This is a genomic window from Streptomyces sp. NPDC058576, assembly GCF_042718715.1.
In the GTDB taxonomy this organism is placed as follows: Bacteria; Actinomycetota; Actinomycetes; order Streptomycetales; family Streptomycetaceae; genus Streptomyces.
The window spans coordinates 1-97637 of the sequence record NZ_JBHXPF010000028.1 but is presented as its reverse complement, the minus strand read 5'-3'; the positions used below and the strand labels follow the sequence as shown (position 1 = coordinate 97637).

General features: G+C 70.9%; 90 protein-coding genes and 5 pseudogenes. 49 read left to right on the top strand and 46 right to left on the bottom strand.

All coding sequences use genetic code 11. From position 1 onward, the window contains the following. The 4 genes from ACFWRV_RS20845 to ACFWRV_RS20830 form a co-directional block, all read left to right on the top strand. Window positions 1–935 (top strand): carbohydrate ABC transporter permease (locus ACFWRV_RS20845; protein WP_384336617.1); only part of this gene is annotated, 935 nt, incomplete at its 5' end. 18 nt (window positions 936–953) lie between these two features. Further along, window positions 954–1907, top strand: coding sequence for a carbohydrate ABC transporter permease (locus ACFWRV_RS20840; protein WP_384336615.1), 954 nt, complete (start codon window positions 954–956; stop codon window positions 1905–1907). 158 nt (window positions 1908–2065) lie between these two features. Continuing rightward, entirely contained in the window at window positions 2066–3667 is a 1602-nt protein-coding gene (locus ACFWRV_RS20835) for a glycoside hydrolase family 13 protein (RefSeq protein ID WP_384336613.1), read from the top strand. A 194-nt stretch (window positions 3668–3861) separates the two neighbouring features. Further along, entirely contained in the window at window positions 3862–4542 is a 681-nt protein-coding gene (locus ACFWRV_RS20830) for a lysophospholipid acyltransferase family protein (protein ID WP_384336611.1), read from the top strand. A 12-nt stretch (window positions 4543–4554) separates the two neighbouring features. Here ACFWRV_RS20830 and ACFWRV_RS20825 read toward each other — a convergent pair whose 3' ends face one another. Further along, entirely contained in the window at window positions 4555–5139 is a 585-nt protein-coding gene (locus ACFWRV_RS20825; protein WP_384336609.1) for a DinB family protein, read from the bottom strand. 311 nt (window positions 5140–5450) lie between these two features. Between ACFWRV_RS20825 and ACFWRV_RS20820 the strand changes: the two genes are divergently transcribed. Next, the gene (locus ACFWRV_RS20820) at window positions 5451–6239 is read left to right on the top strand and encodes a VOC family protein (RefSeq protein ID WP_384336607.1); all 789 of its coding nucleotides are present in this window, start codon (window positions 5451–5453) and stop codon (window positions 6237–6239) included. Window positions 6240–6254: 15 nt separating this feature from the next. Here ACFWRV_RS20820 and ACFWRV_RS20815 read toward each other — a convergent pair whose 3' ends face one another. The 4 genes from ACFWRV_RS20815 to ACFWRV_RS20800 all read right to left on the bottom strand — a co-directional run bounded on the left by ACFWRV_RS20815 (window position 6255) and on the right by ACFWRV_RS20800 (window position 10264). Next, window positions 6255–7115: an endo alpha-1,4 polygalactosaminidase gene (locus tag ACFWRV_RS20815; RefSeq protein WP_384336605.1), complete on the bottom strand. Its 861-nt coding sequence runs from the start codon at window positions 7113–7115 to the stop codon at window positions 6255–6257. Between the two features lie 52 nt (window positions 7116–7167). Then, the gene (locus ACFWRV_RS20810) at window positions 7168–8514 is read right to left on the bottom strand and encodes a sensor histidine kinase (protein ID WP_384336603.1); all 1347 of its coding nucleotides are present in this window, start codon (window positions 8512–8514) and stop codon (window positions 7168–7170) included. After that, window positions 8514–9188 carry a response regulator transcription factor gene (locus tag ACFWRV_RS20805; protein WP_384336601.1) on the bottom strand — a complete coding sequence of 225 codons (675 nt, stop codon included), beginning with the start codon at window positions 9186–9188 and terminating at the stop codon, window positions 8514–8516. The genes ACFWRV_RS20810 and ACFWRV_RS20805 overlap by 1 nt, the downstream gene beginning before the upstream one ends. A 167-nt stretch (window positions 9189–9355) precedes the next feature. After that, window positions 9356–10264, bottom strand: a complete 909-nt coding sequence (locus tag ACFWRV_RS20800; RefSeq protein WP_384336599.1) for a LysR family transcriptional regulator ArgP — start codon at window positions 10262–10264, stop codon at window positions 9356–9358. A 67-nt stretch (window positions 10265–10331) separates the two neighbouring features. Here ACFWRV_RS20800 and ACFWRV_RS20795 point away from each other — a divergent pair, with 67 nt between their 5' ends. Next, window positions 10332–10943, top strand: a complete 612-nt coding sequence (locus ACFWRV_RS20795) for a LysE/ArgO family amino acid transporter (protein ID WP_384336597.1) — start codon at window positions 10332–10334, stop codon at window positions 10941–10943. A 108-nt stretch (window positions 10944–11051) separates the two neighbouring features. On the opposite strand, the gene ACFWRV_RS20790 is transcribed toward ACFWRV_RS20795, so the two are convergent. Continuing rightward, the gene (locus ACFWRV_RS20790; protein ID WP_384336627.1) at window positions 11052–11984 is read right to left on the bottom strand and encodes an NADP-dependent oxidoreductase; all 933 of its coding nucleotides are present in this window, start codon (window positions 11982–11984) and stop codon (window positions 11052–11054) included. A gap of 87 nt (window positions 11985–12071) precedes the next feature. Between ACFWRV_RS20790 and ACFWRV_RS20785 the strand changes: the two genes are divergently transcribed. After that, entirely contained in the window at window positions 12072–13037 is a 966-nt protein-coding gene (locus tag ACFWRV_RS20785; protein ID WP_384336595.1) for a GlxA family transcriptional regulator, read from the top strand. Window positions 13038–13086: 49 nt separating this feature from the next. Here ACFWRV_RS20785 and ACFWRV_RS20780 read toward each other — a convergent pair whose 3' ends face one another. Next, a complete protein-coding gene (locus tag ACFWRV_RS20780; protein ID WP_384336593.1) occupies window positions 13087–13725 on the bottom strand; it encodes a ScbR family autoregulator-binding transcription factor in 639 nt (212 codons plus the stop codon). A 159-nt stretch (window positions 13726–13884) separates the two neighbouring features. On the opposite strand from ACFWRV_RS20780, the gene ACFWRV_RS20775 reads away from it, so the two are divergent. From ACFWRV_RS20775 to ACFWRV_RS20765, 3 genes are all read left to right on the top strand, one after another. Beyond that, window positions 13885–14829, top strand: coding sequence for a ScbA/BarX family gamma-butyrolactone biosynthesis protein (locus ACFWRV_RS20775; RefSeq protein WP_384336591.1), 945 nt, complete (start codon window positions 13885–13887; stop codon window positions 14827–14829). 11 nt (window positions 14830–14840) lie between these two features. Further along, a complete protein-coding gene (locus ACFWRV_RS20770; protein ID WP_384336589.1) occupies window positions 14841–15689 on the top strand; it encodes an NAD(P)H-binding protein in 849 nt (282 codons plus the stop codon). A 263-nt stretch (window positions 15690–15952) separates the two neighbouring features. After that, a complete protein-coding gene (locus ACFWRV_RS20765) occupies window positions 15953–16657 on the top strand; it encodes a ScbR family autoregulator-binding transcription factor (protein WP_384336587.1) in 705 nt (234 codons plus the stop codon). Between the two features lie 237 nt (window positions 16658–16894). Here ACFWRV_RS20765 and ACFWRV_RS20760 read toward each other — a convergent pair whose 3' ends face one another. Continuing rightward, window positions 16895–17329 (bottom strand): MerR family transcriptional regulator, encoded by a 435-nt coding sequence (locus ACFWRV_RS20760; RefSeq protein WP_384336585.1) that lies wholly within the window; start codon window positions 17327–17329, stop codon window positions 16895–16897. A gap of 99 nt (window positions 17330–17428) precedes the next feature. Between ACFWRV_RS20760 and ACFWRV_RS20755 the strand changes: the two genes are divergently transcribed. The 4 genes and pseudogenes from ACFWRV_RS20755 to ACFWRV_RS20740 form a co-directional block, all read left to right on the top strand. Then, entirely contained in the window at window positions 17429–18373 is a 945-nt protein-coding gene (locus tag ACFWRV_RS20755) for an NAD(P)/FAD-dependent oxidoreductase (protein WP_384336583.1), read from the top strand. Window positions 18374–18379: 6 nt separating this feature from the next. Beyond that, window positions 18380–18571 carry a hypothetical protein gene (locus tag ACFWRV_RS20750; RefSeq protein ID WP_384336581.1) on the top strand — a complete coding sequence of 64 codons (192 nt, stop codon included), beginning with the start codon at window positions 18380–18382 and terminating at the stop codon, window positions 18569–18571. Window positions 18572–18738: 167 nt separating this feature from the next. Beyond that, on the top strand, window positions 18739–19299 hold the full coding sequence (locus ACFWRV_RS20745; protein WP_384336579.1) for a class I SAM-dependent methyltransferase: 561 nt from the start codon (window positions 18739–18741) through the stop codon (window positions 19297–19299). A gap of 164 nt (window positions 19300–19463) precedes the next feature. Then, window positions 19464–19688: pseudogene (locus tag ACFWRV_RS20740) on the top strand (SAM-dependent methyltransferase); the annotation flags it as partial. On the opposite strand, the gene ACFWRV_RS20735 reads toward ACFWRV_RS20740, so the two are convergent. Continuing rightward, on the bottom strand, window positions 19651–20580 hold the full coding sequence (locus ACFWRV_RS20735; RefSeq protein WP_384336577.1) for a helix-turn-helix domain-containing protein: 930 nt from the start codon (window positions 20578–20580) through the stop codon (window positions 19651–19653). The pseudogene ACFWRV_RS20740 and the gene ACFWRV_RS20735 overlap by 38 nt on opposite strands. 162 nt (window positions 20581–20742) lie before the next feature. Here ACFWRV_RS20735 and ACFWRV_RS20730 point away from each other — a divergent pair, with 162 nt between their 5' ends. Further along, on the top strand, window positions 20743–21783 hold the full coding sequence (locus tag ACFWRV_RS20730) for an NAD(P)-dependent alcohol dehydrogenase (protein ID WP_384336575.1): 1041 nt from the start codon (window positions 20743–20745) through the stop codon (window positions 21781–21783). Between the two features lie 278 nt (window positions 21784–22061). Continuing rightward, the gene (locus ACFWRV_RS20725; RefSeq protein WP_384336573.1) at window positions 22062–24152 is read left to right on the top strand and encodes an FUSC family protein; all 2091 of its coding nucleotides are present in this window, start codon (window positions 22062–22064) and stop codon (window positions 24150–24152) included. Between the two features lie 21 nt (window positions 24153–24173). Here the strand turns inward: ACFWRV_RS20725 and ACFWRV_RS20720 are convergent, their stop codons facing one another. Then, a complete protein-coding gene (locus ACFWRV_RS20720; protein WP_384336571.1) occupies window positions 24174–25787 on the bottom strand; it encodes an FAD-binding oxidoreductase in 1614 nt (537 codons plus the stop codon). Between the two features lie 60 nt (window positions 25788–25847). Between ACFWRV_RS20720 and ACFWRV_RS20715 the strand changes: the two genes are divergently transcribed. Further along, a complete protein-coding gene (locus ACFWRV_RS20715; RefSeq protein WP_384336569.1) occupies window positions 25848–26549 on the top strand; it encodes a TetR/AcrR family transcriptional regulator in 702 nt (233 codons plus the stop codon). A gap of 138 nt (window positions 26550–26687) precedes the next feature. Continuing rightward, window positions 26688–27704, top strand: coding sequence for an alpha/beta hydrolase (locus tag ACFWRV_RS20710; RefSeq protein WP_384336567.1), 1017 nt, complete (start codon window positions 26688–26690; stop codon window positions 27702–27704). A 19-nt stretch (window positions 27705–27723) separates the two neighbouring features. On the opposite strand, the gene ACFWRV_RS20705 is transcribed toward ACFWRV_RS20710, so the two are convergent. Continuing rightward, the gene (locus ACFWRV_RS20705) at window positions 27724–28839 is read right to left on the bottom strand and encodes an AI-2E family transporter (RefSeq protein WP_384336565.1); all 1116 of its coding nucleotides are present in this window, start codon (window positions 28837–28839) and stop codon (window positions 27724–27726) included. A gap of 89 nt (window positions 28840–28928) precedes the next feature. Next, window positions 28929–31142: a HelD family protein gene (locus ACFWRV_RS20700; RefSeq protein WP_384336625.1), complete on the bottom strand. Its 2214-nt coding sequence runs from the start codon at window positions 31140–31142 to the stop codon at window positions 28929–28931. A gap of 351 nt (window positions 31143–31493) precedes the next feature. Here ACFWRV_RS20700 and ACFWRV_RS20695 point away from each other — a divergent pair, with 351 nt between their 5' ends. Next, the gene (locus tag ACFWRV_RS20695) at window positions 31494–31940 is read left to right on the top strand and encodes an SRPBCC family protein (protein ID WP_384336563.1); all 447 of its coding nucleotides are present in this window, start codon (window positions 31494–31496) and stop codon (window positions 31938–31940) included. Window positions 31941–31947: 7 nt separating this feature from the next. On the opposite strand, the gene ACFWRV_RS20690 is transcribed toward ACFWRV_RS20695, so the two are convergent. Further along, window positions 31948–32160 (bottom strand): hypothetical protein, encoded by a 213-nt coding sequence (locus tag ACFWRV_RS20690; protein ID WP_384336561.1) that lies wholly within the window; start codon window positions 32158–32160, stop codon window positions 31948–31950. 198 nt (window positions 32161–32358) lie between these two features. After that, on the bottom strand, window positions 32359–34251 hold the full coding sequence (locus ACFWRV_RS20685) for an RICIN domain-containing protein (protein WP_384336559.1): 1893 nt from the start codon (window positions 34249–34251) through the stop codon (window positions 32359–32361). 216 nt (window positions 34252–34467) lie between these two features. On the opposite strand from ACFWRV_RS20685, the gene ACFWRV_RS20680 reads away from it, so the two are divergent. After that, window positions 34468–35139 carry a TetR/AcrR family transcriptional regulator gene (locus ACFWRV_RS20680; RefSeq protein ID WP_384336557.1) on the top strand — a complete coding sequence of 224 codons (672 nt, stop codon included), beginning with the start codon at window positions 34468–34470 and terminating at the stop codon, window positions 35137–35139. 69 nt (window positions 35140–35208) lie between these two features. Here ACFWRV_RS20680 and ACFWRV_RS20675 read toward each other — a convergent pair whose 3' ends face one another. After that, window positions 35209–36237 carry a MerR family transcriptional regulator gene (locus ACFWRV_RS20675; RefSeq protein ID WP_384336555.1) on the bottom strand — a complete coding sequence of 343 codons (1029 nt, stop codon included), beginning with the start codon at window positions 36235–36237 and terminating at the stop codon, window positions 35209–35211. A gap of 93 nt (window positions 36238–36330) precedes the next feature. Between ACFWRV_RS20675 and ACFWRV_RS20670 the strand changes: the two genes are divergently transcribed. After that, the gene (locus tag ACFWRV_RS20670; protein ID WP_384336553.1) at window positions 36331–37860 is read left to right on the top strand and encodes an alpha/beta fold hydrolase; all 1530 of its coding nucleotides are present in this window, start codon (window positions 36331–36333) and stop codon (window positions 37858–37860) included. 66 nt (window positions 37861–37926) lie between these two features. On the opposite strand, the gene ACFWRV_RS20665 is transcribed toward ACFWRV_RS20670, so the two are convergent. Further along, window positions 37927–38337 carry an Ohr family peroxiredoxin gene (locus tag ACFWRV_RS20665; RefSeq protein WP_384336551.1) on the bottom strand — a complete coding sequence of 137 codons (411 nt, stop codon included), beginning with the start codon at window positions 38335–38337 and terminating at the stop codon, window positions 37927–37929. 113 nt (window positions 38338–38450) lie between these two features. Here ACFWRV_RS20665 and ACFWRV_RS20660 point away from each other — a divergent pair, with 113 nt between their 5' ends. Continuing rightward, window positions 38451–38939, top strand: a complete 489-nt coding sequence (locus ACFWRV_RS20660) for a MarR family winged helix-turn-helix transcriptional regulator (protein WP_384336549.1) — start codon at window positions 38451–38453, stop codon at window positions 38937–38939. An 18-nt stretch (window positions 38940–38957) separates the two neighbouring features. Here ACFWRV_RS20660 and ACFWRV_RS20655 read toward each other — a convergent pair whose 3' ends face one another. Both ACFWRV_RS20655 and ACFWRV_RS20650 read right to left on the bottom strand, forming a co-directional pair. After that, window positions 38958–39518, bottom strand: coding sequence for a TetR/AcrR family transcriptional regulator (locus tag ACFWRV_RS20655; RefSeq protein WP_384336547.1), 561 nt, complete (start codon window positions 39516–39518; stop codon window positions 38958–38960). A gap of 22 nt (window positions 39519–39540) precedes the next feature. Further along, the gene (locus ACFWRV_RS20650) at window positions 39541–41049 is read right to left on the bottom strand and encodes an MFS transporter (RefSeq protein ID WP_384336545.1); all 1509 of its coding nucleotides are present in this window, start codon (window positions 41047–41049) and stop codon (window positions 39541–39543) included. A 153-nt stretch (window positions 41050–41202) separates the two neighbouring features. On the opposite strand from ACFWRV_RS20650, the gene ACFWRV_RS20645 reads away from it, so the two are divergent. Continuing rightward, window positions 41203–41829, top strand: coding sequence for a hypothetical protein (locus tag ACFWRV_RS20645; protein ID WP_384336543.1), 627 nt, complete (start codon window positions 41203–41205; stop codon window positions 41827–41829). A 57-nt stretch (window positions 41830–41886) separates the two neighbouring features. Here ACFWRV_RS20645 and thpR read toward each other — a convergent pair whose 3' ends face one another. From thpR to ACFWRV_RS20630, 3 genes are all read right to left on the bottom strand, one after another. Next, window positions 41887–42525, bottom strand: coding sequence for an RNA 2',3'-cyclic phosphodiesterase (gene thpR, locus ACFWRV_RS20640; RefSeq protein WP_384336541.1), 639 nt, complete (start codon window positions 42523–42525; stop codon window positions 41887–41889). 69 nt (window positions 42526–42594) lie between these two features. Further along, entirely contained in the window at window positions 42595–43602 is a 1008-nt protein-coding gene (locus tag ACFWRV_RS20635; protein ID WP_384336539.1) for a GlxA family transcriptional regulator, read from the bottom strand. Next, window positions 43599–44261 carry an HD domain-containing protein gene (locus ACFWRV_RS20630; RefSeq protein ID WP_384336537.1) on the bottom strand — a complete coding sequence of 221 codons (663 nt, stop codon included), beginning with the start codon at window positions 44259–44261 and terminating at the stop codon, window positions 43599–43601. The genes ACFWRV_RS20635 and ACFWRV_RS20630 overlap by 4 nt, the downstream gene beginning before the upstream one ends. A 156-nt stretch (window positions 44262–44417) precedes the next feature. Here ACFWRV_RS20630 and ACFWRV_RS20625 point away from each other — a divergent pair, with 156 nt between their 5' ends. Further along, window positions 44418–45446, top strand: a complete 1029-nt coding sequence (locus tag ACFWRV_RS20625) for a phosphotransferase family protein (protein WP_384336535.1) — start codon at window positions 44418–44420, stop codon at window positions 45444–45446. A gap of 17 nt (window positions 45447–45463) precedes the next feature. On the opposite strand, the gene ACFWRV_RS20620 is transcribed toward ACFWRV_RS20625, so the two are convergent. Further along, window positions 45464–46390: a LysR family transcriptional regulator gene (locus tag ACFWRV_RS20620; protein ID WP_384336533.1), complete on the bottom strand. Its 927-nt coding sequence runs from the start codon at window positions 46388–46390 to the stop codon at window positions 45464–45466. 128 nt (window positions 46391–46518) lie between these two features. Between ACFWRV_RS20620 and ACFWRV_RS20615 the strand changes: the two genes are divergently transcribed. Both ACFWRV_RS20615 and ACFWRV_RS20610 read left to right on the top strand, forming a co-directional pair. Then, window positions 46519–47775 carry an MFS transporter gene (locus ACFWRV_RS20615; RefSeq protein ID WP_384336531.1) on the top strand — a complete coding sequence of 419 codons (1257 nt, stop codon included), beginning with the start codon at window positions 46519–46521 and terminating at the stop codon, window positions 47773–47775. 119 nt (window positions 47776–47894) lie between these two features. Further along, window positions 47895–48485 (top strand): helix-turn-helix domain-containing protein, encoded by a 591-nt coding sequence (locus tag ACFWRV_RS20610; RefSeq protein ID WP_384336529.1) that lies wholly within the window; start codon window positions 47895–47897, stop codon window positions 48483–48485. A 49-nt stretch (window positions 48486–48534) separates the two neighbouring features. On the opposite strand, the gene ACFWRV_RS20605 is transcribed toward ACFWRV_RS20610, so the two are convergent. The 5 genes from ACFWRV_RS20605 to ACFWRV_RS20585 all read right to left on the bottom strand — a co-directional run bounded on the left by ACFWRV_RS20605 (window position 48535) and on the right by ACFWRV_RS20585 (window position 55230). Then, window positions 48535–49674, bottom strand: coding sequence for a PQQ-dependent sugar dehydrogenase (locus ACFWRV_RS20605; RefSeq protein WP_384336527.1), 1140 nt, complete (start codon window positions 49672–49674; stop codon window positions 48535–48537). A gap of 296 nt (window positions 49675–49970) precedes the next feature. Beyond that, on the bottom strand, window positions 49971–51899 hold the full coding sequence (locus ACFWRV_RS20600; protein ID WP_384336525.1) for an HtaA domain-containing protein: 1929 nt from the start codon (window positions 51897–51899) through the stop codon (window positions 49971–49973). 415 nt (window positions 51900–52314) lie between these two features. Next, the gene (locus ACFWRV_RS20595) at window positions 52315–53460 is read right to left on the bottom strand and encodes an RNA polymerase sigma factor (protein WP_384336523.1); all 1146 of its coding nucleotides are present in this window, start codon (window positions 53458–53460) and stop codon (window positions 52315–52317) included. 7 nt (window positions 53461–53467) lie between these two features. Continuing rightward, window positions 53468–53875, bottom strand: a complete 408-nt coding sequence (locus ACFWRV_RS20590) for a YciI family protein (RefSeq protein WP_384336521.1) — start codon at window positions 53873–53875, stop codon at window positions 53468–53470. 146 nt (window positions 53876–54021) lie between these two features. Continuing rightward, complete coding sequence (locus ACFWRV_RS20585; RefSeq protein WP_384336519.1) at window positions 54022–55230, bottom strand: saccharopine dehydrogenase family protein; 1209 nt, start codon at window positions 55228–55230, stop codon at window positions 54022–54024. Between the two features lie 156 nt (window positions 55231–55386). Here ACFWRV_RS20585 and ACFWRV_RS20580 point away from each other — a divergent pair, with 156 nt between their 5' ends. Together ACFWRV_RS20580 and ACFWRV_RS20575 are read left to right on the top strand one after the other, a co-directional pair. Continuing rightward, window positions 55387–56115 carry a TetR/AcrR family transcriptional regulator gene (locus tag ACFWRV_RS20580; RefSeq protein WP_384336517.1) on the top strand — a complete coding sequence of 243 codons (729 nt, stop codon included), beginning with the start codon at window positions 55387–55389 and terminating at the stop codon, window positions 56113–56115. A gap of 125 nt (window positions 56116–56240) precedes the next feature. After that, complete coding sequence (locus ACFWRV_RS20575; RefSeq protein WP_384336515.1) at window positions 56241–57035, top strand: alpha/beta fold hydrolase; 795 nt, start codon at window positions 56241–56243, stop codon at window positions 57033–57035. A 25-nt stretch (window positions 57036–57060) separates the two neighbouring features. On the opposite strand, the gene ACFWRV_RS20570 is transcribed toward ACFWRV_RS20575, so the two are convergent. Then, window positions 57061–58146: a DNA glycosylase AlkZ-like family protein gene (locus tag ACFWRV_RS20570; protein ID WP_384336513.1), complete on the bottom strand. Its 1086-nt coding sequence runs from the start codon at window positions 58144–58146 to the stop codon at window positions 57061–57063. Window positions 58147–58311: 165 nt separating this feature from the next. Here ACFWRV_RS20570 and ACFWRV_RS20565 point away from each other — a divergent pair, with 165 nt between their 5' ends. After that, window positions 58312–58896 carry a DUF998 domain-containing protein gene (locus ACFWRV_RS20565; RefSeq protein ID WP_384336511.1) on the top strand — a complete coding sequence of 195 codons (585 nt, stop codon included), beginning with the start codon at window positions 58312–58314 and terminating at the stop codon, window positions 58894–58896. 254 nt (window positions 58897–59150) lie between these two features. Here the strand turns inward: ACFWRV_RS20565 and ACFWRV_RS20560 are convergent, their stop codons facing one another. Further along, window positions 59151–62153: a family 16 glycoside hydrolase gene (locus ACFWRV_RS20560; RefSeq protein WP_384336509.1), complete on the bottom strand. Its 3003-nt coding sequence runs from the start codon at window positions 62151–62153 to the stop codon at window positions 59151–59153. A gap of 334 nt (window positions 62154–62487) precedes the next feature. After that, window positions 62488–63138, bottom strand: coding sequence for a DUF5701 family protein (locus tag ACFWRV_RS20555; RefSeq protein WP_384336507.1), 651 nt, complete (start codon window positions 63136–63138; stop codon window positions 62488–62490). A 308-nt stretch (window positions 63139–63446) separates the two neighbouring features. Here ACFWRV_RS20555 and rph point away from each other — a divergent pair, with 308 nt between their 5' ends. Both rph and ACFWRV_RS20545 read left to right on the top strand, forming a co-directional pair. Beyond that, the gene (gene rph / locus ACFWRV_RS20550) at window positions 63447–66116 is read left to right on the top strand and encodes a rifamycin-inactivating phosphotransferase (protein ID WP_384336623.1); all 2670 of its coding nucleotides are present in this window, start codon (window positions 63447–63449) and stop codon (window positions 66114–66116) included. Between the two features lie 375 nt (window positions 66117–66491). After that, on the top strand, window positions 66492–67187 hold the full coding sequence (locus tag ACFWRV_RS20545) for an SDR family oxidoreductase (protein WP_384336505.1): 696 nt from the start codon (window positions 66492–66494) through the stop codon (window positions 67185–67187). 89 nt (window positions 67188–67276) lie between these two features. Here the strand turns inward: ACFWRV_RS20545 and ACFWRV_RS20540 are convergent, their stop codons facing one another. The 3 genes from ACFWRV_RS20540 to ACFWRV_RS20530 form a co-directional block, all read right to left on the bottom strand. After that, window positions 67277–69142 (bottom strand): glycosyl hydrolase family 18 protein, encoded by a 1866-nt coding sequence (locus ACFWRV_RS20540; RefSeq protein WP_384336503.1) that lies wholly within the window; start codon window positions 69140–69142, stop codon window positions 67277–67279. A 471-nt stretch (window positions 69143–69613) separates the two neighbouring features. After that, window positions 69614–70087 (bottom strand): ATP-binding protein, encoded by a 474-nt coding sequence (locus ACFWRV_RS20535; RefSeq protein ID WP_384336501.1) that lies wholly within the window; start codon window positions 70085–70087, stop codon window positions 69614–69616. Between the two features lie 105 nt (window positions 70088–70192). Further along, a complete protein-coding gene (locus ACFWRV_RS20530; RefSeq protein ID WP_384336499.1) occupies window positions 70193–70513 on the bottom strand; it encodes an STAS domain-containing protein in 321 nt (106 codons plus the stop codon). 288 nt (window positions 70514–70801) lie between these two features. Here ACFWRV_RS20530 and ACFWRV_RS20525 point away from each other — a divergent pair, with 288 nt between their 5' ends. The 3 genes from ACFWRV_RS20525 (at window position 70802) to ACFWRV_RS20515 (ending at window position 72320) form a co-directional block, all read left to right on the top strand. Then, complete coding sequence (locus tag ACFWRV_RS20525; protein ID WP_384336497.1) at window positions 70802–71200, top strand: VOC family protein; 399 nt, start codon at window positions 70802–70804, stop codon at window positions 71198–71200. Window positions 71201–71367: 167 nt separating this feature from the next. Then, window positions 71368–71838, top strand: coding sequence for a pyridoxamine 5'-phosphate oxidase family protein (locus tag ACFWRV_RS20520; protein WP_384336495.1), 471 nt, complete (start codon window positions 71368–71370; stop codon window positions 71836–71838). Between the two features lie 26 nt (window positions 71839–71864). Beyond that, entirely contained in the window at window positions 71865–72320 is a 456-nt protein-coding gene (locus tag ACFWRV_RS20515; protein ID WP_384336493.1) for a transposase, read from the top strand. 126 nt (window positions 72321–72446) lie between these two features. Here ACFWRV_RS20515 and ACFWRV_RS20510 read toward each other — a convergent pair whose 3' ends face one another. Continuing rightward, complete coding sequence (locus tag ACFWRV_RS20510; protein WP_384336491.1) at window positions 72447–72953, bottom strand: DinB family protein; 507 nt, start codon at window positions 72951–72953, stop codon at window positions 72447–72449. A 355-nt stretch (window positions 72954–73308) separates the two neighbouring features. Here ACFWRV_RS20510 and ACFWRV_RS20505 point away from each other — a divergent pair, with 355 nt between their 5' ends. Next, the gene (locus ACFWRV_RS20505) at window positions 73309–73752 is read left to right on the top strand and encodes an SRPBCC family protein (RefSeq protein ID WP_384336489.1); all 444 of its coding nucleotides are present in this window, start codon (window positions 73309–73311) and stop codon (window positions 73750–73752) included. A 181-nt stretch (window positions 73753–73933) separates the two neighbouring features. Here ACFWRV_RS20505 and ACFWRV_RS20500 read toward each other — a convergent pair whose 3' ends face one another. After that, window positions 73934–74809: a glycoside hydrolase family 19 protein gene (locus ACFWRV_RS20500; protein ID WP_384336621.1), complete on the bottom strand. Its 876-nt coding sequence runs from the start codon at window positions 74807–74809 to the stop codon at window positions 73934–73936. A 341-nt stretch (window positions 74810–75150) separates the two neighbouring features. Here ACFWRV_RS20500 and ACFWRV_RS20495 point away from each other — a divergent pair, with 341 nt between their 5' ends. From ACFWRV_RS20495 to ACFWRV_RS20485, 3 genes are all read left to right on the top strand, one after another. Continuing rightward, window positions 75151–75735: a DinB family protein gene (locus ACFWRV_RS20495; protein ID WP_384336487.1), complete on the top strand. Its 585-nt coding sequence runs from the start codon at window positions 75151–75153 to the stop codon at window positions 75733–75735. 96 nt (window positions 75736–75831) lie between these two features. Next, a complete protein-coding gene (locus tag ACFWRV_RS20490) occupies window positions 75832–76086 on the top strand; it encodes a DUF6332 family protein (protein ID WP_384336485.1) in 255 nt (84 codons plus the stop codon). A 532-nt stretch (window positions 76087–76618) separates the two neighbouring features. Continuing rightward, window positions 76619–77608 carry an erythromycin esterase family protein gene (locus tag ACFWRV_RS20485; RefSeq protein WP_384336483.1) on the top strand — a complete coding sequence of 330 codons (990 nt, stop codon included), beginning with the start codon at window positions 76619–76621 and terminating at the stop codon, window positions 77606–77608. A gap of 280 nt (window positions 77609–77888) precedes the next feature. Here the strand turns inward: ACFWRV_RS20485 and ACFWRV_RS20480 are convergent, their stop codons facing one another. After that, complete coding sequence (locus ACFWRV_RS20480) at window positions 77889–78215, bottom strand: hypothetical protein (RefSeq protein ID WP_384336481.1); 327 nt, start codon at window positions 78213–78215, stop codon at window positions 77889–77891. A 228-nt stretch (window positions 78216–78443) separates the two neighbouring features. Next, window positions 78444–78836, bottom strand: coding sequence for a hypothetical protein (locus ACFWRV_RS20475; protein WP_384336479.1), 393 nt, complete (start codon window positions 78834–78836; stop codon window positions 78444–78446). 187 nt (window positions 78837–79023) lie between these two features. Here ACFWRV_RS20475 and ACFWRV_RS20470 point away from each other — a divergent pair, with 187 nt between their 5' ends. Then, window positions 79024–79227 (top strand): hypothetical protein, encoded by a 204-nt coding sequence (locus tag ACFWRV_RS20470; protein ID WP_384336477.1) that lies wholly within the window; start codon window positions 79024–79026, stop codon window positions 79225–79227. Window positions 79228–79461: 234 nt separating this feature from the next. Here the strand turns inward: ACFWRV_RS20470 and ACFWRV_RS20465 are convergent, their stop codons facing one another. The 5 genes and pseudogenes from ACFWRV_RS20465 to ACFWRV_RS20445 form a co-directional block, all read right to left on the bottom strand. Then, complete coding sequence (locus ACFWRV_RS20465; RefSeq protein ID WP_384336475.1) at window positions 79462–79698, bottom strand: hypothetical protein; 237 nt, start codon at window positions 79696–79698, stop codon at window positions 79462–79464. A 515-nt stretch (window positions 79699–80213) separates the two neighbouring features. Continuing rightward, on the bottom strand, window positions 80214–80411 hold the full coding sequence (locus ACFWRV_RS20460) for a hypothetical protein (protein ID WP_384336473.1): 198 nt from the start codon (window positions 80409–80411) through the stop codon (window positions 80214–80216). 160 nt (window positions 80412–80571) lie between these two features. Then, complete coding sequence (locus tag ACFWRV_RS20455) at window positions 80572–81867, bottom strand: ABC transporter permease (RefSeq protein ID WP_384336619.1); 1296 nt, start codon at window positions 81865–81867, stop codon at window positions 80572–80574. A gap of 336 nt (window positions 81868–82203) precedes the next feature. Continuing rightward, a pseudogene (locus ACFWRV_RS20450) lies at window positions 82204–82641 on the bottom strand (ATP-binding cassette domain-containing protein); the annotation flags it as partial. Window positions 82642–83132: 491 nt separating this feature from the next. Continuing rightward, window positions 83133–83363 (bottom strand): hypothetical protein, encoded by a 231-nt coding sequence (locus ACFWRV_RS20445; RefSeq protein WP_384336471.1) that lies wholly within the window; start codon window positions 83361–83363, stop codon window positions 83133–83135. Window positions 83364–83635: 272 nt separating this feature from the next. On the opposite strand from ACFWRV_RS20445, the gene ACFWRV_RS20440 reads away from it, so the two are divergent. Beyond that, entirely contained in the window at window positions 83636–84259 is a 624-nt protein-coding gene (locus tag ACFWRV_RS20440; protein WP_384336469.1) for a hypothetical protein, read from the top strand. Between the two features lie 664 nt (window positions 84260–84923). Here the strand turns inward: ACFWRV_RS20440 and ACFWRV_RS20435 are convergent. Then, the gene (locus ACFWRV_RS20435) at window positions 84924–85121 is read right to left on the bottom strand and encodes a hypothetical protein (protein ID WP_384336467.1); all 198 of its coding nucleotides are present in this window, start codon (window positions 85119–85121) and stop codon (window positions 84924–84926) included. Between the two features lie 217 nt (window positions 85122–85338). Next, on the bottom strand, window positions 85339–85509 hold the full coding sequence (locus tag ACFWRV_RS20430; protein WP_384336465.1) for a hypothetical protein: 171 nt from the start codon (window positions 85507–85509) through the stop codon (window positions 85339–85341). 619 nt (window positions 85510–86128) lie between these two features. On the opposite strand from ACFWRV_RS20430, the gene ACFWRV_RS20425 reads away from it, so the two are divergent. The 8 genes and pseudogenes from ACFWRV_RS20425 (at window position 86129) to ACFWRV_RS20390 (ending at window position 94563) form a co-directional block, all read left to right on the top strand. After that, window positions 86129–87541 (top strand): family 2B encapsulin nanocompartment shell protein, encoded by a 1413-nt coding sequence (locus ACFWRV_RS20425; protein WP_384336463.1) that lies wholly within the window; start codon window positions 86129–86131, stop codon window positions 87539–87541. A gap of 81 nt (window positions 87542–87622) precedes the next feature. After that, the gene (locus tag ACFWRV_RS20420; RefSeq protein WP_384336461.1) at window positions 87623–88954 is read left to right on the top strand and encodes a family 2 encapsulin nanocompartment cargo protein terpene cyclase; all 1332 of its coding nucleotides are present in this window, start codon (window positions 87623–87625) and stop codon (window positions 88952–88954) included. 17 nt (window positions 88955–88971) lie between these two features. Further along, window positions 88972–89865 carry a geranyl diphosphate 2-C-methyltransferase gene (locus ACFWRV_RS20415; RefSeq protein WP_384336459.1) on the top strand — a complete coding sequence of 298 codons (894 nt, stop codon included), beginning with the start codon at window positions 88972–88974 and terminating at the stop codon, window positions 89863–89865. Window positions 89866–90436: 571 nt separating this feature from the next. Next, window positions 90437–91013, top strand: a pseudogene (locus tag ACFWRV_RS20410) (hypothetical protein). A 296-nt stretch (window positions 91014–91309) separates the two neighbouring features. After that, window positions 91310–91813 (top strand): annotated as a pseudogene (locus ACFWRV_RS20405) (SDR family NAD(P)-dependent oxidoreductase); the annotation flags it as partial. Further along, window positions 91809–92101 (top strand): annotated as a pseudogene (locus ACFWRV_RS20400) (glutathione-dependent formaldehyde dehydrogenase); the annotation flags it as partial. The pseudogenes ACFWRV_RS20405 and ACFWRV_RS20400, both read left to right, overlap by 5 nt. Before the next feature lie 306 nt (window positions 92102–92407). Further along, the gene (locus tag ACFWRV_RS20395; RefSeq protein WP_384336457.1) at window positions 92408–92758 is read left to right on the top strand and encodes a hypothetical protein; all 351 of its coding nucleotides are present in this window, start codon (window positions 92408–92410) and stop codon (window positions 92756–92758) included. Window positions 92759–92769: 11 nt separating this feature from the next. After that, window positions 92770–94563: an acyl-CoA dehydrogenase gene (locus ACFWRV_RS20390; RefSeq protein ID WP_384336455.1), complete on the top strand. Its 1794-nt coding sequence runs from the start codon at window positions 92770–92772 to the stop codon at window positions 94561–94563. Window positions 94564–94626: 63 nt separating this feature from the next. Here ACFWRV_RS20390 and ACFWRV_RS20385 read toward each other — a convergent pair whose 3' ends face one another. Both ACFWRV_RS20385 and ACFWRV_RS20380 read right to left on the bottom strand, forming a co-directional pair. Further along, the gene (locus ACFWRV_RS20385; RefSeq protein ID WP_384336453.1) at window positions 94627–95253 is read right to left on the bottom strand and encodes a hypothetical protein; all 627 of its coding nucleotides are present in this window, start codon (window positions 95251–95253) and stop codon (window positions 94627–94629) included. Window positions 95254–95261: 8 nt separating this feature from the next. Beyond that, a complete protein-coding gene (locus ACFWRV_RS20380; protein ID WP_384336451.1) occupies window positions 95262–96026 on the bottom strand; it encodes a sulfotransferase in 765 nt (254 codons plus the stop codon). A gap of 436 nt (window positions 96027–96462) precedes the next feature. On the opposite strand from ACFWRV_RS20380, the gene ACFWRV_RS20375 reads away from it, so the two are divergent. Continuing rightward, complete coding sequence (locus ACFWRV_RS20375) at window positions 96463–97596, top strand: cytochrome P450 (RefSeq protein WP_384336449.1); 1134 nt, start codon at window positions 96463–96465, stop codon at window positions 97594–97596. Window positions 97597–97637: the final 41 nt, after the last annotated feature.

Sequence of the window (97637 nt, the reverse complement as noted above, 5' to 3'; positions counted from 1 at the left end):
GCCCGGGGCCCGCGGGTGCCCCGCCACCCCCGGGGGGCGCGCGCCCGGCGGGCCGCGGGCCCCTGGGTCCGCTGCGCAGGAAGATCGCCGACCAGGCCACCGCCTACGGGTTCCTGATCGGCGGCCTGCTCTGCTTCATCCTGTTCTCCTGGTACCCGGCCGTCCGGTCGGTGATCATCGCGTTCCAGAAGTACACCCCCGGCTCCGACCCCGAATGGGTCGGCACCGCGAACTTCACCCGGGTCTTCCAGGACCCGGAGTTCACGGCCGCCTGGCGCAACACGCTCACCTTCACCGTGCTCGCCCTGGTCATCGGGTTCGCCATCCCGTTCCTCATGGCGCTCGTCCTCAACGAACTGCGGCACGCCAAGGCGTTCTTCCGGGTCGTCGTCTACCTCCCCGTGATGATCCCGCCGGTGGTCAGCGCCCTGCTGTGGAAGTGGTTCTACGATCCGGGCGCGGGCCTGGCCAACGAGGTGCTCGGCTTCCTCCACCTGCCGACCTCGAACTGGACCAACGGCGCCGACACCGCACTGGTCTCGCTCGTCATCGTCGCCACCTGGGCCAACATGGGCGGCACCGTCCTCATCTACCTCGCCGCCCTCCAGGGCATTCCCGGCGAGCTGTACGAGGCCGCCGAGCTGGACGGCGCTTCCGTCTGGCAGCGCGTCCGGCACGTGACCATCCCGCAGACCCGCTTCATCATCCTGATGCTGATGCTCCTTCAGGTCATCGCGACGATGCAGGTGTTCACCGAACCCTTCGTCATCACCGGCGGAGGCCCGGAGAACTCCACGGTCACCGTGCTCTACCTCATCTACAAGTACGCCTTCCTCTACAACGACTTCGGCGGCGCGTCCGCCCTCAGCGTGATGCTCCTGCTGGTGCTCAGCGCGTTCTCCGCCCTGTATCTGCGACTCACCCGCACCGACTGAGAGGAGCGTCGCCCCGTTATGACCCAGACAGCTCCGCCCCCGGTACAGCAGCCGCCCGCCGCCCTCGGCAAGCGCTCCGGGGACGCCCCGGCCGAGCGGTCCGTACGCACTGTCATCTCACCGCTGGCGCTCGCCGGACGCCGCGGCAAGGTCACGTACTGGTCGGTGTTCACCCTCGTCGTCCTGCTCTTCGCCTTCGCGTTCCTCTTCCCCGTCTACTGGATGGTCACGGGCGCGATGAAACCGCCCGAGGAAGTGGTGCGCACCCCGCCCACCCTCGTTCCCGAGCAGTGGCAGGTCAGCGGCTACACCGACGCCTGGGACCTGATGCGGCTGCCGACCCACCTGTGGAACACGGTCGTTCAGGCGACCGGCGCCTGGGTGCTGCAGATCGTCTTCTGCACAGCCGCCGCCTACGCCCTGTCCAAGCTCAAGCCGGCTTTCGGCAACGTGATCCTCGGCGGCATCCTCGCCACCCTCATGGTCCCGGTGCAGGCCCTCGTCGTACCGAAGTACCTCACCATCGCCGACATGCCGCTGATCCACGTCAACCTGCTGAACGATCCGCTGGCCATCTGGCTGCCGGCCGTCGCGAATGCCTTCAACCTCTATCTGCTCAAACGATTCTTCGACCAGATTCCGCGCGACGTCCTGGAGGCCGCCGAGATCGACGGGGCGGGCAGACTCCGCACCCTCTGGTCCATCGTCCTGCCCCTGTCGAGGCCCGTCCTCGGCGTCGTGTCGATCTTCGCGCTGGTCGCGGTGTGGCAGGACTTCCTCTGGCCGCTGATGGTCTTCTCCGACACCGACAAACAGCCGATCAGCGTGGCCCTCGTGCAGCTCTCGCAGAACGTCCCGCTGACCGTGCTGATCGGGGCCATGGTCATCGCGAGCATCCCGATGGTCCTGATGTTCCTCGTCTTCCAGCGGCACATCATCGCCGGAATCAGCGCGGGCAGCACGAAAGGCTGACCCGCGCCCGCCCCCCCGGCGAGCCCCCGGACCCGCCGCCGCCCCCGGCCTTCCCGCCCCGCTCCGGGGCGGCGGCGTCAGAACCTCCAGCTCCTCCCTGTTGCGCGGACCGGCCCACTTCGCCGGCGACCGCGCCCCGCCCGAAAGGAACCCGCCTTATGGAAGGCAGCCAGCTCGCCGCCGACGACTGGTGGCGCTCGGCCGTCATTTACCAGGTCTACGTCCGCAGCTTCGCCGACGGCGACGGGGACGGCACCGGCGATCTGACGGGCGTACGGTCCCGGCTGCCCTACCTGGCCGAACTCGGCGTCGACGCGCTCTGGTTCACCCCCTGGTACCTGTCCCCGATGGCGGACGGCGGATACGACGTCGCCGACTACCGGGCCATCGACCCCTCCTTCGGCAACCTCGCGGAGGCCGAGAAGCTCATCGCCGAAGCCCGCGAGGCGGGGATCCGGACCATCATCGACATCGTTCCCAACCACGTCTCCGACCAGCACGTCTGGTTCAAGGCGGCACTCGCCGCGGGGCCCGGCAGCGCGGAGCGCGAACTCTTCCACTTCCGCCCCGGCCGCGGCGCACACGGCGAACTGCCCCCCAACGACTGGGAGAGCGAGTTCGGCGGAGTGCCCTGGACCCGCGTGGCGGACGGCGAGTGGTACCTCCACCTGTTCGCCACCGAGCAGCCCGACCTCAACTGGGCCCACCCCGCCGTACGCCAGGAGCACGAGGACGTCCTGCGGTTCTGGTTCGAACGCGGTGTGGCCGGCGTGCGCATCGACTCCGCCGCCCTCGTCGCCAAGGACCCGGCGCTCCCGGACCTCGAAGGACACCAGGGGCCGCACCCGTACGTCGACCGGGACGAGCTGCACGACATCTACCGGGGCTGGCGGGCCATAGCCGACGAGTTCGACGGCATCTTCGTCGGCGAGGTGTGGCTGCCCGACTCGGAGCGCTTCGCCCGCTACCTCCGCCCCGACGAACTGCACACCGCCTTCAACTTCACCTTCCTCAGCTGCCCCTGGGACGGCGCCCTGCTGCGCCGCGCCATCGACGAGACCCTCGCCGAACACGCGCCCGTCGGCGCCCCCGCCACCTGGGTCCTCTGCAACCACGACGTCACCCGCACCGTCACCCGCTACGGCCGCGAGGACACCGGCTTCGCCTTCACGGCCAAGGCGTTCGGCGTCCCCAGCGACCTGGAGCTCGGCACCCGCCGCGCCCGCGCAGCCGCCCTCCTCTCGCTCGCCCTGCCCGGCTCGGTCTACCTCTACCAGGGCGAGGAACTGGGGCTGCCGGAGGCCGACGTGCCGCTGGACCGGATCCAGGACCCCATGTACTTCCGCTCCCAGGAGCGGGCCCCCGGCCGGGACGGCTGCCGCACCCCACTGCCCTGGGCGGCCGACGAACCGTACGCGGGTTTCGGCTCCACCGTGGAACCCTGGCTCCCGCTGCCCGCCGACTGGCCGTCCCGCGCGGCCGACCTCCAGGCCCAGGACCCCGACTCCGTGCTGGCCCTCTACCGGGAGGCCCTGCGGCAGCGGCGCTCGCTGACCGCACTGCACACCGAACCGTTGCGCTGGCTGGGCGAGGACCCGGAACTCCTGCTGTTCGCCCGCGGCGAGGCCCTGGTCTGCGCGGTCAACCTCGCCGAGCGGCCCGTACAGCTCCCCGCCCACACCGAGATCCTGCTCGCCAGCGGTCCCCTGGACGCCGACGGCCGGCTGCCCCGGGACACGGCGGTGTGGCTGGCCGTCTGAACCGGTACGGCACACCGACGGGGGAGCATCCGACGCGTGGGCGATCCACCCAGGGGGCCTGAGTACCCGCACTCAGGCCCCGTGCCCCGGCCGCCGCGACGATGAGGGCGTAGCGGGCGAAGCCGAGAAGGGCGGGCTCCGCACCGCACCGCCGCCCACCAGGACGGCTGCGCCCGCCGGACCTTGGGAGAACCGTGCTCAGCCGCATCGCCTCCGCCGTCGTCCCCTCGCTCGGACGCCTCACCGTCACGTCCGACCACGCCGCTGCCCCGGCTGCCGGCAGCATCATCGTCGCCAACCACACCTCCCTGGCCGACCCCGGCATCGTCCTCGCCGCATTGCTGCGCCTCGGCGTCGAACCCGTCGTCATGGCCACCGCGGGCCTGTGGCGCATCCCGGTCCTCGGCCGTCTTCTGGAGCGCGGCGGCCGTGTGCCCGTGCACCGCAACACCGACCGGGCGGCGGGCGCCCTCGACGCGGCCGCCGTCGCGCTCGGGGACGGCCGCCATCTGCTCATCTACGGCGAGGGGCGGCTGCCCTGCCGGACGGACGCGGCGGAGGCTCCGCCGGAGAGCTTCCGCAGCGGCCTCGCCCGCCTCGCGCACGCGTCCGGGGCGCCCGTCGTGCCGCTCGGCCAGGCAGGCGCCCGCCGGGTGACCTCGGGCCCGTGCGTCAAGCAGATCTCCGGGCTCATCACCGCTCCGGCCCGCCGCCCCCGGCTCCACGTCCACATCGGCGCTCCGCTGCACCTCCCGCCGGGGGTCGAGACGGCGACCGCGACGGCCCGCGCGGCCGTCACCGCCGCCTGGCGCACCGCCGCTCACCACCTCGGCGAACCCGCCGCGCTCGCCGGACGCTCCGAACGCGCTGCGTGAGACGGCAGACGGCTACCCCGCCTCGCGCGCCGCCCGCTCCAGACGCTGCCGGTAGCCCTCCCACCACGCGCGGTCGCCCGGCGGCATGTTGTCGGTGCCGGACCGCAGCCCGACCGTCCCGTCGATGAGCTCCCGCGCGATGTCGGCGTGCCCGGCATGCCGCTGCAGGTCGGAGATCACATGGACCAGGATCTGGTGCAGCGTCACCCGGCCCCGCTCGCCGGGCCACCACCGGACCTGCCCGACCGCGTCGAGGGGCAGCTCGGCGATCGTGGCGTCCGCGTGCTCCGCCACCCGGCGGTGGAGCGCGAGGATGTCCTCGCGGGATTCGTCGGCCGTCGCCCACATGTCCTGGTTCGCCTCGGCGTCGTCCTCGAAGGCGGGCAGCACCTCGCCGAACGGCCGCCCGAACGTCTCGCCGAAGTAGCCCAGCTCCACTCCTGCGGCATGCTTGACCAGCCCGAGGAGATTCGTACCGGTCGGTGTGAGGGGGCGGCGGACGTCGTACTCCGAGAGCCCGTCGAGTTTCCACCACAGGACGTCGCGGGCTGACTGGAGATAGTGCTGGAGGTCGGCCTTCGGCTGCGAGAGGGTCATGCGGGCAGTCTGTCACCGGGCACTGACAACGCGGCTGCCACCGGACGCCGACAGCGCGGGGCTCCCGTCCGGAGGACGTGCCCGGCTCCCGTCCGCCAGGCGCGCCGAGGTGTGCGCTCCGCACCGTCCGGGGCCGCGGCCCGGGTGGCGGCCGACGCCCCGGCGGCGTAGGTATGGAGGCGTGCCGCTCCGGAGGACGTGTGACGCCACGGAGCGCACCGGCCTGCGACGGCCGGTGACCATCAGGCCCACCCGGCGGACCGGCGACAACGTCCGGCGGCTCACCACCGGGGGCGAGGAGACCGATCCCGATGACCGAGGCAGAGCAGAGGACCCCTGTGCACGGGATTCCGTGCTGGGTCAGCCTCATGACCCGGGACCTGCGGGCCACCGAGGACTTCTACGGGACCGTTCTCGGGTGGACCTTCCGCTCCGGCACCCTCGGCGAGGGCTTCTCCGTCGCCCACGTCGACGCCCTGCCCGTCGCCGGGATCGGACAGATCGCCCCCGGTCTGCCCACGGCCGTCTCCTGGACCCCGTACTTCGCCGTCGCGGACGTCGACACCGCCGCGGCCCGGGTCCGTGAACGGGGCGGCACCATCGCCGTCGGCCCGATCCGGCTGGGCCCCGGGCGGGGCGCCGTGGCCGCCGACCGGGAAGGGGCCGCGTTCGGCTTCTGGGAGGGGCGGACCCCGCCCTGGTCGTTCGGCCGGGACAGCGCTCCGGCCTCCCTCGAACTGCGCACCAGCCACGCCTTCGACTCCGCGATCTTCTACGCCGAGGTGTTCGGCTGGGCCTCCGAGGAACCCGGCGGCTGCGAGGTCGGCTACGCGTACCAGCAGGACGCGGTCGTCGTACGGCAGGGCGGCCGTACCGTGGCCACCCTGCGCGGCGGCGGGGACGCGTCGTCCCCCGACCCCCTGCTGCGCCCCCGTTGGCACGTCCGCTTCCAGGTCGCGGACCTGCACGCGGTCACCGAGGCGGCCCGTGCGGCGGGCGGAACGGCCGGCCCGTCGGCGAACTCGCCCGCCGACGGAACCGAAGCGGTGATCAGGGACCCCGACGGCGGCGTCTTCACCGTCTGCGCCCACCCCGCGTAGCCGCCGCACCGGCCCTCAGCAGGTGCGGAACACGTACCCCGGCCGCCCGGCCGGGACGACGTCGAGATCCCGGCGCACCACCGAGACCTTCGCCCCCACGGCGGAACACGCCTCGGTGAAGTCGCCCGCGGTGTACTCGACGACGAACACCTTGTTGCCGTACGCGGAGGCGTAGTCGGCGCACTCGTCGTAGCGGCCGCACTCCTCGGCGACGGCGAAGTCGAACCCGATCTTCTTCCGCTGACCCAGCAGGTCCGTGGTGTTCTTCTGGCCGATCGCCAGGCCCGCCGTGTGCGCGCGGTCGGCCAGGAGCTTCGCGAACGCCGCGTTGTGCGCCCGGGTCAGCAGACCGTCGGACCGCTCGTAGGAGTCGAGGTTGTCCGGCTCCACCGCCTGGAAACCGGACGTCGCGCAGCCGTCGATCCAGCCTCCGACGATCTTCGCCAGCCGGGTCCGCTTGCCCGCGGTCGAGGTGTCGAGCAGTGCCTCGCCCCACGCTTCGTCATTGACCAGCTCGCCGTCGCCGTCGCGCAGCAGCAGATCGGGGTGGTTCTTCTCCCACCAGCCGAGGGCGTCGGGCTGGGTCTGGAAGGCGTTGACGTAACAGACGTTGTAGAGGCCCTTGGCGGGCTTGGCCGTACGGTCCCGGGAGAGGGCTCCGACCCCTGCGGGCGGGGTGTACGCGCCGCCGATCTGGTAGTCGAAGACCGCGTTCGCCGTGGGTGGCACGACCTTCGGCGCGGCCTTGGCGGCGGAGCCCGTGGCGGAGGCGTGGGACAGGAGCAGCCCCGCTCCCGTCGCGACCGCGATCCCGCCGGCCAGTGCGGCGAGGGTGCGCTTGCGGCGGAGCAGAGGACGGACGGCGTGCTGGGGCATTCGTACTCCCGTGCGTGGGCTTCGGACCTTCCCCCGCATGATGGACGGCCGATCATGAGCGAATCGTGAGGGCCGGGCCCCCGCCGCGCCGGCGGCCCGGCCGCGACCGGTCGGGCGCGAGCCGCAGGACGAATTCCGCGCCACCGCCGGGGCGGGCCCGGACGGTGAGCTTCCCCCGGTGGACCTCCGCGATCCGACGTACCAGCGAGAGGCCGATCCCCGTGCCCCCGCCCGGTGAACTGAACCGCTCCATCAGCTCCGGCAGCCGCGCCGGATCCACTCCCGGGCCCCGGTCGGCGACCCACACCTCCGGCCCGCGCACCGTCACCAGCAGCTCGGCCCCGTCCGGTGCGCCGGGTACCCGGCCGTGCCGTACGGCGTTGTCCAGCAGGTTGCGTACGGCAACCCGCACCAGCGCCGCGTCGGCCTCGACCACCGACTCCGCCAACCGCAGCTCCGGGCGGGGCCCGCTCTCCGGCAGCTCCGCGCACACCTCCTCCACGAGCTGGTCCAGCCGCAACGGCTCCGCCCGTACGGTGTCCACGGCGGCCTCCAGCCGCCCCCGGGCCAGCAGGTTCTCCACGACGTCGGCCATCCGGTCCGCCGCCCGCCGGATCCGGGGCAGATGAGCGTCGAGACCGCCCGGGGCGCCGGCGGCCACCTCCACCGATCCGCGCATCACCGCGACCGGGGTCCGCAGCTCGTGCGCGGCGTCCGCCAGCAGCCGTTCCTGCTGCTCCAGCGCCTGCCACGCCGGCCGCATGCTGCGCCCGGAGAGCACGTGCCCGGTCACCGCGGCCAGGGCCGTCAGCGCACCGGCCCCGACGACCAGGGAGAGGACCAGACTCCGGTGCTCGGCCGCGCCGCGCTCCGGATCGCCGACCGCGACGGCCGCGCCCGCCACCTCGTCGGTGGCGTCGTGGTAGAAGGGCACGGCCAGCAGCCGCACCGGCTCTCCCGAGCGGTCGCGCGCCTCGGCCCGCACCGGCCCCTCCTCGCCCATCGCCGAACGGGTCACCGCGTCGATCGCCCCGGCCCCCACGGCGAACTGCGCGGTGCGGCCCCGGAACACGGTGACCGGATCACCGCCGGGCCGGCCCTCCAGCACCAGGATCTGCGGCGTTCCCGCGGTCGCCTCGTCGTCCCCGAGGCCGTCGAGGCGGATCCGGTCGTCCTCGTAGTAGACGAGCGAGGCGGCGACGGACGCCCGGCGGCGCATCTCGTCGTACTCGGCGTCCTGCCGCGCCCGGTCGTCGGTACGGATCACCACCCAGGACAGGCACGCCAGCCCGACGACGGTGATCAGGGTGTAGGCCGCGGTCAGCCGCAGCTGCAGTCGGCGCAGCCGCCTCCTGGCCGGGGAACGCCGCCGCACGGGCCCACGGCGTGCCCTGGCCATCAGGAGGGCCCCGGCTCCGCCGACAGCAGGAACCCCTGACCGCGCACGGTGTGCACCAGACCCGGGGAGCCGAGCTTGCGGCGCAGACCCGCGACGACGGCGTCCACCACATTGGAGACCGGGTCGGCCATCTCGTCCCAGCAGTGCTCCAGCAGCCCGGTACGGGTGACGACGGCGTCCCGGTGGACGAGGAGCTGCTGGAGCACGGCGTACTCCTTCGGGCTCAGCGACAGCAGCACACCGCCGCGCCGCACCTCGTGCCGCGCCACGTCCATGACCACGTCCGCGCAGCTCAGGAAGGAAGGCAGCCGGACCGGCGCCCGCCGGGTCAGGCCCCGGACGCGCAGGACCAGCTCGCGCATCGCGAACGGCTTGGCCAGATAGTCGTCCGCCCCGCTCTCCAGCCCCCGCAGCCGCTCGTCCAGGGAGTCCAGGGCGGTCAGGCACAGCACGGGCACCGACCAGCCGGCCCGGCGCCTGCCCTCCAGCGGGGCGAGGGTGTCGCCGGAGGGCACCATCCGGTCCAGCACCACACAGTCGTACGCGGTGATGTGCAGCGACTCGTCCGCCTCCGGCCAGTCGGAGACGCAGTCCACGGCGAAGCCCCCGTCGCGCAGCCCGGCCGCGATCACCTCCCGCAGGTCGTCGTCGTCCTCCACCAGCAGCACACGCATGGGGAGGACGCCTCCGAGTCTTTGTCCGGGAGATCCCCTGGCCGGGGGAGGCGAGGGGAGAGACCTGCCATCCTAGGCCGTTCCGCGCCTCCGCCCCGAGGTGGCCTGTCAGCCCGTGACGCCTCGGCGGTCCGGAAGCCGGGAACCTGTTGGCGGGGCAATCGGCCTCAGCCGGCGAGTGCCTCGGCGGCCTCCGCCGCCACCGCCTCGGCCACGGTCGCCAGAGCCGGTGAGTCCAGTTTCCACTGCTGCCAGTACAGCGGGACGTCCACGGTGTGGTCCGGGGTGAGCAGCACCAGCCGGCCGCAGCTCAGCAGCGGCTCCGCCTGGACGTCGGGCACCACGCCCCAGCCCATGCCCGCCACCACGGCGTTCACGAACCCCTCCGACGTGGGCACCAGATGACGCCGGGCGCTCGCCCGGGGCGCGGGGCCGAGGCGGCGCACGAAGGAGTCCTGCAGGTCGTCGCGCCGGTCGAAACCGATCACCGGCGCGTCGCCGATCAGCTCGCGCAACGCGGCGCCCTCCAGCCGTCCCAGCCACCGGTCGGCGAAGCCGGGGCTGGCCACCGGCAGATACCGCATCCGGCCCAGACCGCGCACCGAGCACCCCGTCACCGCCTCCGGCGACGAGGTCACCGCGGCCATCACCAGCCCCTCCCGCAGCAGGGCGGCCGTATGGTCCTGGTCCTCCCGGCGCAGCTCGTAAGCGAGGCCCAGCTCCTCCGGCACGCGCCGCAGGGCGGGCAGGAACCACGTCGCCAGGGAATCGGAGTTCACCGCGATCGACAACTGTGTCGGCTCGCCGGGCCCGGACATCCCGAGCGCCGCCTGCGCGTCGCGCTCCAGCCGGGCCAGCTGGCGGGCGAAGCGCACCACCACCTCACCGGACTCGGTGGGCCGCACCGGCTTCGTGCGCATCAGCAGCACCCGGCCCGTGCGCTGCTCCAGCGCCTTCACACGCTGACTGACCGCCGACGGCGTCAGCCGCAGGACGTTCGCCGCCGCGTCGAACGTACCTTCGTCGACCACGGCCAGCAGCGTCCGCACCTGGTCGAGAGGAAGCTCGGACATCATGAAGGCTAATGATACGTAAGAATCCTTAGCTGGACATCAGGATGTCGTGCTCCGTAGCGTCGACCGCATGACGAACGCCCTGACCACGGCGGCCGCCGGATTCGGCACCGGCCTCTCCCTCATCGTCGCCATCGGCGCCCAGAACGCCCTGGTGCTGCGCCAGGGCGTCCGCCGTGACGGCGTACTCGCGGTGGTCGCCATCTGCGCCCTGTCCGACGCGGTGCTCATCGCGCTGGGCGTCGCCGGGGTCGGCGCGGTCGTCGTCGCCTGGCCGTCGGCGCTGACCGTGGTGGGGCTGCTCGGCGGCCTGTTCCTGATCGCCTACGGCCTGCTCGCCGCCCGCCGTGTGCTGCGCCCGTCGGCCCTGCACACGGGGGACGCCCCGACCGCGTCGCGGCGGGGCGTCGTGCTGACCTGCCTGGCGATGACCTGGCTCAACCCGCACGTGTACCTCGACACCGTGTTCCTGCTCGGGTCCGTCGCCGCCGACCGCGGGCCCTTGCGCTGGACCTTCGGCCTCGGCGCTATCCTCGCCAGCCTGTGCTGGTTCGCGGCGCTCGGGTTCGGCGCGCGGCTGCTGAGCGGAGTCCTCGCGCGGCCCTCCGCGTGGCGGGTGCTGGATGGCCTGGTCGCCGTGATGATGATCGGCCTCGGCACGAAATTGGCGCTGGGCGCCTGAACGCCCGACGCCCCTTCCGCGGGCGGGAGAGACGAGGGCGACCGGGCGCCCAGCGGTTCACCGCACCACCCGGCTCACGACATCGCCCGGCTTACGGCACCCCGCGGCTCACGACACCACGAGGACGAGCTTGCCGGTGGTGCGGTCCGTCTCGCCCAGCGCGTGCGCCTTCGCCGCCTCGGCCAACGGGAACGCGGCCTCGACATGGGCGCGCAGCTCCCCGGCCCGGACCAGGTCGGCGATGGCCGTCATGCCCGCGTGATCGGCCTCGACCAGCAGGTTCTCCACCCGGACCGCCCGCTCGGCGGCCTTCGCGGCCTCCGACGAATCGGTGCCCGGGAGTAGCGAGACGAGCGTGCCGCCCCGGCGCAGGACATCGAGCGAACGTGCCCGCGTCGCGCCCGAGAGCGGATCGAGGACCATGTCGACGTCGCTCACCGCGTCCCCGAAGTCCACGGTGCGGTAGTCGATGACCTCGTCCGCCCCGAGCCCTCGCACGAACGGGTGCTTGGCGGCGCTCGCGGTGCCGATGACGTACGCCCCCAGCGACTTGGCGATCTGCACGGCGAGGTGGCCGACCCCGCCGGCGGCGGCGTGGATCAGGACCCGCTGCCCGGGGCGCACGTCCGCCGTGTCGACGAGCGCCTGGCGCGCCGTGAGCGCGGCGAGCGGGAGGGCGGCCGCCTGGACGTGGTCGACGCCCTCGGGCTTGTGGGCGAAGGCGCGGGCCGGGCCGACCGTGAACTCGGCGTGGGAGCCGACGCCGTAGGGGTAGGGCAGCATGCCGAACACCTCGTCGCCCGGCTTGAAGAGGGTCACCCCGAAGCCCACCGACTCGACGACCCCGGAGACGTCCCAGCCCAGGACGAGCGGCAGCCGGTCCAGGAACATGCTCTGGGCCCGGTGCTTCCAGTCCGTGGGGTTCACTCCGGCCGCGCGGACGGCGACCACGATCTGACTCGGTCCCGGTACCGGCCGGGGGAGCCGGATCTCCTCCAGCACCTCGGGGCCTCCGTAGACGCTCTGGCTGATGGCGCGCATGCTCTCGTTCTTCGTCATGCGTCCAGCCTCACGGCTGTCCGTCCGGCGTACCATGGCATGATTGCCATCTTTCGACAGGATCGTGCCATGGGAAACGTGCACCGCGTCGCCGTACTCGCCCTGGACGGGGTGTATCCGTTCGAACTCGGCATCCCGAACCGGGTCCTCGCCGCTGCCGACGGCCGCTACTCCGTCGTGACCTGCACGGTGGACGGCGGGCCGGTGCGCACCAACGCCGACTTCTCGATCACCGTCGAGCACGGCCCCGAGGTGCTGGCGACGGCGGACACGCTCGTCATCCCGCCTTTCGACACCTCCCTCCTCACCCGGGACGCGCCCGCGGAGGCCGTCGCGGCGCTCGCGGCGGTGCGTCCCGGCACCCGCATCGTGTCCATCTGCACCGGTGCCTTCCTCCTCGCGTCCGCCGGACTGCTGGACGGTCGGCGGGCCACCACGCACTGGGCGCTCGCGGAGCTCTTCCGGTCGTGGTTTCCCCAGGTGCGGCTGGACCCGAACGTCCTCTTCGTCGACGACGGGGACGTGTTGACCTCGGCCGGCGCGGGGTCCGGCGTCGACGTCTGCCTGCACCTGGTCCGCGCTGACCACGGCAGCGAGGTCGCCAACCGGGTCGCCCGGCTCTGCGTCGTTCCGCCGTGGCGCGACGGGGGACAGGCCCAGTACATCGAGCAGCCCGTGCCCGATCCGGCGGCGAACGGCACCGCCGCGACCCGCGACTGGGCGCTGCGGAACCTCCATGAACCGCTGAGCCTGGCGAGCCTCGCCGACCACGCCCGGATGAGCCTGCGCACCTTCGCCCGACGCTTCAACGAGGAGGTCGGCATGAGCCCGGGCCGCTGGATCGTCCAGCAGCGGGTCGACCGGGCCCGTCATCTCCTGGAGTCCACGGACCTGGCGGTGGACGACATCGCCGGCCAGGTCGGCTTCGCCACCGGTGCGTCGCTGCGCCAGCACCTGCACGCCGCCATCGGCGTCACCCCGCTGGCCTACCGCCGTACGTTTCGCGGCGCCGTCGTCGCGTCCGGACGCCGATAGACCAGGCGCCATGGGCGGGGCGCCGGTGCGCGCCCCGCCCCCGACCGGTTCAGCCGAGGGCGTCGAGGAGGCTGAGGCGTTCGGCGCGCTCGGGTGTCAGATCGAGGGCGGCGAGGATGGAGGGCGCTGCGATGCTGGGGAGTATGTGCCGCTGCAGCGTGATGTGGCGGCGCTGCAGGTCCCGGTAGTCGGTGAGAGTCTGGGAGACCGCCTGGGTGCCCGCGAAGGCGGCCACGTACAGGTCCGCCGTCTCGGTGGGGTTGACGTGGGGGAGCAGCTCACCGTTGTGCTCGGCCCGGGCGAGGAGGTGATGGGTGGCTTCCTGCCAGCGGAGAAAAGGGCCGCTGCGGTCGAGACCCTGGGCCTGCTGGTCCATGGAGAGGCGAACGCCGGCGCGGGCGAGGAGACTGGTCTGAAGACGGTGGCTGAACAGCATCCCCAGGTCGACGAGTTCCTGGAGTTTGAGCGCCTGGTCCGGAACGGTCTGGGGCGGCTCCTGGGCGTCGAGAACACCGAGCGCGAGATCTTCCTTGGACGGGAAATGAAAGTAGAGAGCGCCTTTCGTGACGTCGGCGCTTTTCAGTATTTCGGTGATCGTCGCGGCTTGATAGCCGTATTTCTCGAAGATTTCAGCCGCTGCCATCAGGATTGTCTGGCGAGTGCGGATCGCCCGGTCCTGCTTGGCCATCCTGTCTCCTTTGCTGGGCCGGGAGCCCGGGAAACGGCCGGGACGGTGTGGGGAGGGGCGGCCCTGCCGGGGATAGAAAAAAAACCGCTGAGTCTGTATCTTATCAGCGCACGTGCATCGCAGGAATGGCTCGCCATCACATGACCCCTGGGGGGAGTTATGCCCGAAGCAGCAGCCCTGATCGACCCGGTGCCGGCCATGGATTCGGAGGTCGAGGTGGTGCGTCCCGTGGCAATCGACATGGTGCACCGAACCAGGCCCGAGGACGCGTTTCCGCGTAACTGGGTGCGCCTGGCGCACGACCGGTTCTCCGTGGCGGCCGTCCTGCCGCACGATCACCCGTTCTTCGCCCCGGTGGACGGTGACCGGCACGACCCGCTGCTGGTCGCGGAAGCGATGCGGCAGGCGGCGATGCTCGCCTTCCACGCCGGGTACGGCGTCCCGCTGGGCTACCACTTCCTGATGGCGGACCTCGACTACGTCTGCCACCAGGACCACTTGAGCGTCGGCGGCGTCCCCACCGAGATGGACGTGGAGGTGTTCTGCTCCGACCTGAAGTGGCGGGGCGGACTGCCCGTCCAGGGGCGCGTGGGCTGGGCGGTGCACCGCGACGGGCAGTTGGCGGCGACGGGGACGGGCGCGACCCGCTTCACGAACCCCAAGGTCTACCGGCGGATGCGCGGTGGCGTCCCCGCCGAGGGGATATCGATACCCGAGGCGGCCGCGGTCCCCACCGCCCTGGCCGGCCGGAGCAGGGCCGAGGACGTGGTGCTGTCGGAGCCCGGCCGCGACGGCGTCTGGGAACTGCGCGTGGACACCCGGCATCCGACGCTCTTCCAGCACCCCAACGACCATGTCCCGGGCATGCTGCTGCTGGAGGCGGCCCGTCAGGCGGCCTGCCTGGCGGTGGGGCCCGGCGGGATCGTTCCGGCGGAGGCGAGTTCCCGGTTCCACCGGTACGCCGAGTTCGGCAGCCCGTGCTGGATCGGGGCGGTGGTCCTGCCGGAGACGACCGAGGATACGGTGACGGTCCAGGTGACAGGCCATCAGGACGGCGAACTGGTGTTCTCCACGCTCCTGTCCGGCCCACGGGCCGGCGGCTGAGAGGTTTCCCAGTGATTCTCGTGACGGGTGCGACCGGAGCGGTGGGCCGTGAGGTCGCCGGACTGCTGGCGGCGGCCGGCCCCGTACGGATTCTCGCGCGCCGTCCCGGGCGCCTGACGGTGCGGGGGGACGGAGTCGAGGTCGTCGAGGGGGAGTACGGGGACCGCCCCGCCCTCGACCGGGCCCTGTGGGGCGTCACCTCGGTGTTCCTGGTGACGAACAGCCCCACGGAGCCCGACGACGAGCGGGTCGCCGCGGCGGCGGCCGCGGCGGGCGTCCGCCACCTGGTCAAGCTGTCCATGATGGCGGTGGAGGAGCCGGGCGCCGACGACTTCATCACCCGTCGCCAGCGCGAGAACGAACAGGCCGTCAGGGACTCCGGGGTTCCGTGGACGTTCGTCCGCCCCAGGACGTTCATGTCCAACACGCTGTCCTGGGCGCCCGGCATCCGCTCGACGGGAGTGGTGCGCGCCCTGCACGGCGACGCGCCGGTCGCGTGTGTCGACCCGCGCGACGTCGCCGCCGTAGCCGTCGCCGCTCTCACCGGTACGGGGCACGAGGGCCGGGCGTACGCGGTGTCGGGCCCGGAGGCGATCACCGCGCGGGAGCAGACGGCCCAGCTCTCCCGGGTGCTGGGGCGACCGCTGCGCTTCGAGGAACTGGGCGTGGACGCCGCGCGCACGGCCCTGCTGGCGAAGTATCCGCGGCCCGTCGCGGAGGCCTTTCTCCAGAGCGCGGAACGGCAGCGGGAGGGAGCGAAGGCGGCCGTGGTGTCCACCGTCCAGGAACTGACGGGCCGCCCGGCCCGGTCGTTCCGTATCTGGTCATCCGACCACGCGGACGCGTTCGCGGCGGCCTGAGGAACGTCCGGCCCATCCTGACCGGACCCGCGACGCCCAGGCCGTGTGCCCGGCCGGAAATGCGGTCGCTTCACGGTGCACGAGACGCGTCAACTCCCTTATGGATAAGTGTGACGATGTGCATTTCTCCCGGAAGGGCCGACGGCATGCGCCGCACTCTTCCGTTCTCTGGAAATGAAACCGGTAAGTTGGTTTGATATCTCCATGATGCCGCCGTCCCGCTGCCCCGGCTGTTGCCGCCCCCTCCTGGAACGGAGGCCCCGGTGACCAAACAGGAGCGGGCCACCCGTACCCGCCAAGCGCTGATCCGCTCCGCCGCCACCGTCTTCGAGCAGCACGGCTACGCGCAGGCGCGGCTGGCGCTGATCAGTTCCGGCGCGGGCGTCAGCACGGGCGCACTGCACTTCCACTTCGAGAACAAGGCCGCGGTCGCGGAAGCCGTGGTCGCTGAGGCGTCCCAAGGACTGCGCGACCTGTCCGGCGCGATCCGGCGCAGGACGGACACCGCCCTGCAGGCGCTCGTCGACAGCTCGCACGCTCTCGCGGAGCGGCTGCGCGAGGACCCGGTGAGCCGGGCCGGATTCCGGCTGAGCTGCGACGGCGAGAGAGCCGCCGCCCCGGACCTGAGGGTCGAGTGGCACCACCGCGTGCGGGAGTTGCTGGACGAGGCGGCAGCCGCCGGAACGCTAGCCGAGGGCGTCTCCCGCGAGGACGCGGCGGCCGCCACGGTCGCCGCCACGGCCGGATTCGAGGTGCTCGGCCGGCACGACGCCGCGTGGCTGTCCCCGTACATGCTCACCGGCTTCTGGCAGTTGCTCCTGCCCCGGCTCGCCGCCCCGGAGGCCCTGACGCGCATGGACCCGGCGGGCACCGGTGCGGCGGCCACCCGTGGTCCCGCCCTCGCCGGGTGCGCCGCCGGCGAGGCGGAGCGGACGGCGGAGCCGAACCGACCGGTCGGCCACCCCTGAAGGCCGGGCCTTTCGTGCCTGGTATCGGCTCCACCGACGGCGGTTGACTCCCGCCATGGCCACTCAGGAGAACTACGGTCCGACCAGCTACGGTGACGAGCTCGCCGACATCTACGACAACGGGATCGCCCGGTCGACCGCGAACGGACGGCAGCCGCACCCGGATCAGGGTTCCGGCACCGGAGCGCGGTCCCGCGCGGAACCACGCGGCCGGGCCTCGGAACACCGCTCCGGACATCACTCGTGCAGGTGTCCGCGCAGCTCCGCGTCCCCCACGGAAGGACCGCCCGCAGGACCGGTGGCCAGCTGCTCCACCAGCTTGCGGAAGCCGGGACACTCGGTGAAGTCCTCGGCCCTGCACTCCAGCGCGTGCTCGATGAGCGTCCTCGACGCCTCGATCTCCTGGATGCGCCGGTCCAGCTCCGCGCGCTGGTCCAGCAGCAGCACCCGTCGTTCCGCCGAGTCCGTGGCGTCCAGCACGCCGCGCAGCTGGTCGAGGCTGAAGCCGGCGGCCTTGCCGCGGACGATCATCGCGACCCGCGCGATGTGACGTGAGCTGTAGCGGCGACGGCCGTTCACTCGCTCCGCCGGGGACAGCAGGCCCGTCGCCTCCCAGTGGCGCAGCACATGCGTGCGCAGTGCGAAACGGTCGGCCAGCTCGCCGATGGTCATGGATGTCTCATCGGTACTTGACTTCATGTTGACATTAACTTGCAGAGTTGGTCCCAGGTCAAGGGGACGCTCCACGTCCCCGCCGAGGCAGGAGGAATCATGCTCGATGTGATCATCGTCGGTGGCGGACCCGCCGGAATGTCCGCTGCGCTGACCCTGGGACGAGCCCAACGCACGGTGCTCCTCCTTGACAGCGGAGAGGGCCGGAACGCCGCCGCGGACGCCGTGCACAACTTCATCACCCACGACGGCACGCCACCGCAGACCCTCCGCGACCTCGGTCACGAGAACCTGCGGCACTATCCGACGGTCCGGACCGCCGCCATCGCCGCGGACTCGGTCCGCCGCCTCTCCGACGACCACTTCGAGGTCGGGCTTGCGGACGGCGAGCTCGTCGAATCGCGCCGGCTGTTGCTCGCCACCGGCCTGCGCGACGAACTCCCCGATCTCCAGGGCGTGGAAGCACTGTGGGGCAAGAGCGCCTTCCACTGCCCCTACTGCCACGGCTTCGAGGCCAGCGGCAGCCGCATCGCCGTCCTCGGCGCGGCGCCGGACCGGGTCAGGCTGGCCCTCCATCTCAGCCGCTTCACCGAGGACATAGTCCTGTGCACCGGCGGCGCCTCGCTCGAACCCGTCATGCAGAGCGTCCTCGAGGCCAACGGCGTCGCCGTGCACTGCTCTCCGCTCGCCCGGCTGGAGCACGAGGGCACCCTCCTGCGGCGGATCGCCTTCGACGACGGCTCCTCGATCGACCGGGACGCCGTCTTCATCAAGACGACCCTCCGCCAGCGGGCCGACTTCGCCGAGCGGCTCGGCTGCGACGGCTTTCCCGACGGCTGTATCGAGGTGAACGAGTTCGCGCAGACCAGCGTCGCCGGCGTCTACGCGGCCGGCGACATGGCCCGGCGCGCCACCGTGCCGATACCTCTCGCCGCCGTCGTGGCCGCCGCGGCCAGTGGCACCGTCGCCGGGAGCGTCATCGACCAGGACCTCGTCGGCGTCGACTTCAAACTTCCCAACCCGTTTGCGTCCGGGAGGGCGTGACCCACCATGTCCGAAGGCACCACAGCCGAAACACCCGCCCACCGTTCGGGCGGCGCCGGCTCAGGCGCGCCGCTGGCTCTGGTGCTCGCGCTGCTCATCGGCCTGCTGCCGCGGCGGCAGGCGCCGCGTCCGGGCACCGACGGCCAGACCGAGGACCACGAACCGGCCGGCAGGGCGGCCGAACCCGGCACCGCCTGACCAACTCGGCCCACCGGCGGACGAGAGGCCCTGTGTCCTCTCGTCCGCCGCTCCTCCACACCGAAAGCCAGCTGATGCGCATCCTCCTCAACGCCGCCCACCGGGGCCTCCACCGCCTCGCCGGACAGCGTCACGACCACCGATCCCACGAGGCCGACCCTGGAGGGATGGGCATCAGCGGAGAGGCGTATGACCGTCTCTCCGGAAGGCTGCTGAGCGGCCTCTACCGCCGGGCCGCGGACGATGTCTGCCGGGCCCCGCAGGGAGCGGTCGTCCTCGACGTCGGCACCGGCCCCGGCAGGCTCCTCCTCGACATCGCCCGCAGGCGGGCCGATCTCCGCCCGCACGGCGTCGACGTCTCGGCCTCCATGACCGAGCGGGCCCGGCACAACATGAAGGAATACGGTTACGGAGACCGCGTCACCATCCACCTCGCGGAGGCCGGCGCGCTCCCGCTGCCCGACGCCTGCGCCGACGTCGTCGTCTCCACGCTGAGCATGCACCACTGGGCCGATGTGCCCGAGGCCGTCACCGAAATGGCGCGGGTCCTGCGTCCCGGGGGCCGGATCGTCATCTACGACTTCCGCGCGACGTCCGACGAGCCGCTCAACCGGACCGTCGCGGCCTGTCCGGAGTTCGCCGGTCGCACCGTCCGGCGCACCCTCGTCACCGGCGCACCCTGGGTTCCGCTCCCGCTGTTCGCCCGTATGACGGTCGAACGAGCCTGAGAGGAGGCCGCGGGAGCGGAGGTTCCTCGCGCCCTGTACCTTCCGCCGCATGGCTGACGAGATCTTCGCGAACCCCCGGCTTCCGCCCTCTACGATCCGCTCGACCCCGGTCGCGGTGACCTGGACCCCTACGTCCGCCTTGCCGAGGAGCTCTGCATGTGACCGAGGTCGCCGGGCCGCTCGTCTCGTTCCGCTGGACCTACGTCTTCGCGGCCGACGGCGAGGTCCTCACCTCCGACTCCACCCTGCGGTTCCGTGAGCGTCAGGAGGTCGAGGCGGATCTGACGGCCCAGGGGTTCGTCGTGCGCGAGGTGCGGGACGCACCCGACCGGCCGGGCCGGGAGTTCGTGTTCATCGCTCGTCGGCCGGACCCCGCGCCGCGCCGCTGATGACGTCCGTCCGGCCCGCGTCGGCGCCCCAGCTCGCCAGCAGGCGCAGGGCCTGCGCCGACTCCGACCCCGGCTCCGCGTGGTAGGTCACCAGATGCTGCTCCTCGTCGTCCGGGAGGTTCAGCGTCTCGTAGGACAGGGTCAGGTCCCCGGTGAGCGGATGCCGTATCAGCTTGATGCCGTGGCCCTTCTCCTTGACATTGTGCGTGGCCCACAGCCGCCGGAACTCGTCGCTCTTGACGGAGAGCTCGCCCACCAGCGCCGACAGCTCGGGATCGTCGGGGTGGCAGCCCGCGTACAGCCGCAGATAGCTGACCATGTCCGAAGCCTTGGAGTCCCAGTTCACGAACAGGTCCCGGTATGCGGGGGAGAGGAACACGAGCCGCGCCCAGTTCCGCTCGGCCGGCGGCAGCGCGCCCCAGTCGCCGAACACCGCGGCCGCCATCGGATTCCAGGCCAGGATGTCGGAGCGTGCCCCGGTCACGTACGCGGGGATGCCGTCCATGCTGTCCAGGAGATACAGCAGCCCGGTCCGCACCCGCTGCACCCTGGCCGGGCGGCGCTTCTTCTTGTGCCGCGCGGGCCTCGCCAGGTGGGTCAGATGCGCCTGCTCGGCATCGGTGAGCCGCAGCGCGCGGGCGATGGCGTCCAGCACCTCGGCCGACACATTGCGCCCGTTGCCCTGTTCCAGACGCGTGTAGTACGCCACCGACACCCCCGCCAGCTGCGCCAGCTCCTCCCGGCGCAGCCCGGGCACCCGGCGGGCCCGGCCGAACTCCGGCAGCCCCACGTCCTGCGGCTGGAGCTTGGCCCTCCGGGTACGCAGGAATTCGCTGAGTTCGGCGCGCCGGTCCAGCGGCTCGGGAGCGGCGGCCTCGGGCTGATCGTCCATGGCTTCCATTATTCCTGGGAATCCCGGTCGTAGGCGCCGGAGCCTGTCCTTGTCAGTAGTAGGACCGCTGGACATAGGCAAAGCGGTGACCTGGGTAAACGTCGGACACGGTGTGACGCTGGGAAACGTTCCTACCGCATCACCCAGAGGAGAACCTCCGGCATGACCACCGTTGCCGCCTACGCCGCTCCCCGTGCCAAGGCCCCGCTGGAGCGCTCCACGATCGAGCGCCGTCCGGTGGGCGAGTTCGACATCCTGATCGACATCAAATTCGCCGGCATCTGCCACTCCGACATCCACCAGGCCCGCGACGGCTGGGGCGAGGGCATCTTCCCGATGGTGCCCGGCCACGAGATCGCCGGGATCGTCGCCGAGACCGGCCCCGGGGTCACCCGGTTCAAGGTCGGCGACCGCGTCGGCGTCGGCTGCATGGTCGACTCCTGCGGAAAGTGCGACGCCTGCCTGATGGGCCGCGAGCAGCACTGCGCCGAGGGGAACACCCAGACGTACAACGCGCTCGACCGCAGCGGCGAGCCCACCTACGGCGGCTACTCCACGCACATCGTCGTGACCGAGGCCTTCGCCGTCTCCATCCCCGAGGGCATCGCCCTCGACGAGGCCGCGCCGCTCCTGTGCGCGGGCATCACCACGTACTCCCCGCTCAAGCGCTGGGGAGCGGGCCCCGGCAAGAAGGTCGCCGTCGTCGGCCTCGGCGGTCTCGGCCACATGGCCGTCAAGATCGCGCACGCGCTGGGCGCCGAGGTCACGGTTCTCTCCCAGTCGCTGCGCAAGAAGGACGACGGGCTCAAGCTGGGCGCCGACCACTACTACGCGACCAGCGACCCCGAGACCTTCGAGGAGCTGGCCGGCACGTTCGACGTCATCCTCTCCACGGTCTCCGCCCCGCTGGACTTCGGCGCCTACCTCGGCCTCCTCCGCACGGACGGCACCCTGGTCAACGTGGGCGCGCCCGAGGAGCCGATCTCGCTGAACCTCTTCTCCCTGATCATGGGCAACCGGTCGATCGCCGGCTCGGCGATCGGCGGGATCAAGGAGACCCAGGAGATGCTGGACTTCTGCGCCGTGCACGGCCTCGGCGCCGAGATCGAGGTGATCGACGCGAACCAGGTCAACGAGGCGTACGAGCGCGTTCTCGCGAGCGACGTCCGCTACCGCTTCGTGATCGACACCGCGACGATCTGACGATCCGGCGCCCGGCCCGCCGGGCGCCCCCGTCCTCACGAGCGTTCCGCCCCGAGCACCCCAGGTGCCCGGGGCGGACGCTTGTGTCGCGCCGGGCACCGTACCGCGCGCGGGCGGCCCGGTCCCGGCCGACAATGGCGAAAGGCAGTCCGACGGGCGTCACCAGGGCCGGACCCCGGGAGAGGAGCGCGCGGCATGAGCGCACAGCCGCTCCAAGTCGCCGTCATCGCACCTCGCCCGGCCAGGTGCGGAGCCCCGCCCCCGGAGGGAGCACGCGGGTGATCGCCGGGCCGGAGCGGGCGACGATCCTCCGCCGGGCCGTCCGGGTCTCCGTCGCGGCGAGCGTCGGTTTCTACCCGCTGCTGTACGGCGCCGGGCTCCCGGTCACCGCGCTGTACGCGCTCTTCGCCCCCATCGCCATGGGCATGCTCTCCGCCGTCCCCGGCTCCGGCCGCCAGCGGGCGTCCGTCATGCTCCGCGCCCTGCCCCCGGCGCTGGTCCTGGCGACCCTGGGAACCCTGCTCGCCGTCGACACCTGGGCCGCCGTCGGCGGCATGCTCGTCGTCGGTTTCCTCCTGGCGTTCGCGGCCGTGGCAGGCCCCCGCCCCGCGGGCATCGCCCCCGGCCTCCAGCTGTTCTACATCCTCGCCTGCTTCCCGCCGTACGCCCCCGACACCCTCGTGGAGCGGCTGGCGGGACTCACGGCGGGTGTGCTGCTCCTCGCCGCCTGCGAAGTCCTGCTGCCCGATCCGGCCGCACTCTCCTACCGGCAACGGCTGGCCGACGCCCTCGACGCGGCGGCGCACGGGGCCGCCCCCGGAGGCGTACCGCCCCAGCGGCTGCGCGCCGCCGGATCGACGCTGCGCCTGGCCGACACACCCCCGGCGGAACGCCCCGCCGGCGCCGGCCGGACGGACCGCGCGCTGGAGCAGGCCGGACGCTCGGTACGCAGACTCCTCGACCAGCTGGCCACCCTCGCCGAAGCCCCGCCCTCGCTCCCCGATCCCGAGTCCGCCGCGCTCCTGGGCCGGGTCGCGGAGCTGTGCACCGCATGCGCCCGGTTCCTGCGCACCGGCAGCCGTCCCCCGCGCGCCGGCGCGCTGGAGGAAGCGATGCGGGGCTTCCAGGCCGACCGGGTGCGGCTGGCCTCCGGACCACCCGGCGAGCGACCTCTTGTCGACGTGCTGCGCCATCAGTCGCGGGTGCTGGCGCTCGCCGCATCGGCACGGACGGCGGAGATCACCGTCGACATCGCCATGCACGGCCGGCCCACCGAGCCCGCCGCCCCGCGCGAACAGTTCTGGTACGCCGAGCTGTCCACGCCGAGGCTGTGGGCCCGGCGCGTCCTCGGCAACGTGACGTTCCGGTCGGTGCTGTTCCAGAACGCCCTGCGGACCGCGCTCGGACTCGCCGCGGCCCGCGCGGTCGCCGGTTCCCTCGACCTGGCCCACGGGTTCTGGGTGCTGCTGGCCGTCCTGACCCTCGGGCGGACGACCACCGGGGCGACCTGGCAGGCGGTCCGCCGGGCGGTGACGGGCAACGCGGCGGGCGCGCTGGTGGCCGGGGCGCTCGTGATCGGGCTCGGACCCCGCACCGACGTGTACGCCGCGCTGCTCGCCCCCGTGATGCTGGCGGCCTTCGCCCTGGGGCCGCTGCTGGGCATCGCGTACGCGCAGGCGCTGTTCACGCTCGTCGTCGCCACCGCGTTCGCCCAGATCGAGCCGGTCACCTGGCGGCTGTCGGAAGCCCGGATGATCGACGTCGTCACCGGCAGCACGATCGGCCTGCTGTGCGGTCTCCTGGCCTGGCCGGCCGGGGCGCGGCGGGAGGTCCACCGGGCCATGGCCGGGCTGCTGAGATCGTGCGCACCCCTGGTGCCGGAGACGGCACAGGCGCTGCTCGCGCCGTCCGGCGGCTCGCGGGCCGAGCTGCGGACGCTGCCGGGCGTCCACCGGCTGCGCCTCGCCGAGGCGGCGTACGCCCAGTTCCGCGCCGAGCCCCCGGCCGCCGGGGAGGCGGACCGCGCCGACTGGCACGCCGTGCTCATCGCGGCCAACCACATCCTCCTCGGGGCGCTCTGGCTGCCGCGCTTCGGTCTGCGCCCGGCGTCCGGCGCGACGGACGCGTCCGCGGCCTGGGCCTCCGCCACCGCGGCGGGCCTGGTGGCGGAGACCGACCGGATCGCCTCCCTGCTCACCTCCCGGCGGCCGCGGCCCGCACCCGCGAGCGGCCCGGACCGCGATCCGCCGACGCCCCTGTCCGTGGACCTGGAGGTGTGGATGACGAGCCTCGCCCATCAGCTCGCCCGCATCGAGTCCTCGCTGACGCCGACGTCCGGCACGGGCCCGCGGGACGCCCGTCCGGGATGAGGGAGCCGAGGCCGCCGGCCGTCATCCCGCCGGGTCGAACAGCACGCCCGGGTTGAGGATCCCGGCCGGGTCGAGGGCCCGCTTGGCGGCGCGCAGCACCTCCGCGAACGGCTCCGGGCGCTGCCGGTCGTACCCGGGCCGGTGATCGCGCCCCACCGCGTGGTGATGGGTGACGGTCGCCCGGTGCTCGCCCAGCGTCCGCATCGCCGCCGCCTTGATCTCGTCCCACATCGCGACCTCCGACCCGCGCCGGCCCGGGGCGATCACCGTGAAGTAGGGGGCTGGACCGTCCGGGTAGACGTGCGTGAAACGGCAGTTGATCAGACCCTCCGCACCGGTCGCCGCGCGGACGGCGGCCCCCACGTCCCGCCGCACCGCCTCGTACAGCTCCGGGAACCGGTCCCAGGTGCAGGCCGTCTCGAACGTCTCGCTGATCACGCTCATCCGGGCCAGCCCGTCCCGGACGTACGGCATCCGCAGGAACGCCGAACGCCAGGCGCCGACGGCCGAGTCGCCCGAAGCGGGTGATCCGCCGGCGGGGGAGCCCCCGTGGTCGCGGGCCAGGGCGACGAGTTCGGCGAGCCGGCCCTCCACCGGGTGGTGCGCGGACTCCACCCCCAGCACCAGGACGCTCCTGCCCTCGCCCGCCACCCCCGACAGCGCTGCCTCGCCCGGATCGAGCAGACGGCAGTTGGCCGGGTGGAGGCCCGACTGCGCGATGGCCCGGACGGCGTCCACCGCGGCGGGGAAGCGGTCGAACAGCACCGAGGCCGAGGCCTTGTGGACGGGGCGGTCCTGGAGCCGCATCCACGCCTCCGTGATGATCCCGAGGGTGCCCTCCGAGCCGAGGAAGAGCCGGTCCGGGGACGGCCCGGCCCCCGAACCCGGCAGGCGCAGCGACTCGCTCACCCCTGCGGGCGTGACCACGCGCAGGGAGGCGGTCAGGTCGTCGATGTGCGTGTGGAGGGTGGCGTAGTGCCCGCCCGCCCGGGTGGCGAGCCACCCGCCGAGGGTCGAGAACTCGAAGCTCTGCGGAAAGTGGCGCAACGTCAGCCCGTGCGGCCTCAACTGCGCCTCCAGGCCCGGCCCGAGGGCCCCCGCCTGGATCCGTGCGGCCCGGCTGACCCGGTCGGTCTCCAGCACCCGGTCCATCCCCGAGAGGTCCATCGAGAGAACGCCCGCATGGGCCCCGGCGCGGTACTCGACCCCGCCGACGACCGAACTGCCCGCCCCGTAGGGGATCACGGCGACGCCCGCCCCGGCTGCCCAGTCGAGGAGGTCCACCACGTCCCGCTCCTCCTGGGGGAAGGCGACGAGATCCGGAGCGGCCGCCAGGTCGCCGTTCAGCGCGCGGACGACGTCGCGGAAGGCCTTGCCGTAGGTGTGGCCCGCACGGTCGGCCGGATCGCCGGAGACGAGGTGCGCCAGCGTGCGCGGCGCGCTCACGCGGACGGGCGGCAGCTCCAGCGAGGCGATGGAAGGGACGGGCAGCGCGGTGCCGGCGGCCCCGGGAACCAGCGCCGCGAGCGCGGCGCACTCGGCGTCCGGCAGCGCCTGGGCGGGGTCGCCCCAACCCCACCAGGACCGGGTGGGGGCGGCGTCGGCCCTGGGCGATGGGGAGGTGCGGTCCGCCATGAGCGTATGACCTTCCAGTAATTTACCTTGAGGTAATTTACTGCAACGTATAGTCCAACCATGAACACGGCAAGAGGCTCGTCACCCGCCACTCCGCCCCCGTCACCCGCCGCCCCGTCCGGCCCGCGCCGGACCCGCTCCGGCGCGGCCCCGGGCGCCGGGACGAAAGGGGTCCCCCGCGCACGACGCGAGGCGCAGATCCTCGCCGCCGCCGTGGAGGAGTTCGGCCGGCACGGACACGCCTCGGCGTCGATGGCCTCGATCGCCCGGCGCGTCGGGGTGACCAAGCCGATGCTGTACACCTACTTCGGCTCCAAGGACGGGCTCTACCTCGCCTGCCTGGAGCACATCGCCCCCCGGCTCGTCTCCGCGATCGAGGAGGCGATGACGCCGGATCCGCCTGGCGTCACCGCCTCCTCGAGCGTTCCCCCGCGCGTCCTGGCAGCCGTCTTCGGCGTACTGGAGGAGCAGCGGGAAGCCTGGTTCGTGCTGTACGACCGGACCCTGAGGCCCGGCTCCGACCTGCATGCCGCCGCACACGCCCACCGCGCGGCCATCGACCGCCTCGCCGCGTCCGGCACGGCGGACGTCCTGCGCGCACAGGGCAACGAGGACCCTGGGGACGCCGACGCGCTGAAGCACGTGTGGACCGGGGCCGTCGGCGCGCTCGTCGGCTGGTGGATCTCCCACCCGGAGCAGTCCGCGGCCGAGATGGCCGCCCGCTGCGCCCGGCTCCTGACCGCGATCCGCGCCCCGCACTGAACCGGCCCCGCCTGCCTTCCGCCTGCTCCCGCCGTCGTACGGCCCGACTCCCCGCGGAGGATGCCGCGCCCCCGCCCCGCTCCGTACCGTCCGAAGCCCCGGGCGAAGTCCGCCCGCGGATGTCGGGAGGTTGTGGTGATGAGAGCTCTGCGAAGGGCGGCCGCCTGGGCCGTGGCCCTGTTGCTGCTCGTCCCCGGTACGGCGGCGGCAACGGCCCCGCACGGGGACGGGCCCCCGGGGGTCCGGGTGACGGGGGAGCGGTGGATCGGCGACCGGCTCCTCGAACTGACCGTGCGCTCACCGGCGTTGGGCGGACCCGCCACGGTCCGCCTGCTCACGCCGGACGGCTGGGAGGAGCGCGGGCGCGGCGAACGGTGGCCGGTCCTGTACCTGCTGGCCGGCGGCCACGGCGACCCCGAGGCATGGAGGGAGGACTACGCGGTGGACCGGCTTCCGCAACTGCGCGACGTCCTCGTGGTGATGCCGTCGATGCCGCTGTTCGGCTTCTACAGCGACTGGTGGAACCACGGCGAAGGAGGCGCGCCCCGCGTGGAGAGCTTTCACCTCGACGAGGTACGCCCGCTGCTGGAGAGGTCCTACGGCGCGGGAGACCGGCGCGTCGCGGCGGGGGAGTCCCAGGGCGGCTTCGGCGCGCTCGCTTACGCGGCCCGGCGCCCCGGCCTGTTCCGTGCGGTGGCGAGCTTCAGCGGATACGTCCATCCGCTCCAGCACCCCCGCGCGGTTCAGGCGGGACTGGACTACCTCGGCATCGACCGGCGGGCGCTGTGGGGCGACCCGGTGGCCCAGCGGCGGATCTGGCGGGACCACGACCCGTACTACCGTCCGGAGCGGCTGCGCGACGTCGAGGTCCATCTGTCCAGCGGCGACGGCCGGGCGGGCGTGCTGGATCCGCCGGGCACGGAGCCGGACCCGCACGTGCCGGGCCTGGAGGACCCCGACGACCCCTTCCCCAGGGACGTCCTCTCCCCGACCGAGGCCATCATGGCGGCGGAGAACCGGGCGATGGCCGCCCGGCTGCGGGCCCACGGGGTACCGGTCACCACGCACTTCTACCGGGGCACCCACGCACCGCCGTACTGGGAGCGCGAGTTGCGCAGCGCGCTGCCGGCGCTGCTGCGCGACCTCGGGCGGTGAGGGGACGCAGGGGGAGCCCCTACGACGGGGCGGGCGATCCCCCGGGCAGCTCCGCGGGCTCCGGCTCCCGCGGCTCCTCCATGAGCTGCTCGCGGAGGTAGTTCCAGATCACCGCGATCACCGCCGCCAACGGCACGGCGAGCAGGCTCCCCACGACCCCCGCCAGGCTGCCGCCCAGCGTCACCGCGAGCAGCACGACCGCCGCGTGCAGGCCGAGGCCCCGGCTCTGGATCATGGGCTGGAACACATTGCCCTCCAGTTGCTGCACGACGATGATGATCCCCAGCACGAGCAGGGCGTCCATCGGCCCGTTCGAGACCAGCGCGATGACCACCGCCACGAATCCGGCGAACAGCGCCCCCACGATCGGCACGAACGCGCAGACGAAGGTCAGCACCGCCAGCGGCAGCACCAGCGGCACTTCCAGGATCCACAGGCCGAGGCCGATGAAGACCGCGTCCAGCAGACCGACGAACGCCTGGGACCGGACGAACGCGCCCAGGGTGTTCCAACTGCGGGCGGCCACCTCGGGGATGTCGGTGGCGAACCGGCCGGGAAGCTGACGGGTGAGCCACGGGAGGAAGCGCGGGCCGTCCTTGAGGAAGAAGAACATCAGGAAGAGCGCCAGAACCGCCGTGACCACGCCGTTGACCACCGTGCTCACCCCCGTGACGGCGGTGGTGACCACACTGCCCACACTGTCCTGGAGCCGGGAGGTCGCGGTGTCGAGGGCCCCGGTGATCTGGTCGTCGCCGATGTTCAGCGGCGGACCGGCCGCCCACTCGCGGAGCTTGTCGATCCCCGCGACCACCCGGTCGGCCAGCTCCCCGGACTGATCCGCGACCGGCACCGCGATCAGGGCCACGATGCCCGCCCCCACGAGCAGGGCGAACACGGTCACCACGGACGCGGCCAGCGCGGGCCACCACCCGTGCCGGCGCAGGAAGCGGGCGAGCGGCCAGGTCAGCGTGGTGAGGAACAGGCCGACTATCAGCGGCCATACGACCGACCACATCCGGCCCAGCACCCACAGCGCGACCGCCGCCGCCACGAGGACCAGGAGCAGCTCTGCGGAGACCCGTGCCGACGTGCGGAGAGCAGCCGCGGTCTTTGTCGAACTCAATGGCGAAGACATGGCGTCACCCTATGGGTTCGACAACCGTGTTCCGGCCAATCCCGCGGCCCGCCCGGACCGATCGCCACGAAGGCGGGCCGCCGGACCCGTCAGCGCAGCCCCGCCGGCAACTCCTCCCGATGGACGATGCCCAGGCGCTGCGTGGCCCGGGTGAGCGCCACGTACAGATCGCTCCTCCCGAACCGGGCGGGCTCCACCACCAGCACATGGTCGAACTCGAGCCCCTTGGCCTGACGTGGATCCAGCAGCACCACCGTCCGCGTGAGGTCGGGGGCCTCACCCGCCGCGACCCCGTCCAGCGGCGCCGTGATCTCCTCGTGCAGCGCACGCGGCGCGATCACCGCGAGGCGCCCCTCCCGGGGTGTCAGCTCCGCGACGGCCTCGGCCACCGCCCCCGCCAGATCCTCCCCGGCGTACCGCGTCCACGGCTTCTCGCCGGTCGACCGCACCGAGACGGGGGCGGTGAACGAGGGGTCCTTCTCCCTCAGCACCCCGGCGGCCAGCTCCATGATCTCGGCAGGCGTACGGTAGTTGACCTCCAGCGTGACGTGCTCGAAACGGTCGCCCACGTACGGGGAGAGGATCTTCTCCCAGGACCCGACGCCCGCCTCCTCGGAGGTCTGGGCCGGGTCGCCGACCAGGGTCAGCGAGCGGGTCGGCGCCCGGCGCATCAGCAGCCGCCACGCCATGGGCGACAGCTCCTGCGCCTCGTCGACGATGATGTGGCCGAACGCCCACGTGCGGTCGGCGGCGGCCCGCTCGGCGGCCGTGCGGTGGTCCGCCTCCTCGTGCCGCTCCGCCATCCGCTCGGCGTCGATGATGTCGTGCGCGGCGAGCACCTCGGACTCCCCGTCCTCGAACTCGTAGCTCTCCGAACCGCGCGACAGCTCCAGCACGCCCTGCGCGTAGCCGACCCGCTCCTGACGGGCGGCCTCCGCGGCAGCCCTCTCCGCGCTGTCGTCGACGCCGAGCAGATCGGCCGCCTCGTCCAGCAGCGGTACGTCGGCGGGGGTCCACGCCCCGGCCACGGGCGGGCGCCGGATCGCGTCGGCCTCCTCGTCCGGTACGTACACCGGGTCGGCCAGATAGTCGGCGAGGAAGCCCTCGGGGGTCAGCGGCGGCCACAGCTCGTCCACGGCCGCGTGCACCTCCTTGCTCAGCGCGACGTCCCGGCCGAGCTGGGCCACGTCGTCGGGACCGAGGAAGTTGGGCCCGCCGTAGGGGTCCGCGCCGATCCGCTCGACGAGCTGGGCGGTGAGGGCGTCGATGACCCGGAAGACGAAGTGGGGGCGGGCGAGGTTGTGCGGCAGGCGGGTCTCCCGGGCCGCCTGCCGGGCCTCGTAGGCGATCTCCCAGTCCAGGATCAGGTCCCCGCCGTCCTCGTGCGGGATCACCAAGGCAGCCCCGGGCTCCGGCAGCCGCTGCCGGTCGCGTACGGCCAGGGCCAGGGCCTCGGCCATCGCCTCGCCGCCCTTGACGGCGGCGGCGCGCGGGGTGTCCGTGCCGGTGGCGTGCACGCCGGGGAACAGCTCGGCCTGGGTCGCGAGCAGCACCCCGGTCTCGCCGAGCGCGGGCAGCACCTCCGCGATGTAGCGCAGGAACGCCGGGTTGGGCCCCACGATGAGCACGGCGCGCTTGGCCAGCAGCTCGCGGTGCTCGTAGAGAAGGAAGGCGGCCCGGTGCAGCGCGACGGCCGTCTTGCCGGTGCCGGGTCCTCCCTCGACGACGAGGACGCCGCGGTGCGGGGCCCGGATGATGCCGTCCTGCTCGGCCTGGATGGTCCGCACGATGTCGCCCATGCGTCCGGTGCGCGCGGAATTGAGCGCCGCCAGCAGCACGGCGTCGCCGTTCGGATCCTCGAAACCGGTGCGGTCGCGGTCGCCGAGATCGAGGATCTCGTCATGGAGCTCGGTGACCGTGCGGCCCTCGGCGGTGATGTGGCGACGCCGGCGCAGCCCCATCGGCGTGTGCCCGGTGGCGAGATAGAAAGGACGCGCCACCGGCGCACGCCAGTCGATCAGAACAGGCGTGAGGTCGGTGTCGTCCTCACGGATCCCGATACGGCCGATATGGTGCGCGAGCCCGTCGGAGCGGTCGATGCGGCCGAAACACAGTGACCCGTCCACCGCGTTGAGCGCGGCGAGCAGCCCCGAACGCTCCGCGACGAGGATGTCGCGCTCCAGCCGCGCCTGCTGGCCCGTCCCGACCGGCGTCAACGCGCGCTCGACACCATCGGCAGCCATCCCGCGCAGTGCGTCGACCCGGGCATGGAGCCGATCAATGAATTCCTGCTCTTCCCGCAATTCGTCGCTTTCCCGGTTTGACAAAACGGCTCCCCGCCAGATATGTTCGAACTCATAAGGCCCCCGAGTGGGGCCTTTCTGCATGAGTGCAGAACAATCCAATATACGCGTGATAATCCCCGGACCGCAATGACGGTCCGGGGATTATCCATGGTGCGGGAGCGGGACGAGGTCCATCGCGCGGCCGGGCCCGCGCAGGGCTCCTCGGCGTGCGCTCCCGGGAACCTCGGCCGACACTGATGGCGGACAACGGATTCGGCGCCGTCGCCACGTCAGGTGCGCGAACGGTCGCCCCGACCGGCCGTCGCGGCCCTGCCGGCGGCGCCGCGTCCCACCCGACCGGAGAGAGCCATGAGCACACAGTTCGAAGCCACGGTCGACATCGACCGGCCCATCGAGGAAGTCTTCGCCTATCTCGCGGACGGCGAGCACGACCCCGAGTTCAGCCCACGGGTGCAGCGCATCGAGAAATCGCCGAACGGCCCGACCCGCGTCGGCACCGTCTTCCACAGCACGGTCAAGGACGCGGGCATGACGTCCCGGCGCGACTTCGAGATCAGCGAGTTGGTCGCCCCGACCCGTATCCGCTGGCAGGAGCAGTCCAAGAACCTCATCACCGCGGCCGAGGGCGGCTACGACCTGGAACGCACGTCGGACGGCCGCACGCACGTGAGGCTCTTCAACGTCCTCGAAGGCCACGGAGTCGGCAAACTGCTGGTCGGCTTCGCGGGAAGCGCGGCACGCAAGGACGCGCCGGCGTTCGGGCAGCGCATCAAGGAAGCCGTAGAGGCGCCCTGAGCCGGCGTCAGTCCGGCAGAGGGACGCGGATCACGGGGTCGAACGGGTGCTTGTTGAAGCCGCTGCGCACATTGCGACAGCTCGGCGCCTCGCACATGAAGAACTCGTCGACGCTCCGGCGCCCCGTCCGGCCTCGCAGCCAGGTCTTCTCGCCGGCGGTGAGGGAGCGGTGCTGTTCATCGGAATCACACGTGTAGCAGTACATGGCGCGGGCCGGCACGAGACCTCCTGAAGCGGGCGAACAGGCAGAAGCCGAAGCATATGGGGGCGTGCCGGGCGGGAACAGGGCGCGGCGCGCCCAGTCCCGTCGGTGTCGGAGCCCTCCCCGGTGCGCCGGCGCGTCTTCACGCTCCGCGCCGCGAACGCGCGCCGCGGCGGCTCCCCGAGCGGGGAGCCGCCGCGGTCGCGGCCTCCCGCGTCAGCGGGTCAGGGAGAACGCCTGGGCCGGGGAGCCGGAACAGGGCTGCTGCGAGAGCCTGGCCCCGTTGGCCGTCGAGGAGCTGTCGACGTCGAGGCACTTGCCGCTGTGCCGGGCGACGAAGCGGTACCGCCCGCCGGACAGTGCCTCCGGCCGCCACTGCTGGTTGACACCGCCCACGTACGACCACAGGTGCACCTTGGCGCCGTCGGCGGTCGCTCCGGAACCGTCGACGTCCCAGACCTTCGCGTTGTGCCGGTTTACCACCTGGTAGTGGCCGGCGTCGGTGGGCCTGAACTGCCAGCCCTGGTTGGCCCCGGTCCCGCAGGCCCACTGCTGGAGCGCGGTGCCGTCGGCGGTGCCCCAGTCGGCGGCGTCGAGGCAGGCCCCGCTGTTGCCGTTGCGCACCTGGTACCACGCGGCGGGGTCGATGGAACCCGCGGGCGGGTCGGTCGTTCCGCCGCTCCCGTCCCAGGTGAAGGTCGCGACGGCACCGGCGGGCAGGGTGTACGCGAGCGACTTGCCGTTGTCGGTCAGGGAGAACCGCTGCGCTGCGGAGGCGGTGTTGACGACCACGGCCGCGCGGGTGCCGTCGCTGTTCTGGAAGGCGACGTTCTGCACGCCTCCGGCGCCCTGGCTGGTGGAGCCGATCCGGACCGCCCCCGCCTTGACGAACTTGGAGACGTGGCCCAGGACGTAATACTCGGCGTTGCGGGTGACCTGCCCGCCGTTGATCTCGACGATGCCGTTGCAGCGGTTGGTGCAGTGCCCCTGGTGGGGGCCGCCGTTCTGATCGAGGGCGAGGTTCCAGTTGATGACCGTCTCGCCGCCGTTGCGCATGTTCTGCACGACGAGGTTCTCGGCGTGCCACCTGAGCGTGTCGCCGAACGTCGTCGCCGGGTTCGCGCTGTCGGTGCCGGAGCACTCCGTGAAGAAGACCCGCTTCCCGGCGTCGGCGATCTGCTTCTGCGCCGCGGGCGCTCCGCCGTAGCAGTGGAACGCGGCGCCGATGATCCGCTGGATGCCGCCCGTCCGGGCGAACACGTCGAGCGGGTAGTTCGGGTGGTCCCAGTTGTGGTCGTAGGCAAGGATGTTGGTCGGCATGTTCGCCGCGGTGAGCGTCTGGTCCAGGACCCGCAGGAAGTCCGCCTGCTGGGCCGAGGTCATGCTCATCGACGGGTAACTGGTCGCGAACTCCGGCTCGTTCTGCGCGGTGAGATCGGTGAGGGCGATGCCCTCCTGCCCGTACGCCCTGATCGCCTTGACCAGATAGTCGGCGTAGGCCTGGTAGTGCTCGGTGCGCAGACTTCCGCCGTTGAGGGAGTTGTTGGTCTTCATCCACGCCGGGGGCGACCAGGGCGAGCCCATGAAGCGGATGGTCGGGTTGATCGCGGTGGCCTGCTTCAGGACCGGGATGATCTGACTCCGGTCCCGGTCGATGGAGAACGCGCCTCGGGTGTCCTCGTATGTGTACGCGTTCCCGTTCGCGTCGAAGTCGGTGCTCCCCAGGGGCTGGCGCAGGTAGTTGAGCCCGATGCCGTCGCCCTCCGCGGAGAAGAGCGACTTCAGCAGCGAGGTGCGCTGCGCCTGGGGGAGGCCCTGGACGAGATGGGCGGAGGCGCCCGTCACCGACGCCCCCGCGCCGGTGAACTTCTGCCCCTTGGCGGCGGCGTCGATACGGATGTCGACCGCCTGCGGGGTCCCGTCGAAGGGGAGGCTTCCGTCCGGGGTGAGCTTCTTGGAGCCGTCGGGCGTGGTGACCCACACCTGGGCGACCGGGTCGGCCGCCCGGGCGGTGGTGACGGCGCCGTTGACGCCGAGCGCGGCGACGGTCACGACGAGCGCGGCGCCTGCCGCGCGCGCTCTGAAACGCGGGGGAGTGGAGCTTGGCATGGTTGCGGCTCTCCTTGGGTTCGTACGTGCTCAACGACGACACCCCGGCGGACGGAGGGCGCGGCGGACGCCTCGCTCCGGGCGTGCCGGTCACAAGAGGGCGGGACAACGGCATGAAAGCACACCCACTAAGTGGTTAGTAAGTGGTTTGCTCCGGTGTTCTTCCCCGCTGCCCGAAGGATCTTCACCGCCCTCCGGCAGGCTTAAGCTGAACCGGTGAGCAACCAGTCAGTGGGCAGAGTGGGCGGACCGGCGCGTGGCCCGGCCAGGCCCCGCACGCCGCGCAGCCCGGAAGCCCGGCAGCGACAGCAGGACATTCTGGCCATCGCCATGGACACCTTCGCCGCCCGTGGCTACAACAACGCCTCGCTCGCCGAGATCGCGGACCGGGTCGGCCTCACGCAGGCGGGTGTGCTGCACTACTTCCGCTCCAAGGCCCTCCTCCTCACCAGCGTGCTCGAACTGCGCGACCAGCGGGACATCGAGCACCTCGGCCCCGACCGCCCCCAGGGGCTGGACTTCCTGCGCCACCTGGTGAACACCGCGCTGCTCAACGCGGAACGGGAAGGCATCGTGCGGCTGTACGCGGTGCTTTCGGCGGAGTCCGTCACCGACGACCACCCCGCCCAGGACTACTTCCGCGACCGCTACCACGGGCTGCGCGTCTTCGTCGCCGACGCGCTGCGCGAGGCCTGCGAACTGCCCGCCGACCGGGCGGGCCTGGCCGACAACGCGGCCAACGCCATCATCGCGGTCATGGACGGCCTTCAGGTCCAGTGGCTCCTTTCCCCGGAATCCGTGGACATGGCCGCCTCGACCGATCTCGTGGTCACCTCTCTGCTGGCGACCCTCGCCCCCGAACGGTTCGGTCCGCACGCCGTCGGCTGACCGCCCTGCCGGGCGAGCGGGAACCGCTCGTCACGTGCCGCGATTCGCGCCGCGGGCGGGAGGGGCCGGCTACGCGGGGCCGACGGACGCCGGCGCCTCACCGACCGGCCCGCGCCGCGCACCGCCGTGACCGGCCGTCAGCTCCATCTGCGCGTTCAGGGCCGCCAGGAGCCAGTCGTGCGCGGTCCCCGGCGTCGGTTCGGGACGGCCGCCGGGAGCGCTGATGACCTCGGCCGTCAGGTCCCAGTACCGGTCGAGGCGCGGATCGCCCGCGAGCCGGCCGGCCAGCACACGGCGGAAGGCGGGCGTGTCCCGCGCGCCGTACGTGCTCGCGTACGCGTCCACGAAGCCGTCCAGCGCCTCGCCGGGAGAAGGCCCCGACCCGCGGCGCAGTGCCGCGCCCGCCAGGTCGTACGCCTCGGCCAGGCCCGCGTACAGCACGGCCGACGCGCGGGCACCCGCGACGCCGTGCGCCCGGGGCTGGCAGGCACCGGCGCCGGTCCCGGCATCGCACGGGCCGGTCACGAAGGCGTGCAGCCGGGCGAAGGCGAGGACCTGGGCCGGCCGGGGATCGTCGGGAGGGTGCGTCACCGCCGCCTCCAGGAACGCGGAGACCGACCGGGCGGGCATCCGGGGCGGCAGCCACGCCCGCCAGAACCGGGCCAGGGAGGCGGTGCTCGGCGGCACGGCAACCGCCCCGACCAGCCGTAGCCGGGCTGGCCGTTCGACCGGCGGGGACTCCTGCACCAGCCTGAGCGCGGCCTCCCGCCAGCGCAGCGCGGCGAGCTCGGAGCCGAGGACCCGCAGCCGGCCGGCCACGGCATCCTCCAACGCGCCACCCGCCGCGGCCCCGTCCCGCTCGTCCTGCTCGTCGAGGATGCGGCGCACTTCGGGAACCGACAGGTCGAGGCCGCGCAGCGAGCGGATCATGCCCAGCCGCTCCACGGCGTCCGGGGCGTACCTGCGGTGCCCGCCGGCGCTGCGGGCCGCCTCCGGAAGCAGCCCGTGGTCCGAGTAGAAGCGGACGGTCTTGACGCTGACGCCCGTGTGCTCGGCCAGTTCACCGATGGTGCACAGACCGTCGTGCGACGAGAACACTTGAACCTCCACCAGGGGGAGTTCCTACGGTACCGGCGAGCGCTGCCGGGAGAGCTGGCCGGTGCGCGGGAGACAGCGTGACGAGGAGGAACCATGACCGTATTCATCCTGGTGGCCGGGGCGTTCACCGGACCGCACGTGTGGCGGGACACCGCCGCGCGGCTGACGGCGGAAGGCGCCGAGGTGCACAGCGTGGCGCTCACCGGACTCGGCAGGACCCCCGCCGACGCCGGTGAGGCCGTCGACCTGGAGACCCATGTCGCGGACGTGCTCGCGGTGATCGACTCGGTGGTCGCGGAGTCCGCCGGGGAGATCGTGCTCGTCGGCCACGACTACGGCATCCACCCCGTACTCGGCGCGGCCGATCGCCGGGCACGGTCGATCGCCCGGATCGTTCATCTGGACGCCGGGATGCCGCGGGACGGCGTCCCCGCACTGGCCGCCGTGCCCGACCAGCGTCTGCGCGAGGAAATGGCGGAGCGCGCCGCCGGAGGCGGGGACGGGTGGACGGGCGGTGATCTGCCGCCCCCGGCCAGGGACGCGTGGGACCGCTGGGGGAGCACCGCGGGTCTCTCCGAGGCGGCGCTCGACGGCCTCACCGCGCTCGCGTCACCGCAGCCGCTGGGCACCCTGCTCCAGCCGCTGCGGCTCACCGGCGCCGTGGCCGCGGTGCCCGTGACGGGGGTCCTGTGCACCGGCAACGGGCCGGGCGTCGAGATGCTCCAGATCATGGTGGACGTCGGCGATCCGGGGCTGCGGTCCCTGGCCGACGCCCGGGTGGCCTTCTTCGAACTGCCCACCGGGCACTGGCCGATGCTGTCCTGCCCCGCGGAGCTGGCCGAGACCCTGATGGGTGCCGCGTCCGGCGGGGGACACCGGCTGACCCCCGTCGACGACGCCCACACGCCCGCCCATCTGCGGCCGTTCCTCCTCGACGTGCCCGAACGGCCCCGGGAGCGGACCGGGAACACCGACCTGTATCTGCCGGACGGTCCGGGTCCGCACCCGGCCGTGGTGTTCGTGCACGGCGGCCCGGTTCCCGCCGAGGCCCGGCCCACGCCCCGGGACTGGCCGACCCTGACGGGATACGCCCGCCAGGTCGCCGGGGAGGGAGTCGTGGCCGTGACGCTCGACCACCGCCTGCGCGCCGTGACCGACTACGAGCGGGCCGCCGCGGACGTGGCCGACGCGGTGGAGCGGGTGCGCGCCGACCCGCGGGTCGACGCGGACCGGGTCGCCCTGTGGTTCTTCTCGGGCGGGGGCCCGATCACCGCCGACTGGCTGACCGATCCCCCGGCGTGGCTGCGCTGCGTGGCCGCGAACTACCCGATCCTCGCGCCGCTGCCGGGCTGGGGACTGACAGGCCCCCGCTTCCACCCGGTCCGGGCGGTCTCCCGCGCCGGCCGCCTTCCCATCGTGCTGGTCCGGGCGGGCCGCGAGAGTGCCGAGATCGCCGCCACCGTCGAGGAGTTCGTGACCGAGGCCGACCGCTGCGGGGCCGACCTGGAGATCATCGACGTACCGGAGGGCCGCCACGGCTTCGAGACGCTCGACGCGAGCGACGAGGCCCGCGAGGCCGTGCACCGTGCGGTGGGCGCGGTGCTGGCGCGTCTGACGGGGTGACCGTCCGGGCCACGGCTCCGAGCCGTGGCCCACCGCCACCTCACGTCAGGGCGTCCCCGCGCTCGGCTACTCGATGACCAGCTGGACGTCGATGTTGCCCCGGGTGGCCTTGGAGTACGGGCAGTAGGCGTGGGTGGCCTCGACCAGCTTCTGCCCGGCCTCGCCGGCGAGGGAGTCCGGCAGCTCCACGCGCATGACGACCGCGAGCCCGAAGCCGTCGCCGTCCTTGCCGATGGAGACCTCGGCGGTCACGGAGGCGTCCTTGGTGTCGACCTTCAGCTCGCGGCCGACCGCGGCCATCGCGCTGGCGAAACAGGCCGCGTAGCCGGCGGCGAAGAGCTGCTCGGGGTTGGTGCCCTTGCCGTTGCCGCCGAGGGCCGGGGGCATGGCGAGGGGCAGGTCGATCTGACCGTCCGAGCTGACGGCACGGCCCTCACGGCCGTTCGCGGTGGCGGCGGCGGTGTACAACGCGTCCATGGGATGACCCTCCTCTGGAGCCCCGACCCGGCTGGTCGTGGTCACGGACATAAAGATTGCACACAATTAAGTTGTGCACAACTCAATGGCGTGTGCGGCGGTACGCTGGTGCCATGACCACTGCTCAGAGCGCCTCGCCCGACCTTTCCGCCGTCCCCGACGCGGAACTGCTGCGACTGGACCACCAGGTCTGCTTCTCGCTGCACGCCGCCTCGCGGGCGTTCGGCGGCTACTACCGGCAGGCGCTGAAGGACCTCGGTCTCACCTACTCGCAGTACCTGGTCATGCTCGTCCTCTGGGAGCAGGGCCCGCAGTCGGTCAAGGCCATCGGGGGCCGTCTCCACCTGGACTCGGGGACCCTGTCGCCGCTGCTGAAGCGGCTTGAGGGCGCCGGACTGGTCCGGCGCGAACGCAGCCGCGAGGACGAACGCTCCGTGGTGATCGACCTGACCGACGAGGGTGCGGGGCTGCGCGAACGCGCCCTGTCGGTCCCCCGAGGCGTGCTCGCCGCCACCGGCCTGTCGCTGGAGGAGGTCCTCGGGCTGCAGGAGACCCTCGGCCGCCTCACGGGTGCGCTGGGGGAGGCCGCCGACGCCGGCTGAGCCGGGGCGCGCCGGTTCTCAGCCGTCGTCCTCGCTGCTGCCGTCGTGAGCCAGAGCGCCGGCGATCCGGTCGGCGACGGCCCGCCGCATCCCGGGGTCGAGCCGTTCCGAGGTCAGGGAGTCGTACAGCCAGAGGCCGTCGGCCGCGAGGCGGACGATGAACCGGTCCAGCGCGGCCTGATCGTCGACCGCGGACGCCGGGGACGGCGCCCAGCGTTCCGTCACGGCGCCCCAGACGGCCGCGTGCGCCGCGTTCGTCGATCCTTCCAGCATGAGCAGAAGTTCGGCCCGTGTGGCGCTCTGGATGGCGACCCGGGTGTAGGCGGCCAGCCGTTCGTCCCGAGTGGTCTCGGCCGCGGGCTTCCCCGCCGCCGCGACCAGGTCGGCTTCCCACGCGTCGGCCAGATGCTGATGGATCGCCTGGACGAGGTCGTCGCGCGAGGCGAAGTGGTACAGGAGGCCGCCCTTGGTCAGTCCGGCCTCCGCGGCGACGGAGTCGAAGGTGACGCTCTTGACGCCTTCACGCTGCACGACCCTGGTGGCGGCTTCGAGGATCTGGGTACGTTTGCTGGTTCGCATGGTCGGCTCCCGTGCCGTCGGGTCAGTGGTGTGCGGGGCCGGACAGCGCCGAGCCGGGGCCGTGCCGGCGCAGCAGGAGGCCGGTCACCAGGGCGCCGACCGCGAGGGCGCCGGCGACCACGATCATCACGGCGAGGTACGCGCCGTCGAACGCCTCGGACGCGGCGGTGACCAGCGCCGTATCGGTCCCTGCTCCCTCGCCGGCCAGTGCGAGCGCGCTGTCGAGGCTATCGCGCGCCCGGTCGGACACCCCGGCGGGGAGGTCGATGGTCGCGGAGTAGACGGCGGTGAGCAGGCTGCCGAGGAGAGCGACCGCGATCAGGCCGCCGAACTCGTAGGAGACCTCCTCGACGGACGAGGCCATGCCCGCTCTCCGGGCCGGGACATTGCCCATGATCGCGCTGGAGGCGACGGACATCGCCGCGCCGAGGCCGCTGCCGGTGATGATCAGCCCGGTGACGAGGAGGCCCATGCTGGTGGCGAAGTTCATCAGGACCAGCACGGTGCCGACGCCCCCGAGGGCGAGCCCTCCGGCGATGAGGGGCAGCAGGCCGACCCGGTGGAGGATCGCACCCCCGAGCATCGCCGTGGGGAACGCGCCGACGGCGACCGCCGCGACGAGGAACCCGGCCCGCAGCGGGGTGAAGCCCTCCACGAGCTGGAAGCGCTGGGTGGTGACGAGCTGGATGCCCGCGATGGCGAACAGCGCGAACCCGGCGGCGAGCACCCCCGCGAGGAAGGCCCGGTTGCGGAAGATCGCGAAGTCCAGCAGGGGGTAGGGCAGCCGGCGCTGGCGCCGCGCGAACGCCCACCCGCCGGCCGCGGCCGCGAGGACGGCGGCGGCGATGACCCCCGGAGCGGGTTCGGTCTTGGCCGTCTCCTTGATGGCCATGACGAGGCCGACCAGGGCGACGAGCGCCAGGAGCGAGGAGGTCAGGTCCCATTGCTTGGAGGGGTCCGGGTCGTTCGGGGGCGCGAGGACCAGCGTGGCGATCACCGCGGCGACGACGACGGGGATGTTGATGATGAAGACCGATCCCCACCAGAAGTGCTGCAACAGGATCCCGCTGATGATCGGGCCCAGGGCGCTGCCCACGACCGCCATGGTCCCCCAGATCGCGATGGCGATGTTGCGTTCGCGCTCGTCGTCGAAGGTGACGCGGATCAGGGCCAGCGTGGCGGGCATCATCGCGGCCGCCCCGACGGCGAGGAAGGCCCGCGCGGCGATCAGTGCCTCCGGGCTGGTGGAGAACGCCGCGACGAGCGAGGCCGCACCGAAGACCACGAGTCCGATCAGGAACATCCGCCGGTGCCCCACCCGGTCACCGAGCGTGCCACTGCCCAGCAGCAGGCCGGCCATCACGACCGGATAGGCGTTGATGATCCAGAGCCCCTGGGAGCTGCTCGCGCCGAGATCCCCCACCAGGGTCGGCAACGCCGCGTACAGGATGGAGTTGTCCAACGTGATCAACAGGAGCCCCGCGCTCACCACGGCCAGGAGCAGCCAGCGTCGTCTCGTGCTGATGATCATCCCTTTGAGCCTCACTGTGAGAACCGTCCCGATCACCGTAACTGTACCTTACGAAAGGTACAGTTACGGTGATCTAGCGACAGGCGTGGCTGTCGCATACGTATAGCGACATAACTGGTTGCCGTCTGTCTGGGTGACAGTTAAAGTTGTCGCATGGATGATGTGAAGACGATCCCGACCCCTGATCAGAGCGATGAGCACTTCTGGGCCACGGTCCTGAGGCCGGTGGACCCCGCCTGGCGTGAGCCCGGCGACGACGACTCGTTCGCCATGGACGAGCAGGTGCTCGACGCGGTCCGGGCGCTGGCCGAACGGATCTCGACGCGCGCCCTCGCCTACCGCACCGCGGGCAAGCCCTTCGACGCCGCGCTCATGGCCGCGCCCGATGTGCAGCTGGCGATGCTGCGGTCCCTCTACGAAGCCAAACGGTCCGTCGACCGGCTGGCCGAGAGCGCGGCCACCGTCGCCGGACGCGGCGGATCCAGCTACGCGCAGCTGGGCGCGGCCTGGGGCGGCATCAAGCGCCAGTCGGCCCGCCTCAAGTGGCCTCACGCGGTGCCCAAGAAATCCGCCAGCGAGTCCATCCCGCTCCACTACGCGGGCGGCGACGCCGTCATTCACCATGATCCGGGCGCCGACGCCTGGTGGTACACCGCCACGGGCGCGGACCTTCAGGAGGACGAGTCGGAGGCGGTCCACGGAACGTCCGCCGAGGCCATCGCGCGGGCTACCGAGTTCCTGCTGACGCACGACCGGCCCGCGCGGGACCGAACCAGGTGACCGCATGACCCCGTGACGTATGACGACGAGCCTGCGTGTCGGTGCGACCGCACGGAATCAGCTGTCGGCAGCGCCGTCGGCCCCGTCGCGGAAGTCCCAGGCCTCGATGTCGCGGTAGTGGATCGGCCCCGGGCCGCGGCCGACATTGCTGCCGACCAGATGGAGACGCCCGGCCTCCCAGCTCCGGCCGGCGAACGCGCCGAGCCCCGCCGCGGCCTCCACCGTGGCGGCATGGTCGCCCCGGCGGGAGCGAGCCAGGGTCAGATGGGGTCGGAGCGGCCGGTCCGGGAAGGGAACACCGCACTCACTGACGAGGGCGCGTACGTCGGTGGCGAGGCGGTGCAGCCCTTTGAGGTCCCCCGTGACCCCGGTCCACAGCACCCGCTCGTCGAAGTGCCCGCCGCCGCGCAGCTCCAGCCGCAGGGGCCGCCGGCGCGCCGCCAGCCCGGCGAGCGGGGCCATCAGGGGCGGGACGGCGGTGACCGGCAGCTCACCGAGGAACGCCAGGGTGATGTGCCAGTCCTCGATACGGTTCCACCGCATCCGGGGGTAGGTGTCGTAGGCCGGGCGCAGCTCCCGTGCCAGCTCTTCCTTCGCGTCGTCGGGCGGGGCGAGCGCCAGGAACACGCGGGTCGTCGCGGCCCGGGCGCGTTCGTCCGCCGGGGGGCCGGTCACGGCTTCGAGCGGTTCGTTCACCTGCCGTACCGTACGTGCCGCCCCACACCCCGGGAAACTCGGCCGAACGCGGTCACCGCCACACGCTCCTCAGGACCTCATCCCGGGATCCGCCGCCGCGCTCGGCGCCGCCGTCGTCCGGAACCGGGCCCGGTAATGGGTGGGGGAGACGCCCAACGTCTGCTGGAACGCCCGGCGCATCGTCTCGGCCGATCCGAAGCCCGCCCCGTCGGCCACCGCCTCGACGGGATCGGTGCCCGAGGCCAGCAGCGCCTGGGCGGCCTCCAGGCGTACGGATTCGACGTACTGGGCGGGCGTGAGCCCGGTCTCGCCGCGGAACAGCCGGCTCAGATGCCGGGCCGAGACCTTGCCGCGCCGGGCGAGCGCGGCCGGGGAGTGCGCGCCGCCCGGATCTGCGCTCACCGCGTCCATGGCCGCCCGTACGGCGGGATGCGCGGCCCCACGTGGCCGCAGCCGGGCGCTGAACTGGGACTGCCCGCCCGGCCTGGCCATGAAGACCACCAGTTCCCGCGCGGTGTCCCGGGCCGGATCGGCACCGAGATCCTCCTCCACCAGGGACAGCGCCAGGTCCATGCCCGCGGTGATGCCCGCCGAGGTGATCACCGGCCCGTCGCGTACGAAGAGCGGGTCGGATTCGACCGTCACCGCGGGATAGGCGGCGGCCAGTTCGCCGGCCAGCCGCCAGTGCGTCGCCGCCCTGCGGCCGTTCAGGAGACCCGCCTCGGCCAGCACGAACGCGCCCGCGCACACCGAGGCCACCCGGCGGGACCGCTCGGCGAGATCCCGCACCCCGGACGTCAGCGCGGCGTCGTCCACGGCCCGCCGCCAGTCCCGGCGGCCCGGCACCAGCAGCGTTCCGAGCCGCCCGGGGAGACTGTCCGGGGTGCCTTCGACCCCCAGCCTGATCCCGCCGGAGGTCCGGACGTCCTCCCCGGTCACCGAGACGATCCGGACGTCGTAGCGGCCCCCGTAGCCGTTGGCCGTGGTGAACACCTCCGCCGGGCCGGTGACGTCGAGCAGCTGAACGCCGTCGAACGCCACGACGGCCACCACGTGGGAGCGGGCGGCGCCGGTCATTCGGGCCAGGGCGAGTCGAGGATGGTGCGGACGAAGTCGCCGCGTTCGAAGCCGGAGACGTAGTGCTCCAGGACGTCTGCCTTGACGTTGCCGAACGTCGTCTCCGGCTTCGGGCGGATGCCGTCGGTGAACGCCCCGAGGATCCGCCGTTTGAAGTCCGGCCGGGGGTGGAGCGCGACGATCCCGGCCCGGTCCGCCGGGGAGAGGGCCTCGTAGCCGATGCCCAGCACGTCGTACTCGAACCCGGCGGTCACCAGCGCCACCTCGGGTTCCATGAAGGACGGGATGCCCGGAGTCGTGTGCAGGGCGATCGCGGTCCAGACCCGCCGCACGCTGTCCTCCGGAACCCCGTGGGACCGGAGGAAGCGGCGGGCCTCGTCCGCGCTGTCCACCTCGAAGCGCCGGCCGCTGGAGCGGAACGACTCGCCGAGACCGAGATCGTGGAACAGAGCCCCCACGTAGAGCAGTTCGGGGTCGAAGCTCAGATCACGGTGCTGCCCCTGAAGGGCCCCGAACCAGAAGACCCGGCACGAGTGGTGGTAGATCAGCTCACTCGTCGTGTCCCGCACCAGCTCGGCCGCCTCCCGGGCGAGCGTGGTGTCCGGAACGCGCACGCGGGCCGTGAGTGACGAATGATCGGTCGACGGATCGGTGGTCATGAGGTCTCCGCTCCCTTTCTGGAACATCTGCACTATCTCGCGCGGCCGGGGACCCGGCCGCCCACTCCAGCATCGGCTTCCGGCGCGCGCCACACCATGTCCCCCAGGCCATACATCCCACAGATCAGGACATGGCTCGCGTGCGAGGATGAACGCATGAGACCGCGACTGCCGTGGGGGGACGAGTTACGGGCCGGGCTGGGCGCCCCGGGGCGCTCCCGGCGGTTGAGCAGCAGCCCGCGCTCACGCGTGTGGCGCGTGGAGACCACCGGCGCGCCGGTGGTGGTGAAGCAGATCGTCGGCGGCCCCGACGCCGACGATCGGTACGCCCGCGAACGCGCCGCGTTGCGGCTCGCCGCCGGGACCGACCCGCCCGTGGTGCCCGCCCTGCTGGTCACCGCCCCCGGCGACCGGGTGCTGGTCCTGGAGCATCTGGACCACCGACGCCCCTCCGGCGACTGGATCGTCGACTACGCGGCGGCGCTGGCCCGGCTGCATGCGGCCGCCCGCCCGGAGCACGCCGGAGCGCTGCCCCGCTGGCAGGGCCCGGCCGAGGCCGACGCCGCCTCCTTTCTCCGGCTGGCCGCGGCACTCGACGCTCCCGTCTCTCCCGGAGTCCCCGGCGAACTCGACGCTCTCGTGCGCCGGCTCGCCCGGGCGCCCGGGCACGCCCTGCTCCACGGGGACCCGTGCCCCGGCAACGACCTGCACACCCCCGGCGGGACCCGGTTCATCGACTTCGAACAGGCCTCCCTGGGCAGCGGGCTGGCGGAACTCGCCTACCTGCGCATCGGCTTCCCGACCTGCTGGTGTGTCACCGCGGCGCCCGCACCGCTGCTGGAGCGGGCGGAGACCGCCTACCGCACCGCATGGCGCGCCGAGACCGGCGACGAACTCCACGACGACCTCACCGACTTCTGCGCCGGCTGGCTGCTGCGCGGCGACGCCCTGGTCGAGAGGGCCCACCGGGGAAGCACCGACCACCTGGCCCGGATCCCGGTCCGCGACTGGAAATGGGGCACCGCGACCGCCCGGCAGCGACTCGTCCACCGGCTCGGTGTCGTCGGCCGCATGACAGCCGGCCACGACGGCCTGGGCGGGCTGAGCACACTCTGCACGGAGATGCGCCGGCGCATGCTCGCCCGCTGGCCCGCACTCCGCCCGGTCCCCTCGCAGCGCCCCTGAATCGGCGACGAGCGGCGTCACCGGGCCCAGCCCGGAGTCCAGACGTCGGCCGGCGGCTCCGGCCGTACCCGTACGAGATACCTGCGCAGCGCCGCCAGAACCGGGTGCGGGTTGTCCGTCCGGTGGAGGAAGGCGTGCGGATAGACCGGCGTCGGCCCCACGACCGGGATCCGCCGCAGGTCGTGGGCGTCCGGCCAGACATATCTGTCCCGGGACCCGATGAGGGTGGCCAGCCCGGCGGAGTCGGCGATCGAGTCCATCAGCGCCTCGGTACCGAAGTCGGGTCCGACCGCGTCGACGCGCAGACCGAAGTCCTCCGCGAGCTCGTCGTAGAAGGCGGCCCACTCGGTGCCCTGCTTGATGCCCGGGATCCAGATCCGGTGCCCGACCAGGTCCGCCGGGGCCAACGACCGGGCGGCCGCTAGCGGGTGGCGCGGTCCGACGAGGAGCTGCAACGGATCGTCCAGGACGCGCTCGGCGCTGATCCCGTCGGGCAGCGCGCCCGCCGGCACGGCGCGGAAGGTCGCGTCGACCTCGCCCGCCCGCACGGCCTCGGCCGCCCCGGTCACGTTGGCCTCCGCGAGCGTCACCACGTCCAGGTCCGTGCCCGGGTGAGCCCGGTAGAAATCGCGAACGGCCAGGGCCGGGGCGATACGCCGGTGGAGCACGTCCACACGCAGCGCCCGGTCCCCGGGACGTACCGAGGCGGCCGCCCGCTCCACGGCCCGCAGGACTTCGCGCGCGTGGGGGAGGAAGGCCCGCCCGTCCAGCGTGGGGCGGGCTCCCCGGGCCGTGCGGACGAACAACGTCACCCCGAGCGCGCGCTCCAGGCCCGCCACGCGCTTGGAGACGGCCTGCTGGCTGATGCGCAGGTCCACGGCGGCTTCCTGGAACTGCCCGGTGTCGGCGACGGTGACGAAGGTGCGCACGGCTTCGATGTCCACGCCCCGAACCTTATGCCTCCACAACCACCGGTTGTGGCTCACCGGCGACCCGGTTGTTGGATCACGGGCATGCCCGGCTGGTCGAATCCTTGCCGTCAACGATCGGTTGTGACGGAAGGTTCATTTTCATGGCACGCCAAGAACTGGGGCGCTCGTTCGGATGGCTGTGGGCGGCGTTCGCCGCCTCCACGGCGGGCACCTGGTTGGGATTCGGGGCGTTCCCCCTGATCGCGATCCAGGTCCTGCACGTCGGCCCGGCCGAGGTCTCGGCGCTGGCGGCCGCCGGTCTCGCGGCCGGGGCGCTCCTCGCGCTCCCGCTCGGCCCCTGGGTCGAGGCCCGGCGGAAGAAGCCGGTCATGGTCGTCACCGACCTCGTACGGTTCGGTGCCCTGCTGACGATTCCCCTCGCCCACTTCGCCGGCGCGCTGACCTACACCCAGCTGTTGACGGTCTCCGTGATCGGCGCGGCGGCCAATATCGCCTTCACCTCCGCGGCCGGCGCGTATCTCAAGCAGCTCGTGCGGCCGGACCAGTTGCTGCATGCCAACGGCCGTTTCGAGACGACCACCTGGACCGCCACAGCGGTCGGCCCGACCCTCGGCGGCGCGGCGATCAGCCTTCTGGGGCCCGCCGTCACCGTGATCGCGAACGCCGTCGGGTTCCTGCTCTCCGCGCTCGGGATCGGCGCGATCCGGCAGAAGGAGGCCGCGGCCGAGCGTGCCCCGTCCGAGAAGTTCCGGGCGGCGGACCTGGTCCAGGGCTGGAGGTTCATCCACGAGGACCGGCGGCTGCGCCCCCTGTTCTGGAACACCGTGGCCGTCAACGCCCTGATCATGGCCACCGAGCCGCTGATGGCCGTCCTGCTGCTGGACGACCTGGGCTGGGCCGCCTGGCAGTACGGTCTCGCGTTCGGCCTGCCCTGCGTCGGCGGGTTCGTCGGCGCCCAGGCCGCACCACGCCTGGAGGCCCGCTACGGACGGCTCCGCGTGATGAGGACCTCCGGGGTGCTGCGCGCCCTGTGGCCCGTCGGGCTGTTCTTCGTGATGCCCGGGACCGGTGGGGTGCTCCTGGTCATCGCGGTCGAGCTGGCCCTGATCACCTGCATGGGCGTGTTCAACCCGCTGTTCGCGACGGAGCGCCTCCAGCGGGTGCCGGCCGAGCGGGTCGGGCGGGTTCTGACGGCCTGGCAGGTGACCGGCGTCGGGGCCATCGCGGCGCTGACCGCCCTGTGGGGCGTCCTGGCCGCCCTCACCGACGCGCGCGTCGCGATCGGCATCGCGGGCGTACTGCTCCTCGCGACGCCGTGGCTGCTGCCGCGCGAGGACGGGCGCCGGGACCGCTCCCGTACCGGCGGTCCGGAGGCTCCGGCCATGGCTGCGGCCTGAAACAGGGGGAGCGCACCGGTGATGGCTCCGGTGGAGGGCGTCATCGCCAGCCCCCGCTTCCGGGGCCGAACACGAACGACGCTGAGCGCGACTTGCCTCTATGGCATACGATCATGCCTATGACGCAAGAAGATGGTGAGCTGGACAGCCTGGTGCGCAAGCGCATCCGTGCCCTGCGGGTGGCCCAGGGCTGGTCCCTGGAGGAGCTGGCCGCCCGCGCGAAGGTCAGCCAGTCCACGCTCAGCCGCATCGAGAACGGCCGCCGCCGCCTGGCCCTGGACCAGCTGGTCACCCTCGCCCGCGCCCTGGACACCTCACTCGACCAGCTGGTCGAGACCGCCTCCGACGACGTCGTCTCCAACCCGATGATCGACGGAGCCCACGGTCAGATGCGGTGGCCCATCAAAGCCGAACCCGGCATGACGGTCATCCGCCAGCGCATGACCGACCCGCCGCCCGACAACCCCGCGCGCCTGCGCGCGCACCCGGGCCGGGAGTGGCTCGTCGTGCTCTCCGGCACCGCGATCCTGCTCCTGGGCAACCGGCGCCTGCGGATCGAGACGAACCAGGCGGCGGAGTTCCCGACGATGCTCCCGCACGCGATCGGCGCCGAGGGCGGGCCGTGCGAGCTGCTGGGCATCTTCGACCGGGACGCCCGCCGCGGCCACCAGCGGGGAGAAGGTGCGGAGGAGGCCCGCCGATCATCATGATCGGCGGGCCCCCTCCATCGGTCCGCGCGGCTCCCGCGCGTTCAGCGGCTCACGCGGGGTCGACGCGGGAGACGACGCCGTTGCTGCCGAGCACGTACAGCTCGCCGTCACCGCCCTCCACGAAGGAGATGACCTCGCCGCCGCTGACGCCGAGGTCGCCCACGCCGGTCACCTCGCCGCCCTCCAGCTGGAGCGTGCGCAGGGTGCCGTCGCAGTAGTCGCTGAACACATAGCTCCCCTGAAGGTCCGGGAGCGCCTCGCCGCGGTAGACGAATCCGCCGGTCACCGAGCAGCCCAGGCCCGTACGGTCGTACTCGTACACCGGCGGGACGTGGTTCGCGGGCTCCGTGCCGCCCCGGAAGGGATGCGTGCCCTCCATGGAGGACCAGCCGTAGTTCTCGCCGCCCTCGCTGTCCGCCGGGGCCCAGTCGATCTCCTCCCAGTCGCTCTGGCCGACATCGCCGATCAAGAGGTCGCCCGTGCCCGCGTCGAAGGAGAACCGCCACGGATTGCGCAGCCCGTACGCCCAGATCTCGTCCTTCGCGTTCGCGTCGGCCACGAACGGGTTGTCCGCCGGGATCGCGTACGGCTCGCCGCTGCTCGGGTCGATCCGCAGCAGCTTGCCGAGCAGGGTGTCGAGCTTCTGCCCGTTGCCCTGCGGGTCGCCGCCCGAGCCGCCGTCCCCGAAGGCGATGTACAGGTAGCCGTCGGGGCCGAACTTGATGTCCCCGCCGTTGTGGTTCGCGTACGGCTGCGTCTGGGTGAGGACCGTACGCTGTGAATCCGGCTGGAGTTGACCGTTCTCCACCGCGAACTCGTCGATCGTGCTGGTGCCTTCGAGGTCGGTGAACGAGATGTAGAAGTGCGCGAACGTCCTGTCGAACGCGACGCCCAGCAGGCCGCGTTCGCCGTCGGTGGTGGTCTCGTCGGATATGTCGAGGACGGGCGCGCCGAGCCCCGAACCGTCCAGGACCCTTACGGTGCCCGCGCGTTCGGCGATCCACAGCGTGTCATCGGGTCCGGCCGCTCCGGCGGACGGCCCCTGGGCCCTGGCCACTTCGGTCAGGGAGGCGTTCACCGGTTTGACCGGGGTCGTGGCGGGCTCGTGGGCCGACGCCGTGGCCAAGGCCAGGGACGTGACGAGGCAGAGCGTGCCGATGATCGCCGAGCTTCTGGTGCGAAATTTCACCGTGGCCTCCTGGAGGCGGCGAAGGGGGGAGATCACCCGGCTGCTCGAGCGGAGTTGAGTGGGGGCACGAGCCGGCAGGCAACCTGGGTGGGGGAAAGGGTGGGTCACCGGCTACAGGTGAGGATAGGGGGACGGACGCGACTTGGACTAGACCAGCGTCCTGGCATCTTCTTCAGCGGGGCCTGAACAACCCCCCGCTCCTCTCCCCGGACGTGGGGAGAGGAAGCGGGGGTGAGCGTGCCGAAGCCGACGGGAACGGACCTGTCGCCGGCCGCGGCCGCGGTCAGGGATCCGAGTCAGCGCACGTCGACCCGGTCGCCGGAGCTGAGCGTGCCCAGGCGGGACGAGGTGGCCTTGAACTCCGCCTTCCAGGTGCCGTCCTTCTTGGCGGTGAACCCCTGGGAGAACACGCCGTGGCTGTTGGTGCGCACGGTCGCCTGCTTGCTCCACTTGCTGGAGCCGTCGGCCTTGAACAGGATGATCACGGACTGGCCGGAGGTGTTCTTCCAGGTGCCGTCCAGGCTGCGCAGCGTGCCCTTGACCGTGATGGTGCGCCCCTTGCGGACCGGCTCCGGGGAGGCGTTGAACTCGGAGACCGCCGTGCGCAGCTTGACGTCCACGTTGTCCGAGGAGCTCACGGCCGCGGCCCGGTCGGCGGTTCCCGCGTAACGGGCGCGCCAGGCACCGTCCTTGACGGCGGTGACCGACGCCGTGGCGACGCCCTTCTTGTCGGTGGTGACCGAGGCGGCCCGGCTCCAGGTCTTGGCGCCCTCCGCCCGGAACTCGACCACCACAGGCTCCTTGGCCAGCGGGCGCCACACGTCGTCCGTGGAGCCGGCGGTCTGGAGCGTGCCGACGACCGTCAGCTTGCTCCCCTTGCCGACCGGCTCGGGCGAGGCGTTGAAGGAGACGAACCGGGCGGGCACGGCGGACACCGTGAGCGTCGCGGCCGACGTGGCCGTCTCACCGGACGCGTTGACGAAGACGGCGCGGTAGCGGGAGGCGTTCAGCGCGGCGGACGCCTTCACCGACAGGGCGGTGGAGGTGGCCCCGGGGACGGTGCTCCAGGTCGCGCCCTTGTCGGTGCTGCGCTCCCAGCGGACCGAGTCGGCGCCGCTCGCGGTGGCGGTGAAGACGGCGTCGGCGCCCGAGCGGGCCGTACGCGACGTGGGGTGCTGGGTCACGGCGGCCGGGGGGACCTCGACACCGAACGTGAGCGGCTGGGCCACGTCCTGGGCGCGGGACGGCATCCAGGTGGGGTCGGCGCTGTCGTGCGAGTTGAAGCTCGTGACGAAGCAGGCGGTGGTCCGGCAGTCGACGGCGGGGGCACCGGAGGGGGTGAAGGTCTCGGTGAGCTTCACCGTGACGCTGAAGGTGCCCTCCGCGCCGACCTGGCGGACGTACACCGCGTTGCCGAAGACACTGGGGTATGTGGTGCCGGGCAGGGCGATGGACTGGGCCAGGTACACCCCGCGCCCGGGCTGGTAGCCCTTGCCGCTGACGGTGACCTGGGTCTCCGCGCCCAGCCCGGTGACCTGGCTGACCGTCAGCGTGGGGACGCTGACGCCGCCGCTGACGGCGAGCGGGTCCAGCGCCGTGCCGGCCGGGTACATCGGCCGGCCCTGGAAGGCGAAGATCGCCGCGCCCTGGTCGGTGAGCGACGCCGCGATGCCCGACCAGTCGAGGGTGCCCCCGTCGAGGGCGCCGGCGGCCGCCGTGAGAGAGGCGAACGGCACGCCGGGCGTGGTGACCGGGTCCTCACCGGCGACGAGGTCGGTCGTCACGTCCATGTGGAGCGTGCCCTGGCCGTTCTTGAGGACGACACGGGGGTTCGCGAGGGTGATGGCGGTGATCCCGTGGCTCGGTATCGCGTAGGTCACCGAGCCGCCGAAGCGCACATCGGCGGAGCGCCCCGCCGGGTCGACCGAGCCGTGCTTCACGGGATAGTCGACCTTCCCGGCGGCGTCCGCCGTCGCGCCGCCGCCCGCGGTCACCGAGCCCTTGAACATCCCGACGTAACGGACCCATGAGTCCTTGAAGCCCCAGGAGGACCGGCCGGTCACCAGGATCGGGGCGGCTGCCGACGTCGTGCCGCCGGCCTCGGTCCGCGCGGCGGCGTGGACCGAGGGCGCGGCGGAGGCGGGAGCGGCGAGGACGCCGGCGCCCACGGAGACGACGGTCAGGGCGGCGAGTGCGGCCAGGCGGCCGTGGCGGGGCATGGACATGCGCTGCATGTCTCCTTCGGGGGAGAGGGACGGCGCGCGTGGTTACGGAGCCGTGCCCGGGAGGCGTACGAAAGAAGGGGGGATACCGGCTTCTTGGCGTGTGGGGACCCGAAGACGACAGTTGTATGTTAGGTGAGGCTTACCTAAATGTCATCATGGGGTGAAGGTCTGCCCGGCCCGCACGGGTCGCCGGGCGGAGCCCCGCGTCGTGTGGTTTTTGCCAGTACGGCGGTGCGCCGGGCGCGCCCGGGACACTGTCCGCCGGAGCCGCGCGAAGCCCCTGGAAGCGGGCTACCGGGCCGTGGTTCCTGGCCGTGTTCGGGGATCCGCGCGGCAGACCGGTCCTCGGCCCGGCCTCCGAGCCGTACGCCGGACCGGCCCACCGCCTCCCAGGGCTACGGACGCGGCCGGGTCCTCACCGTCGAAGATCCGCGTTGAGCCGCGCGGCCCGGCGGGTCAGATGGTCGCGCTCGGCGAGCGTGGGTGCCCTGTGGGCGGCCTCCGCGTACAGCCGGGCCGCCGTCGGCAGGTCGCCGTCCCGCTCGTGGAGATACGCCGCCACCGCCGTACGGCGGGGCAACGCGTCGCTCAGCGCGGAGAGTTCGGCCAGCCCGGCGCGCGGACCGTCGGCCTCGCCGACCGCCACCGCCCGGTTGAGCCGGACGACCGGGCTGTCCGTCAGGCCCACGAGCTCGTCGTACCACTCGACGATCTGCACCCAGTCGGTCTCCTCGGCGGCCCGCGCGTCGGCGTGGAGCGCCGCGATGGCCGCCTGGGCCTGGAACTCGCCCAGCCGGTCCCGGGCCAGAGCCGCCTGCACGACCCCGACGCCCTCGGCGATCATCGCGGTGTCCCAGCGGCCCCGGTCCTGCTCGGCGAGCGGCACCAGGCTCCCGTCCGGCGCGGTCCGGGACGCGCGCCGGGCATGGTGGAGCAGCATCAGGGCGAGCAGCCCCGCCACCTCCGGGTGGTCGATCGCCGCCGCGAGCTGCCGGGTCAGCCGGATCGCCTCGGCGGCGAGGTCGACGTCCCCGGAATAGCCCTCGTTGAAGACCAGATACAGCACGCGCAGCACGGTGGCGACATCGCCGGGCTGTTCGAACCCGACGCCGGAGACGGTGCGCTTCGCGCGGCTGATGCGCTGCGCCATCGTGGCCTCGGGCACCAGATAGGCCTGCGCGATCTGACGGGTCGTGAGCCCGCCGACGGCCCGGAGGGTCAGCGCGACGGCGGACGACGGCGTCAGCTTCGGATGGGCGCACAGGAAATACAGCTGGAGCGTGTCGTCCACCGAGGACGCGGGCCCGGGCGCGGGCTCCTCGTCGACGAGGTCCTCGCGCCGCCGCCGGGCGGCCTCCGACCGCGTCGCGTCCAGGAACCGCCGCCACGCGACCGTGACCAGCCAGCCCTTCGGATCCCGCGGCCGGTCGCCCGGCCATACGCGGACCGCATCGACCAGGGCGTCCTGCACGGCGTCCTCGGCCGCCGCGAAGTCTGCTCCGCGGCGGACGAGGACGGCGAGCACGCTCGGGACGAGGCTCCGCAGGAGCAGCTCGTTCATCGAGGTGTCACTCCGTGACGGTGGGCGGGGCGGTCAGGAACGGGCGCACCTCCAGCCACTCGTGGATCGGCTTCCCGCCCGCCCCGGGAGCGGCGGACAGCTCCCCGGCCAGCTCGACGGCCCGGTCGTGGCTGTCGACGTCGATGATCATCCAGCCCGCGATGAGGTCCTTGGTCTCGGCGAACGGCCCGTCGGTGACCGGCGGGCGGCCCTCACCGTCGTACCGGACCCACGAACCCTCGGGGGCGAGCGCCTGACCGTCGACGAACTCCCCGGTCTTCTCCAGCCGGTCCGCGAAGTCCTGCATGTACTTCATGTGCGCCGAGATCTCCTCGGGCGTCCACCGGTCCATCGGTACGTCGTTCACCGCGACGGGGGCTCCGCGGTAGTGCTTGAGCAGCAGGTACTTGGCCATGGTGTCACTCCTCGGTGCTGTGCGGCCCATTGTGGCCGCTCTCACTACGGGGACGGAGCCGGATACGGGTTCTCGACATCGTCGCCCGAGAACTTCGCGGCTTATTCCGGGCGACCTTTTCCGGCGGGCTGCCAACGAGCCCCCGGTCACTGCTCGCGCAGGCCCCACGGGGACCCGTACGCGATGAGCAGATCGAGGAACGGGCGCGGGGGCAGGGCCTCGGCGCCGAGCACCCCCGTGCCGCTCCAGGCGCCGTTCGCCACGAGCTCCAGGGCGATCACCGGGTTGATCGCCGTCTGCCAGACCACGGCCTGGGAGCCGTACTCACCCATCGACCACTGGTTGTCGACGACGTGGTAGAGGTACACCTCGCGGGGCGCGCCGTCCTTGGTGCCCTTCACCCAGGTGCCGGCACAGGTCTTGCCCCGCATCAGCTCGCCGAGGGAGGCCGGATCGGGCAGGCAGGCCGCGACCACGTCGCGGGGGGACACGGCGCCGCCGGGCACGGTCACCTTGTCCGTGCGGTCGAGGCCGAGCCGGTGCAGGGTCTTGAGGGTCTCGATGAACTCGTCGCCCAGCCCGTACTTGAAGGTGACGCGCCGGGACTCCACCCAGCGCGGGATCAGCAGGACCTCCTCGTGCTCGACGTTGACGCACTCGACGGGACCGATGCCCTCGGGGAAGGCGAAGACCTCCGGCTCGCTGAACGGGGCCGTGGTGAACCAGCCCCGGTCCTTCTCCCAGACCACCGGCGGGTTCAGGCACTCCTCGATGGTGGTCCAGATCGAGAACGACGGGGCGAAGTCGTAGCCCTCGACGGTGAGATTCGCGCCGTCCCGGACGCCGATCTCCTCGATCTCGTCGAACAGTTCGTCCGCCGCGTAACGGGCGAAGACGTCGGAGAGCCCCGGCTCGACGCCCACCCCGACAAGGGCGAGCCGCCCTGCCTCCTCCCACGCCGCGGCCCGCTCGAACTGCCCGTCGCCGAGCTTGACCCCGCACTCCTCGTACGGGCGCTCCGGATGCGGGGAGGACAAGGACATGGCCATGTCCAGATAGTCGACCCCGGCGGCCAGCGCCGCGTCGAACAACGGCATCACGAACCGGGGGTCGGTGGCGTTCACGAGGATGTCGCACCGCTGCTCGGCGATCAGCGCGGTGACCGCCGCCCGATCCGAGGCGTCGACACGCAGCGCGGTGAACCTGTCCCCGTCCGCACCGAGCGCGGTCACGGCCGCCTCGGCCCGGGAGAGGTCGTAGTCGGTGACGACCATGTGGTCGAAGAAGGAGCGGCGGGCGGCGATCCTGGTGATCGCCGTACCCACGCCACCTGCGCCGACGAGCAGTACGCGCATGACGGATATGCCTTTCGTCGATGAGCTGGGCCGTGCCGGCCGGTGCCCTTGGATTCGTCCATGAAAGGGCCGCCCTTGAGCAACGTCAACGCTGTTGGCGTAAGGTGCGGGTCCCGACGGACCCGCGTCCGGGCCGGAACGGAAGAGGAGGCTCCGATGGCGAAGGAAGTGGTCCCGGAGGACGGGCGGCGGCGCAGGCGGCCGACCCGGCAGGGCGTGGTGGTCACCCAGCGCCTGATCGTGGAGACGGCGCTGCGCATGCTCCACGAACACGGCAGGGACGGACTGACCGTGCGACGCCTGGGCGTGGCGCTCGGAGCCGACCCGAGCACGCTCTACCGCTACTTCCACGGCATCGACGACCTGACCCTGGCCATCGCCGACGAACTGATCGGACGCGCGATGCGCGGCTGGCGGCCCGCCGGACAGTGGCGGAAGGACCTGCGCGAGGTCGGTCTGCGCATCCACACCGCCTACCTGGCCCACCCGGAGGCCGCGGTGCTGACCGCCAGCCGGGTCAGCGGCCGTGCCAACGAGATCGCCGGCGACGAGGCGGTCCTCGGCATCCTGCGGTCGACCGGACTGCCCGCCCCGGACGTCGTACGCATCTACCAGGCGTTCGTCGACCAGGCACTCGCGTTCGCCGCACTGGACGCCGCGAGCCTCGCCCTGCCCGAAGCGGCACGGGCCGCCGACGAGCAGGTCTGGCGCGCCACCTACGCCCGGCTGCCCGCGAGCACCCACCCCAACATCGCCGCCCTCGCGCCGCTGCTGGTCGCGAGGATGAACAACAGCGCCTACCCCACGGCACTGGAGATGCTGCTCGACAGCGCGGAGGCGAGCGTCCGGCGCGTGCGGGGCGGGAGCGACCCGGGCGACGTCTGACGCCCCGGGTCACCCTCCGCCCGCGCCCTCCCGCCGGGGCCGTGCCGGCTCGTGTGGCGGCCCCGGATGCCACCGAGCAGACTGGCCGCAGACGGAGACGACGACAGCCCCGGGAGGCCTGGACGATGGGTGAGTACGCGGATCTGCCCGGCGTCAGGACCTGGTACGAGACCGAGGGGGCCGGCGATCCGCTGGTCCTGCTGCACGGCGGCTTCTGCACCAACGACACGTGGGGCGCCCAGCGCGCCGACCTCGCCGCCGCCTACCGCGTGCACTTGCCGGAACGGCGCGCCCACGGGCACACGGCCGACGTCGCGGGGCCGCTGACGTACCAGGACATGGCCGACGACACCGTGGCCTTCCTGGAGACGGTCGTCCAGGAACCGGCACACCTGGTGGGCTGGAGCGACGGGGGAGTGGTGGCGTTGCTCGTCGCCATGGGCCGGCCCGACCTCGTCCGCAAGGTCGTCGCCGTCGGGGCCAACTTCCGCCCGGGCCCCGAGTGCTTCACCGACCCGTCGATGCTCGACACGATGACGCCCACCGGGCCCGATCTGGCCTTCTTCCGGGAGCTGTACGAACCCGTGGCACCGGACGGACCGGACCACTGGCCGGTGGCGGCCGCGAAGGTGATCGACATGTGGCGCACCCAGCCGACGCTGACGACCGAGGATCTTGGCCGCGTCCAGGCGCCCACCCTCGTCATGGTCGGCGACGACGACCTGATGACGCTGGAGCACACGACCGCCCTGTACCGCGCGATCCCGGACGCCGAACTGGCCGTCGTCCCCGGGGCTTCCCACCTGGTCCCCCTGGAAAAAGCGGCTCTCGTCAACCGGTTGATCCTCGACCACCTCGCGCAGGAGGCGGCGGAGACGATGATGCCCATCCGGCGGGCGAAAGCCGGAACCGACCGCTGAACGCCGGCCCCCGCTCCCCAGCCGGTCATGCGAACCGGACGATGCCCTCCTCGGCCCCACGGGCCCCGGCCACGGTCTGCGCCTCGGCCTCCAGGGCCCCGCGCACCGCGGCCGACAACGCTCCGAACCCCGTGACCGTCACCTCCGCGCGCCGACCCGAGCCCCGAACACGCCACGTGCCGACGATCTCCGAACCGGCGAGCACGGCCCCCGGCCCGCCGACGGCCCGCCACAGCTCCTTCTGCCGGGCCCTCTCGGGCAGCAACAGCGAGCGGTCCCCCGCCTGGAGGTAGGGATCGCCCGGCGGGAGCAGCCGTACGGCATCGGTGCGCGGCGCCCCGCGCAACGCGTCCGCCTCGGACTCCGGGAGCCAGGCCGGCACACCGTCCACCGCGACCTCGACGAGCCCGTCCGGCCATGCCGACCGGATCGCGGTCGGCCGTGTCCCGAGGAACGCGGCCACCTCGGCGCGGCCGGCCGGACCGAGGAAGCGCAGACAGGCGCCGATGAGGTCCCCCGTCCCCGCCGCCGCGTCCGGCACCGGGAACGGGGAGCCGAGCGGCGAGAGAACCGTCTTCCCCCGGTCCGTGCCGACCCGCACCGACCCGAAGAGCCCGGCCTGCTGGAACAGCAGACCGGAGATGTGTCGAGCCCCGCACGGGGCGCACCAGTACGTCAGCGACTCCGGCACCGCCGCACTCACCGCCGTGCTGACCACGCCCTTCCCCATCGGCTCGACGACCGTCCGGCGAAAGGCCTCCGCCGTGACGCGGTAGGCCGCCAGCCCGAGCTTCGCCCCCTCCTTGATCGCCGAGGTGCTGATCCGGGCGGTGGCGTCGGCGTCGTCGAGCGGCCACAGGGCCCGGGCCAGCGTCGCCAGCTCCGCACGCCGGTGCAGATGCGGCGCGCCGCGCATGGACCAGACGCGCTCCAGGCCACCGGAGGAGGCGCCCCTCGCGGCGAGCGCCACCGGGGCGGAGCCGTACGGAGTGTCCTGGACGCCCAGGGCCAGGACCTCGGGCGCGCGGGATGCGCGGTCGAACCCGTGGGCCGCCACGCGGTAGCGCAGGACCTGCTCGCGGCTCACATCGATCCGGGCGGTGCCGTTCAACTGCTGCCTCCTCACCACGGGGTTCCGACGCTACCCCCGGCGGCTCCCCGCCCGCCGCCCCCGGGGCCGGCCGCGACGCGCAGACCGCACAGGCGGCCGACGGCGCGGTCGGCCGGAGAAGCGGAGATCAGCAGATAGCAAGATACCCACATTTATGCTGACTCGATGCGATCTGCTCCCTGGTGGGCCTTGGTCTCCTCCGGATGTGCCCCCTTCCTCCTGGTCGGCTCCTGGATGATTGCTCAGCAGCGCCAAGGACCGGCGTACGACCCCGCGTCGCAGACCCTGAGCGTGCTGGCCTCCTACGGCGCCACCAGTTACTGGCTGATGACGGGGACGCTGCTCGTGCTGGGAACGAGTTACGTGTTGACGGCGCACGTGCTCCGGCAGGCGGCGCTCGCGGGGCGGGTGGCGCTGGCCGGCGGCGGACTCTCCGCACTGGCCCTGACCTTGGTGCCGGTCCCGAACAGCGGCGGGGCGCTGGAGCACGGGGCGGTGGCCACCGCGGGCCTGGTGCTGCTGGCCGCGTGGCCGCCTCTGGCCGCCGTCCGGGGCCGCGGACCGGCGCCGTGGGGGCTGAGACTCGATGTGTCGCTTGCCGCGAGCGCGTTGATGTTCGCGAGCGCTCTGTGGTTCCTGGCGGAGCTGCAGACCGGCAGAGCCCCCGGCGTCGCCGAACGCGTCGTGACGTTCCTGCAGGCCCTGTGGCCGTTCCTGGTGGTCCTCTCCTGCCGGAGAAGCGCGGCCTGACCGGCTTCGGGACGAAGCCCGGGCGGGGGACGGGAGACGCTTCGCGACCACGGGGCAGCCAAGCCAGGTGTCGAGGACCGCGTAATCGCCGTCCCTCAGACCCTGCCGGGGATCCACCCGGTGGGGCAGGGCGGGCGGGGCTCGCGTGGTGGGCGGAGACACCCGGGACCGATCCGTGTCGGTGCTCTCGTCGTCGTACGGTTCCGGGGCGACAGCCGGACGCTGCCACCCCGGAACCTGCGCGTCGGGCGGCCCTAGGTCAGCGGCTCGACCCACACATTGCGAAAGCGGATCTTGCTTCCGTGGTCCTGAAGCCTGATCGCCCCGGCCGTCGGACCCTCGGCCGCTCCGCCGCCGGTCGCGCCGTCGATCGCCACGTCGTCGTGGACGGTGACGCCGTTCCACACCACGGTGACCCGGGCGTCCTCCGTCTTCGCCCCCGAGGCGTCGAAGCGGGCGGCGCGGAAGGTGATGTCGTACGTCTGCCAGGTCTCCGGGGCCGTGGCAGCGTTCACGTCCGGGGCCTTCTTCGTGTAGATCGCCCCGGCCTCGTTGTCGGCGGGCGTGGTGTCACCGAACGAGTCCAGGATCTGCACCTCGTACCGATCCTGCAGGTACACACCGCTGTTGGCACGGTCCTGGCCGGTCACGTCCGGCGGGAGGTTCGGCAGCCGGAACTCCACGTGCGCGCGGAAGTCCTCGAAGCCCTGCTTGGTCCGCAGGTCCCCGCCGGCGACCTCCATCTCCCCGCCGCTCACCGGCCATTCGGGCGTGCGGCCGTCCGGGTGCTGCCAGGCCGCCTGGTCCGTGCCGTCGAAGAGCTGGACGCGGGCGCCCTTCGGATGAACGGTGATCATGTCCAGGTTCACATGACCGGTGTCTCCGCTGTAGTAGGAGTACGTGATCGTGTTGCGGCCCTCGCGCAGCTCCAGCTGTTCCGTCCCCGTCGACCAGGTCTTCCAGTCGGTGGTGGAGAGCAGCTCGGTCTGGCGGACCTTCTCGCCGTTGACGTGGACGCTCACCGTCTTGGTGCCGGGCGCCGGATCCGGCCCGTTGGAGTAGCGCAGGCCCACGTCGTGCGGGCCCGCCTTCCCGGCCTCCACGTCGAACGTGACCGCCGCGCCCTCCTCGCCGAAGTTGTCGACGAAACCGCCGCCCGAGTAGCCCACGTGCTCGGTGTCGAAGCCCGCGCCCCCGGTGAGGGTGGCCTCCTCCGCCTCGTACTGGGTGGCCGGGGGCTGGTCGCCGGGCATCGAGTTGAGGGTGTACCAGGCTTCCGTGTTCCACAGCTCCGTGCCGTCGGCGGAGCTGAAGGGGCGCGGCGAGCGGAGGTGGACCACACGGTTCGCCTTGAGCCCGGGGATGGTCAGCGTGACCTTCTTGCGGTCCTCGGAGAGGGTGGCCTCGCCGACATCGAGGGATTCCTCGTCGATCTTCGGGCCGCCGTAGGCCGGGGTCGGGGCGTACGTCCACTGCTCGACCCGGTAGCTCTCGGCGAGCTTCGCCGCCGTCTCCTCGGAGATCGGCTCGGTGTACTCCAGTTCGAAACCGCCCGGCTTGGCGCGCATGGCCAGCATGTCGAAGGCCTTGTCACCGCTGGGGGAGAGCTTCTGGAGCCCGTAGGTCAGCTTGCCCTCCTGGCCCCAGTTGCCGCCCGCGCCGAGGCCGCCGGCGTAGATCGCGCCGTCCGGCCCCATGCTGATCCGGTTGACGCCCGCCTCCAGGCCCTGCGTGAAGCGGAAGACCGCCCCCTGGTACTCGCCGTCGACCTTCTCCAGATACGCGCGCTGGATGCCGCCGTACGTGACATCCCCGAACAGCATCTGCCCGGCGAACCGTCCCTCGGTCAACTGCAGAGGTGTGCTGGGAGAGTTGGCTATCTCGTTCTGCGGCAGCCACAGCACCGGCTTGGTGACCGGCTGCGCGTCGAAGGGGCCCGACGGATTGGTGTAGTGGTTGAAGAAGCGGTCCTGCTTGATGTGGACCAGCTTCGAGGACGGCAGCCAGCCGCCCTGGTTGTCGAGGACGAACATGTCACCCTCGGGGCCCCAGCCGATGCCGTTGGGCGTACGCAGGCCCCCGGCGATGTAGTCGACCTTCCCGGTCTCCTTGTTCACCTTGATGGTGGACCCGCGGTCCGGTGCGGGCTGCGGGTCGGTCGTCGCCCCGCCCAGGTCGATCGCCACGGACAGGTTCAGGTAGAAGTAGCCGTCCCGGTAGAGCAGGCCGAAGGCGAACTCGTGGAAGTTCCCGCCGTACGGCCAGGTCGCCACCGTCCGCCGTTCATCGGTCACGTCGTCGCCGTCGGCGTCGGTCAGCTCGGTGAGTTCGTGCTTCTGGGACACGTACAGCTTGCCGTCGACCGCCTTGATGCCCATGGGCTCCTTGAGCCCGTCGGCCACCTTCTTGGCGGTCACCTTCTCCGGATCGGTCTCGCCCTGGACGTTGTCGAGGAGGTAGACCTCGCCGGTCGTGTTGTCCGTGCCGCCCCAGGTGGTCACGGCGAGCCGGCCGTCGGGCAGCCAGTCCATCGCGGTGACCTGCGGTTCGAAGCCCGCGGGGCGCAGATCGGTGAGCGCGTAGTCCGGGTGCGTCCCGGTCAGGGGCAGTCCGTCGCCGGGGGAGTCGAGGGCGCCCTCGCACTCCTTGCGGCCCGGCGCCGTCACCCGTACGACGTCGGCGTCGGTGCTCAGCACGGAGTTCGGCACGACGGCGAAGTCCCCGGCGCCGGGCGGCTTCCACTCCAGGGTGACCTGCTGGCCGCCGGTGCGGTCGAAGTGGTCGATCCGCAGCGCATGGGGACCTTGCGTCAGCTCGACCGACCCGTCCTTGGGCTCCGCGCCGTGCAGCCCGTCGTGATCGATGACGGTGGAGTCGTTGATCCGCAGCCGCGAACCGTCGTCGCTGGTCAGCCGGAAGGCGTACGCACCGTCCTCGGGAACGGTGAGGTTGGCGGTGACCTCGGAGACGAAGTGGTCGCCGAAGCCGAAGTCGTCCGTCGAGCTCCAGTCGATGGCGGGCATCAACTTGTCGACGTTCGGGGTCTGTCCGGTCTTGATGTCGCACAACTCGTCGAGGGGAACCTGCACGTCGAAGACGCGCAGGGTGACGCCCGGCTCCTGCGGGGGGAGTTCGTCCTGCGGTCTCGGCGCCGGCGCGGCGGTGGCCGGCGAGGCCGAGAAGGCGCCGACGAGAAAGGCGGAGACCAGCAGACCGGTGAGATGTCTGCGGCAACGGTGGAGCGGCCGTGGATGCATTCTTCCTCCTGGCCCCTCGCAGCGAGGGGCGCGTCGCGGCGGTGGGTGGGGCCACCCGGCGCCCGGGGGTGAACGTTCGGCTCGTGCGGTCGAGCAGCCCTCGGTCCGGACAGCGGCTCCGGTGGCTGCGCCGAGAACAGTAGGAGGCTTCTCCCGGCGGCGTCCATACTTCGTCACCACAGTGTTCAAAGTTCGCAGGTGTTGATGCAAAGTGGCCAAACCCCCTGTGGTGCACGGCATCTGGCTGACTATCAGGAACACTCGAAACGGCCATGGGCCGGACCCGCGGCATGCGGGTCCGGCCCATGAGGCCCTGGAGCGGAACGGGTGAGTGCTACGGGCCCTCGCGGCCCGCGGCGGAAGCGAACCCCAGCCACGTGTGGCGGTTGCCCCACCAGCACCAGCCGACCTTGGGAGTGTCGCGCCGCTCCCGGCCGTCACGCCCGGTGCCGTTGCTGATCCAGATCGCCGGGGTGCGCGCGTCCAGCGTTCCGTTCGCTTTGCGCAGCCGGGAGCCGATGGTCATGAAGCAGCGGTTCCGTTCGAGCACCGCGGGCTGCTGCAGCACCCAGTGAATGCCCTCGGTGAGCACCAAGGGTGTGCGGCCCTCACCGTCGAGGGCGGGCAGCGCCTCCTCCGGGCTCCAGTTGGCCATCTGGTCGCCGCGATCGAGCCCGGCGACGAAATAGAGAGGCGCGTCGGGAAGTTCGACGGCGCTGGGCGTGAAGCTGTCGACGTCGGGCATGTCGATGACGACGAAGCCGGGCTTGCCGGCACGCAGCAGCAGAGGCGCGAGGGCGGAGGCAGGGGCACGGTCCGGGTGGACGACGAGCAGCACGCCGTCGCCGCCCTTCCGGGCGAAGGCGCGGATGTCCTCGGGGGAGATCCCCGCGACCTCGTGCACGCCGAGCTCGATCAGGCGCTCCGCCTGTGCGGCGGGCGACGGGAGCGGATGCACGGCGTCGGTGGCAGAAGTGTCGGGCAAGGCGAGTCTCCCGGATTCACGGATTGCGGCAGTGGGCCTGAGGTCGAACGAGAAGGACCGCCCACGTGTTCCCGGCGCGACTGCCGTCTTCCCGAGCCACGGGAAAACAGAAAGGCAAGGAGAGAGGTCTCCTTGCCACTCTCAACTTATAGCCCACCTGGGGGCTTGCGGCAAGGCCCGGGTGGCGGCGCAGAATCGTCCCTCGACGTCACCAGCCGCGGCATCACAAGCTCAGGAAGACAGCGAGGAATACGTACGTGCCCGACAACATTTCCGACTTCGACTTCGACCCAGGGCGGGGTACGGGTATGGCCTCCGACCCCCGCGGCGCGACGGGACACGGCCGCCCGGGAGGTTTCGCGACGACGGACGAGTACGCGGTGGACCTCCGAGAGGTCGACGAGACGTGGGCGGAGACCGTCGGCGGCAAGGGTGCGCATCTGGGCGCACTGTCGCGGATCGACGGCATCGGCGTGCCGGCCGGCTTCTGCGTGACGACGGACGCCTTCCGGCGGGCCGTGGCGGACGTGCCGTCGATCCGCGAACAGCTCGATGAGCTGTCGCACTCGACGCCGGACGACCGGGAGACGATCCGCACGCTCAGCGCCCGGATCCGCCGCACCATCGAGGAGACCCCCGTCCCCGGCGACGTCGCGGCGGCGATCACCCGAGCGCTGACGCGGTTCGGTGAGCAGGCCGCGTACGCCGTCCGGTCCAGCGCGACGGCGGAGGACCTGCCGACCGCCTCCTTCGCCGGCCAGCAGGACACATACCTGAACATCATGGGGCCGGCCGCGGTCCTGCGACACATCAGCCGGTGCTGGGCGTCGATGTTCACCGAGCGGGCCGTGATCTACCGACAGCGCAACGGCATCGACCATCGTGCGGTCCACATGGGCGTGGTCGTGCAGCAGATGGTGTTCCCGCACGCTGCCGGCGTCCTGTTCACGGCGGACCCCGTCACGGGCAACCGCGAGGTCGCCACCGTGGACGCCGGCTTCGGCCTCGGCGAGGCTCTGGTCTCCGGGCTGGTGAACCCGGACGTCTTCAGGGTGCGTAATGGCGAGGTCGTCACCAGGACGATCGCCGCCAAGGAGCGAGCCGTGCTCGCGGTGCCGACCGGCGGTACGCGGGACGTGGTCCTCGACCCGCGGGAGCGGGAGCTGCCCGCGCTGACGGACGCGCAGGCCGTCCGGCTGGTGGAGCTCGGCCGGCGGATCGAAGCGCACTTCGGCCGCCCGCAGGACATCGAATGGTGCCTGGTCGACGATGGCTTCCGGATCGTGCAGAGCCGGCCGATCACGACGCTCTTCCCCGTACCCGCCCAGGAGAGCGGCATCGAGGAGAACCACGTCTACGTCTCGGTCGGCCACCAGCAGATGATGACCGACCCGATGAAACCCCTCGGGTTCTCGATGTGGCAGCTGACGGCCATGGTGCCGATGGTCGAGGCGGGCGGGAGACTGTTCGTCGATGTCACCCGGCGGCTGGCCTCGCCCACGAGCCGCGACGGCCTGCTCGACGTCATGGGGAAGGGCGATCCGCTGGTCAGGGACGCCCTGGAGACCGTCCTCGCACGCGACGGCTTCGTCCCCTCCCTCCCGGACCCGGCTCCAGGCGGGCCGCCGTCCGCCGGTGCGCCCGACCCGATCGCGACGGACCCGGCCGTGGTCACCGAGCTGGTCGAGCGCAGTCGCGCGTCCGTCGCCGCCCTGGAGCGTGACATCCGGACGAGAACCGGGCCGGCACTGTTCGCCTTCCTGCTGGAGGACGCCTTCGAGGAGCACAGGCGGATCCTGGCCGATCCGCTGAGCATGCGGGCGATCATGGCGGGGATGGATGCCACGTGGTGGCTCAACGACATGCTGGGGGAGTGGCTGGGCGAGAAGAACGCGGCGGACACGCTGACGCTGTCCGCTCCCGACAACGTCACGTCGCAGATGGGCCTGGCGCTGCTCGACGTCGCGGACGTGATCCGGCCGAGGCCGGAGGTGCTGGCCTTCCTGCGGGACGTCGAGCCCGGCCGGGACGCGACGTTCCTGGAGGACCTGGCGAGGGTCCCGGGCGGTGGGGAAGCACGCGACGCCATCGAGGCCTACCTCGACCGGTACGGGATGCGCTGCGTCGGCGAGATCGACATCACCAGGCCACGATGGCGCGAGCAGCCCACCACGCTCGTGCCAGTGATCCTCGACAACGTGCGGAACTTCGGGCCGGGCGCGGCCGGGCGGCGCTTCGAGGAGGGGCGACGCAAGGCGCGGCAGAAGGAACAGGACGTGCTGTCACGGTTGCGGACCCTCCCGGACGGGGAGCAGAAGGCCGACGAGACCCGACGGATGATCGACCGCGTCAGAACCTTCATCGGATACCGGGAATACCCCAAGTACGACATCATCAGCCGCTATTTCGTCTACAAGCGGGCCCTTTTGACAGAGGCCGAGCGGCTCGTGCGGGCAGGCGTCCTTCGGGAGAAGGAGGACGCCTTCTACCTGACGTTCCAGGAATTCCACGAGGCCGTGTGCGCGAACCGGGTGGACGAGCGGCTCATCCGGCAGCGCAAGGAGACGTTCCGTTCGTACCAGGCACTTCCGACGCCCCGGGTCCTCACCTCGGACGGTGAGGCGTTGGTCGGCGCGTACCGACGCGACGACGTGCCGGCCGGCGCGCTGACCGGCCTGCCGGTCAGCACCGGGACCGTCGAGGGAAGGGCCCGCGTCGTCCTCGACATGGCGGAGGCCGACCTGGAAGCCGGCGACATCCTGGTCACGACCTTCACGGACCCCAGCTGGTCGCCGCTGTTCGTCGGCATCGCGGGACTGGTGACGGAGGTCGGCGGCCTGATGACCCATGGCGCGGTGATCGCCCGGGAGTACGGACTTCCCGCCGTCGTGGGCGTGGAACGGGCCACCCGGCAGATCCGGGACGGACAGCGGATCCGCGTGCACGGAACCGACGGATACGTGGAGGTCCTGGACTGACCGGCAACGTCCCCGCCGCCGGACCCGGCGAACGTCGCGCGCCCACCCACCACCGGGATTGCCTGAGGACCGCGAGACGTCAGAGAGGAATGCCGGGGCGCATAAACGATTCAGAACAAGCCGACTTCAGTGCCCGATCCATCCCGGAATGGGACTGAGAGAAGCCCTTCTCTCCTCTTGGCGACTGTTTCAGGGCCGGCGATACGAGGCCGAGAACCAACCCCGCGAGTCGGTGTTGCCGGTTTCCGAATGTATGAACAGTCGAGGTCGGGCAGAGAAGCCCAGGACGAAACGGGGGCCTGAGCAGGGCGGATCAAGGGTGAGAGCCCGGCCCCCCTCGATTTCATTGCTGCTACGTACTCGGACAGGGAGATCATGACGAAGATCAAGGGTGCACGAGTTCTCGTCACGGGTGGGCAGAGGGGACTCGGGCGGGCGTTCGCTCAGGAATTCCTCGACGCGGGGGCGGCCACGGTCTACGTCACCGCACGCCGGCCGGCAGCCGAGAACGACCCGCGCGTCGTGCCACTGCCGCTGGAAGTCACCGACGACACGTCCGTCGCCCGTCTCGTGGAGTCGGTGCCCGACCTGGACATCGTGATCAACAACGCGGGTGGAGTCGTCATCGGCAGTCTTCTGGAGAATGACATCACCGAGGTGGCGGCCCTGTTCGACATCAACGTCCTCGGACCGCTGCGGATAGCTCAGGCCTTCGCCCCGACCCTCGCACGCAACGGAGGGGGCGCCTTGGTCAACGTACATTCCGTGGTCTCCTGGGCCGCGGGGGCAGGTGCCTACGGTGTGAGCAAGGCCGCTCTGTGGTCGATGACCAACTCGCTGCGCCTCGATCTGCGGCAGCAGGGAACCCAGGTGGTCGGAGTCCACCTCGGCTACACGGACACCGACATGGTCAAGGCAATCGATGTGCCGAAGAACGATCCGCGCGAGGTCGCCCGCCAGGTGGTGACCGCCCTGAGCGAGGGCAAGGACGAAGTTCTGGTCGATGAGGCATCGGCTTTCTACAAGGAAGCCCTGTCCGGCCCGGTCGACGGCCTTGCCCTCCAGGGCTAGGCCGAGGCCCAGCCGGAGCCGCGCGCCCTTCAACCGAGCGGCCCGCCCGCCACCTTCGTGGCGGGCGGGCTCGATGGACGTAACGCTGCCTACTTCAGACCGTTGCTGATGGCGCTCACGAGTTCGCCGTTGACGGTGTCGCCGTTGAACTCCCAGAAGAACGCGCCGCCGAGGCCCTGGTTCTTGACCCATGTCATCTTGGAGCCGACGGTGGCAGGGGTGTCGTAGCTCCACCAGTCGGTGCCACAGTGGGCGTACGCCGTTCCGGCGATCGTTCCGGTGGCCGGGCAGGTGTTCTTGAGGACCTTGTAGTACTGGTTGCCCGGTTCGACGCCGGCCGCCGGGCCGGTGGCGCTGCCGCCGGGGGCGGACTGGGTGACGCCGGTCCAGCCGCGGCCGTAGAAGCCGATACCGAGCAGCAGCTTGGAGGCCGGAACCCCCTTGGCCTTCAGCTTGGCGATCGCGTCCGCCGAGTTGAAGCCCTGCGCGGGGATGCCGGAGTACGAGGTCAGCGGCGAGTGCGGGGCTGTCGGACCCTGTGCTGCCCAGGCGCCGAAGTAGTCGTACGTCATGACGTCGTACCAGTTGATGTACTGCGCCGCGCCGCCGTAGTCGGCCGCGTCGAGCTTGCCGCCGTTGGAACCGTCGGCGGTGATGGCCGCGGTGAGCAGGTTGGTCGGGCCGAACGTGGCGCGCATGGCCTGCATCATGTTCTTGATCGAGGCCGGGCCGCTGGTGTCGCAGGTCAGGCCGCAGGCGTTGGGGTACTCCCAGTCGAGGTCGATGCCGTCGAAGACGTCGGCCCAGCGCGGGTCCTCGACGAGGTCGTAGCAGGACTGTGCGAAAGCGGTCGGGTTCTGGACGGCCTGGCCGAAGCCGCCGGACCAGGTCCAGCCGCCGAAGGACCACAGCACCTTGATGTGCGGATACTGCGCCTTCAGCTTGCGCAGCTGGTTGAAGTGACCGCGCAGCGGCTGGTCCCAGGTGTCTGCCTTGCCGTCGACCGACTGGTCGGCGGAATAGGACTTCTCGTAGTCCTCATAGGCGTCACCGACGGTGCACTTGCCGTTCTGCACGTTGCCGAAGGCGTAGTTGATGTGTGTGATCTTCGGCGCGGAGCCCGACGTCACCAGGTTCTTGACCGTGTAGGGGCCCCAGTTGGTGAAGTAGCCCAGATTGATCTTGCCGCTGCCGCCGGGGTTCTCGCCGCCACCGCCGCCGGTGGTGCGGACAGCGGTGGGGGCGGAGGCCGGGCCCGTCCGGTCGGCGGTGTCGCGGGCGACCACGGTGTAGCTGTAGTCCGTGCCGGCGGTCAGTCCGGTGTTGGTGTACGTGGTACCGGTGACCGTGGCGACCTTGGCGTTGTCGCGCAGGACATCGTAGTTCTTGATGCCCTTGTCGTCCGTCGCGGTGGACCAGCTCAGCTTGACCGACGTGTTGGTGATGTCGCTCGCGGTGGGCTTGCCGGGAGCGGAGGGCGCGTTGTCACCGGGATCGGTGGAGCCGCCGTCGCACGAGGCGCCGTTGAGTTTACAGCCGGTGGGGGCGCCGGAGCCGGAGCCGTTGAAGCCGAAGGAGACGGACGCACCGGGGGCCAGGGTGCCGTTCCAGCCGAGGTTCTTGGCGGTCCAGTGGTTGGCCGAGTTGGTGACGGTGGCGTCCCAGGCGGAGGTGACCTTGGTGCCCGCCGGGAAGTCCCACTCGACGGTCCAGGAGGTGAGCGTGGTGGTGCCGGTGTTCTTCACCGTCCACTTGCCCTCGAAGCCGGAGCCCCAGTCGGAGGCCTTGGCGTACGTCGCGGTGGCCGAGGCGGCGGCTTCCGCGGGAGAGGCGAGACCGACCGTGGCGGCCAACGGGAGGAGCAGCGCGGCAGCGCCTGCGATGGTCTTGGACCGCCAGTTCGCGATCATGCTCTGCGGCGATCTGGTGCGGCGCCATCGTGCTTCAGTGCTCAAGGATGCTCCTCGGGTGAGGTTCGGAGGGCAGGGGAGACCCCTGGCCCGTAGACCCTGCGCGGCCCTGAGAGCGTGGTGTCAGTCCTCGGCACGCCCGCAGCGTTGCCGTGACCCTAAGAAGGCCTAGACCAATCGTCAAGAGGTCTGGATCAAGAGGCTGATGTGGCCGGTAGCCGGTAGCCGGTAGCCGGTAGCCGGGGCCATTGGTCGGCCGCCGGTCGGGCAAGGCCGATGTGCCCGCGGACTCCTGCCCGGCAGGCTCGGGGGATCGCCCCGACCTGATGGTCGGTTCCGCCCCGCCCGAGAAGTGCGGATCCGCCGAGGCTCGTTCCTCGATCAGCGGTGACCTCGGTGAGACCCTCAGGACCGCCGCCCGGGCGGCGTCGGCAGCGGTGCGGCTTCCTCCGCGGCCAAGGGCGGCAACGCCCGGGCGGTACGCGGTCGCGCCACGGGGCCTGCCCCGGCCAGGTTCTACCAGGCGCTTGAGGCGGCCGGGCTGTCGTGGAGGGGGATCTGGACGCGGATGCGCTTGCCGACCGGTTCGCGGTGGACGGCGAAGCTCTGGCAGACCATGAGGACGAGTTCGAGGCCGTGCCGGCCAATGCGGGTGGGGTCGGCGGAGGAGGCCGCGGGCAGCACGGCTCCGGAGTCCCACATCGCGATGTCCAGCAGAGAACCGTCGGTTTCGAGGTCCAGCAGGCAGGGGCCGGGCGCGTACTTGCAGACGTTCGTGGCCAGTTCGCTGACGACCAGCTGCGCGATCTCCACCGCCCGGGCGGAGACGCTCAGGCCGTGCCGCGACTGCGCGGCGTCCAGGAAGTCTCTGACGAAGGCGCGGGCATGCGCGATCTCGCCGGAAGCCATGTCGTACCCGGCGCTGCCGCGCACCGTGTCCGTGGCAGCCCCCTCGCTTCGTTCCCACCCGGTCATCATCAACTGCTCCATGAGATTTCCCCCGTCCACACGTGTCGCGGCCGGCCGCGACCTGGTAGCCCCTCCCGCCTACCCAGCCCCACGTGTTTCAGACAGGCCGGGATTGCGGGGGCCGGGTCAGGCGGTCCGTGCGGCGTCGACAGTGGGGTGGACCTGCAGAAACGTGTCGGCGCCCACGACGCCCAGCAGGCGGGCGACGGTGGGAGAGGGGGCGGCGATGCGCAGGTCGGTGCGCTGGTGGGTGGCCAGGATCAGCCGCAGGAACATCGAGTCGGCGAACGTGATGCCGCTGGCGTCCAGGACGAGTCCGGGGCTCACGGCGATCGCCGTCTCGATCTGTGCCTCGAGAGGCGAGAGGTTGTCGAGATCGAACTCCCCGCGGGGAGCGATCACCGGCAGTGCCGTGGTGCTGGACGGTCTGGGCTCGGGGGTCGTCATGGAGTGATTATTACGCCTGGCCGGGGTGCCGGAGCCAGGAGGGCGGCCTCTTCCCCCGCTGGGTGCGTTCTCGTGCAATCGATGGCACACGGCACGGACGGTTGCTCCAGCCGGCCGGCCCGCTCGGAGCCTTGGCGGGGCTGCGGCCCCGACCGATGCCGCTGCCGATTTCGGGACGCGGGTCCCGCCGAGGGCCGGACGCGCAGACGCATCGAAGTCGACCCGGCCCGCCTGCCTGCGCGGGGCGCCTGATGCACTGTTCCGACGACGCGGCTTAGGCTCGCTCTCATGCTGAGACTCGGATTTCCTGTCCTCGGTGTTACTGATGTTCCTCGCGCGGTGGCCTTCTGGACGGAAGCGTTGAACCTGGTCGTCACGTCGGAGTGGCAGAGTGAAGCATGGCGAACCCTCAATCATCGTGACGGCTCCGGCCGAGCTCTCGCCCTGATGCACAGCACCTCCCCGGCCGAGCCACGCCCGCGCCTGCACCTCGACCTCTTCGTGGACTCGGCCGAGGAACAGCACCGGGAGGTCCAGCGGCTGGTCGGGCTCGGCGCACGGACCGTCGACTGGACCCTGTACCCGCCCGACCCCGACTTCGTCGTCCTCGCCGACCCGGACGGCAACGTCTTTTGCGTGGTCGACCTCAGCCATGTGCCCAGCGAGGGCGACGCGCCGGCTTCCTGACGCTGCCCGCGGCCTCGCGGCGTGGACAGCGGTGACTGACCCTGCCTGCCACGCCCGCTGCTCCGTCGGGCTGTTCGAGTACGCCCGGTACGCGGGCGGCCCCTCCGTCGTGCGACGTAGGTCCGCGGCCTGATGCGGCGGGCCGCCGCACGCCATAACCTCACCGCATGACGGCAGTTGACTCTCATCCCGGCGGCCCCCGTAGCCCGGAGCAGCGCAAGCGCGAGGCGCTTGAATGGCTCCTGCGGGACAACGACGTATGGGTCGCCACGGCCGATGCGACCGGCGAGCCCTGCATGGTCCCGCTGGCCTTTTGGTGGGACGGCGAGGCGGTGTGGCTGTCCACCCGCGACACCAACCCGACGGGTCGCAACCTGTGCTCCTCGGGCCGGGTCCGGCTCAGCTGCGGCCACAGCCGGGATGTGGTCCTGATCCACGGCACCGCGCGCATGCTGACCCGCGAGGAGCTTCCGACCGAGGTCGGCGACGCCTTCGCCGCCAAGGACGGCTGGGACCCTCGCAAGGACCACCCCTCGTACGTCTTCTTCCGGGTCACCCCGCAGGTGCTCCAGGCGTGGGGAACGGTCGCCGAGATGACCGGACGGACCCTGATGCGCGACGGGAAGTGGCTGGTCTAGGGCGTGTCGAAAGTGAATCTTGAGCGATGGATGATGGTGGTTCATGGCGCGGAGAGATCTCACGGATGAACAGTGCTCGGTGCTGGAACCGTTGTTGCCGAGGGGACGAAGGCGGGACGGCTGCCATCTGGCCCCGGCGACAGCTGGTTGACGGCATACGGTTCCGCGTCCGGACGGGGGTTCCGTGGCGGGACGTCCCCGTTGAGCACGGGCCGTGGGGCCGGATCTACGACCTGTTCCGCCGATGGCAGCGGGCCGGCACCTGGCACCGGGTCCCTACCCGGCTCCATTCCCTGGCTGATGCGAAGAGTGCGATCACGTGGGAGCTGAGCGTCGACTCCACGGTGTGCCGTGCCCATCAGCATGCAGCCGGGGCCCGGAAGCGGGGTGACCTGCAGAAGTGCCCCAGCTCGGGGCCGGAAGGCCCCGCACCCGGCCACGGCAAGAGCGGGCCGACCGCCTCAACAGGCACCGTGCGGTGACGACGAGATACGCCGAACTCGCTGTCCGCTCTGAGGCAACTGTCCTCATCGCGGCCATCAACGAGTGGCTGTCATCCGCATGCGCCTGCCGTTCGTGAAGCACCTGGAATCGAGCGCAGTAGCGCGTTACCTGCCGATGGAACCGTCAGCCTGCTCACGAAGGATGTCGGCGTGGCCTGCATGGCGAGCCGTCTCTTCGATCATGTGCACCAGCACCCACCGCATCGGTCGCACAGCACCCGCCGTGCCTGCCGCCCGAGCACACGGATGGTTCAAGTTGTCACAACGCTTGATGATCTCGTTGGACCGTTCAATGGCAACGAGGTAGGCAGCGAGCAGACTGTCCACCGTGTCAGCCTGGGTGAGATCCATGCTGAAATCCGGATGCTCGACATCGGCACCCTCGAAGGCCCAGGCGAACCAGTAGAGCTCCGCCGCCGTCAGGTGCTTGACCAGGCCGAAAACGCTGGTGCCAGAAGGCACCCCGGGCGTTCGCCCATGCCTGTCGTCAAGGCCCTGCGCCTTCGCAACCACTGCTTCACGGAGGTAGTTCAAGAACGTGAGCAATGTCGACTTCTCATCGGAGTCGCTGCCAGGTGGGCCTACATCGCGGCGGCGTTGCGTCTCTGTCATCGGGGCACACTAGCTTGATCCACTTTCGAAACGCACCCTGGGCGGTCCTCGATCGGACCACAGCCACTCGTTGATGACCGCGGTCGGCACGGTCGCCTCACTGCGGAACCGCGAGCTGCCGTAACCCGTAACCCGTAGCCGCAGCCCAGGTCGAGCCGTCGACGAACCCCTCAAGTGTCGTAGAGGCGGCGTGCACGGGTGTCGGCCTCCAGGACCCACGACCTCGCGGACGTGTATCCGGTTCCGCGGCGTCGTGGCCACGGTGAGGAACGAGGGCTGTTGAGGAGCGGTCTGCGGGGTACGAGAGGGCGACGTTGTACTCGCAGAAGGAACGTAGAAGGAACGGTGGTCGCTCATGTCCTCCTCTCTGGTCGAAACAGTCGATGTCAAGGCCCCCGTGGCGGTCACCTGGGCGCTGTGGTGCGATGTCACGCAGTGGCCGAGGTTCCTCAGCCACGTCCAGCGCGTGGACCCGATCGATGAGCGGCGATTCGCCTGGCAGCTCTCTCTGCCCGGCGCGGACAGGAACTTCGTCGCGGAACTCACCGAGGTCGTGACGGAGAACCGCATCGCGTGGAAGACGACCGAGGGCGTCCACCACGCGGGAGTGGTCACGTTCCACCGGATCGACGACGCCACGAGTCGTATCGCTCTGCAGATCGAGTACGACCCCCAAGGGTTTGTCGAGCACCTCGGCGCCCTGACGAACCTCGATTCCGCGCTGGCCAACTATGACCTGGGGGAGTTCCAGAAGCTGGCCGAGCTGACGGCCGCCTCCGGAGGTGTGCGGGACGCCTGAGATCCGGCGGGCGAGGGGGACTGCGCGGCAGCCCCGGCCGGAGCCGTAGCCCGCTCCTCCTGGCGCGCTCAGCGCGGCAGACCGACCCTGTGCGTTGCCGGCACGGCCCCGCAACACGTGCGTGCTGCAGTTGGTGTTGCGGGGCCGTGTCCGGCAATGTGGCGCGGTGGCTGCGTGGGTGTCAGCAGCTCAGGTTGGAACCTGGTGTGGTGCCCAGAATCTGGGTGAACTGCTGGAACTTCGAGATGCGGCTCTGTACCTGGGCGGGATTACCGCCGTTGCATTCGATGCTGCCGTTGATGGCGCGGATCGTGTGACCGAAGCCCTGGTTGTTGACGATCGCGTTGTGCGCGGTCATCCACCCGGGCCCGTTCTGGGTGTTCCAGTACCAGAGGGCGGTCTTCCAGGAGACGGAGGCGTCATTCTGGACGAGCCAGGGGTTGTTCAGCAGGTCGATGCCGAGCGCGTCGCCCGCGGCCTTGTAGTTGAAGTTCCAGCTGAGCTGGATGGGGCCCTTGCCGTAGTAGGCGGACTGGCCGGCCGGGCAGCCGTAGGGCTGGCTCCAGTCGCAGTAGTGCGGGTAGTTGGCCGTGTTCTGCTCGACGATGTGGACGAGTCCGCCGGTCTCGTGGCTGACGTTGGCCAGGAAGGCCGCCGCTTCACGGCGCTTGACCTCGGTGCTGCCCGTGTTGGCGAAGGCCGGATAGGCGCTCAGCGCGGAGACCAGGCCGCTGTAGGTGTAGAAGGCGTTCCTGTTCGGGAACATCTGGTTGAACTGCGCCTGGCTGACGGGGAAGCCCGTGGTGGGCGGGTTGCCGCCGCCACAGTTGTAGGGGTCCCAGTACCACGTGCTGATCGTCGGGTCGTAGCCCGGATTGTCGTGTTCGGCGATGTAGTAGCCGCCGTTGAAGCGGACGACGGTGCCTGCCGGGTACCAGGCGCCCGCCTGCCAGTTGCCCGCCGTGTCGCACGGCCCGGCGGCGGTCTTCGCGGGGGCGGCCGAGGCCGCCGGAGCGAAGACCGCGGCGGCAAGGCCCGTCACCAGCAGCAGGGTCATGAGCGTTCTCACGATGCGATGTCTGAGCACGCGATCACTCCAATACGCGCAACGGCCGCCCGGACTGAAGTGCGCAGCGTCCGGTCACGACCGTGATGGGGGTGTGACCACACTGAAACGGCTTGGCATGATCCAGTCAAGGTATAGACCAATAAGTGTGTCAGTGGCATCCCGTACGGAGAGACAATCCATCTCGAACCCATCGCGACCGGTACGGCTCGATCCTGCGGTCTGAAGTCCGGGCGGGCCTGGTGATCGGCGACGAGATGAGCGTCTCCGCGACCTCAGCCGGACGTGGAGGACCTTGAGGCCACGAGCAGCCCATGGCAGGCTCATGCCGCATGATCGACGAATTCGCGAAGAGTAGCCTGCACAGGAGACTGCGGCGGGACCGCGTGGCGCTGCTCTGGAAGCTCGACGGCTTGTCCGAATACGACGCCCGCCGGCCGTTGACAGCGACGGGGACCAACCTCCTCGGCCTGGTCAAACACGTCGCCAGTGTCGAGGCCAGGTACTTCGGCGAGGTTTTCGACCGCCCTTCGCCGGAGCCGCTGCCCCGGTGGCAGGACCACGACGGCAGCGACGTGTGGGTGACCGCGGATGAGACGCGCGATCAGATCATCGAGTTCTACCGGCGCACGTGGGAACACTCGGATGCGACGATCGACGAGCTTCCCCTCGACGCCCCCGGCCACGTGCCGTGGTGGCCGGAGCCCCATCCCGACACCAACCTGTTCGCCATCATGGTCCACGTCCTCGGCGAGACCATCCGGCATGCCGGGCACGCCGACATCCTGCGCGAGGGCCTCGACGGCCGGACCGGGCTGCGCGCCGAACACGAGCAGCGGATCGATGAGGATGCCCGCGCTGCCCACTGCGCGAAGATCGAGCAGGCCGCCAGATCGGCCGCACCGATCAGGACTTGAGAAGTCATCCCCACTGATAGGAGCGCCCGGGCTGATCGGGGCAAAATGCTGTTTGATTCGGGTTCCAGAGCTTGACCGTGATGCGAGACTTCCGGCATGGACATGGGGCGTGAGTCGCGGTGGGAAAAGGACGCCATGACGGTGGAGATCGTCTTTGCCCTGGTGACTGCTGTCGCCCTGGCCGCGGCGCTCTTCGCCGTCCCTCTGGCCCTCACTCTCGTCTTTGACCTCTCTGGTTCAGCGGCCAGAGGTGTACGGATGGGGGGAGCCTTGGTTGCAGCGGCGGTCGGAATGCGGCATCTGGTACGGGTGCTGCGTCGCTTCGACGCGGAGCGCCGTAAAGGCCACTGACCGCAAGACTCGATCGGTGACCCGACGACGTGGGAGTCGTTCAGCGGGCGACGTCAGGTGGCCCGTGCCAGCAGTTGCCGACAGCGCGACTCGGCCCGTCCGGCGCGACGGCGCGTCGCGGCTCTACCGACTGCTGGAAGAAACGGCCGGTCGCTTGGCTCTTCGGCAACCGCCAATGCCATTTTCGTGCCGTCCGGCCCGCGCCAGACGGGAGGCAGCAGCCGGCTCGAACCGGCGAGCGCCTCATCGAGTCTGCCGATGTCTACGAGGCGGTGGGCCGCGTCGCGGAGACCAGGGGGACAGCCGGCTGCTGAGAGGTGCCTGAACCAGCCCGCCGGAGCGAGTCCAGCCGGACGGGGAGGCACCGGCCCCCCGCACGTACGGGTGCCGCTCGATTCGGGGGTCCGTTGCGGACACTCCCGTACGTACGAACGCGGTTCGTCGGCCAGTTGACGCCGCTCGGTGACGAGCAGGTCGAGGCACCGCGCGGGAGCCTTGACCTCAAGCCGCCTTGAGGTAGCAGCCTGAGGGCATGACTCCCACGGACTGGATCGACCGGACCGCCCGCACCCTGACCATCGAGGCCGATGCGCCGCTCGACGACCTGGAGCCGCTGCTCGCCCTGACCGAGGGCGCGTTGATCGTGGGTGGCGGTGACGGCAGCCGTGCGGCCCACGAGGTGACCGTGCTGCAGGAGCGGATGGCCCGCTTCCTGGTGACCCGGGCGGGCTTTCGCACGCTGGCCTTCGACGGCGACCGGGAATTGGGCGAGGCCTTGGACACGTTCGTACGCGCCGGATCCGGCGATCCCCGCAGGATGCTCCGCGACAGCGAGCCGTTCTGGAACGTCGCATCGTTTCTCCGCCTAGTGCTGTGGTCGCGCGAGTTCAACCGCGCACACCCGGGCGACGAAGTGCGCTTTCTCGGCGCCAACATGGGTGCGGACGCCGTCGCCGCTTGGGGGGTGATTCCGCCGTCACCGGACGACCCGCACAACATGCACGCCCTTGAGCGCGGCTTCGCCGAGCGCCTCGCCGCCTGGCACACCGCCACCGGCCATCGCGCCTTCTTCTGGTCCACGACCAGCCACGCCTCCAACGGGCCCGGTCGCGCCGTGCACTTTCCGCCCTCGACCCCACGAGGCCAGCGCAACGCGGGCAGTCTGCTCCGTGACAGATTCGGATCCGCCTACCGGCCGATCGGCTTCACCTTCGGTCACGGGCAGGTGAGGGCGTATGGAAGCGGCGGCGTCCTGGACGTACCGCGGCCCGGGGGCGCCTTGGTCGAGCACACCCTGGACGCGGCAGGCCCCCCGGGGCCCGCCTACCTGCTGGATCTGCGCACCTCCGCCCCGCCCGCCTTCGCCGCTTGGCGCGATGCTCCAGCCCGGATCCGGATGGTCGGCCCCGGCTACGACCCCGCACACGACGCCGACCACTGCATGACGGGCGGCTCGCTGAGAGAGTGGTTCGACGCCCTGGTGCACGTCCATGAGGTGACGCGTACAGAGCCCCCTTCCTGACCGGCGGACCGAGGGCGGCTGCTCGCAACCTCAACGCCATGAACGGCACCGCCGGCCGGCAACCACTGCCACGCCCGTCACCGGCACGTCAAGCGCTGCCCGGGTGAACGACCACAGCGCAGGAAGGCGTGGACCACGAGCAACGCGATCGGCCGGACAAGCCCCAGTGATCGGCCGGACAAGCTCCGATGGTCGGCCGAACGAGACCCAAAGGCCTCCCACCCCCTTTCGTGCGCCCGACTGAAAGGAAGAACATGGACATGGCTCGCTGAGCAGCGACTCACAGCTCGCCGCGGTCATCAAACCAAGAGAGTCCATCGCGCCACCGCCTCGCACGCTCGCGGGAGGACTGCTCCCACCACGGGTCGCCCCGCTCTCCCAGCGCGACCTTGGCCCGTTGCACCCGTTCGCGCGCCCGGCGCAGCGCGTCATCGTCCGCGGCGCGTTGAGCCTCCCGTACCGCGCGGCGCGCCGCCATCAGGTGGGAGCGCAAGGCGGCGGCCGCGCCCTGCGGGATGTCCGGGTCGGTCGCCCGCCAGCGCCGTCCCTTGATGATCACGTACCGTCCGTCCTCTGTCCGGTCCGGACCGCTGGTCTCCGATGGCATGTCTTCATGGTGCGCGAACCTCGTGCGCCCGCCCGCCGACGAAGGCCGTGCGGGGCACGGAGACCGAAACCTGGGTGTCCGGCCACACCCCGGCCCGCCGGGCGGGGAGCCGATGGAGCCGCCCCCGCCGGAGGTCACCCCCGAAACACTCCGTCGTCGAGGGCAGCGGCTGGAAGAGCGGCTTCCTCAGCGAGGGCCTACCAGTGGGCCTGACATGGCGGACACGTTCTAGGGTTGGGTGTTGTCACGGGGCTGCGTACGATGATCGAAGTACGCCCATGCAAGGATCCCCAGCAGGGCCACGGCGCCCATGGTGAGATAATTGACTGCTGTGGGCGCATTTCGGGTCAGGAATCCGGCCAGTCCGGCGGCCAGCGCGCCGCCCAGCATCACCACGCGGCTGACGACGTGCTGTGCCGGGTCGGCGGCCAACCCCTGACGTTCGGAGAACAGGCCTTCCGCCGCAGCCTTCGCCGGACGTGCGGCGCCTCTGCGCCTCTTCGACCGGTACTCAAGCCCGTAGCCGATCAGCAGATAGAGCGCGAAAATTACTGCGCCCCCTACCCAGTTGGACGGCTCGTCCGTACTGCGCCAGAGTGAGACTTCCAGCTCTGAATCCATCAACGCCCCCTTTTGCTGATACCGGACCGTATGCCCTGTCCGTGGGCGCGCAAGTGAGGCAACTCCCCAGGCTCGTCCCGTAACGCGAGATCGGTGCCCCCGCAGTAGTACGACGGCGCTGGCGGCCAGTGTGTCGAGAGTGCGAGGGACATCGATCTTGGGAGGGGAGCCAGTAGGTCGCCGCAGCATGCCGATAGAGGACCGGGATGACACCGAACTCTGTCTCTTCATCGAACCGTGCTGCGAGGACTACTGGATCAAACCAGGGGAGGCGCTCCCCGTTCGTTCTGAGGCGGAGGGCGTCGATGTCTGGTTCGACACCTATCTTTCGAAGGGCTGCGTCACCGTGTGGCTCTATGGGGACGGCGACCCATACAAGAACGTTTTCTAGCCACGCCCGAAGGCATCGCGGCCCTTGATCGCCGCCCCCGTCGCCCGCCGACACCGCACCTGGGCATGGGGATGACGGGGAAGACGTGCACAACCCAGCCCGCGACGCTCGCTCCGGCGGTCGGCGCTGTCTGTCGGGGGAAGGCATGAGTGAAGGGCCCGCGCCGCTGTGGCGCAGGCCCTTTCACCCTCATCTGGAACTATGCGGTTGTGTGCGTGCGCCCGGTTGGCGTGGTCAACGGACGATCCAGCCGCGCTCCGCGTCGAAGTAGGCTGCCCGCCCCTTGACGGTGGTGATCCCGTACGGGCCGCCAAGGTTCTGGTATTCGCCGCTGGCCCAGCCGGCCTCGATGCCCGCATAGCCGCCAGCGTGGGCGTCCCAGTCGTTCGCTCCGTTCGCGGACGCCGGGGCCGCGGCGACGAAACCGGCCGCGGCGACAGCTGCCAGGGTGATCGCGATACGACGAATCATGAACGCTCTCCTTAGTGTCATGGGCATATGCCTGCCAGGCCACCCTGACCACAAGACCCACCGACGCATACGCGGCACGCGGGGATCTCGGCACGGAGAACCTGATCGGCCGCCTGCAGCCCTGGCCAACCCCTCTTCCTTATTGCTGATCATTCAGCGTGGGCGCCCGCAACGTCTCTCTCTTGGGCAGTCTGTCTGGCCCCACCGCAGCCTCGGCGTGGTCATCGGGCTCGTCGGCGCCGGCCGTCGACTTCCTCGAAGTATTCGGGCTCTACGCCCGAGTCACCGGCGGGACCAGCTCTTCCTTCGCCAGGGGGTCGCCGCGGTTGCCGTCGCTCCAACGACCAGAGCGATCGCGGTGACTGCCCAGCTGAGGAGGTCCGTCACCGGCCTGAATGTCCAATCCCACCATTCCTGCGGGAACCAGATCAGGAGGAAAGCAGACGCCAGTGGAAGGGCCCAGGTGAGTTGATGTCCGAGCAGCCGAAGTGACAGCAGCGCCAGGCCGAACCAGATCAAGAGAGATCGGACGAAGACAGCCCCGGCTCCCGCGCTGACTGCCAGCGCTCAACACCGAAGGAGAAGACGCAAACAGTCACCGTCAGGCCGATGCAGTAATTGCGACGGTAACGGTGCATCGCTGACGCACCCATCTCCTCATGCATCGACATGGCACTACTGAGCGCCGCTGTGAGGAAGATGGCCGAGAGCACGGGGAGTTCCCTTCGGAAGGGCACCCCGGTGGTGACGCCTCCGCTGCCGATGGAGGGCAGCGCAATTTAGACACCGCCGAAGAAGGCCGACAGAAGGGCCACGCTGCCTGCCCCAGCGAGAATTGCTGCGGCCCGGTGGACTCTCGCGTAGCGGAAAACGTCAGTCGGAATCATCAGGCTTGCACCAGGATGGGTCGCGGAGGATGTGACTGCGTTCCTGAGTGAGCCATTTCATTTGCTCGGTCTCTGCTGCCCGATAAACTTGGTCAGCCGTGTGCTGGGCGGCGGCAACACCCGTCATGTGGAGTCTTTCGTCCGCAGTAGCCGGGTCTTGATCCATTGAGCGGTACTCGAGCCATAGGCGGATGTTGTGCATGGCCTGCCAGGCACGCTTCTCCTCTTGAGGGAACATGCATTGTCCCAGCGACTCGGTGAGCACCTGGTCGGCCATGGCGATTGCCGCAGTACGCACGTGTCCTTCGGCGATGTCGAACCCTCTGTCACCCAAGTCACTCCGCTGAAGTCCGAACTCGTGAAACGTGTCCGGCGCTCTCAGCCATGGCTGAGGCTGGTCCAAGCGCTGCGCCATACGGGTCAGCTCGGCCAGGTACTTGCGGTGCTCGGGCCACGCGCAGACACGTGGACTGCTCTCCTCGACCCGCTCGCACACGGGCGTCGATGCTGTCGCGGGGCGGTCGACGCGTATCTCGCCCGCGGCAGGGATAGCAGCAAGGGCGAACAGGGAAAGGACAGCCGACCCGGCGGCAACACCGCGGATGTGCCAAGGCGCCCTGTGCCGCTGCATCTCGCGCTCTGCGCCTCTGCGCAATGGCGGAGCCGCTACCGCCAGGGCCGCGAGGGCGAGAGCGAACAGTATCCGCACAGCCAGGGGAAGGGGCCGAAGGTGCTGGTCCGGGGGCCCGGCCAGGACATTGAGCTTGAAGGGCAGCGCCAGCATGCTGATGAAGCAGCCTAGTGCGCAGACGGCCGGGGTGAAGGCGACGGAAGGCCACCAACGGCCGGCTAGGTGACCACCGGACGCGAAGATCACCAGAGTGGAGGCGCCGAGGAGAAGATAGGACGACCAGAGGAAGCCGGGGCCGGCATCGCCGAAGGAGATGGCTGCGGCAGTCAGGCATCCGATCGCGTACGCGAGGAACCCGAGCGTGAGGGTTGCGGCCAGCCGCGCAGCTTCGATTCGCCAGCCTGGCCGGGCTGCCGCAAGTACGGTCTCGGGCATTCCTGAGCGGGAGGAGCGTCCTGCCTGCCAGGTCGAGACGCCAGCGAGGACAGGTCCGAGGAAGAGCGTGACGACCTGGGCCGCCACGCTTGCATCGGGCCATACGCCGATCCAGTAGCGCGAGCGGCCGAAGAGGACCACCAGGTCGATCACGATCATCAGGGGCAGCGCCGTCAGAAGTGGTGAGCGGCGCAGTTCGATGCGATACGCGTTCATCGTGCGTTCCCCCCGTTCGACCACTGGCCGCCGAGTACCGTCATGTAGCCGCGTTCCAGGGGGTTGTCGCCCGGCGCGGCAGGTGTGGCAAGGTCGGCCAGCTGTTGGGGTGTACTGCTGTGGCGTACCTGGCCGTTGTGGAGAACGAGGACGGTGTCGCAGGCGGCGCCGATGTCCTCGACCAGATGAGTGCTGAGGACAACTGCGGTTTCCTGCGCGAGCGAGAGAGCGGATGAGCTCTCGGAAGTCGAGGCGTTGCGCTGGGTCGAGACCGACGGTCGGCTCGTCCAGCAGAAGCAGGGCGGGCGAGCCGACGATGGCCGCAGCGCTGCCGGCTCTGCGGAGCATGCCGCCGGACAGAGACTTCATGCGGTCCTGGGCGCGGTTGGTCAGGCCGACAGCCGCCAGTGCTTCCCTGGCCGTGGAGTCAGTTTCCTTGGAAGGAACTTTACGCAACCAAGCGCAGTAGCGGACGAAATCTGCTATTGAGAAGGCCGGATAGTAGCCGAAGTCTTGCGGGAGATACCCGATACTGCGGCGGGCTCGACGCGCTTGCCGTTCGCTACTGATCACTTCACCGAGCAACTCCAGCTGCCCGTCCTGCGGCGGCACAATCGTGGCCAGAGTGCGGAAGAGAGTGGTCTTGCCCGCCCCGTTGGGACCAAGCAGGCCGGTGACACCGGGTTGGATGGCAAGGTCAAGATTCTCGATAACATTTCGCCCGGCGTACCCTTGAGAAAGGGACGCCAATCGGGCGACAGTGGTCGTTGTCATTGATTGCATTTCTCCGAAAGTGGAACGTGCCCACCGAAGTGGTGGGCCCGTCATGGAGCTGGAACTGAGGCTGAGAAGCTCAGGTCGTTTTATTGATCTTGAACCGGCATTCCCAGGTGTTGTACTTGCCCGTGTAGCCGGGCTTCAAGCGGTCGTAGTCCCAGTTGTCGACTTCGTTGTCGCAGTCGGAGACCGTCTTGTGCGAACTCGTTCCACTGGTCGGGTTCGAGCGGTATCCGCCAGTAGTCGAGTGAATGCGTATGGCTTCAGCGAATTCAGTCCCCTCCAGGGGCTTTGGAGCATTTTGGCATTCAGGCGTGCCCCAAAAGATTCAGGACTCTAGCATGCGGGCTCGTGGGCAGTTTGGTTTGTCCTCCCTCGCGAAGGCTAGTTGCTACGTTAGGCGTCATAGGTGATTATTTGCCCGATAAATGCTGAGCAATTTTGGCCAGTTTTCGCCCTTGGGTGAGGATCTGCAACAGGCTTGATCGTCAGTCGCCACGGCTGCTGCCGCAGATCGTTTTCACATGATCCAGAGAGAGGAAGACGTTCAACTCATTATTTATGGAGGGCTTTTGGCGCATGTAGTGGCATCGCTGGAGGACCGAGCCGAGGAACTCTGCGAAGTCGCGGGCGCTCCACGACTCCCACAGGGGCAGGCCGGTAGCGGAGATCCTGCCGCTGCTGCGCCGAGCGGCGGACGAGTTGCTGCTCGGGTTCACCGCCCGAATGTGCGCGAACAGGCGAAGGCGATCAGGGGCGGCGAGCGCTAAGTGCTGCGGATCCGCGTCACGTGGCGCCCAGCACGGCACACGGCTCGGAAGTAGAGAGTGGCCCGCCCGGTCGACGTGCGAAGGGCGTCCGGACGGGCTCCGCTCTCCACCCTGGACCCTCCTGCCCGCAGGAGAGTGCGGCGACATGCCGGACGTCCCGGCCCTGGCCGGTCAACGGCCCGTACGTGACGTGCCCTGCATCCACTTTCTATTCTGTCTCCATGGGTAGGGACCTCACGGTATTCATGTTGGACTGGGGAGAGTTGAGCGCCATCCCTGTCGAACACCGGATCGGACGGCTTGAGTACATCGCGTGGCCGGGGGAGTTCGGCGACGCGTACGACGGCAGAGACGAGCGGGCTCACGGCTGGCTTTGGCCTCCTGAGACAGCACCGGCGTGGTGCGCCGCATACAGCTTCCTCACCACCACCGGCGCCCACATGCCGCATGTCCGCGCGGGCGCGGCATGGGCTGACATGCGTCCGCTCGTCGATACGCCCATGCGTGAGGTGATGGACAGCTTCCTCGGCGGTCTGATCTGGGACGAGGAACAGGCCAATACTCCGGCGGCGGCAGGCGGCGGCGGAGTCTTCCTGCCGGCCGCCGACCCTTGGCACCCGCATGTCCTTCTGGTTTGCCTGCCGGAGGCGGTGGCGGGCAAGGCCCGGGCCTGGGAGCGGGTAGAGCCGTGTCTGGAGGAGCTGAGCGGCGCGTTCGCTGTCGAGTGCGAGGGCTGGTCCGGCCGCCCGGATTCCTTCGAGGGCTTCGTCGCCCTTCTGCGTGAATGGGGCGCAGTGGTTGTGGAGGCTGCTCGCCGGGAATGGGGCCTGGTGGGGCTGCCCTGACTCTCAGCGCCGACGGGCGTGAGCCTGAACCGTTCCTGCCGCCCCGGGGCGTCCAAGCGGACATACCCGACACCGTGGAGCCGTCGAGCCATGAGCGCATCCGAACCGCCCACCAGGCCACACTGTGCACATGGTGCAGACCCGGCTGCCGACCCTGTCGGTTGTCGCGGCATCCACGCCCCTGGCCGCACCTCGTGTCTCGCCCACGTGACCGACGCCGAGCGTGACGCACACCTGACAGCACCGACGCCTGGCGACAGCATCGACTACCGGGGCACCACCTTCACCCATTCACCTTTTTTCGCCTTGCGTAGCGCCCTCCGTGATCGTGCAACTGGTGTCCCTCGCTTAGGCGATGCCTTGTTCGGGTCGGCGACTTTCGAGGGCGGCACCGGGTTCGAGGCGGCGACTTTCGAGGGCGATGCCCGGTTCGAATCGGCGACTTTCAGGAAGGCTGACCGCTTCGGTCCTGGCCTGCGCTGGGCGGACTGTGCTGTCCGGTGCAGTGTTCGGCGGTCGGGTGACCCTGTTTTTCGCTGGTGCCGTCTGGAGTGCGGTCGCACTCGTTGGTCGGCCACGGCCCAGATACGCCTGCGCTACGCCACGGTCGACCGAGTTCGAGGCACACGAGCTTCAGCCAGTAGGCCCGTTGTGGCTGAGCGTTCTACGTGGCCACTGAGCGTGATAGCTGGCCGCCCTGGGTGCCGCAATTGGCTGATCCGTCGGACGGGGGTGCGCCGTTTCCGGCGGTGACCCACCCGTCGTGGCGGAAGCGGGGCGGCAAGGCAGCGAGGCTCTGTTCGGCTACTTCGGTGCGGGGGTAGTCGTCGGTGGTGACGGCCGTGCCGTCGGCGGCCTTCACCGGGACGATGTTGCCGAAGTGGAGCCACGGCGAGCGCCCGTTGGGTGAGTTGGTGCGAGCGGGCCGCGTAGGCGGTCCCTGTCTGTGCAGCAGTAGCGGTCGGCGGTGTTCTCGGCGGCCAGGCCGACCGGGCTGTAAGGGTCGGGGAGCTCGCTCCGCTCGCGCGGATCGCTCCAGGGGCCGGCCCCGGCGCCCGAGCGCCGGACCGCATACCGGCCTATTGGAAGGCCGGGTTCTCTGTGTCTGGGCAGGTGTCGGAGCTGCCGTGGGGGAGCCTGGACTGGGTCTCGGCGTCGGCCGCGACGACCATGTCGGCATCGCCGCAGCGCACCGCCTGCGCGGACATGCGGATCGCCTGGAGCGAGCGATGGAAGGTATGGGTGGCCATCGGCGGCGGCGTCCTACGGGCACTGTGCTGTCCACCCAACATCAAGATCACCGGCTGGTCCTGTCGGCCCGGGCGAGCGCTGGGCCAGCAACAAGAAGCCATGCCCCACCCAGAACATCACGGTCAATAGGGCCGATCCGGCCAGCGCCGTCGCGTATGTCGGTCAGCGGCGGCCCTCTGACCATGAACCGCTGAGTACGTCGGCCCCGGCGGAAATCTATCGCCGGGGCCGACACGCGTGCGCGGAGCCGCCCCTTCAGGGTCGCGTTACCGTGTCCCTCGCGTCACCGTCGCCGTCGGCCTGCCCCGGCAGGCCGAATCTCGTCGCGCTTCCGCTGCGCCGGGCATCGTGACCCCGCAGGGCCGCCGGGAAGCCCTCCCACGATCACGGCTGAAATCCATCGGCACAGGGGCAAACGTCCCTCGGGCGCGATCATCGTATCGAGCGAATGTCAGCGGATTCCCTTGGTCCGGGGGACGAAAGGGCCCTTAGTGTTCCCCTGGATCTGGAGGGGGTTGCCCTCCTTATCGGCCCTTTCCTCACCTTTCCGATTTCCGTCCTTACGAACGGTCGCGTCCACTGATGCGCGTCCTCGCCCGACGAAGGAGAGCTTGCCCGATGACTGTTGACTCGAGCTCGGAAGCGCGGCTGGAAGTGCCCCGGCAGTCCAGCCTGGGGACGGCCGCCGCCCGCAACCTCGCCAGCACGACGAAGTCCGCCCCGCAGATGCAGGAGATCACCTCCCGGTGGCTGCTGCGGATGCTCCCCTGGGTCGAGACGAAGGGTGGTGCCTACCGGGTCAACCGACGGCTGTCCTTCACGGTGGGCGACGGGCGGGTGGAGTTCGTCCAGGACGGGGCCGCGGTCCGGGTCATCCCCCAGGAGCTCGGCGAACTGGCCCCGCTGCGGGACTTCGACGACGTCGAGGTGCTGACCGCCATCGCCGACCGGTGCGTACAGCGTGACTTCCGGGCGGGGGAGACGCTGGTCGAGCGGGGCGCGGCCGCGGACCGGCTCCACCTGGTCGCGCACGGCCGGATCGGCCAGACCTCCGTCGGCAACTACGGCGACGAGGTCACCCTGGACGTCCTGGCAGACGGAGACCACTTCGGCGAGCACGTCCTGCTGGACGACGACGCCCGGTGGACGCACACCGCCACCGCCGAGACCGCGGGCACGCTGCTCACCCTGTCCCGCGCGGACTTCGCGGCCATCGTGTCGACCTCGCCAGAGCTCCGGGCCCACCTCGCCGAGTTCACCGCACGCTCGCAGCAACGGCAGAACCACCGCGGTGAGGCGGAGATCGCGATGTCGGCCGGCCACGTCGGCGAGCACGAGCTGCCCGGCGCGTTCGCCGATTACGAGCTGAAGCCGCGCGAGTACGAACTCTCGGTCGCGCAGACCATTCTGCGGGTCCACACCAGGGTCGCCGACCTCTACAACGGCCCGATGAACCAGACCGAGGAACAGCTCAGGCTCACGATCGAGGCGCTGCGGGAGCGCCAGGAGCACGAGCTGATCAACAACCGGGAGTTCGGCCTGCTCCACAACGCCGACTTCAAGCAGCGCATCCAGCCGCACTCCGGCCCGCCGACCCCGGACGACCTGGACGAGCTGCTCTGCCGCCGCCGCGGCACCAAGTTCTTCCTCGCCCACCCCCGGACCATCGCGGCGATGGGACGCGAGTTCAACGCACGCGGCCTCTACCCGGACCACACCGACCTCGGCGGCCAGCAGGTTCCCGCCTGGCGCGGCGTGCCGATCCTGCCCTGCGGCAAGATCCCCATCACTCCCGAGAAGACCAGCTCGATCCTCGCCATGCGTACCGGCGAGGAGAACCAGGGCGTCATCGGCCTCCGGCAGACCGGTCTGCCGGACGAGTACGAACCAGGCCTCTCGGTCCGCTTCATGGGCATCGACGAGAAGGCGATCATCTCCTACCTCGTCAGCACCTACTACTCCGCCGCCATCCTCGTGCCCGACGCGGTCGGCGTGTTGGAGAACGTCCAGATCGCTCACTGGCCCAGGTAGTGATCGCGGCACGGCACCGTAAAGCGGACCGCGTGCAGGACGCCGCACCGAACACCTGCCCACCTCATCAAGGAGCCACGCATGCCCGTGCCCGAGCTGCCGCCTCCACGGTCGAGCCTGCCGGAGGCCCTCACCCGCTTCGGGGCGACCGTACTCGGCGCCGCCGCGGCTCGCGCCCATGAGACCGGCGCCGCCGTCGGCACATCGTCCGGCGCGCACACACTGCCGACCCTGCCGGCCGGCCTCCCCTGCGGCCCGTCGCCGACTGCCCTGCCGCCGCCGACCGTTCTGCCGGTGACCGGCGTACCGGCGGTCGGCGCGCCGGGACCGGGCGCTGGACTGGAGCGGCTGCTGCGCGGGCCTCACGGCCTGGGCACGGCCGGTCTGCGGCTGAATCCCCGGGAGGAGCCTCCCGCGCCGGTGGCCGCAGAGAAGGGCCGGCCCATCCCGGGCCTGTACCACCACCCGGTGCCCGAACCCGACCCGGGGCGCGTCAACGAGGTCAGCCGCAGGATCAAGGCCTGGGCGCTGGACGAGGTCTCTCTGTATCCCGAGGAGTGGGAGGAGCAGTTCGACGGCTTCTCCGTGGGCCGCTACATGGTCGGATGCCATCCGGACGCGCCCACCGTCGACCACCTGATGCTCGCCACCCGCCTGATGGTCGCCGAGAACGCTGTGGACGACTGCTACTGCGAGGACCACGGCGGGTCACCCATCGGCCTCGGCGAGCGGCTTCTGCTCGCGCACACCGCACTCGACCCCCTGTACACCGCGCGGGAGTACCAGCCGGACTGGGCGGCCTCCCTCCACGCGGACGCCCCCCGGCGCGCCTACCGCTCCGCCATGGACTACTTCGTTCGCGCGGCCGGGCCCTCCCAGGCGGACCGGCTCCGCCACGACATGGCGCGACTGCACCTGGGGTATCTCGCCGAAGCGGCCTGGGCCCAGCAGGATCAGGTCCCGGAAGTCTGGGAGTACCTGGCGATGCGCCAGTTCAACAACTTCCGGCCCTGCCCCACCATCACCGACACCGTCGGCGGCTACGAACTCCCCGCCGAACTGCACGCCCAGCCCGACCTGCAGAAGGTCATCGCCCTGGCCTCCAACGCCACGACGATCGTGAACGACCTCTACTCGTACACCAAGGAGCTCGACGCTCCGGGCCGGCATCTGAACCTGCCCGTCGTGATCGCCGAACGCGAGGGGCTGTCCGACAAGGACGCCTACCTCAAGTCGGTCGAGATCCACAACGAGCTGATGCACGACTTCGAGACCGAGGCCGCGGCACTGGCCGCCGCCTGTCCCGTCCCGAGCGTGGGGCGCTTCCTGCGGGGCGTCGCCGCCTGGGTCGACGGCAACCACCACTGGCACCAGTCCAACACCTACCGCTACAGCCTGCCCGACTTCTGGTAAGAGAGAAGGAACCATCTGTGACCAGCGCCGAACTCACCACCGCCCCCGCCCCCGCTCCCTCCGCACTGCGCATTCCCGGCCCGGCGACCCCCTACCAGGGAGACATCGCCCGCTACTGGGACGGCGAGGCCCGGCCCGTGAACCTGCGCCTCGGCGACGTCGACGGCCTCTACCACCACCACTACGGCATCGGTGAGGTCGACACCGCCGCGCTCGGCGACCCACAGGACAGGGACAGCGAGAACAAGCTGATCGCCGAGCTCCACCGGCTGGAGTCGGCGCAGGCCGACGTCCTCTTGGGGCACCTCGGTGACATCGGCCGCGGCGACACCCTGGTGGACGCGGGCTGCGGCCGCGGCGGCTCGATGGTGATGGCGCACCAGCGCTTCGGCTGTTCGGTGGAAGGTGTGACCCTGTCGGCCAAACAGGCCGACTTCGCCAATGGGCGCGCCGCGGAGCTGGGCATCGACGACCACGTCCGCGCCACGGTCTGCAACATGCTCTCCATGCCCTTCGCGACTGGTTCCGCCGCGGCCTCGTGGAACAACGAGTCGAGCATGTACGTGGACCTGGACGACCTGTTCGCCGAGCACTCCCGCGTCCTGGAGGTCGGCGGCCGCTACGTGACCATCACCGGCTGCTGGAACCCGCGCTACGGTCAGCCGTCGAAGTGGGTTTCGCAGATCAACGCGCACTTCGAGTGCAACATCCACTCGCGCCGGGAGTACCTGCGCGCCATGGCCGACAACCGCCTCGTGCCGCAGGCGGTGATCGACCTCACCCCCGACACCTTGCCCTACTGGGAGCTGCGGGCCACGTCCTCACTGGTCACGGGAATCGAGGACGCGTTCATCAATTCCTACCGGGACGGATCCTTCCAGTACGTCCTCATCGCGGCCGACCGCGTCTGACGGTTCCCTGCCCATGGCCAGGCCGGTACCAGGGAGCCTCCCGGCGCCGACCGGCCATGTCGAGTCCGGCACGAGGCGTCCCGGCCGCCGAGCCACATCGGGCAGGCGATGGAACGGGTCCTGCCCTTCCCGACGTGGCCACAGCACACCGCGGCCCGCTGCCGCAGAGCGCTGTGGCCACCTTCACGATCGAGGGCGCGCGGCCACGGGCGGGTGTGCATCATCGCCCCGCGTGCTCTCTGGCCCGCGCCCGGGAGGACCCGGCCGAATCAGCATCGCAGAGGAACCCATCGGCCGAAAAGTGAAACTCCCGGCCGAGAGCCGCCACGTCGGTCCGAGCGTGCTCAGCGTTCGGGAGCACGGCAGCGTCGCAAGTCCACCCTGCTGGCGCGGCAACTGTCTGCAGGTTCCCGCAGTCCCGGCGCGGCCTGTTCAGCCTGGGCGTACGGCTCTCTCGGTGGATGGTGCATCCGCAGCCTCCGACATGCGCACGTGCCGGGCGCGGGTGACGGTGGAGGCCCTGCCGGCACACCAGTCCGCGTCGCCGGTGCTCAGCCTTGAGGAACTTCAGATGCCGGAACACAACACCGTCCTGCGCAGCATGCACGATCCGGGGCTGGCGGCTTGGTTCGGTGGCTCACGGATGGGCGCGGCCGGTCTTAACAGTGCGGCGAGTGCTGAGGGCGGTACGTGGTGGAACACCTCGCGGATCACGAGCGTCGGCTGGGCGCGAACTGGACGCCGGTCAATGCCGCGGCGATCGCCTTGCACCTTGTCGGCAGCAGCGGGCTCCTGGGCGCAAACGCCACCCGGGTCGCCACGCAGAAAGGCGTGGCTGCGTCCACCATCGCCAGGACCGTGCTCACCGGTGCTGCCCTGGCCGCCACCGCTGACAGCCGCGTTCTGGGCAAGAAGATCGAGCTCGCCTCCTCCAATGACCCCGAAAATTTCGACAAAGCGGCGAAGCACCCCATCGACACCGACAAGGCCCAGCACGACCTCGCCCTGGTTCAGTGGGACTTCCGGCCCTCACCGGTAGTCTGATCGTCCTCAACGCTCTGCACGGAGAATTACAAGGCCCCGCCCCACAGCTGCAAGGAATGCTGCAACACGCCGCAACGATGACCCCCTGGTCAGCAATCCACTAGAGCACGTTCTCTGGAACGTGATCGGCCCGCACCGGACGCACCTGCTCGACCTGCGGGTCGATTACAGTCCTCGGCCGACTTGGCCTGGTGACCCAGGAGGTCATCCAGCGGGCCGTACCGAACAGCCACCCGCGCCGCGCACTGTCGCATCGCAGGGTGAGGGTGCTGGAACTCCCAGCGTCCGCAAGAGAGCGGACAACCCGGGCTGTGGTGCTCTGCCTCGCAGCCTGCGAGAGTATCCACGAGGCTCCTGACCGTCCTACGGATTCCGAAACCTTCGTGCTCCCTGCTCTCCTCTGTGCGGGCGCGTTGCGGTCGTCACCGGCGCCGCGCGCGGTGTCGGTGAAGCCCTCGCACGAAGCCTCTCGGGTGCTGGGATGCACCTGGCTCTGCTCGGACGGGAGAGCAAGACCCTGGAGGAGGTCGCCGCGAGTCTGCCAGGTCCGAGTATCTATATCGAGGCGGACGTCACCGACTGTGCGGCGCTCGTGGGCGCTGCCCGTCGGGTAGAAGCGGAGCTCGGCCCCGCCAAAGTCGTCGTGGCCAACGCCGGCATCGCGGTGAGCGGCCCATTCAAGGGCACAGCCGCCGAACTCTGGCAACGGGTCATCAACCTCACGGATCCGCCAACACCGCCCGCGCGTTTCTGCCTCAGCTCACCGCCACCCGGGGGTATTTCCTGCAGATCGCCTCGACTGCCGCGTTCGGCGCAGCGCCCATGATGAGGGCCTACTGCGCCTCCAAGGCCGGGGTTGAGTCGTTCGCCCTCGCGCTTCGGCGGCGAGGTCGAACCGTACGGCCGTCGACCCCGTGCGGCCGGGCGGCGCCATCTCCCTCTCCGGCGTATACGGCGGCACGAGCCACCACATGCCACTGCTGACCATGTTCGACAAGCAGGTACAGCTGCGCACGGGCCAGGCCAACGCATAGCGATGGGTCGATGACCTCCTGCCCCTGCTGAGCGACGCCGACCCGCTTGGCGTCGACGACTTTGCCACCCACCGCCTGCCTCTGGCCCAGGCCCCGAGGCCTACGCCATGTTCCAGAAAAAGCAGGACGGAGCGGTCAAAGTCCCCTTCACACCCTGAAGCCGAAATCCCGAAACCATCTCACGGCGAATGGGAAACTTTCCCGCAGGACGCCCCTAGCCTCGCGCTCTTACGAAGACGTCTGTCCGGCACGTTATCAGGGAAGTGGGAAGTGCCTCTGAACAGCAAGAATGAGTATGGCGGAGGTTCTGGTTCCGGTACCGGGCTGACACACTTTCGAGGTGAAGAAGCGCATAGGCCCCGGCAGTTGTTCGCAGTCCTCGACGCCGGAGTCACGGCTCTGCGTACACGGGTGCCGGAACAAATCCCTGGCCGAACTCCAGTCGTCGCTCATACGATTTCGGCATGATGAATACGGCGTGGCGCGTCGCTCTCGGCGTGGTGGCTTCCAGCGCGTTCTTCTGGGGAGTCGCCGGGGCCGTTGACCTGAGATTGGAGCGAACCCACAAGGGCTACGCCCTCCCTGACGGCGGCGGGTGGTGCAATCTCGCCCTGTTTGCCGGATTCATTGTCGCCTACTTCAGCGTGGCCTCTCTCGCCGATACCACCTACGGAGCGGCCTTCTCGCGTTCCGGTCCACGTGCTCAACAGGTCGCTGGGCAGGTGGAAGTGCGTGACGGTGCGGGTACCTACCGTGTTTTCGCCCTGCTCAATCGTGGTGATCCTCACGCCGTCAGAAGTGATCGATCAGGCTAGTTTTCTTCGGTGTGACTGACTCTCAGATTCCGGATTCCGCGTCCGCCTCCTCTGTCCCCGTTTCCGCCGCTCTCTCCGACGTCCTGTTCGACGGTCAGCTGCGAACCACGCACGACCGGTGGAGGAGCCTCTTCAGCTCCGCCCCGTTCCGTTTCCAGGAGGGGCTGACCCACCGGGAACGAATACGCCTGAGCTACGACCGGCTCCGGATCGTCAACCAGGCCGTCGAGGCCCCCCAGGCTCTCGCATCCGATCCGGTCGAGCTGACCGCGATCCACGAGTGGGCCGGAGTGGTCGACCCGGGCATGGCCACCATCATCTCCATCCACTACAACCTCTTCCACGGGAGCCTGGCCGACCACGAGGATGCCGGGCGCGACCTCGGCGAGTACCTTCGCGGGGACCGCATCGGAACGTTCCTGTGCACCGAGGTTGCCCACGGCAACGACGCCGCGCAGATGGAGACCACGGCGACCTACGACCCGGCGGCGCGGGAGTTCGTGCTGAACACCCCGCACCCCGCCGCGGCGAAGTTCATGCCCAATACCGGCCCGGCCGGCGGGGCGAAGGGGGCCGTCGTCGCGGCCCGTCTGGTCGACGGGGGCACCGACCACGGTGTCTTCCTCTTCCTGGTGCCGCTCAGCGACAGCGAGGGCAGCCCGCTGCCGGGCATCGAGGTGCGGCCGCTGCCCCAGACGACCAGCAGCCCTGTCGACCACTGCGCCACCACGTTCCACGGTGTCCGTCTGCCGTTCGACGCTCTCCTCCAGGGCGACCACGGACGCCTCACCCCGGAGGGGGAGTTCACCAGTGCGCTCGGCAGCTCCCGCCGCCGGTTCCTGGAGTCCATCGGCCGGGTCACCATGGGCAAACTGTGCATGACCGCCCACGGGCTCGGTGTCATGCGGCACGCGCTCGACGTCGCCATGCGCTACGCGCACACCCGTTCTACTTCGGGGATGACGAAGGGGCAGCGGGTGCCGCTGATCGCCCACCGCGGGCACCACACGCCGCTGCTTGACGCCGTGGCAACGACCTACGCCGCCACGCTGCTCCAGCGCTCGGTGGTACGGCAGTGGGACCGGGCCGGCGGGGAGGAGCGCGAGGCGTACGAGCGGCTGACGGCGATCACCAAGGCCTGGATCACCTGGCGGTCCCGGGCAGTCATGTCCGAGTGCCGCGAGCGGTGCGGCGCCCAGGGCCTGATCCAGGCGAACGGGATCGCGCTCCAGCTCGCGTCGATCGAGGGCACGATTACGGCCGAGGGCGACAACACGGTGATCATGCAGAAGGCCGGAGGTGAGATGCTGCTCGGCGGCGTCGACCTCAAGCCGGAGAGCGAGATCGCGGCCGAGGACCGGGAGCTGACCGACCCGCAGTTCCTCCAGGACCTCCTGGCCGACATCGAGCGCACCTTCCACACCCGCGCGAAGGCCCGGCTCAGGAAGCGCGCCTCCTCCCCGCTGGCCCGCTGGAACTCCACGGTGGGGCCCGCCGTGGCTTTGGCCGACGCCCACGTGCACCGGCTCGCCGCCGAATCCCTGCTCACCGCTGCCGCCCAGGCACCCTCCGGACTTCCCGCAGACCTGTTGCGCACCCTGCACGCCCTGTTCGCACTGCGCCGGATCGCCGCCCACAGCGGAGACCTGCTGGCACGGGGGAGGATGACCGCCGCTCAGGTCGAGGACCTGCCCGACGCCGTTGATGAGCTCCTCGGCTTCCTGGAGCCGCACGCGCTCACCCTGACCGAGGCGTTCGGCATATCCGAGGAGATTCTGCAGACCCACCCGATGCTCAGCGCCTGACCAGCGACGTGAAAGGAGAAACGGCCCCCGGCCGCCGAGCGGGGCGGCGGCCGGCCTGACGGGTCAGAGGTACAGGGACCGGTGCATCGTGTACATCCACCAGTCGCCCTCACTAACGGCGAGGCAGAACCGGTCGCAGAATGCCTCGTACTGGACGTACAGCGGAGCGTCGAGGGAGACCTCCGGTGCCGCACCCAGGAGTGCCGCCACCAGGGCGCGGGGCGCTGACAGCTGAAGGGCCTTCAGAACCCGGCGGTAGTTGTCGACCAGCTCCCGGTCTTGATGGGGTTCCCTGATCCCGGCGAGCGCTTCGGCCAGTGGGCTGCGGAGCTCCAGCTCCGCCAGTTCGAACAGCCGGAGGCATTCGGTCAGGCTGCTCAGGCTCTCGACGCTCACCTCGACCGCGTACATGCTGATCAGCTGCTCACCGTCGGGCCCGTAGAGGCTGTAGCCGTTCGAGTCCCGGCGGCTGTACTCGGCGATCTCGAACGTCTTATGCGTGTGCCAGGTCAAGTGGCCGGGCATCGCCCGCTGGATGTCGCCCCAGCAGTCGTAAGCCCGGCGGATCTTCTCGGCCTGGTCCTCGGGCAGCTTGGCGAGGTGGAGGTAGTACAGGGAGTGGAACAACGGCTCTTCCATCTCCAGGAACCGCGTCATGAACATCGGGTCGTCCGGCACCAGTATGTGCATCACGGCTCCTAGTCGCCAGGCTCGAAGATGAGGGTCATGACAGTCGCGCAGGTGGCCCGCGCGGTGACCAGGTGCGCCGTCCCGTCGCCGAGTGCCGGGTGGTGCAGCGGCAGGGACGCGCCGCCGAGCCCGCTGCCGGTCTCCTCGATTGCCCGCAGCCGGGCGTCGTCGGCCACCTCCGACAGCAGCTGGGCGGCTGCGCCGTCCAGCTGCGCCCGGTGGCACACCAGCTTGACCTCGGTCAGCAGGCGCGGGGCCCAGGCCCGCTCCCAGTCCAGCAAAAGGCCCCTCGCGTCGGGGCTGAACAGCGCCCAGCGCCACAGGTTGACCGGCGGCTGTCCTTCGGGGAACAGGGCCGCGAAGGCGGCGTTGTAGGCGATCCGGCGGCCGTCGGGCGTGATCGCGCACGCGATCTCACGCTGACCGGTGACCAGTCGGCCCAGGTACGGCGAGGGCGCCACGGGAGGCTGCACCGGCTCGGCCCGGAACAACTCCAGGTGGCCGATGGCGGTGTCCTCGGCGCTGAGTCCGAGCAGCTGCGCCAGCCGCATGTAGAGGTCTGGCGAGGGGCGTAGACGCCCGGCCCGGATCTTCTGGTACGTGCCCGCGCCGCCCTGGAGGGCGGTGTCGACGTCGACCTGCCGGATCCGCTCGGACCCACGACTGCCCCGGCCCAGAGGAAGGGACCACGGTTCGAGCCCGAGATCCTTGCGGGTCCGCCGACGGCGGTAGCGCTCGAACAACTCCTGGTACGCGCGCCCCGTTCCCGGCACCGTTTCCCCCTCCGTGCGCGGCCGCTGTCGTACGCACGGAATGTGCGCACACCAATGGGCCGTTGCCATCTCGCCAGCTGGCCTGAACGATAGAGATCAAACCATGCGCATGGTTTGTTTCGTAACCCGGGCAGTGACCAGTACTTCACTCCGGGCAACTCCAATCCCCCGCGAAGGCCTCGTTCGACTCGGCGATGCCGTGCTTTGCCGCGACGACCCTTCCGTTACTACTTTGCGTGACAGTGCGAGGAGTGCTGCTATGGCCCTGGCCCCCGGACATGAATCCGTTGGAGGCATGCGGAGTGCTGACGCTCTCCCGGCCGTGCCGCCGTCTGCACCGCCTGGCGGCGGGTGCCCGTTCCTGCGCGGTGCCACGGCCGCCCAAACCAACGGCCAGGAGGGGCAGCGCCTTCGAACGTTGGGTCCCGCCCCAGTCGTGGAGCTGCCGGGGGGCGTGCTCGCCCGGGCCGTGGTCGACCCCGCCCTGGCCGAGCGGCTGTCCGCCGGGCCTCACGTGAGCCGCGACGCCGCACGGCACTGGCCGGGCTACCGCGAAGGCACCCGGAGCGTGGACGGAGTCATCGCCCAGTGGATCGGCACCCACAACGCGCTCAACAGCTACGGCGACGACCACCGCCAACTGCGGGCGCCGATCGCGGCCGCGCTCACCCGCCGACGGGTCGAGGCGATGACCCCGGAGATCGAGTCAATCGTCCAGGACGTCCTGGACGGGCTGGAGGGCACCGGCGCCGACCAGAATGTCGACCTGGTGCAGTCCTACGCCCTGCACATCCCGCACGAGGTGATCACGCGCCTGCTGGGCGTCCCGGCAGAGCACCTGCCCGCCTTCAGCACGGCCGCCGCCGGACTGTTCGACACCTCCGCCGGCGCGGAGGACATGGCCCGTTCGATGGGGGCCGTGCTCGCACTCCTGGACCGGCTGGTGGACAGCGCCCGCATGCACCCCTGGGACAACCTCATCGGGGACCTGGTCCGTGCCGCGGACGCGTCCGAGAGCCCGCTGAGCGACACCGCGCTGCGCGACCAGCTGATGCTCATCATCATCGCGGGCACCGAGACGACCGTCCATGCCATCGGCACACTGCTGGTCCACCTTCTGTCCCACCGCGACCAGCTCGCCCTGGTGACCAGCGGACAGGCCCCCATGGAGGACGCCCTGATGGAGAGCCTGCGCCTGCGGCCGCCCGTCGCCTCCGTCCCCCTGCGCTTCGCCGTCCGGCAGTTCCAGGACTCCCGCAGCGGGGAGGAGTTCGACGAGGGGGAGCCCATTCTCGTCCACATCGCCGGGGCCAACCTCGACTCCGAGCGGTACGAGGATCCTGAGCGGTTCGACGTGCGGCGGAACGGCGGGGCGCGAAGCCTGGCGTTCGGGTACGGCCCGCATGTGTGCCCCGGCGCGGCCCTGGCCACCCGGGAGATCGTGATCGCGGTGACGCGCTTCCTGGAGCGCCACCCCGATGTCCGACTCGCACGGGCCCCCGACCTCCTGGAACAGACCGCATCGTTCATTTCCAACGGCTACACGTCGATCGCCGTCGAGCTGGGCTGAGCAACAGACGCAGGTGGGGCCGCGAGAGGAACTCCTCTCGC

Bases quoted from the DNA above. Each gene is read 5' to 3' on its own strand.
- ACFWRV_RS20650 (WP_384336545.1), bottom strand. From the start codon at position 41,049: ATGATCATCAGCACGAGACGACGCTGGCTGCTCCTGGCCGTGGTGAGC.
- ACFWRV_RS20630 (WP_384336537.1), bottom strand. From the start codon at position 44,261: ATGACCACCGATCCGTCGACCGATCATTCGTCACTCACGGCCCGCGTG.
- ACFWRV_RS20750 (WP_384336581.1), top strand. From the start codon at position 18,380: ATGTCCGAAGGCACCACAGCCGAAACACCCGCCCACCGTTCGGGCGGC.
- ACFWRV_RS20430 (WP_384336465.1), bottom strand. From the start codon at position 85,509: ATGGCCACCCATACCTTCCATCGCTCGCTCCAGGCGATCCGCATGTCC.
- ACFWRV_RS20395 (WP_384336457.1), top strand. From the start codon at position 92,408: ATGATGAATACGGCGTGGCGCGTCGCTCTCGGCGTGGTGGCTTCCAGC.
- ACFWRV_RS20490 (WP_384336485.1), top strand. From the start codon at position 75,832: ATGGACATGGGGCGTGAGTCGCGGTGGGAAAAGGACGCCATGACGGTG.
- ACFWRV_RS20775 (WP_384336591.1), top strand. From the start codon at position 13,885: ATGCCCGAAGCAGCAGCCCTGATCGACCCGGTGCCGGCCATGGATTCG.
- ACFWRV_RS20800 (WP_384336599.1), bottom strand. From the start codon at position 10,264: ATGATGTCCGAGCTTCCTCTCGACCAGGTGCGGACGCTGCTGGCCGTG.
- ACFWRV_RS20810 (WP_384336603.1), bottom strand. From the start codon at position 8,514: ATGGCCAGGGCACGCCGTGGGCCCGTGCGGCGGCGTTCCCCGGCCAGG.
- ACFWRV_RS20610 (WP_384336529.1), top strand. From the start codon at position 47,895: ATGACGCAAGAAGATGGTGAGCTGGACAGCCTGGTGCGCAAGCGCATC.
- ACFWRV_RS20455 (WP_384336619.1), bottom strand. From the start codon at position 81,867: ATGAACGCGTATCGCATCGAACTGCGCCGCTCACCACTTCTGACGGCG.
- ACFWRV_RS20710 (WP_384336567.1), top strand. From the start codon at position 26,688: ATGAGAGCTCTGCGAAGGGCGGCCGCCTGGGCCGTGGCCCTGTTGCTG.
- ACFWRV_RS20815 (WP_384336605.1), bottom strand. From the start codon at position 7,115: ATGCCCCAGCACGCCGTCCGTCCTCTGCTCCGCCGCAAGCGCACCCTC.
- ACFWRV_RS20790 (WP_384336627.1), bottom strand. From the start codon at position 11,984: ATGCGCGCCATCAGCCAGAGCGTCTACGGAGGCCCCGAGGTGCTGGAG.
- ACFWRV_RS20730 (WP_384336575.1), top strand. From the start codon at position 20,743: ATGACCACCGTTGCCGCCTACGCCGCTCCCCGTGCCAAGGCCCCGCTG.
- ACFWRV_RS20560 (WP_384336509.1), bottom strand. From the start codon at position 62,153: ATGCATCCACGGCCGCTCCACCGTTGCCGCAGACATCTCACCGGTCTG.
- ACFWRV_RS20510 (WP_384336491.1), bottom strand. From the start codon at position 72,953: ATGACAGAGACGCAACGCCGCCGCGATGTAGGCCCACCTGGCAGCGAC.
- ACFWRV_RS20795 (WP_384336597.1), top strand. From the start codon at position 10,332: ATGACGAACGCCCTGACCACGGCGGCCGCCGGATTCGGCACCGGCCTC.
- ACFWRV_RS20665 (WP_384336551.1), bottom strand. From the start codon at position 38,337: ATGGACGCGTTGTACACCGCCGCCGCCACCGCGAACGGCCGTGAGGGC.
- ACFWRV_RS20580 (WP_384336517.1), top strand. From the start codon at position 55,387: ATGGCGAAGGAAGTGGTCCCGGAGGACGGGCGGCGGCGCAGGCGGCCG.
- ACFWRV_RS20500 (WP_384336621.1), bottom strand. From the start codon at position 74,809: ATGACCCTGCTGCTGGTGACGGGCCTTGCCGCCGCGGTCTTCGCTCCG.
- ACFWRV_RS20695 (WP_384336563.1), top strand. From the start codon at position 31,494: ATGAGCACACAGTTCGAAGCCACGGTCGACATCGACCGGCCCATCGAG.
- ACFWRV_RS20585 (WP_384336519.1), bottom strand. From the start codon at position 55,230: ATGCGCGTACTGCTCGTCGGCGCAGGTGGCGTGGGTACGGCGATCACC.
- ACFWRV_RS20465 (WP_384336475.1), bottom strand. From the start codon at position 79,698: ATGATTCGTCGTATCGCGATCACCCTGGCAGCTGTCGCCGCGGCCGGT.
- ACFWRV_RS20625 (WP_384336535.1), top strand. From the start codon at position 44,418: ATGAGACCGCGACTGCCGTGGGGGGACGAGTTACGGGCCGGGCTGGGC.
- ACFWRV_RS20545 (WP_384336505.1), top strand. From the start codon at position 66,492: ATGACGAAGATCAAGGGTGCACGAGTTCTCGTCACGGGTGGGCAGAGG.
- ACFWRV_RS20495 (WP_384336487.1), top strand. From the start codon at position 75,151: ATGATCGACGAATTCGCGAAGAGTAGCCTGCACAGGAGACTGCGGCGG.
- ACFWRV_RS20720 (WP_384336571.1), bottom strand. From the start codon at position 25,787: ATGGCGGACCGCACCTCCCCATCGCCCAGGGCCGACGCCGCCCCCACC.
- ACFWRV_RS20425 (WP_384336463.1), top strand. From the start codon at position 86,129: ATGACTGTTGACTCGAGCTCGGAAGCGCGGCTGGAAGTGCCCCGGCAG.
- ACFWRV_RS20420 (WP_384336461.1), top strand. From the start codon at position 87,623: ATGCCCGTGCCCGAGCTGCCGCCTCCACGGTCGAGCCTGCCGGAGGCC.
- ACFWRV_RS20705 (WP_384336565.1), bottom strand. From the start codon at position 28,839: ATGTCTTCGCCATTGAGTTCGACAAAGACCGCGGCTGCTCTCCGCACG.
- ACFWRV_RS20785 (WP_384336595.1), top strand. From the start codon at position 12,072: ATGGGAAACGTGCACCGCGTCGCCGTACTCGCCCTGGACGGGGTGTAT.
- ACFWRV_RS20480 (WP_384336481.1), bottom strand. From the start codon at position 78,215: ATGCCATCGGAGACCAGCGGTCCGGACCGGACAGAGGACGGACGGTAC.
- ACFWRV_RS20530 (WP_384336499.1), bottom strand. From the start codon at position 70,513: ATGACGACCCCCGAGCCCAGACCGTCCAGCACCACGGCACTGCCGGTG.
- ACFWRV_RS20515 (WP_384336493.1), top strand. From the start codon at position 71,865: ATGGATGATGGTGGTTCATGGCGCGGAGAGATCTCACGGATGAACAGT.
- ACFWRV_RS20520 (WP_384336495.1), top strand. From the start codon at position 71,368: ATGACGGCAGTTGACTCTCATCCCGGCGGCCCCCGTAGCCCGGAGCAG.
- ACFWRV_RS20470 (WP_384336477.1), top strand. From the start codon at position 79,024: ATGCCGATAGAGGACCGGGATGACACCGAACTCTGTCTCTTCATCGAA.
- ACFWRV_RS20670 (WP_384336553.1), top strand. From the start codon at position 36,331: ATGACCGTATTCATCCTGGTGGCCGGGGCGTTCACCGGACCGCACGTG.
- ACFWRV_RS20385 (WP_384336453.1), bottom strand. From the start codon at position 95,253: ATGCACATACTGGTGCCGGACGACCCGATGTTCATGACGCGGTTCCTG.
- ACFWRV_RS20635 (WP_384336539.1), bottom strand. From the start codon at position 43,602: ATGACCGGCGCCGCCCGCTCCCACGTGGTGGCCGTCGTGGCGTTCGAC.
- ACFWRV_RS20535 (WP_384336501.1), bottom strand. From the start codon at position 70,087: ATGGAGCAGTTGATGATGACCGGGTGGGAACGAAGCGAGGGGGCTGCC.
- ACFWRV_RS20595 (WP_384336523.1), bottom strand. From the start codon at position 53,460: ATGAACGAGCTGCTCCTGCGGAGCCTCGTCCCGAGCGTGCTCGCCGTC.
- ACFWRV_RS20485 (WP_384336483.1), top strand. From the start codon at position 76,619: ATGACTCCCACGGACTGGATCGACCGGACCGCCCGCACCCTGACCATC.
- ACFWRV_RS20655 (WP_384336547.1), bottom strand. From the start codon at position 39,518: ATGCGAACCAGCAAACGTACCCAGATCCTCGAAGCCGCCACCAGGGTC.
- ACFWRV_RS20590 (WP_384336521.1), bottom strand. From the start codon at position 53,875: ATGGCCAAGTACCTGCTGCTCAAGCACTACCGCGGAGCCCCCGTCGCG.
- ACFWRV_RS20735 (WP_384336577.1), bottom strand. From the start codon at position 20,580: ATGGACGATCAGCCCGAGGCCGCCGCTCCCGAGCCGCTGGACCGGCGC.
- ACFWRV_RS20780 (WP_384336593.1), bottom strand. From the start codon at position 13,725: ATGGCCAAGCAGGACCGGGCGATCCGCACTCGCCAGACAATCCTGATG.
- ACFWRV_RS20660 (WP_384336549.1), top strand. From the start codon at position 38,451: ATGACCACTGCTCAGAGCGCCTCGCCCGACCTTTCCGCCGTCCCCGAC.
- ACFWRV_RS20745 (WP_384336579.1), top strand. From the start codon at position 18,739: ATGGGCATCAGCGGAGAGGCGTATGACCGTCTCTCCGGAAGGCTGCTG.
- ACFWRV_RS20565 (WP_384336511.1), top strand. From the start codon at position 58,312: ATGCGATCTGCTCCCTGGTGGGCCTTGGTCTCCTCCGGATGTGCCCCC.
- ACFWRV_RS20840 (WP_384336615.1), top strand. From the start codon at position 954: ATGACCCAGACAGCTCCGCCCCCGGTACAGCAGCCGCCCGCCGCCCTC.
- ACFWRV_RS20715 (WP_384336569.1), top strand. From the start codon at position 25,848: ATGAACACGGCAAGAGGCTCGTCACCCGCCACTCCGCCCCCGTCACCC.
- ACFWRV_RS20575 (WP_384336515.1), top strand. From the start codon at position 56,241: ATGGGTGAGTACGCGGATCTGCCCGGCGTCAGGACCTGGTACGAGACC.
- ACFWRV_RS20755 (WP_384336583.1), top strand. From the start codon at position 17,429: ATGCTCGATGTGATCATCGTCGGTGGCGGACCCGCCGGAATGTCCGCT.
- ACFWRV_RS20760 (WP_384336585.1), bottom strand. From the start codon at position 17,329: ATGACCATCGGCGAGCTGGCCGACCGTTTCGCACTGCGCACGCATGTG.
- ACFWRV_RS20820 (WP_384336607.1), top strand. From the start codon at position 5,451: ATGACCGAGGCAGAGCAGAGGACCCCTGTGCACGGGATTCCGTGCTGG.
- ACFWRV_RS20525 (WP_384336497.1), top strand. From the start codon at position 70,802: ATGCTGAGACTCGGATTTCCTGTCCTCGGTGTTACTGATGTTCCTCGC.
- rph (WP_384336623.1), top strand. From the start codon at position 63,447: ATGGCCTCCGACCCCCGCGGCGCGACGGGACACGGCCGCCCGGGAGGT.
- ACFWRV_RS20600 (WP_384336525.1), bottom strand. From the start codon at position 51,899: ATGTCCATGCCCCGCCACGGCCGCCTGGCCGCACTCGCCGCCCTGACC.
- ACFWRV_RS20505 (WP_384336489.1), top strand. From the start codon at position 73,309: ATGTCCTCCTCTCTGGTCGAAACAGTCGATGTCAAGGCCCCCGTGGCG.
- ACFWRV_RS20805 (WP_384336601.1), bottom strand. From the start codon at position 9,188: ATGCGTGTGCTGCTGGTGGAGGACGACGACGACCTGCGGGAGGTGATC.
- ACFWRV_RS20685 (WP_384336559.1), bottom strand. From the start codon at position 34,251: ATGCCAAGCTCCACTCCCCCGCGTTTCAGAGCGCGCGCGGCAGGCGCC.
- ACFWRV_RS20645 (WP_384336543.1), top strand. From the start codon at position 41,203: ATGGATGATGTGAAGACGATCCCGACCCCTGATCAGAGCGATGAGCAC.
- ACFWRV_RS20835 (WP_384336613.1), top strand. From the start codon at position 2,066: ATGGAAGGCAGCCAGCTCGCCGCCGACGACTGGTGGCGCTCGGCCGTC.
- ACFWRV_RS20475 (WP_384336479.1), bottom strand. From the start codon at position 78,836: ATGGATTCAGAGCTGGAAGTCTCACTCTGGCGCAGTACGGACGAGCCG.
- ACFWRV_RS20440 (WP_384336469.1), top strand. From the start codon at position 83,636: ATGGGTAGGGACCTCACGGTATTCATGTTGGACTGGGGAGAGTTGAGC.
- ACFWRV_RS20615 (WP_384336531.1), top strand. From the start codon at position 46,519: ATGGCACGCCAAGAACTGGGGCGCTCGTTCGGATGGCTGTGGGCGGCG.
- ACFWRV_RS20825 (WP_384336609.1), bottom strand. From the start codon at position 5,139: ATGACCCTCTCGCAGCCGAAGGCCGACCTCCAGCACTATCTCCAGTCA.